The following is a 111,839-nucleotide window of genomic DNA, read 5'->3' as shown; positions in this document are numbered from 1 at the left end:
GAAGAACTACTACCTAATTCAGTGATAGCGACCACCACCTAAGGTGACAGTTGTTATTCACGTCAGCTTTCTTAGATTGAAGTAATTTGCCTGGCGGCCATAGCGCCGTGGAACCACCTGATCCCATGCCGAACTCAGAAGTGAAACGCGGTAGCGCCGATGGTAGTGTGGCATTCGCCATGTGAGAGTAGGACACTGCCAGGCACCCAACACGAAAACCCCCGCTCGATGAGCGGGGTTTTTTATTACCTGAAATTTGAGTCTTTGGCACTCATCGTCATGTGATAGCCCCCTTATGAGGCTTTTGTTCGATTCCCTCCCCGTATCTTGTCCCGCATTTTTTGCATCGTTTCGCTCGAAACTCATCCATTTATACCACTGGTTGGATATAAAAAACACAGAATGTGATGCCTCTACCTTTCTTGTGATGCCCGCTCTGCTTTAATTCGTCTGCTCACGTTCGATGGGCCAAGGAATCACAATAATTTGAGGAATGGACACATGTTCAAAAGAACAGTAACGATGATGCTGGCGGCGGGAACCCTGGTATTAGGCGGTTGCGCATCCCATGGTGGTGCAGAACAGGCGGCAGACAACAGCGATTTCGGTGGCAAGTCCATCTACCTGCGTGGGGAAATGAACGACTGGATGGCAACCGATGCGAGCAAGGTGGTCAAGGTTGCTGACAAGCTTTACATGGTCAAAGGCACGCTCAAGAAAGAGTGGGCTCCCTACAAGTTCAAGTTTGCCGACTCGGGCTGGAGCTGTGGCACCAACTTTGGTTACAAGAGCCCGAGTGACGGTGTCGCCGTGCTGGGTGGGGAAGCCGTGCCGGTCAACCCCTGCTCCAAGTATGAGGACATGAAGTTCTCGCCGGATGCGGATGGGGTCTATGAGTTCTATCTGAATATGGCTGGCGAGACACCGACCGTGTACGTCAAGAAACCCTGAGTGCTTCCTGATCGCTAAATCTTTCAGGAAATGAATCAGTTAAATGCCTCGGCCCAGAAACCTGCTGGCTGGGGCATTTTTTTAGGATAGAATCGGCACCCTCATGGCAGTGGTTATACTATATATTGTGTTATTTTTTGTAAGTGTCACTATTAGTTGTGTTTTTATCGCTGTCATGACGTTGATGCATTCACATAAGGTTGATTGAAAATGGCTAAATCCAACCCGGTGCTGGAGAGTGAACTCGGCTCCCGCCTCATCCCCCTGCAGGAAACGTCCCTCGAGATCTGGGACAGCAAGTATCGTCTCAAGAGCAAGGATGGGGCCCCCATAGATGGCTCTATCGACGAGACCTACCAGCGGGTTGCCCGCGCCCTGGCCGAGCAGGAGCGCGAGCCTGATGCCTGGTATGAGCCCTTCCTGTGGGCGCTGCGCAACGGCGCCATTCCGGCGGGGCGTATCACCTCCAACGCGGGTGCCTTCGAGCACAAGCCGGCCACTTCAACCATCAACTGTACCGTCTCCGGTACCATCGAAGATTCGATGGACGATATCCTCGGCAAGGTGCACGAGGCCGGCCTGACCCTGAAGGCCGGCTGCGGCATCGGTTATGATTTCTCGACCCTGCGCCCGCGCGGCGCCTTCGTCTCGGGTGCCGGTGCCTATACCTCGGGCCCGCTCTCCTTTATGGATATCTATGACAAGATGTGTTTCACCGTCTCGTCAGCCGGCGGTCGCCGCGGCGCCCAGATGGGCACCATGGATATCCGTCATCCCGATGTGATCGAATTCATCCAGGCCAAGCGGGAAGATGGCCGCTTGCGTCAGTTCAACCTCTCCCTGCTCATCACCGAGGATTTCGTCAAGGCGGTGAAAGAGGATGCTCCCTGGTCGCTGATCTTCCCCTACACGGCCAAAGAGGTGGAGCAGGACGGTATTGGGCTGGACGATCCCGAAGTGGTGTTCTGGGCCGACTGGCCCAACAAGGAAGGGGTGGTCATCAACGCGCTGGGGCAGGTGGCCTGCAAGGTCTACAAGACCATGCCTGCCCGCAAGCTGTGGAACGTCATCATGACCTCCACCTACGACTATGCAGAGCCCGGCTTCATCCTGATCGACAAGGTCAATCAGATGAACAACAACTGGTTCTGTGAAGAGATCCGCGCGACCAACCCCTGCGGTGAGCAGCCCTTGCCCCCCTACGGTGCCTGCCTGCTGGGGTCGGTCAATCTGACCCGGTTTGTGCGCGATCCCTTTACTGAACAGGCTGCCTTCGACTGGCAGGGGTTTCGCAAGGTGGTGGCCATCTTCACCCGCATGCTGGACAACGTGGTGGAGATCAACCAGCTGCCGCTGGCCAAGCAGCGCGAGGAGATCACAGCCAAGCGCCGTCACGGCATGGGCTTCCTCGGCCTTGGCTCGACCCTCACCATGCTGCAGATAAAATATGGCTCAGCCGCCTCCGTCGCCTTCACCGAGCAGGTATCCCAGGAGCTGGCCATGACTGGCTGGCAGGAGTCCCTGCGTCTTGCGAAAGAGAAGGGGGTTGCCCCCATCATGGAGCAGGAGTTCGAGGTAACCGGCAAGATGCTGCGTCTGCACCCCGAAATGGCGGCCGATGGCATCAAGCTGGGCGACAAGGTGAAGGGCAAGGTGCTGCATGCGCGCTACAGCCGCTACATGCAGCAGGTGGCCGAGGTGGATCCCGCCCTGGTGGCCGAGCTGGCCGAGGTAGGGGGGCGTTTCACCCACCACAGCAGCATAGCGCCGACCGGTACCATCTCCTTGTCGCTGGCCAACAACGCCAGCAACGGTATCGAGCCGAGCTTTGCCCATCACTACAGCCGCAACGTCATCAAGCCAGGCAAGAAGAGCAAGGAGAGCGTGGATGTCTACTCGTTCGAGCTGCTCGCCTACCGCGAGCTGGTCAACGCCGGCGCAATGCCTTACTCGGAGGATGACGCCAGCCGCCTGCCGGGCTACTTCATCACGGCCGACGACATCAGCCCGGCCCAGCACGTGGATATTCAGGCAGCGGCCCAGCGCTGGATTGATTCCTCCATCTCCAAGACTGCCAACGTGCCGACCGATTTCCCGTTCGAGCAGTTCAAGGACATCTACATGTATGCCTCGGACTCGGGGCTCAAGGGCTGCACCACCTTCCGCTTCAATCCTGAGGCCTTCCAGGGCGTGCTGGTTAAGGAGAAGGATCTGGAGAACACTCAGTACGAGTTCACCCTGGAGGATGGCTCCGTCATCTCCGTCAAGGGGAACGAAGAGATCGAATACGATGGCGAGCTGCACACTGCCGCCAACCTCTATGACGCCTTGAAAGAAGGCTATTACGGTAAATTCTGAGAACAGATTATGGTCAAGAAGATCGACAAGAAAATCGTCGCCTACAAGGTGAAAACCCGGGATGAGCCGCAGGAAGATCTGGCCCCGCAGGATGACGTGGTGCACATGCACGAGACGGTGCTGCGCCCGGAGCGGCTGATGGGCACCACCTACAAGCTGAAGACGCCGGAGCATGTCTCCGAGCACTCGCTGTTCATCACCATCAACGACATCATTCTCAACGAGGGCACGGTTCACGAGACCCGTCGCCCGTTCGAGATCTTCATCAACTCCAAGAGTCTGGAACACTATCAGTGGATAGTGGCGCTGACCCGCATCATCTCGGCGGTGTTTCGCAAGGGCGGGGATGTCACTTTCCTGGTGGAGGAGCTGAGATCCGTGTTCGATCCCAAGGGCGGCTATTGGAACAAGGGCAAGTATGTTCCCTCCCTTATCGCCGAAATTGGAAACGTGATCGAGACCCATCTCACTGAGATCGGCATGATCAAGCTGCCGGGGCTGGATGAGCATCAGCAGGCATTTCTGGCCGAGAAACAGGCTGAATTGCAGCTCCCACAGCAGGCCGAAGAACAGCAGGCCGGCAGTGGTTTCCCGGCCAGTGCGGCACTCTGCTACAAGTGCAATACCAAGGCGCTGGTGCAAAAGGATGGCTGCATGACCTGTCTCAACTGCGGTGACTCCAAGTGTGGCTGACAAGCCACTGAGCACTTGAACAAGACCGGCCACAGAGCCGGTCTTTTTTATTGCTGCTTTTCTGTTCGAACGATCCTGCCGCTCAAGCGATTTGTTGCACGATAGTAAAATCGGGCGTAGCGTTGGGGGTAATAAAACTGTCACGCTCGTGTGGTTTCAATGACATCTGAGATTCACACACGTGGCACCTTCAGTGCCAAGGAGGATGCTTATGGACAATACGGACCGAAAGCTGTTTATCCTGGATACCAATGTTCTGCTTCACGAACCCCTCGCCATCTACTCCTTCAAAGAGCACGACGTGCTCATCCCCATGACGGTGCTGGAAGAGCTCGACAACATCAAGGATCGCCACAAGGATGTCAGCCGCGATGCGCGGGTGGCCATTCGTGCGCTGGAAGACGTGTTTCGCGATGCAACGCCGGAGCAGATCACCCAGGGCGTACCGCTGGCGGGTGAGGCGAGCGGCAATATCTGTATCTTCAGTGACCACCATCTGCCCCAGGATGCCGAGGTGTTCACCGACAAGGAGGCGGACAACCGCATCATCAACGCGGCCCTCTATCTGCAAAAGCATGAGATGAAACGCCAGGTGGTGCTGGTGACCAAGGACATCAACATGCGCCTCAAGGCCAAGGGGGCCGGGTTGGCGCACGTCGAGGATTATCGCAGCGACCAGCTGATCGACGATATCCGTCTGCTGGCCAAAGGCTTTCAGGTGGTGCCCGGCAGTTTCTGGGAGCGGGTCGGCGAGTGTGACAGCGAGACCCATGGCCGCGATACCGTCCATGTGATCGACTCGAACTTGCTCGAGGGAGTACACGTCAATCAGTACCTGCTCGACGAGGAGAACTTCTTCGCCGCCCGGGTATTGAGCAACGATGGCCACAAGATCCGCATCAAGGATCTGGGCCGTGAGCGGCTGATGTCACGCAAGGCCTGGGGTGTCCATCCCAAGAACGTCTATCAGGGCATGGCGCTGGATGCCCTGCTCGATCCGCACATCTATCTGGTGATCCTGACCGGCCCGGCCGGTTGCGGCAAGACCTTGCTGGCCATGGCTGCCGCACTGGAGCTGGTGATTGAGAAGGGGATTTACGAGAAAGTCATCGTCACCCGCAATACCCCGGAAATCGCCGAGAGCATCGGCTTCCTGCCCGGCACCGAAGAAGAGAAGATGATGCCCTGGCTGGCGGCGGTGACAGATACCCTGGAGGTGCTGCACAAGCAGGACGAGAACATGAGCGGCTCGCTGAGCTACATCATGGAGAAGGCCAACATCCAGTTCAAATCGGTCAACTTCATGCGCGGGCGCAGCATCCAGAACACCTTCGTGCTGCTGGACGAGTGCCAGAACCTGACCGCGTCCCAGATCAAGACCATCATCACCCGTTGCGGCGAGGGGACCAAGATCGTCTGCTCCGGCAACCTGGCCCAGATCGACTCCAACTACCTGAGTCCGGTGACCTCGGGTCTGACCTACATAGTCGAGCGTTTCAAGGGTTTCGACGGCAGTGCCAACATCTTCCTGAACGGGGTGGTGCGCAGCAAGCTCGCCTCCTTCGCTGAGGAAAACCTCTGATTTAACTGACTATCTTCATATGAAAAAGGGGAAGCCAAGCGGCTTCCCCTTTTTTGATCCCATCGCCGGTTAAGCGTCCCGGGGTCATTGCCCAAGGTAGCGCAGCAGGCCGGGATGATCGCTGTTTTGCAGTATATCGGGTGTGCCCTGCAGGGCGATGCGGCCCTCATCGACGAACAGCACCTGATCGGCGATGAGTTGCGCATCTTCCGGATTGTGAGAGACCATCAGCACAGTGATGCCCTGCTCGCAGGCAAGCCTGGCCACCTCCGCCAGCATCTCCCGGCGCAGGGCGGGATCGAGCGCCGAGAAAGGCTCATCCAGCAGCAGCAAGGGCTTGCCACGCACCAAGGCGCGCGCCAGCCCGACCCGCTGTTGCTGGCCGCCGGAGAGCTGCTCCGGCAGCCGTGCCAGCATGTCGCCAAGGCCGACCCGCTCTGCGGCCTGTTTCACCTGCGCCTGCTGAGCCGGGCTCAAACGCAGGCCCGGGGGCAGACCGATGGCGATATTGTCGAACACCGACAGGTGCAGGAAGAGGTTGTGATCCTGAAACAGGGTAGTGACCGGCCGCTCGGCAGGCCCCAGCGGCAGCAGATCTTCGCCGTCGAAGCTGAGGGTGCCTGACTCCACCGGCACGAAACCGGCGATCATGCCAAGCAGGGTCGACTTGCCCGCCCCGCTTGGCCCTATCAGCGCGGTGATCTCTCCCTTGGGCAGGGTCGCGCTGAAGCTGACTCGCCAATCGGGGTAGCTGGTGACCAGCCCATCAATGTTCAGCATTTTTTCCTCCAAGCCCGCGTTCTACCAGCCAGAACAGGGAAAAACAGAGCGTGAGCAGCAGCAGTGCGGTGGCGGCCGCCTCGGTCAGCCGGTAACTGCCGAGCTGCTGATAGAGCAGCCAGGGCAGGGTGGTGAGCTCCTGGCTGCCAAACATGGCGATGGCGCCGAGATCCCCGAGCGACAGTATCATCGAGAGCGCCATCGCCAGTGCCAGCGGGCGGCGCAGCAGGGGCCACTCCACCAGCCGCAGGCGATGCAGACCGCGCACCCCCAGGCTGTCGGCCAGTCTATCGTACTGGCGCACCACCAGCTGCATGGGGGCTGAGAGGGTGCGCAGCACATAGGGCAGCGCCATCAGGGCGTTGACCAGTACCACTAGCCAGGGGCCGAGGGCAAAGACATCGGTAAAGGGCATGAACATGATGAAGAGGCCAGTGGAGAGCACCACCGCCGGTATCATCAGGATCATGGATCCACTGGCTTCCCACAGGGCTGCGGCACGCCGCTGACGGGTGCGTACCTTGAGGTGACGGCTGGTGAGCAGCAGGCCGCTGCCGAGCAGGGTGGCCAGGGTGCCCGCCGCCAGCGCGATCAGCAGCGACTGGCCGCTGGCCTGCCACAGCTGCGCCGAGGCCAGCGCCGTCAGCAGGCCGGGATTGAAACCGGCCACCAGGATTGCCAGCAGAGGCGGCAGGAAGATGGCGAGCCCGGTGCAGAGCGCCACGGCATCCACCAGCACGGTCCCCGGTTGATGGCGATCCGGTCGAAGACAGGGGCGATGGCTGCTGATCCGGCTGGCCGGTGTGGTCTGCAGCTTGTGTTGCAGCAGGAGCAGGGTGGCGGTCAGGATCAACTGCACCAGCGCCAGGCCGCCGGCGGTAGCGAGGTCGAAATCAAAGCGCAGCGCCTGATAGACGGCCACCTCCAGCGTGGTGGACCTGGGTCCGCCCCCCAGCGCCAGCACAGTGGTGAAGCTGGTGAAGCAGAGCATGAAAATGAGGCTGGCAAGCCCCGGCAGTATGCCGCGAATGAGCGGCCACTCCAGCAGCCGGAAGATGTGGGAGGAGCGCATGCCCAACTGACTGGCGAGACGCCAGCTCGATTCGGGGATGCTCTCTATGCTCTGCAGCATGAGGCGCGCCGCCAGCGGCATGTTGAAGAAGACGTGGGCCAGCAGTATGCCAAACAGGCCGTACAGGTAGTTGCCGGGATCCAGCCCCAGGCCGCGCAGCAGCTGCGATAGCCAGCCTTGTTTGCCGTGAACCGCCACTATGCCGAAGATGGCGATGATGACTGGCAGCACCAGGGAGAGCCCAAACAGCTTGAGCAGCAGGAGTCGACCAATGAAGCGGCGCCGCGCCAGCGCTCTTGCCACCGGAATGGCTACACCTAAGCTCAGCAGGGTGGAGAGCAGCGCCTGCCCCAGGCTGAAGCCCAGCACATGGCGCAGATAGGGATCGGCCAGCAGGGTGCGGGGGGCCAGCGAACCGGCCTGCCACAGCAGGGCGACGAGCGGCCCCAGGGACAACAGCAGGATCAACAGGGTGGCTGCGCTACCCGGCAGCCACCAGAGGGGACGAACGCTGGTGCTCACTGGGTGACGGCTTGCAGCCACTCGCGGATCCAGTTCTTGCGATTGGCGGCCACCTCATCGCTGGTGAAACTCAGCGGCTTGCTGACTGTGATCATCTGCTCGAAGCCCTTGGGCAGCGGCGCATCTGTCACCGGATACATCCAGTTGCCGGCAGGGATCTCCTGCTGGAAGGCGGGGCTTATCATGAACTGCAGAAACTGGTCGGCCAGCTTGCCCTGTTTGGCGCTTTTCAGCTTGGCGGCCACTTCCACCTGACGGTAGTGCCCCTCTTCGAAGGCGGCGGCCTGATACTGGGGCTTGTTCTCGGCAATCAGGTGATAGGCGGGGGAGCTGGTGTAGGAGAGTACCATGTCCGCTTCCCCATCGAGGAACATGCCATAGGCTTCGGACCAGCCCTTGGTCACAGTGACCGTCTTCTTGGCAAGCTCGGTCCAGGCGGCAGGCGCCTGCTCGCCATAAATGGACTTCATCCACAGCATCAGCCCCTGACCCGGGGTAGATGTGCGGGGATCCTGATAGATCACCTTGAGATCCGGGCGTTCTACCAGCTCTTTCAGGCTCTTGGGGGGCGCTTTGAGTTTGTCCTTGTTGTAGACGAAGGCGAAGTAGCCGTAGTCATAGGGGACGAAGGTGTCATCCTGCCAGCCGCCCGGCACCTTGATGCCATCGAGCTTGGTCGTGTGCGGGGCGAACAGGCCGCTCTGCTTGGCTTCGCTGATGAGGGCATCATCAAGCCCCAGCACCAGATCGGCCTTGCTGTGTTTGCCTTCCAGCCGCAGCCGGTTGAGGATGGCGACGCCATCTTCCAGCGCCACAAGATTGAGGTTGCAACCGCACTCTTTCTCGAATGCCTGCTTGATCTTGGGACCGGGTCCCCATTTGGCGGTGAAGGAGCTGTAGGTATAAACGGTGAGGGTGTCAGCCGCGAAGGCCTGGGTACTGAGCAGGCTGGTGGCAACCAGCAGCAGGGTTTTCATCAAGCGGCACTCCCTGTTAGTAGTGAAGTGCCAACTGAGGAAATGTCATCAATGGCACTTCTTGCTATGAGTCATGAGGTGCCAGCGGATGAGAGCGCAAAAAATGAGCGCCATGCCTCAAATTCCTCCGCCAGCATTATCTGGATCAGGTTCACGGGTATAATCTCAGCGGTAAACCGCACCCCGTTTGAGAAACGAACCGCATTGTATTAACGTTCTTGGGGGGAGGCCAGCACAATTGTTCCTGCGGGCCATCGAGATGGCTTCGGCATAACAGAGGATGTTCGCGTGATCACCAGTACCAAGGAAAGACGCGCCTTCCAGCGCATGATAATCAACGCCCCCGTCACCGTCTTTCAGCAACAGCAAGTGCTGGAGGGGGTCTGTCGGGATCTCAGCGCCAATGGCATGGGGATTGCCGTCGCCGAGCATCAGCTCGATGTCAGCCAGCCCATCCGGGTCAGTCTGGCCACCAACAACAACCTGTTGCCGCCGTTCGAGGCCCTGGCCCGCATCATTCGGGTGCTGGAGGAGGAGGATGGCCTGCTGCTCGCCATCGAGTTTCAATCCCAGGCCTGAACCGGCTGAAAACGCCATTGCCTGCGATCGACCAGCGCTTGCTGGTCGATGCTATTTGGCCACCAGTTAAATCCTTGGGTTGCCCACTTGGCTGCTTGTTATCGATCTTTACCCGAGTGACCCGACTCGTGTTTATTCCCTGGCCTGAACTGGCTTAACGTTCAGTTGCTTGCTATCGATCAGCGTCTTGCTGGTCGATGCTATTTGCCCCATCGCAAACTGGCCCGGGCCGGTCGGTTCCAGCAACAGATAGCTTTCGCCTTCCCACATCAATGTCTCGTCGCCCGGTTTGGCTGGCAGGGCGACACCCAGCAGAGCATGCCCCGGCACGAACACCATGGCCTGTTTCAATTCAGGAAAGAGCTGGGCCAGCATGGCCGCCATCAGGGTAACTTTGCTGTCGCAATCCCCCCGGTTCTGCTCCAACACCTGACGGGGGCTCAAGAAGCCCTTGCCCGAGCGTCCTGACTGGCTGTCGAGCAGCTGGTAGGGGATGGCCTGGATGAAGTCGAGCATATGAGCCACCGTCTTCTGGCGAGCCTCCGTCTCGGTAGCGCCCTTCTGTTTGAGTTGTTCGGCCAGCGGGGCCAGCTCGGCCCGGCTTTCCAGCGCGATGCGTACATGATCCTGCTTGATGGCTGGGCCGCCGTCGGGCGGGGTGAAGGGCTGGAAGTAGTGCTGCATGAGCCATTGTGCCTCCAGCTTGCTGCGCTGGCGGGTGGCCCAGGCCATAGCCTCCCGGGCTTTGTCCTGATTGCGGCTCTTCAGGTGCAGCTTCATATCGGGGCGGGAGAGGGTGAATTGCACCTCGGGAAATTCGGTGCCGGCCTGTTGCAGCAGGCTCTGCAACACGTCCTCCTGCATACGGGCAGGGCGATAGGCGATGAGCGGCGGCAACTTGCCGGCGTCCAGCCGATAGCTGAGCTGCTGGGCTTTGCCCTCCTTGTCTTGCCAGCCGACGTTGAGTTGACCGCCGTTGCTGTTGAAATAGGTCTGCCCGGCACTTGCCGAAAGCGCGAACAACAAGCTGAAAAGCAGGGGGATAGCCGTCGGTCTCTTCATTATCCTTTCCTGTCGGTGGTGTCGTGATAGCCCGCTATCGGCGCCCATGGCGGCGGGATAATAAAACAGGGAGCCAAGGCTCCCTGTTGATTCTACTCGCTTTATTTTTGATGGCCGCGTCTTGTTACAAGGGGATGCGATCAGTTCAGATCCAGCTTGGCTGCTTTGCTTCGAAGGCGCTGATGGTGGCCTCGTGCTGCAGGGTCAGACCGATGGCATCCAGTCCGTTGAGCAGGCAATAGCGACGAAACTCGTCGATCTCGAAACCAAAACTGAGCTCGCCGGCACGCACCTGATTGGCTTCCAGATCCACCTCGATTTCGATGCCCGGCTGTGTGGCAACCAGCTGGAACAGGAGATCCACCTCCTCTTCTTTCAACCGCACCGGTACCAGGCCGTTGTTGATGGCGTTGCCATAGAAGATATCGGCAAAGCTTGAGGCGATCAGGGTTTTGAAGCCGTAATCCGCCAGTGCCCAGGGGGCGTGCTCACGGCTCGAACCGCAGCCAAAGTTTTCCCGGGCCAGCAAGATGCTGGCACCGGCATAGCGCGGCTGGTTGAGCACGAACTCGGGATTGGGCTGCTGACCCGCATCATCGAGAAAGCGCCAGTCGTGGAACAGGTGCTTGCCAAAACCGATGCGGTTGACCTTCTGCAAAAACTGCTTGGGAATGATGGCGTCGGTGTCGACGTTGGCGCTGTCGAGGGGAACGGCGATCCCTTTATGTTGTTTGAATCCTGTCATCGCTATTTCCTCTTACAGTGCGCGAATGTCGGCAAAGCGACCGGTGACGGCGGCGGCGGCGGCCATGGCCGGGCTCACCAGATGGGTGCGGCCGGCACGGCCCTGACGCCCTTCGAAGTTGCGGTTGCTGGTGGAGGCGCAGCGCTCCCCCGGTTGCAGCCGGTCGTTGTTCATGGCCAGACACATGGAACAGCCGGGCAGACGCCATTCAAAACCCGCCTCGAGGAAGATCTTGTCCAGACCCTCGGCTTCAGCCTGGGCCTTCACCTGTTCGGAGCCCGGTACCACCAGCGCTTGTACGCCAGCGGCGACTTTGCGGCCACGGGCGATGGCGGCGGCGGCACGCAGATCCTCGATGCGGCTGTTGGTACAAGAACCGATGAACACCTTGTCGATGGCGACATCGGTGAGCTTCTGGCCCGGTTGCAGGTCCATGTAGGCGAGCGCCTTGCGGGCGGATTGCTGCTCCATCAGATCGCTGAAGGATTCCGGTGCCGGGATCGGTTCATTGACGGCAATCACCTGGCCCGGGTTGGTACCCCAGGTGACCTGCGGGGCGATATCGGCGGCGTCGAGGATCACTTCGGCATCGAAGTGGGCGCCCTGGTCGCTCTTGAGGCTCAGCCAGTAGGCGATGGCCTGATCCAGTGATTCACCCTTGGGGGCGAACTCCTTGCCACGGATGTAGTCGATGGTGGTCTGGTCGGGGGCTATCATGCCCGCCTTGGCACCCAGCTCGATGGCCATGTTGCACACCGTCATCCGCCCTTCCATGGAGAGGCCCGCAATGGCCTCGCCAGCGAATTCCACCACGTAGCCGGTACCACCGGCATGGCCAACCTGGCCGATGATGGCCAGCACCACGTCCTTGGCGCTGATGCCCTCCGCCAGCTTGCCGTTGACCGAAATGCGCATTGTCTTGGCGCGGCCCTGTTTCAGGGTCTGGGTGGCCATCACATGTTCCACTTCGGAGGTGCCGATACCGAAGGCCAGGGAACCGAAGGCACCGTGGGTGGCGGTGTGGGAGTCGCCGCAGACGATGGTGGTGCCGGGCAATGTGATGCCGAGCTCGGGGCCCATCACATGGACGATCCCCTGATACTTGTGGTTGAGATCGTAGAGGCGAACACCGAACTCCTTGCAGTTGTCGGCGAGCGTCTCCATCTGGATGCGGGCCATCTCGCCGGAGGCGGCGATGTCCTTGGTGGTGGTGGAGACGTTGTGATCCATGGTGGCCCAGGTCAGATCCGGGCGACGCAGCGGGCGGTTCATGGCGCGCAGGCCATCGAACGCCTGCGGGCTGGTCACTTCGTGTACCAGGTGGCGGTCGATGTAGATGAGCGGCGTTTCGCCGTCCACTTCGCGTACCACGTGGGCGTCGAATACTTTCTGATAAAGGGTTTTGGCCATTGCTCTGTATTCCTTGTTATGTGCTGGGTGGCTCAGATCCGTGCGGCGATCTGGGTGCCCATGTCGGCGGTACTCTGCACCGGATGGCGAGCATCTGCCTGATGCAGGTCGGCGGTGAAGTATCCCTCTGCCAATGTCTGGGCTACGGCTTGCTCGATGGCTTGAGCGGCGGCTTCCTGTCCCAGGCTGTAGCGCAGCATCAGGGCGGCGGAGAGGATCTGGGCGATGGGATTGGCGATCCCCTTGCCGGCAATATCGGGGGCCGAGCCACCGGCCGGTTCGAACAGGCCAAAACCGGATTCGTTCAGGCTGGCTGAAGGGAGCAACCCCATGGAGCCGGTGATCATGGCGCACTCGTCAGAGAGGATGTCGCCAAACAGGTTGGAGCAGAGCAGCACGTCGAACTGGGACGGATCCTTGATGAGCTGCATGGTGGCGTTGTCGATGTACATGTGGTTCAGCGCCACGTCCGGGTAGGATTTGGCGACTTGCGTCACCACCTCGCGCCACAGAATGGAGGAGGCGAGCACGTTGGCCTTGTCGATGGAGGTGACCTTGGCCTTGCGAACACGGGCCGATTCAAACGCTATCCTGGCGATGCGTTCAATTTCGAAGCGATGGTACACCTCGGTGTCGAATGCTTTCTCGTTCGCCCCTTCTCCCTCGCGCCCCTTGGGCTGGCCGAAGTAGATGCCGCCGGTCAGCTCCCGCACGCAGGCGATGTCAAAACCGCGATCCGAGATGTCGGCGCGCAGGGGGGAGAACTGCTCAAGACCTGTGTAGATACGGGCCGGACGCAGGTTGCAGAACAGCTTGAAGTGGGCACGCAGGGGCAGCAGGGCGCCGCGCTCGGGTTGATCGTTGGGGGCCAGGTGCTCCCATTTGGGGCCACCTACGGAGCCAAACAGCACGGCATCGGCCGCCTCACAGCCCTTGATGGTGCTTTGTGGCAGCGGGGTGCCATGGTTGTCGATGGCGATGCCACCCACGTCATGGCGATCATACTCGAGGGAGAAGCCAAACTTGGCCTGCACTTTTTCCAGCACCTTGACGGCCTCGGCCATCACTTCCGGGCCAATGCCGTCACCCGGCAACACTGCGATCCGATAACTGCTCATACTCACACACTCTCCGTATTGATCTTGTCTGTTTTTGTGACGTTGCGTTCCATCTGTTCGGCCACCTGATCGGCGCGCCAGATGCTGTTGATTACGTGGATCAACGCCTGGGCAGAGGACTCTATGATATCGGTAGCCAGGCCCATGCCGTGGAATTTTCGTCCCTTGTATTCGGCGACGATATCGACCTGGCCGAGGGCATTCTTGCCCTCACCCTTGGCTTTGAGGGCGTATTTGTCGATGCGGATCTCGTAGCCGGTGATGCGGTTGATGCACTGGTAGACCGCATCCACAGGACCATTGCCGGTAGCCGCTTCGCAGACCAGATCCTGCCCGACCTTCAATTTGACCGAGGCGGTGGCCAGCACAGAGCTGCCGCTTTGTACGCCCAGGTACTCCAGCTTGAAGTGCTCCGGCTCTTCGTGGATTTGGCTGAAGAAGGCCAGCGCCTCCAGGTCGTAGTCGAATACTTGCCCCTTCTTGTCGGCCAGGGTCAGGAACTTGCCGTAGAGGTGGTCGAGATCGTAGCTGCTCTCGGCATAACCCATGGACTCCATTCTGTGCTTGATGACGTGACGGCCGGAGCGGGAGGTCATGTTGAGGTTGTTCTGGGGCAGGCCAATGCTCTCGGGGGTGATGATTTCATAGGTGTTCTTCGCCTTGAGCACGCCGTCCTGATGGATGCCTGAGCTGTGGGAGAAGGCGTTGGCCCCGACGATGGCCTTGTTCGGCTGCACCGGCATGTTGCACAGCTGGCTGACCAGGGCGCTGGTGCGATGAATTTCGCTGTGGCGGATGTTGGTATGGACCCCAAGCAGGTCGGCGCGGGTTTTCAGGATCATCGCGACCTCTTCCAGGGAGCAGTTGCCGGCCCGCTCGCCGATGCCGTTGATGGTGCACTCGATCTGGCGGGCTCCCATCTGCACGGCGCCGATGGAGTTGGCCACCGACAGTCCCAGGTCATCGTGGCAGTGCACAGAGATGATGGCCTTGTCGATGTTGGGCACCCGGTTGAACAGGGTCTGGATGATACCGGAGAACTCGGTCGGTACCGTGTAGCCGACGGTATCCGGGATATTGATGGTGCGGGCGCCGGCCTTGATGGCCGCTTCCACCATGCGACAGAGATTATCAATCGGGGTGCGACCCGCATCCTCGCAGGAGAACTCTACATCGTCGGTGTAGCGCAAGGCGTGCTTGATGGCGCTGACCCCCATCTCCAGCACATCCTCGAAGCTCTTTTTCAGCTTGCTCTCGACGTGAATGGAGGAGGTGGAGATAAAGGTATGGATGCGAAAAGCTTCTGCGACCCGCAAGGCTTCACCGGCGGCGTCGATATCCTGGGGCAGGGCGCGGGCGAGGGCGCAGACCCGGCTGTTCTTGATGTGGCGGGCTATGGTCTGCACCGATTGAAAATCGCCGGGGGAGGAGACAGGGAATCCCACTTCCATGATGTCGACGCCGAGCCGCTCCAGCGCCTGGGCGATCTGCAGCTTCTCCTTGACGGTCAAACTGGCCGCCAGGGCCTGCTCACCATCGCGCAAGGTGGTGTCGAAAATGATGACCCGATCTGACATGTGACTTCCCTCTTCCTAAGTTCGGTAACGTGCATCCTGCGGCGGCATAAAAAAACCCGTGCAGGGTGCACGGGTTTTTGTAAATTCCGGCTATGCCTGAGCCCGGCTACAAGGATCCCGCGCGACTGGTCGCGATTAGGGAGAGTAGTAGTAGCGGAGCGGCAATATGCATGATGACTCAATCCTTCCAGTCGATAACGCTGTTACCAATATCGAGATTTTTATGCTGTGTCAACCCGGACTCACCGGTTCAATCCGCTGGTTTATTTAATCGGATTGTAAAGGAGTGCAAATTTACTTGTCCCATATTCGGCCCTTGCCCGATTATCTGGTCATTCCTGCTGTACTCGATCATCTATGCAATCAGATTGACTTATCAGTTTTTGCTGAATTATCTGAGGTATCCAATGGAAAAACGCAGACCTGGTCGTCCGGTCGGACGTTCTGACATTCGTGACAAGTTGCTCTGTGCTGCTCGTGAGCGTTTTCTCAATACGCCCTACAGCAAAGTCACTACCCGCGAGATCGCCGAGCTGGCCGGCTCCAATCTGGCGATGATCCATTATTACTTCGGCAGTAAAGAGGGTCTTTACAAGGCAGTGCTGGGCGATGTGGCCGAGCCGCTGGACCAGGCATGGCAAGACGAGATTGGCAACCGCAGCCTCAATGAGCTGCTCAACACCTACTACCAGGTGATGGCGCCCAACAGCGAACTCACTTCCGCCATCTCCAGCGCATTATCGACCGAGAAGAGTCCCGGGCGGGATTTTGTGCTGAATCGTCTGCTGGAACGTCAACTGCCCCAGTTTGATGCCTTGCTGGAGTCCATGAAGAACAATGGCGAGCTGGGTGACAATCTGGATCCCGAGATGCTGAAGATCTCCTTTCTCAGCATGATGTGGCAGCCGTTCGTGATGAAGGATCTCTACGAGCAGGTATTTGGTCTGACCGTGGATGAGCACTTCATGGCCCGTCTGGCGGATCACAACTGCCGGCTGATGGAAAACGGCCTGCGCGGCACCCTGAACTGATCATTTGCCTCGCTTGCGGTAAAAAAGGGCCATTCGGCCCTTTTTTCATAAATCTGTTATCCCTTGTTCAATTTAGTGTCACTCCATTGCCCTAGTCTGCACAGAGACTTCAGGGAAGGAGGGGTTATGAACAAGATCCAGCAATGGGACCTGCAGGTGTGCCGCATCTGCCTGCTCCACTCCTACAACCGGCCACAGGCCAGGATCAGTCGGCTCATCTCCCGCACCGGTGACGGGCCCCTCTACGCCCTACTGGCGACACTGCTCTGGTGGCAGGGGGAGGCGGAACGTGAACTGGTCGGGGTGGCTCTGCTCGCCTTTGCCATCGAATTGCCGCTCTATCTGCTGCTCAAGAATGCGCTGAAACACCAGCGGCCGGTGGGTTTGCCGGTTTTCATCACCCCCTCCGATCGTTACAGTCTGCCCTCCGGTCATACCGCTGCCGCCTTTCTGATGGCGACCGTGCTGGCCGCCAGCTTCCCACTCTGGGCACCCTTGTTGTTTGTCTGGGCCGCGCTGGTGGGGGCGTCACGTTTGTTGCTCGGGGTGCATTACCTGAGCGATCTGGTGGCCGGTGCCCTGCTCGGCGGTGGCTGTGCCCTGCTTGCGCTCAGCTGGCATCAGGGATGAGGATACTGTTTGGCGTACAGGGTACCGGCAACGGTCATATCAGCCGCAGCCGTACCCTGGCTCGCGCACTGCGAGCGCAAGGGCTGGAGGTCGATTACCTGTTCAGCGGTCGCCCCGCCGATGGTTACTTCGAGATGGACGAGTTCGGCGACTACCGTACCTTTGCCGGCATCACCTTTGTCAGCCATGAGGGGGCCATTTCTGGCTGGCGTACCCTCAAGGGGCTCTCACCCCTGCGCTTCTGGCGGGATATGCGGGCCCTGGATTGTCGCGATTACGATCTGGTGATCAGCGATTTCGAACCGCTCAGTGCTCACGCGGCCCATCGCTGGGGCAAGCCCAGCCTCACCATCAGCCATCAGGCCAGTTTTGACTGGCCGATCCCGCGTTGGGGCGAGAGCGGCTTCAATCGCCAGCTGATGCGTCATTTTGCCCCGGTTCGCCAGTCCCTCGGACTGCACTGGTTTCACTTCGGTCAGCCACTGCTGCCCCCCATCATAGATCCCATCGTTGCACTGCCCGACAATCAGCAGATCCTGGTCTATCTGCCGTTTGAACAGACTGAAGCCATCGCCGCTCTCTTGTCGCGCTTCAATCAACAGCGTTTCGTCTGCTTTCACCCGGCCATTCGCAGCGCCAGTCAGTGGCGCAACATACGTTTCGAGCCGCAGGAAGGATTCAAGCAGGTTTTGGCAGGTTGCCGGGGTGTCATTACCAACGGGGGATTTGAGCTGGCGTCGGAGGCGCTTTCCCTTGGCAAGAAGCTGCTGGTCAAGCCGCTGGGAGGGCAGTTCGAGCAACTGACCAACAGCAAGACGCTGGAGCTGATGGGGCTGGCCCACTTGATGGATGGACTGGATGCCAATGCGGTGCGCGCCTGGCTGGATGCGTCGGCTCCGGGCCAGATCCTCTACCCTGATGTGGCGGGCGAGCTGGCGAGCTGGCGAGCTGGCTCGCCGCCGGGGCAGAGGAGAGCGTGGCACAACTCTCGCGCCGACTGTGGGCTCGCACCCTGTTTCCGGAAGAGGTGTGTGATCGTTTGAGTGAACTGGAAGGGGGCTGCGCATTAAACAGCACTTGGTTATCGCAAGTGAGCGCCTTTGACTAGACTGAAAGGGATCCCACCAAGGAGAGGACGGACACAATGCGCTTTACCAATGAAAACGGCGATACCATGACACTGGCAGACAATCTGACACTGCACGAGCTGCTGGACATGGGGGTCAGCATCTCGGTCTGTGAAGAGACGGATCCGGATCAACAGATCTGGCTGGCGGAGTCGGAAGACGAACAGTAAGTCTGTGCTCTGCTCGACGGCCCACCCTGACGGGTGGGCTATTTTTTTCTTGTTTTTCTCATAGTGACAGCATGATCCGCTAGCCAGTCCCCCATCTTCCCCGCTTTGTTCCCACCCTTTTCACCAAGTCACTGAATGTTAATAGCTGTTTGAAATTTATGACTGTTCTGGTCAGACAAAGCCGTGGACAAGCGTTCGCAAGCGGGTTAAGTTGGATTTTCACCCGCTTTTCGGGTGAATGATGGAAAAAACCTATTTTTCTACTATCGACGGCACCGAACTCGCCTGGCCCGTATTCAGACAACAACAAGACACGGGGCCGGCGCTGCCGGGAAGCAGCGGACTGTCGATAGCTTTCGCTTAACGGAGCAAAGCCTGGAGGGCTTTATCATGGAGATGTTATCAGGCGCCCAGATGGTTGTTAGAGCGCTGGAAGATCAGGGAGTTGAGCACGTTTTCGGCTACCCTGGTGGCTCAGTGCTCGACATCTATGACGCTCTCTTTGAAAACGGCAAGATGGAGCATGTCCTGGTGCGGCACGAGCAAGCCGCGGTGCATATGGCGGACGGTTACGCTCGCTCCACCGGCAAGGTGGGCACAGTGCTGGTGACCTCGGGTCCTGGCGCGACCAACTGCATCACGGGGATCGCGACCGCCTACATGGACTCCATCCCCTTGGTGATCCTGTCCGGTCAGGTACCGACCAGCATGATCGGGGAGGATGCATTCCAGGAGACCGACATGATCGGCATCTCCCGTCCTGTGGTGAAGCACAGCTTCCTGTGCAAGAAAGCCAGCGACATTCCCGATGCCATCAAGAAGGCCTACTACATTGCCGCCAGCGGCCGCCCGGGGCCTGTGGTGGTGGATCTGCCCAAAGACGTGCAGAACCCGAAAGAGAAATTTCCCTATCAGTATCCCGAGACGGTCTCCCTGCGCTCCTACAATCCGACCAAGGCCGGACACAAGGGCCAGATCAAGCGGGCCGCCAAATTGCTGGTAGATGCGCAGCGCCCTGTGATGTACGTGGGCGGCGGTGCCATCAATGCCAATGCGGATCATCTGGTGACCAAGCTGGCCGAGCTGTTGAACCTGCCGGTGACCACCACCCTGATGGGGCTGGGAGCCTTCTCTGGCACCCATCCGCAGTTTGTCGGCATGCTGGGGATGCACGGTACCTTCGAAGCCAACAAGACAATGCACAATGCGGATCTGATTTTTGCCGTGGGTGCCCGCTTCGATGATCGCGTCACCAACAACGTGGCCAAGTTTTGTCCCAATGCCACCATAGTGCACATCGATATCGATCCCACTTCCATCTCCAAGACGGTACAGGCCCATGTGCCCATCGTCGGCTCGGTGGAAACCGTGCTGGAGCAGATGCTGGAAGTGATCCGCGAGTGCGGTTTTGATAACGACAAGCAGGCGCTGGCAGACTGGTGGAGCCAGATCGCCCAGTGGCGTTCCCGCAACTGCCTGGCCTATGAGACCCACCCCACCCTGATCAAGCCGCAGCAGGTGATCGAGACCCTGTACAAGGTGACCAAGGGGGAGGCATTCGTTGCCTCCGACGTGGGCCAGCACCAGATGTTCGCCGCCCTCTACTACCCCTTTGCCAAGCCGCGCCAGTGGATAAACTCCGGAGGCCTCGGCACCATGGGCTTCGGTATTCCGGCCGCCATGGGCGCCCAGTTTGCCAATCCCGGGGCTGTGGTCTGCTGCGTGACCGGTGACGGTTCGGTGCAGATGAACATTCAGGAGCTCTCCACCTGCATGCAGTACGGTGTGCCCATCAAGATCATCTCCATCAACAACCGCGCCCTTGGCATGGTCAAGCAGTGGCAGAAGATGTTCTATGGCGGTCGCCACAGCCACTCCTACATGGAATCCCTGCCCGACTTCGTCAAGCTGGCGGAAGCCTACGGCCACGTCGGTATCGCGGTGAGCGATCCGGCGGAGCTGGAGAGCGCCATGGAGAAGGCCTTCGCCATCAAGGATCGGCTGGTGTTCATGGATATCTCGGTCGACCCGGATGAGCACGTCTATCCGATGCAGATCAAGTTTGGCGCCATGGATGAGATGTGGCTGAGCAAGACGGAGAGAACCTGATGAGACATATAATTTCCGTTCTGCTGGAGAACGAGTCCGGCGCCCTGAGTCGTGTGGTGGGTCTCTTCTCCCAGCGCGGCTACAACATCGAGACCCTGACGGTGGCCCCCACCGAGGATCCCACCCTGTCGCGCATGACAATCGTCACCATGGGTGACGAGCGGGTGCTGGAGCAGATCCAGAAGCAACTGCACAAGCTGGTGGACGTGCTCAAGGTGTGTGACCTGAGCGAAGGGGAGCATATCGAGCGGGAGATTGCGCTGGTCAAGGCGCGCGCCGCCGGTGGTGCTCGCGACGAGCTGAAACGGCTGGCGGACATCTTCCGTGGCCAGATCGTCGACGTGACCCCGGAGCAGTACACTGTGCAGCTGGTGGGCACCAGCGAGAAGCTGGACGCCTTCATCAAGACCGCAGCCCAGACCAACGAGATCATCGAGGTGGTGCGTTCCGGGGTATGCGGTATCTCCCGGGCGGACAAGGCACTGCGCCCCTGATTGTTCGGCAGGTGGATTGGTTATCCCAAAGGGGCTCTTCGGAGCCCTTTTTCACGGGCGCAAGCTGAGCCAGGGGGAAGTGCGAGTCTGTCATTTTCTTTCAAATGATCAGTAAACTATCCACAAAAGCTGTGGAAAACTCTGTAGATTAGCGGTGTGTCTAGTGTTAGTGAGCTGATCTTAAAGGGGTATTTGGATCTGATCTCTGCTGGGGTGCAATTGTGCAATCCCCTGTGGTAGGTGTGAGTGTTTGCTTATCCTGCCAGCCTTGCCAGACAAGCCATGGAGAGAGGCATAGTGATCCGGTCAGGATCCTGATTTGATCTTGCGGATCAACATGTCGCCCGCCCACTATAAAAAAACCCGCCTCTCGGCGGGTTTTTCACAGGGTCGGCTGAAGGGCGATTACTCGGCCTGAGCTGCCTGGATACCGGTCAGGGCGATGGTGTAGACGATGTCGTCTACCAGGGCGCCACGGGACAGGTCGTTGACCGGCTTGCGCATGCCTTGCAGCATGGGGCCGATGGAGACCAGATCTGCGGAACGCTGTACCGCCTTGTAGGTGGTGTTGCCTGTGTTCAGATCCGGGAAGACGAACACTGTGGCTTTACCTGCAACCGGTGAGTTAGGGGCCTTGGACTTGGCCACGTTCTCCATGATGGCCGCGTCGTATTGCAGCGGACCGTCGATGATGAGGTCGGGGCGCTTGGCCTTGGCCAACTCGGTCGCTTCACGCACTTTCTCTACATCGGCACCGGCGCCAGATGTACCGGTAGAGTAGGAGATCATGGCGACGCGCGGCTCGATGCCGAAGGCGGCAGCGGAGTCGGCGGACTGGATGGCGATCTCGGCCAGCTGCTCGGCAGTCGGATCCGGGTTGATGGCGCAGTCACCGTACACCAGCACCTGATCAGGCAGCAGCATGAAGAAGATGGAGGAGATCAGGGAAGAGCCCGGGGCAGTCTTGATGATCTGCATCGGCGGACGGATGGTGTTGGCGGTGGTGTGTACCGCGCCGGATACCAGACCGTCTACTTCGCCACGCTCCAGCATCATGGTGCCCAGCACCACGTTGTCTTCCAGCTGTTCGCGGGCAACCACTTCGGTCATGCCCTTGTTCTTGCGCAGTTCGACCAGACGCGGCACATAGCGCTCGCGCACTTCCAGCGGGTCGATGATCTCGACACTGTCGGTCAGCACCACACCCTGCTGCTCTGCAACGCGACGGATCTCTTCCGGGTTACCCAGCAGCACAGGACGGGCGATACCACGCTCGGCACAGATGGAAGCTGCCTTGATGGTACGCGGCTCTTCGCCTTCCGGCAGCACGACACGCTTGTTGGCCTGACGGGCCAGCTCGGTCAGCTGATAACGGAACGCAGGCGGGCTCAGACGACGGGAACGGGTAGACTTGGCGGAGAGAGACTCGATCCAGTGCTTGTCGATGTGGCCAGCCACATAGTCCTGCACCAGCTCGATACGCTCGCGGTCATCTTCCGGAATATCGACGTTGAAGTTTTGCAGGCTGACGGCGGTCTGCCAGGTGTTGGTGCCAGTGATCATGATCGGCAGGCCGGTGGCCATGGCCTGTTGGCACAGGGCCATCACTTGCGGCTCGGGATGATAGTTGCCGGTCAGCAGCAGTGCGCCCAGCTTGACGCCGTTCATGGCGGAGAGGCAGGCGGAGACGATGACGTCGGAACGGTCGCCGGAGGTCACCAGCAGGCTGCCAGGACGGAAGTGCTCAACCATGTTGTGGATGGAGCGGGCACAGAAGGTCACGGTTTGCAGGCGACGGCTGTCCAGCTCACCCTTGTGCAGGATCTTGGCGGCCAGATGTTTGGCGAGATCCTTGGCGCGCGGGGCGATCAGCTGGGTATTCCAGGGTATGCAACCCAGGATACGCAGCGGGCTCTTGCCGAACACTTGCAGCACTTCCAGATTGTGGGCCGCTTCAGAAGCGTGGTGGTGCGCCTCGAACATCTCGGTCAGGTCCGGGCGGGTCACGCCGTGCTCGTCAACCGGAGCACCTACCTTGTTGATGACGCAACCCACGATACGGGGGTTGTTGACGCCACCGAAGTTGGAGCAGGCCAGCTCGATGCGCTCTTTGAGCTTCTGGCTGGAGTCGTTGCCCGGATGGGTCACGAACACCATGTCGGCATCCAGCGCCTTGGCGACGTCATAGTTCAGCTTGTTGGCAAACGGCTGCTTGTCGGTCGGTACCATGCCTTCGATGACCAGCACTTCGGCACCGCTGGCCTTCACGTGCTCTTCAAAGCGAGCCACTATCTCTTCCAGCAGGATGTCGGTGTTGCTGGAGGTGATCATGTTCTCGGCGTAGGAGAGGGCGAATGGCTCGGGCGGGTTGATGTTGGCAGCAGCGCGGATCACGGCGGTGGAACGCTCGGTACCGGTTTCACCCGGACGCGGCTGAGCGACCGGTTTGAAGAAGCTGACATTGACACCGTGACGTTCCATGGCGCGGACAACGCCAAGACTCACGGAAGTTACGCCGACACCAGTGCCGACCGGGATAAGCATAATAGTGCGTGCCACTTAATACCCCTTGTTCATTTTTTGGGATCAGGAAAAGGCCGCCCTGGGGCGGCCTTGCTCTACAGCGAATTTATGCGCCGACCAGTTCCAGCGCGTCGTGGGCAATGACCCACTCCTCGTTGGTCGGGATAACCAGGGCCTTGGTAGAACCAGCCTTGGTGATCTCGCCACCCTTGCCGAAGCGGGCAGCCAGGTTGGCGTCGTGATCGACGTCGAAGCCCAGCAGACCCAGCTTGTTCAGGGTGATTTCACGGATCGGAGCTGAGTTTTCACCGATACCACCGGTGAAGACCACGGCATCCAGACGACCGTCCATGGCGGCGGCGTAGGCGCCGATGTACTTGGCCAGGCGATAGCAGTAAACATCCATGGCACGCTTGGCTTCTTCTTTGCTGTCGTAGTTGTCTTCAACGAAACGGCAGTCGGAAGTCACTTCGGTCAGACCCTGCAGGCCGGACTCTTTGGTCAGCATGGTGTTGATATCCGCCACGCTCATGCCCAGCTTGTCGTGCAGGAAGAAGATGATGGCCGGATCCAGATCGCCGGAGCGGGTACCCATGACCAGGCCTTCCAGCGGGGTCAGACCCATGGAGGTATCAACGGATTTGCCGTTCTTGATGGCGCAGACGGAACCGCCGTTGCCCAAGTGGCAGTTGATGATGTTCAGCTCGTCAACCGGCTTGTTCAGCTGCTTGGCGGCTTCCAGGCTGATGTAGTAGTGGCTGGTGCCGTGGGCGCCGTAGCGACGGATGCCGTTCTCTTTGTAGAGTTTGTACGGCAGGGCGTACAGGAAGGCTTCTTCCGGCATGGTCTGGTGGAAGGCGGTGTCGAACACGGCCACGTTCTTGTCGGCCAGGGCCGGGAAGATACGACGGGCTTCACGGATACCGATCAGGTGAGCCGGGTTGTGCAGCGGTGCATAAGGTACGGCGGCTTCGATGCCGGCGATGACGTCATCACAGATCACAACGGAGGAGGTGAAGCGCTCACCACCGTGAACAACACGGTGACCAATGGCGATCAGATTCTGGGACAGTTCCGGATTGAGCGGCAGGATCTTGTTGACGATGTAGTCCAGCGCTTCCTGGTGAGCGGCACCCGCGCCCAGATCGGCACTGCCTTTCTCGCCATTCAGTTTCCACTTGATGCGGGCGTCGTCGAGGTTGAAACACTCGGCCAAGCCGGACAGCAGGTCATCACCGGTGGTTGCGTCAATGACAGCAAACTTCAGGGACGAGCTGCCACAGTTAAGTACAAGAACCAGCTTACTCATGAATAAATCCTATCGCAGATTGGGTTGTGTAGGAGGATGCGTTGGACGCGTTGCGTCCAAAAACTTTCAACTTATCCTTATGAGGGTTGGCAATCTGTTGCTTGCCCCTTGTATAGTGATACAAGACCCGAAATCCAGACGTCCCTGACAGCTCAACGGCAGGCCGTTGGTGCAAAAATTGGGCGTACAAAGGATAACTCGATTGTTGAAAAATAACAAAGTCATCCTCAACCTTTGTTATTGCGCATCAAATATAGTCGAGGTTTTGCCGTTAATACGTTCAAAAAAAGCTCGGAGGTAGCATGAGCATGAACATTTTTGGAACTAAGTTACAGCAAGGCCGTCATTATATGACCCTTTGGCCCCGCCGTCCCGAGCTTAATTCCATGTTTCCGGAGAATCGGGTGATCAAGGCCACCGAATTCGCCCTCAAGATCATTCCGGCGCTGGCGGTGCTCAGCGTCATGCTGCAGTTCCAGCTCGGTGAGCTGCACTACTGGCCTTCCGTCATGACCTCAGTGCTGTTTTTGCTCAGTCTGCCGCTGCAAGGTTACTACTGGCTCGGTCAGCGTGCCGATACCCGTCTGCCTCCCTCCCTTGCCAGCTGGTATCGCGAGATCAACGGCAAGATGAACGAGCAGGGCAGTCATCGCCAACTGGTGGCCCAGCCCCGTTATGAAGAGCTGGCTGATACCCTCAATGCTGCTTTCAAGCAGCTGGACAAATCTTTTCTCTACGAATAGGCGAACAAGGTTTTCCAATCAGACAAAGGCGCCCAGAGGCGCCTTTTCCATCTATGTCGATCAGGCCGCCAATACTTTGCGGATCTCCTGGATGGAGAGCTTGTATTGACGGGGGCACTGGCGCCATACGGTCAGCATGCGCTGGTACTTGTCGCGCATGGCAATGTCGCTCGAAAGCTCGTCACATGGGCACTTGAGCTCGGGGAAGCGCTTGTCCACTTCCAGCAGGAAGCAGACGTAGTCGGCCAGCTCCCGCTCCTTGCTGCGGCTGTAGCCGTTGAATTCCAGCCGGCTGGCGGTGATTTCACTCTGATCGGCCCCATCAAGATTGCCCCAGGAGATGGCCAGCGCATGGTGCAGTTCCAGGGTGTCTATCACCTCCTGACAGGTGGCCAGATCCAGATGACCGAAGCTCTTCTCCAGTTCGAGGATCTGCAGGCAGTAGCCGCGCGCTATGATGGTGCTGGCCCGCTGGTAAGACGCCGCTTTCTCCGGATTGAGTTTGGCCAGGATCTCGTACTGGTTGCTCAGGATCAGGCGTTCGGTGTGGCTCATGTTCATGGGCTTTTCTCACTGGAAAATGAAACTGGGGTCACGTTAACCCATATCTCAGATGAATTTTTTGATCTGGCAGGGGAGGTTGGTGAGAAAGCCGGATCGGGAAATCAAAACGGAGCGGTTTCTGGTTAATTAAAAGCAGCGCTTGCGTGCTTGCATTGCGGCTTGAGCTGGTAACAATAAAGGAGTCATCTGGCTTGTGCCCGGATGACTCGCCACCGAGGCACCCGACACAGGTGCATGCCAGACCATCACAAACATGACTCCGTCGCTGTGGCCACAGGTCCTGGCAGACGGGGCAACGAAAGCGGGGCCGCCAAGATGGCGACCCCGCCTTGACCCATCAGGTGATGCCATCATCACACTGTGAGCTCGGCGAGCGAGACAAGCGAAGGGCCTGCAGTTGCAGGCCCTTTTTGCATGATGTGTTTTATATGTCTTTGGGCTCAACCCTTGATGAGGTCGAGCACCACCTGATGGTGGTCGCTGGTCTTGAACTTGTCGAAGCGGTGGGCGATTTTGCCCTCTTCATCAATGAGGAAGCTCAGACGGTGAATGCCGTCATACTCCTTGCCCATGAACTTCTTCGGGCCCCAGACGCCAAAAGCATCGGCGACGGCGTGATCTTCATCGGCCAGCAGGCGGAAGTTGAGGCTGTCGCGCTCCTCGAACTTCTTCAGGTGCTTGGCCGGATCCGGGCTGATGCCGAGTACCACCACGTTGAGAGCGGCCAGCTCGCTATTGACGTCACGCAGACCGCAGGCCTGGGTGGTGCAGCCAGGGGTCATCGCCTTGGGATAGAAATAAATGAGCACTTTCTTGCCGCGCAGGTCGGATAGACGAACCGGATTGCCATCCTGATCTGACAGGGAAAAGTCGGGGGCCAGGGTGCCAGCGGATAAAGGTTGCATGGATTCTCCTTGGTGTTGGTCGTCAGGCGTGTTTGTTGTTGACGATGAATTCGAACGATTCGGCGCCGAGTTCACGACAGAATCCGGCGAAGGCCGTATCCGAACCGGCGGCTTCTCCCTGCTTGGCCAGATTGAGCTGGAAGCTTGCCTTGAGCAGGTTGTAGGGCTGTTGCTCCAGCGTCATGGTCTGCATGGCCTGGATGTCCCAGCCGTGGTCGCTGAAGAACTGGGTGCACTGACTTACGATGCCAGGCTGATCCCGGATCAGGATCTCGGCGTTGGCGCTGATGTCGTATTGCAGCGAATGGTGACGCTCGGTGCGCTTCATCATGGTGATGAGCTCCCACTCCTGGCTGCGCAGGGGCAGGCTTATCTCGAGTTGCATCAGGCTGTTCCAGTCACCGGACAGCAGCATGATGAAGGTGAATTCATTACCGAAGATACCAAGACGGCTATCGACAATGTTGCAGCCACACCCACTGACGTGGCGAGTAACTTCATTGACGATGCCAGGCCTGTCCGTGCCTATGGCCGTTACGACCAGGTAGTGAGTCATAAATCTTCTCTCGTCCATTAGCTGGTTGTGAATGTGAGTACAGTGGGAGCGCTCTGGCCACTCTCTGCACTCTGACATGACAACCTTGTTGAGAATGTTGTTGCGGCGAGCCCTGCCTGTGGTGGTCACGACCACGATTTGGCGCATGCTGTTGTGCTCGCGCACAGGGTTTTGTGCCGGATGGTATCATGGCTTGCCCCCTGCCTCCCTTGTTTTTCCAAGGGGGCAGCTTTACCATAACGCCCCTGAAAATCGGGAGAAATATCCATGTTACGCGGTAGTCTTGTTGCGCTCGTTACCCCCATGCTGGCTTCAGGTGAAGTCGACTGGGCCAGTCTGGCCACCTTGGTCGATTATCATGTCAGCGCGGGCACAGCCGCCATCGTTGCGGTCGGTACCACAGGGGAGTCGGTGACCCTGAGCGAGCAGGAGCACATCGCCGTCGTGGAAAAAACCGTGGAACTGGCCGCCGGACGCATTCCCGTCATCGCCGGTTGCGGATCCAACAATACCGCTCATGCCATCGCCCTTGCCAAACGATTCGCCGAAACGGGCGTGGTGGCGGGTCTCTCGGTTACCCCTTATTACAACAAACCCACCCAAGAAGGCCTCTATCGTCACTATTGTGCGATCGCCGAGGCTAGTGGTCTGCCCCAAATTCTTTATAATGTGCCCAGTCGCACCTGTTGCGATCTCAAACCGGAGACGGTAGCCCGGTTAGCCAGGGTACCCGGTATCATAGGTCTGAAAGAGGCCACCGGGGATCTGAGCCGTACTCCGCTGCTGCGTGAGCTGTGCGGAGAGGAATTCGCGCTTTATAGTGGCGATGATGCCAGTGGATGTGATTTTATGCTGCAAGGGGGAGACGGAGTCATTTCGGTCACCACCAATATTGCAGCGGCCCAGATGGCCGACATGTGTCGTGCTGCGCTGGCCGGTGATGCCGGGCAGGCGCATGACATCAACAATCGATTGATGCCGTTGCATCAGACTCTGTTCTGCGAACCGAGTCCCATCCCGGTGAAGTGGGCCTGCGCCCGACTGGGATTGATTGCGACGGCGACCTTGCGTCTGCCGCTCACCGACCTCACCCCAGAGGGCGAACAAGCGATGACGCGAGCACTGACGACTGCGGAGTTGATGGCGAGTGTTTAAAGCAAATGGAAAGGGAAATGCAGTGCGCCTGGTGCTGAGTGTAGCGACCGTTGCCGTGTTGGCAGCCTGTAGTTCACCCCAGGATCGCAAGATGGCCAACCGTGGTTTCGAGTACGAGGATGCCCGCCTTGAAGGTCGTACGTTTCTGGTGCCGTCCGGGTTGAGTACCCCCGCCTTTAACAGCAATTTCGACATCCCGGCGTTGCCAGAGAGCAGCCGTGACGGTGCTCTTGGCGCCAAGATTGACGTGCGTCCGCCTGCCCAGCTGCTGACAGTGGTACCGGGCAGCCAGGTCGTGCCCAATGCCAGCGAACCCACAGTGGCCTTCTATGCCCTGAGTACCAATCAGAGTGTGGAGCGCGATACCTGGGCCTTCCTGATGAACTTCCTGGCCCAGTACAAGGTGACCACGGAGAAGCTGGATCAGCAGGCTGGCGTCTTGCAGACCGGCTGGTTTGACAACACCAAGGCCCTCGATGGCTGGAGTGAAGAGGATGATGATTTCAACATCCGCCAGCGTTACCAGTTCACAGTGCGCAACGATGCCCAGCGTCATGCCGTCAACATGTCGGTACGGGTGCTGGATCACGAAGAGACCATTGATGGCGAGACCACCAATGTGTTGACGCCAGCCGATGCCCAGAGCTACGCGACCCGCGCCCTGAACCAGTTCTCCCTCTATTACGACAAGCAGCTCAAGTCCCGCGAGCAGCACAAGGCCAACGATGGCATGGGCTTGCAGCTGGGTCTGGACAACAATGAGCTGAGTGCCTGGATTGCGGACGGTTCCTTTGATCTGGTCTGGCGTCGCCTCAATCAGGTGCTGCCGGCCTATGGTTTCACCATCAAGGATACCCAGCAGTCCCTGGGCTGGATCGACGTCGAATACGACGAACCGGGCAGCGATTTCTGGAAAGCCAAGGGCGGTGAGCCATTCAAGCTGGAAGAGGAGAAGTATCGCTTCCAGTTGGGCGAGATGGCGGGGGGCAAGACTTCCATTACCCTGTTCGACAAGGACAAGAAGCCAGTGGCGTCCGGCGTCATCTCCCAGATGTACATCAGCCTGTCCGAGGCCTTTGCCAAGGGCTTGGCTGACCAGGCAGCAAAAACAGAATAGAAACAGGGGCCTAGTGCCCCTGTTTTGTTAGGTTAATCCCCCTGTAAATACAGGGTCTGATGTGCTTGATATGTTAACCCCCCAGAAACAGGGGCCTGGTGCCCCTGTTTTATTCCTCCCACAAACAGGAAGTGTTATTAGCCATGAGTCTTGCAGATCAAGTATTGGCGGTGAATGACGATTTGCCGATCCGTACCGATAAACCTGTCCATTCCGGCAAAGTGCGCAGCGTCTACTGGTTGACCCCCGAAGACAGTGCCCGGCTCATAAAAGAGAAAGGCTATGATGTGCCTGCCGATGCGCCGCTCGCCCTCATGGTGATCAGCGACCGCATCTCGGCCTTCGACTGCATCTGGCAAGGTGTCGACGGGCTGAATGGCGTACCGGGCAAAGGAGCTGCGCTCAACGCCATCTCCAGCCACTGGTTCAAGCTGTTCAAGGAGAAGGGACTGGCCGACAGCCACATCCTGGATATTCCGCACCCCTTCGTCTGGATCGTGCAAAAAGCCCGCCCCGTGATGATCGAAGCGATCGCCCGCCAGTACATCACTGGTTCCATGTGGCGTGCCTACAAGGATGGTGAGCGTGAGTTCTGCGGTATTACTTTGCCAGAAGGGCTCAAAAAGGATCAGAAGTTGCCGGAGATTCTTATCACCCCCTCCACCAAGGGTGTGCTGACCGGGCTGGATGGTGTGCCGGAAGCCGATGACGTCAACGTCTCCCGCGCCGATATCGAACGCCACTACCAAGGCTTCAACTTCAGCAAACCGGCTGACATCGATCGCTACGAAGTGCTGCTCAAAGAGGGCTTCAACGTCATCAGCGATGCGCTGGCCTCGCTGGATCAGATCTTCGTCGACACCAAGTTCGAGTTTGGCTATGTCCAGGATGCGGCCGGCAACGAGAAGCTGATCTACATGGATGAAGTGGGCACCCCCGACAGCTCCCGCATCTGGGATGGCGCGGCGCTGCGTGATGGCCAGATCGTCGAGAAGTCCAAAGAGGGTTTCCGTCAGTGGCTGCTCAACCACTTCCCGGATCCGGACATACTGCTCAACAAGAACCGCATGCCGGAACGTTTCGCCCTGGCCAAAGGCAACAAGCTGCCGACCGAGGTGATGATGGATATCTCCAACACCTACGTCGGGATCGCCGAGAAGATCATCGGTCACCCGCTGGTGCGCTCTGCCAATCCGAAGCAGGAGATCATCGAGGTGCTGCGGGATCAGTACGGTCTGATCGACTAAGGGTTGCCGCCTTTTTTTGTCATCGAAAAACAAACGTTTGCTGGTGACAAAAGGCACAAGCCGACCAACAGACGGGCCCCAGTCCGGGGCCCGTTTTTATTGGTGGTCTGGCGGCAAGGGGGCGGCTATCAGCCGTTGACCTTGAACACCTGCCCGGTCTGCACGCCCAGCACGGATTTCTGGTAGGCCAGTGCCACTTTGGCGGCGGGCACCGGCACGAAGCCCGGGAAGAAGTCGGCGTATTTGTCCATCGACTCGGTCAGCACGGTCGGGCTCACCACATTGATGCGCAAGCCCTTTGGCAGCTCGCAGGCGGCGGCCTTCACAAAGTGCTCGATGGCGCCATTGATGGTGGTCGCACTGACTCCCCAGTTGATGGGTTCCTCGCTCAAAATACCGCTGATCAGGGTGATGGAGCCCTTGTCATTCAGATAGGGGATGGCGGCGCGGGTCAGGTTGATCTGGCCCATCAGCTTGCTCTGGAGCCCCACTTGCCACTGCTCGTCGGTCATCTCGGTCAGACCGTTGAAGGCCACGCTGCCGCTGGCGACGACCAGCGCATCAAACTGGCCCACCAGGGCAAACAGCGCCTTGATGGAGGCGGGATCGCGCATGTCGACAGTGGCATCGCCACGGCTGTGACCGACCCGGATCACCTGATGGTCCTTGGCAAGCAGTTCACTGACCGCAGAGCCGACGGTGCCGGAGGCACCCACAATCACAATCTTCATCTGTTTCACTCCTGGTTGGGATAAGTCGATTCTAGCGCGATGAAACGGGGGAAAAAGCGCGTAAAATAAACTCATTGTTTCCATATTGGAGCTAATGATGGATATCGCCCATTTGGCCAGCTTTTACGAGGTGGTGCAGCGAGGCAGCTTCTCTGCCGCTGCCGATGTGCTGGGGGTCAGCAAGGGGATGCTGAGCCGCCATGTCAGCGCCCTGGAAGCCGCTCTCAATGCCCAGTTGTTGCAGCGCACTACCCGCCGGCTCAGCCTCACCGAGGCGGGCAAGACCCTCTATTTGCAGACGGGGCAGATTTTCGCGCTAGTCCGGCAGGCGGAAGAGGATATCCAGGCACTGACCGAGGAGGATGCTGGCCGCTTGCGCTTTACCTGTGCGGTCAGCACAGGGGATCGCATGGTGAGCGAGCTGCTTGGCCATTTTGCAGTGCTCTGCCCGGGTGTCGAGGTCGAACTCAACTTCACCAATGCCATGGTCGACATGAGTCAGGGGGAGAACGACATAGCGCTGCGCGCCATGAGCAGCATCCCCGACAACCTGGTGGCGTTGCCACTCGGTCAGCTCAAGGACGTGGTGGTGGCAAGCCCCGCTCTGCTGGTGCGGGAAGGGATTCCAGCCACCCCCTATGAGCTGAGTAGCCGCCCCTGCCTGTTGCAGGGGAGCAACCCCGCTTGGGAGCAGTGGCACTTTCGCAGAGGAGAGGAAGAGGCCCACATTCTGGTACAAGGCAAGGTGCGGGCCAATCATTACAGTACCGTACTGCAACTTGCACGTGCTGGCATGGGGTATGCCAAGTGCCCTCTGATGCTGGTGGAGCCCGCGCTGGCCGCGGGAGAGCTGGTGACCGTGCTTGACGGGTGGCAGAGTGGCCTGCATCAGCTCCATGTGCTGCACGCCCAGCAGCGGCGGGTGCCACGCAAGATCCGGCTGTTCAAGCAGGTGCTGGCCCAGTGGTTTGCCGAGCGGCCCCGTTACTTGCTCTGACCTGCGTTATTTTTCTGTCATCTTCGGCCGCTACCCTGTGCCCATCGTAGCGATCAGGAAGATGAGCGAGCATGAAGGGTTATCAGAAGTGGAGTGGTTTGACACTGCTGTGGTCGGCGCTGGGCATGAGTACTGCACAGGCCGCCGTCGAGGTGGTGGTCCCACCGGATTTCCAGATCCTGGCGGTCAGTGCGGGCAAGCTGCAAGATGAGCAGCACGCTACCCTGGCGGATGGGGAGCAGCAGTTGTTGGTGCGATATGAGGGGGTGATCCCGAGTCGCAATAGCAGCGAGAACGATCGTCAGGTGCGATCCGATCCCCAGGTGGTGCGCTATCAGGCCAGCAACCAGCGCTTGACGCTGGTGGCCCAACAGCCAGCCGATGAGCAGGCGATGGTGGCCTATGCCAAGGCGCCAGTTGTGACGCTGCAGGCCAATGGTCAGGCGCTCGATACTCAGCAGGATGCACTGATGACCAGCGGCATGCTGATCGGTATGGACTGGCGAGCCCGGCTCGAGGAGTACAACCGCAGTGGTGGCAAGGCAGCGTTGACGATGGCCGGAGTGGCAACCACAGTGGCAGCGGGCAAGGCTGTGCCTGCTGTGGCAACCAGCGAACTGGAGGGGCGGTTGCAGCAACTCTTCTTGCAGGCGGACCCGGAGCTTCGCAAGCGCTTCGTCGGCTGGGCCGTGCCGCGACTTTAAGTTTGCAGCCCGTTGCAGTAACGTGGGGGCTCTCATCGTGCATAGCGCCCACCTTATCCAACGAGGTCTTCATGTTTGAATTGCACACTCGCCTGCAGGCGGATACCCAGCTGCTCGGGGATCTGCCGCTTTGCCGTGTCCTGCTCGCCAAAGACAGCCAGTATCCCTGGCTCATCCTGGTGCCACGGGTAGACAACTTGCGCGAGATCCACCATCTGGCGCCCGCTCAGCAGCAACAGCTGATGCAGGAGTCCTGCGCCGTCGCCACCCTGATGGAACAGGCCCTCAGCCCGGACAAGATCAACATCGGGGCGCTGGGCAATCTGGTACCGCAACTGCATCTGCACCATGTCGCCCGCTTCACCACGGACAAAGCCTGGCCCGGCCCCATCTGGGGGGCTCACCCCGCTTTGCCATATGACCCGCAGGCCTTGCGGACCCAAGCCGATAGCTGGCGTGCCCGGCTTGCCCATCTGGCCGGTTTCATCCCGCTTTGCGTTGATAATTGAGTCAAGTGAGAGGCGGCTCGCTATTTCAGAGCTCAAGCCGCGCTATCTGTTAGAGTTATGATATAGATAAGCCCATTTTCGATGTTCAGGAAGGTCCCATGATAGTGACAAGAGCCGACAACGACGCCGTATTGACCACAGAGGATGTGTTGCTGAGTCTGTGCCATTCGGTCACGGGGGTATTGAGTGCGGCGACCCAGAGTCAGGTGCGTTTCTCCGGCATGGTGCAGCGCATCAGCAAGACCTGTCTCAAGCCGGATATCGGCTGTTTCGTGTTGTTCGACGGTGGTTTCTCCGGCCTGGTCGTGATCAACTTCTCCGCCTCTGCGGCCATGGAGCTGTACGAAAGCTACATGCTCAGCATGGGCCTCTCCAAGGAAGATCTCGCCATCTCCCACACTTCGGACGAGGTGAGCAACGTCATGGGCGAGTTGATGAACCAGATCGTCGGCAGTTTCACCGTCAAGGTGGGCCGGGATCTGCAGACTCACATTACCCAGAACCAGCCGAAAATGCTGGCGCTGAACAAACAGGTGATGCTGAGCGTCGACACCAACCTCGACAACCCGGAAGCGCGGCGGGTTACCTTCTTCACCTCCCGCAACAACATCTTCTATCTGGAGCTGGCGATGGACAGGACAGAGTTCATCCGCATTCACAGTGATGGCATGGACGAAGAGGAGCTGGATCCGGATGCGCTGATCGCCCAGACCAAGCTGGCGGCATCCAAGCCAACGCCGGTTGCCGCCAAGGTGGCCAATGAGCACGACGATCTGCTCGATTCGCTCGGTATCTGACGTCAGCCACGCGCACAAATGCCAAGGCCACCCCATGGGGTGGCCTTGTTGTTGCTGGAATGGACCGGTTTAGAAGTTGTAGAGCAGGCCGGTGCTGACGCGGGTGGCCTGACTGTCGTAGAAGCTGATGTCGGAGTTGGCGGTGGAGTAGGCCGCGGTAAAGGTGGCGGCGAGATCCTTGACGCCGAACAGACTGTGCCAGAAGAAGGTACCGTTGATGGCAAACTCGTTTGCATCGGCGCTCTGGCCGAAGATGGGATTCGCCTCGTCATAGTTGCGCTTGCCGGCATAGACGTTGCTGACGATGGACCACTGGGGGCCACGCTTGGCGTAGGTCAGCTGCAGACCCGTGTTCTTGAAGCTCTCGGTGCTGCCATCAAGCCTGGCTTGCTTGTACAGGATCGCGGGCTCCAGCAGCTGGTTGCCGCCAAAATGCCACTGATAGGAGATCTCCATGTCGTGCACCTTGCCGTTGCGATCCAGCATGGAGGCATAGTGGGTGCCGTGGGTCAGGTCATACTGCTGCCCGCTGCGCTCTTCATCCAGATCCACTTCCCGGCTGGTGAGGCTGCCGTGGAAGTTGCTGCCCCAGATCTTGTCCCAGGTGAAGCGAACCCCTTTTGATTTCACATCGGTGGAGCTGCGATCCACATTGGTGGCGAAGGGATCGCTCCACAGCTCGACCGGCATGGCGTTGAACACCAGGGAGGTGGCGACGATTCCCTTGTCGCCCATCTCCTGACGCAGACCCAGCTGCTGGGTGAAGTCGAAGCGGATCGCATCCTGGATCAGGTTGCCGAGAAACACCTGGGTACGGGTGTCGGCAAAGGTGTAACGGATGTCGGCGTTGATGAGGGGAGTCAGACCGCTTTCACTGTCGGGAGAGCCGAGGTCATTGATGCGGCTGTTGCTGTCATCGCCCGCATAGAAGTTGGACTTGTAGCTGACGGCGTTGACCCCGCCGAGCAGGAAACCGGACCAGCCGGACTGCTTGGGGATCTCCCCCAGATCGGCGTGGGCGGCATTGGCTGCCAGCAGGCCAAGACTCAGCAGGGTGAGAGTGCGCATCGGTAAGACTCCTGAAATAACAAGCTGTTGGATGAAATGGCTCGGGATGATAGGACAGCAAGCTGAACTGCGGCTGACTGAGTCCACCAACGCATGCTATCCCAGTTGGCAGATGGCGTTAATCAATAATTAATAGCGTGACGGCACAAGAGTTCGGCGCTCCGTGCTGGTATTCTGTTCGGCGAATATCGGGGAGAAAACAACAAGATGAAACAAATCAAATCCTGGGCGCAATATTACGTCGATCTGATGACCAAGCTGGGTCTGGTGCGCTTCAGCATGTTCCTGGCGACGGGCATCATAGTGCTGGCCGTCTCCATCCAGATGGGGGTAACCCTGTTTCTGCGCGGCACCGTGGACATAGTCGACCTGGTGCGCTCCGTCTTCTTCGGCCTGCTGGTGACCCCCTGGGCCGTCTATTTTCTCTCCATCGTCGTGGATCAGCTGGAGGATTCCCGCCAGCGACTGACCCGCATGGTGCGCAAGCTGCAAGACATGCGCGAACGGGATCTGGAACTCAACAGCCAGCTGCAGGAGAACATCAGCCGCCTCAACGCCCAGATTGCCGAAACCAATCGGGCCGAGACACTGCGTCAGCAAGCGATCGAGGATCTGGAGAACGAGGTGTTCCAGCGCGAAAAAGCCCAGTTGCACCTGGGCGAGCGTACCGCCTTGCTGCGCTCCTTCATCGACTGCTCCCCCGATCTGGTCTACTACCGCAATGAAGACGAGCAGTTCTCCGGCTGCAATCGCGCCATGGAGGAGCTGACCGGCCGTGTGGAGGCCGAGCTCATCGGGCTGACCCCGTTCGATGTCTACAAGCAGGAGATTGCCAACAAGGTGGTGGAGACCGACAAACAGGTCTTTACCAGTAACGAGCCGCTCACCTATGAGCAGTGGCTGGAATACCCGGATGGTCGCAAGGCCTACTTCGAGCTGCGCAAGGTGCCTTTCTTCGATCGCTTTGGCAAACGGCTCGGCCTGCTCGGTTTTGGCCGCGACATCACAGAGCGCAAGCAATATCAGGACAAGCTGGAGAAGGCGAGCCGCGACAAGACCACTTTCATCTCCACCATCAGCCATGAGCTGCGCACTCCGCTCAACGGCATAGTGGGCCTCAGTCGCATGCTGATGGATACTCCCCTCGACCCCCGGCAGCATCAGCAGCTCAAGACCATCCACCTGAGTGCCGTGACCCTGGGCAATATCTTCAATGACATCATAGATCTGGACAAGCTGGACCGGCGCCGGTTGGAGATAGCGCCGACCCCCATCGACCTGCCCGCCTTCCTGGACGAGCTGGAGACGCTGTCGCGCATCCAGGCGGAGCAGAAGGGGCTCTATCTGCATTTCGATCGGGATGGCGACATGCCGCAGTTCGTGATGGCCGATGGCACCCGCCTGCGCCAGGTGCTGTGGAATCTGGTGGGCAATGCGGTCAAATTTACCGATGAGGGCGGCGTGACGGTACGTTGCCTCTCCCACGCGGCCGATGTGCCGGGCAAGTTGGCATTGCACTTCGAGGTGGAGGATACCGGTGTCGGCATACCTCGCGCCCAGCAGGAGAAAATTTTTGCCATGTACTATCAGGTGCAAGGCAAGAAGCACGCCACCGGCACCGGCATTGGTCTGGCCGTCTCCCGCCAGCTGGTGCAGGCCATGGGCGGTCAGCTCTATGTGGACAGCGACCCGGGTGAAGGTTCCTGCTTCACCGCCGAGCTGGAAGTGGATTGCGTCGAACCTCAGGTGGCTACCTCCGAGCAGGAGATGCCGACCCTCGATATCCTGCTGGTGGAAGACGTGGAGCTGAATGTGACAGTGGCCTGCGCCCTGCTCAACAAGTTGGGGCATGAGGTCAAGGTGGCCCGGGACGGCGCCCAGGCGCTGGCCATGGCCAATCCCGATGACTTTGACCTGATCCTGCTCGACATTCAGCTGCCGGACATGACCGGCTTCGATGTGGCGGCCCAGTTGCTGGCGCGCTACGGCGACAGTTTGCCGCCCATGGTGGCGCTCACTGCCAATGCCACCGGCGATCGCCAGTATTATCGGGATCGCGGCCTGCAGGATGTGATCAGCAAGCCGCTGGGCTCCCGGGCGGTGCGCGAAGTGATTGGTCACCTGTTTGCGGATCTGGCCGACGATGAGGCCGACGAGCAAGCTGATGCAGGCAATCAGGATGCGCTGCTGGACCTGGCCTTTCTTACTGATTACGCCGATACAGTGGGCAAGCCGGTGCTGCTCTCCAGCGTCGAACTGTTCGAGAAGATGATGCCGGACTATATGGCTGTGCTCGACTCCAACATGATTGCCAAGGATCAGGCAGGCGTGGTGGAAGAGGCGCACAAGATCAAGGGAGCGGCCGGTTCCATCGGTCTGCGCCGGCTGCAACAGCTGGCCCAGCTGATCCAGAGCCCGGATCACCCCGCCTGGTGGGAGAACGTGGAGGACTGGATAGAGTCGCTGCGCCGCGAGTGCCCGGGTGACATAGCCCGGCTGAAGCGCTGGCTGCTCTCCTGAGCCTGTCTGCCGCCTCATTACGTTGCCGCTTCAGGCACAGAAGGAGATGAACAAGATGTATCAGCGCCTGATCCCGTCACTGCGCAGTCACCCCTGGGGTGAGGAAGAGTTGCTTGAGGCGACCGAGCTGGATCGTGCCCGCATCGTACAGGCGGCACCTGTGCGCCGGCTGCAACAGAAGACCCAGGTTTTCCCGCTCGATGTGAAGGCCTCGGTACGCAGCCGTCTGACCCATTCGCTGGAGGTGCAGGAGACAGGCCGCCAGATCAGCCGCCGAATTCTGGCGGCGCTGCCTGCGGGTGCGGTGTGCGAGGGGGCCTTCATCAATCTGGTGGAGATGTCCTGCCTGCTGCACGATGTCGGCAACCCGCCGTTCGGCCATTTTGGCGAACAGGTGATGAGCCAGTGGCTGACACAGGAACTGGATACCCTGTTCGCTGCAGCCCTTGGCCAGGCGCCCAGCCCGCAGTGGGCTGAGCTGCGCCAGGATCTGCTGGTGTTTGACGGCAATGCCCAGAGCCTGCGGTTGGTGCACAGTCTGCATGAGCTGAACCTGACCCTGGGGCAGCTGGCCGCCCTGTGCAAGTATCCGCAACAACCCCAACCGGGACTTCATTACGGCCAGCATCACGGCTGGACCAGCAAGCGGGGCATCTTCTTCAGTGAGCAACCCCTCTACCGTTCCCTGAGCCAGAGCCTGGGGCTGGCACCCGGTTGCCGCCACCCGCTGGTCTACATCATGGAGGCGGCTGACGACATCTCTTACTGCATCGCCGATCTCGAAGATGCGGTGGACAGACGCATTCTCAGCCTGAGCGAGCTGCAACAGGCGCTGCGTCTGGCCGATGCAGGCAGCTACATGGCCGTACTGCTGGCGGATGCCACCGCCTCGGACAGAGGCTTCTTCCCCCATTTTCGCCAGCATCTGACTCACGACTTGATCGCGCTGGCCGCCCACACCTATGTGAGCGAGCACGAGATCATACTGAGCGGTGCCTATCCCCAGGCGCTGCTGCACGGTCAGGCTCCGGCGGCCATGGTGCTCGACACCCTCAAGCAGGTGGCTCGCGAGCAGGTTTTCATGCGCCCCGAGGTCGAGGCGCTGGAGCTCGAAGGCTATGCTGCCTTGCGCGGTGTGCTCTCTACCTATGCCTGCCTGCTGGCATTGCCCGCCAGTCAATTCGAGCGTCTGCTGGCCGGGCAGGGGGGCAGCGAGCTCTTCTTCGCCCGTCGCCTGTTTCACCGCTTGTCGGCCCGTCATCTCAAGGCATACCGGCTGGCCGTGGCCAGCAGGGATCCCCGTTTCGACAGCGGTGCAGAGCAGGAGTGGTACTACAGGGTGCGGCTGCTGCTCGACTATGTCAGCGGCATGACGGATACCTATGCGCTGGAAGAGTTCCGCTTGCTGTCCGGGATCTGATACGCCCGCGAGAAGGGCAGGAATGAACGCGCGCAGGCATTGATAGATGACCCACCACCCATATGGGGGTGAGGTTATTGTATAAAATTCGGTCTTTTTTTAGACTGTGGCAACTTGTTCAACTTTCACTTGGTAAGGAGACGAATATGCAACATTCAATGCTAAACGTTGCGTCCGATCGCTGCATTGGCAGCGCGAAGACTCGTGCTCTTTTTTTACCGCGTGGAGGAAACAGGTAACCCCTGTCTTTTTATCACCCGCGGTTGTCCCGCAGGGTGATCTCTTCTCTCCGGGAGAACCGCACGTTCAACTGGAGAATATCATGTCTATCGAACTGGCTCTGCTGCGCACTGTCGAATCCCTGGTTCAGAAACGGATCACCCGGCTGGAGCGCCGCATCAGCTACCTGCACCTCTCACCTGCCTTGCTGAAAGATATCGGCCTGGAAGGGCAAAATGTGCAGATCGCCCACATCCGTGAGCAGGAATATCAAACCGGCTTCCGACTTGGGAATCGAATAACCTGACAAGAAGGGGCTTGGCCCCCTTCTTGCAGGAAAATGGCAGGCTTGGGCCTGCCATTTTTGTATCCGTTTGAGTTTGGTTACGAATTTTCATTCGCACATTTTGCCAAAATCCCTATTATCGCTCTCCGATCTGTTCAGGAGTTATCCATGTTGCGTCTTTGCTATCGCGCCTTCCTGCTGTGCTGGCTTGCCTGCTGGGGCCATGTGGCTTTAGCGCAAACCAGTCTGGACAAGGACCGGCTGGGGCTGTCTGAGCGCCTGTGGCTCGCCTCGCGCAGCGATCTGGTTGTCGGCATGCCCTCTGTGGCCTGGCCCCCTTACGTCTATGCCAATAGCCGGGGGGGGGTCAGTGGTCCGCTGGATGATTTTGCCTCTCTGGTTGCAGGTCGGCTTGGACTGACGCTGCGCTACAAGACCTATCCCTACTACGCTGGTGCCCAGCAAGCTCTGCTTGATGGCGAGGTCGACATGCTGATCGGCGTGACCCCCAGTGCCTCGCGGCAACAGAAAATGCGGTTTACCTCGGATCTCATGGGTCTGCCCCGCGGTGTGCTGTTGGCGAAGGGGAACGATACCCTCTCCCTGGCGGCGGCTCGTCAATTACGCTGGGTGTGTGAACAGGGATTCAACTCCTGTGAGGACCTTGAGAAGCTGGGCATGGACCAGCTGGCGCAGGCAGACAGCAGCGACGAGGCCGTCTTCATGGTGAAAAAGGGGTTGGCAGACGCCTATCTGGCCGATCTGCCTGCCCTGGTTCGCTTGCAACGCCTGCAGCAGCAGGCCGGCCTGAAAGTGATCACTCCGGACTGGGTGACGGATACCTCGCTGGCCATGGCAGTGGGACCCAATAATCAGGGACTGCTGGAACTGCTGGAGCTGGCGCTCAACGACATCCCCCTTGAGGATCGGCGCCGCATTCTGGAGACGGGGGGCATAGTCGACTATGAACTGGCTCATGGCCCTCGCCAGATTATCTTCAACCAGAGCGAGCTGAATTGGCTGGCCTTGCATCCCACGCTCAAGTTTGGCGTTGCACCTGACTGGCCAGCGGTGAGCGAGATCGACGGTGCGGGTCAGCTCAAGGGTTTCATCGCCGACCTGCTCAAGGTGATGAGCACCCGGTCCGGTCTCAAGTTTACTCTGGTACCGACTAGCAGCTGGACCGAAACCCAGGCGCTGTTCCAGGCGCGCAAACTGGATTTCATTCCGGCCATGACACCGACGCCCGAGCGCCGCCAATTCTCTCTGTTTACCCCTGAATACGCCTTCATCCACAGAGTGATCGCGGCCAGACAGGGGGTGGCTGAGCTTGAGGATCTCAATCAGCTCAAGGGGCACAAGGTAGGCATAGTCGGTGGTTCTGTGGAGGAACTGGTGCTCAAGGAGGTGGGAGCCTATCCGGTGACGGTCAGCAGTGATACCAGGCTGTTGCCCCTGCTCGATCAGAATGAGGTCGATTATGTGCTGATGAGCATGACAACGCTGCAACTGGCGTTGCAGAAGGGATTCAACAACCGCTATCAGGTGGTCTTCTCCGGCAACGAGTTGCGAGTGCCCGTCGCCATGGCGGCCCATCAGCAAGATCCCATGTTGCAGCAGATCCTGACCAAGGTCTTGCTCTCCATCCGGCCTGACGAGTTGTCGAGGCTGGAACAGAAGTGGCTCTCCCTCACCATCCAGACCGGCATCAACCCGGCGACAGTGCTGCTCTGGTCCTCTTTCGGTATGGGGGCCTTTCTGCTCTGCGTGCTGTTGTTCATGGGCTGGAACCGCACGCTGCGTCGCCAGATAGTCCAGCGCCAGCTGGCCGAGCGCAAATTGAACGAGCAGCTGACCTTTGTGCAGACCCTGCTCAACTCCCTGCCCAACATGGTGGCACTGCGTGACCGGGAGCAGAGCATCACGCTGTGCAACCAGGCTTATCGGGATGCTTTCCTTGGTGCCTGCGTGGGCGATGAGTGTATCGATCTTGACGGCATGCCGCCCCAGGAGCGTGAGCGGGTGCTCAAAGAGGAGCAGGATGTGTGGCACAGCGGCAAGCAGTTGGAAGGGGCTGGTTACAGTCGCCGCCAGGATGGCACCCTGTTTCACGTCATCTATGCCAAGCGCCCCTACCGCTCACCGAGCGGCGATATGCTGGGTGTACTGACGGTGCTCACCGATGTGACCCGTATCAAGGAAGCCGAGGCGCGGGCCCGCAAGGCGGAGACCCGGCTCACCCAGATCACCGACAGCATGCCGGGTATCGTATATCAGTACCTGTGGCAGGGGCCGGGCCAGGGGCGCTTCCTCTATGCCTCGCAAGGGGCGAACGAGATCCTGGGGGCCAGCCAGCAGGAGATGCTGTCAGCGGAGTCCGGGGGCGAGGTGTTCGGCTTTACCGAAGAGGCGCTGCAGGATTTTGTCAGCAAGGTTGCCAACCACGCCGAGACACTGGCACCGCTCGACCTGGAGGTAAAGGTAGAGCGCCCTGAGGGGGATCGCTACCTGCAGGTGCGCGGCAGTTTCGTGCCGCAGGATGAGGGGAATCTGATCCTCAACGGCGTGATCCAGGACATCACTGCCCTCAAGCGTCAGGAGCATGAGCTGAGGGAGGCGCGCGCCTATGCGGAGCAGGCGATGCAGGTGCGCAGCCGTTTCCTCGCCACCATGAGCCACGAACTCAGAACCCCCATCTCCGGCATGCACGGCATGCTGGAGCTGCTGCAGATGAGCGAATTGAATGAAGATCAGCGTTACATGCTGCGCAACGTCATCACCTCGACCAACAACCTGCTCTATCTGGTCAACGATGTGCTCGACTTTTCCAAGATAGAGGCGGGCCAGCTGCAACTGCATTATCAAGCCTGCCGTCTCGCCTCCGTGATCTGTGACGTGATCCGTGGTCATGCCACCCTGGCCCATGGCAAGGGGCTCAAAGTGACACTGGATTGGGCGCCAGACGTGCCGGACCAGGCGCGTATCGATGCTGTGCGGGTGGGACAGGTGCTCTCCAATCTGCTCAACAATGCGGTCAAGTTCACCGAGCGGGGGGAGATCCGTATCCAGGTCAGTTATCGCGCCGAGCAACTGCTCATCGCCGTCAGTGATACCGGTATCGGCATTGCCGAAGCGAAGCAGGATCGCCTGTTTACCCCATTCGAGCAGGTGGAATCCGACATAAATCGACGCTTTGGCGGCACAGGGCTGGGGCTGGCCATCTGTCATCAGCTGGCGCAGAAAATGGGGGGCAGCCTGGCCCTTGAGAGCAAACCCGGCCAGGGAACCCGCCTGACGTTCAGCTTTCCGTTGACCGAGAGTCGATGGGATGCACCTGCGCTGGCGGGTCAGGAATGGTGGCTGTTTGGCGAGGATGCCGCCTTGCAGTCTGCCATGCAGCGGCTGGGGGCCAGGCTGAATCGTCTGGAGCCTCAGCAGTGGCAACAGCCACTGAGTGGCTTGCTGTTCGCGGAGGAGGGCTGGCTGGAACAGGCCCTGGGCAGCGATTGGCTGACACGTTTACAGCAATCCGCGCTCAAGGGCATAGTGCTCTCCCCGCTGGAGGCACTGCGCGGCCGCATGGGATCGGATGCCGGCAATCTCCGCTCTATCCGGATCTGTTGCTGGAAACCTGCCATCAGCTGCTGGGAGAGAAAGCGATCAATCCGGTCGAGGCCCATACGGCCAAGTTGCAAGGACGCGTGCTGGTGGCCGATGATCATCCTATCAACCGTGCTCTGCTGGCCCGTCAGCTCGCCATTCTGGGGGTGGATGCCGAGGTGGTGGATGATGGCGAGAAGGCGCTGCGCACCTGGCAGGGGCAAGATTTTGCCTTGCTGCTCACCGATTGCCACATGCCGGTGATGGATGGCTATACCCTGACACGGACCCTGCGAGGGCAGGGGGAACAGGCGCCCATCATTGGCGTCACGGCGGATACGTCAGAAGAAGCCAGTCTGCAGATGCAGGAGGCCGGCATGAACGACATGCTGTTCAAGCCTTACACCCTGGATACCTTGCGCCAGATGCTGGAGGACTGGTTGCCGGTCGTTGCACCGGTCGCCGAGGTGATACCTGTGCCTGCCGAACCCGCTGCGGATCTGGGGGCATGCTGGATCTCGCTGTTTGGCGATGAGGCGGTGGCCCGCAGCATGGCGCGGGAGTATCTGGATTCCAACCGCCAGGATAGTGATGACATGATGCAGGCATTGGCCCGTCAGGATACGTATGCTCTGGTAGAGACTGCGCACCGCATCAAGGGGGCTGCCCGCATGGTAGGACAGCTACCATTGGCAGAGGAAGCTGCCCGACTCGAAGCGGCGGCCCGACTGAAACAACTGGAAGAACTCACCGAGTTGAGCCAGACAGTACAGGCGCTGATGAACTCTATAACACGCGAAATTGGACTATGGCTCGATGAACAAGACACAGCATGAGTTGGCGATCATGGTGGTGGAAGACCACGCGTTTCAGCGCAAGGCACTGATGCACCAGATCCGTGGGCTCGGTTATACCTCACTGCTGGAGGCTCAGGATGGCGTGGAGGCACTGGCAATGTGTCAGCGCCATCAGGTCGACATTCTGTTTTGCGATCTGCGCATGCCCGGCATGGATGGCATGGCGTTGCTGCGCCGTCTGTCCCTCGGGGGCTTTCGTGGCGGTATCATCCTCTCCAGTGCACTGGAAGATGACGTGGTCGAGGCCGTGTTGCGGATGAGCGCCGCCTATGGCCTACAGGTGCTTGGGCGCATCGAAAAGCCCTCCAGCCAGCAGCAGATCAGCCAGTTGATCGGCGCCTGGCGCCCACAGCAGGAGCGGGCTCAGGAGGAAGATGGCCACAGCCTGACGCTGGATGAGCTGAGCCGGGCATTGGAGCAGGATCAACTGCTGCCCTGGTATCAGCCCAAGGTGAGTTTTGGCTCGGGGCACTGGGTCGGCATGGAGGCGCTTGCCCGTTGGCAGCACCCTGACTACGGCCTCATCTCGCCGGTGCGCTTCATCCCCCTGGCGGAAAACAACGGCCTCATCGGGTGATCATCAGCAAGTCTCTGCGTGACGGTCACCTGTGGGAGCAGACAGGTCTCTCCCTCAATCTGTCGATGAACCTCTCAACCACCTCCCTCATCGAGGGGGATCTCTGCAATACCCTGATCAACCAGTGCCAGCGCTGGAGCATCAACCCCGAACTCATCACCCTGGAGGTGACCGAAAGCTCGTTCGTCAAGGATCTGGGCAAGTCGCTGGAAGTGCTGACCCGGCTGCGGATGCACGGCTTTGGCCTCTCCATCGATGACTTCGGGACCGGCTACTCCTCCATGCAGCAGCTGGCGCTGCTGCCCTTCACCGAGCTCAAACTGGATCGCTCTTTCGTCGATCGCTGCTATGAGGACCCCTCCCGCTTGGCCATAATAGAGTCAAGTATCGAACTGGCCCGCAAGTTGGGACTCAAGTCGGTCGCCAAAGGGGTAGAGGATGAGCTGACCTGGCGACTGCTGGCCAGATTGGGGTGCGATGTGTGTCAGGGCTTCTTCTCCGCCCGGCCCATGCCGCGGGATGAATTGATGGGGTGGCACGACACCTGGCGCGAACGATTACCCGGCCTGATCGGGGACTGATCGCCAGGCGGCATGCCCGCAGTTGAACAAGGACGTTCATGAAAATTTCAAGCAAGTTGTTGTTTAGTTTCTGTTTTATCAATCTGTTGGTGATCCTCTCCTCCGGCCTTGTCTATCACCAGCTCGGCCGGATCGGCGAGGTTGAGACAGCGCTGCTGGAGCAGGCGCTGCCTGCCCTGCAACGGGATGAGGCGAGCCAGAAGGCGCTGGTGGCCACCGTCTCCTCCTTGCGTGGTTATCTCATTCTTGGCAAGGATCCGGTCCAGGCATCCCGCCTCAAACAGGAGTGGGAAGGGGCCTGGCAAGCCATCGAGCAGCAGCAGTTCACTCCCGCACTTGCCCAGTCGCTCAAGGCCTTCAAAGGACGCCAGGAGCAGGTATGGGCCATCGCCCACACAGAGGAGAACCTGCCCGCTCACACGCTCATGCTGCTGGAGGCGGGCCCGCTGGCAGAAGCGGCCCTCGATCAGTTGCAGTCATTCGCCAATGAAGAGGTGGCCACCCCGCAGGATCAGTTGCCAGGGGACCGCCGTCTGCTGCTCAAGCAGGTGGGGGATGCGTATAACAGCCTCTCCAATGCCCTCTCAGCCCTGCGGGACTTCCTCATCTCGGGCGACCCCGAATATGGCACCAAGTATCAGGATTACTACCAGTTCCATCAGCAGCGGGTCGCCGAGCTGAAACAGCAGCAGGCCCATTTCTCCGAGGCCCAGAAGAGCCTCTGGTCGCTGTTTGAAGAGATGTCAGCGCCCTTTGCCGAACTGGTCGGTCAGGTGATAAGCAAGCGTCAGGCCCCGGACTGGGATCAGGCCAATCATCTGATGGCAACCGACATAGAACCTGCGTTGACCCAGCTGGCCAGTCAGCTGGCCGCCCAGGTGACCCAGACTCGCTCTGAAGTGGACAGCATGGGGGAGAAGATGGCCAGTGCCGGTCAGACCATCAACCGTACCCTGTTGCTGGCTACCCTGACCGTCATAGTGCTGGGCACCCTGGTCGCCCTGCTGTTCAGTCGCCGTCTGACCCGGGACATCGCCAGTCTGGTGGTGCGGGCCGATCAGGTAGCCAATGGCCGTCTGCCGTCCCGCCCTCTGCCGGTGCAGAGTCAGGATGAGCTGGGTGGATTGACGGGATCCATCAACCAGATGTCGCTGCAGCTGCGTCAGCTGGTCGGCGAGATCCAGGGCGCCGTGGGGCAGGTGGAAGGGGCGTGTGTCGAGGTGGGTAACACCACCAGGGCCATCGTCGACGATCTGGCGAGTCAGAATCAGCGGGTGGATACGGTGGCGGCGGCGATCGAACAGATGTCGGTCAGCACCCGTGATGTGGCGGGGAACATAGCCGAGGCGGCTCGAGTGGCCCATCAGGCTGAGGGACAGACACAGCAAGGGGGCAGTGCCCTCGGTCGCATGACCACCACAATGCAGGAGATTGCCGCCATGATAGTTCAGGCCAATCAGGCCATGGGGCTGCTCAGTGCCCAGAGCGAACAGGTCGGCCGGGTGACCGAGGTGATCGCCACCATCGCTGAGCAGACCAATCTGCTGGCGCTCAACGCCGCCATCGAGGCGGCGCGGGCCGGGGAGCAGGGGCGTGGCTTTGCCGTGGTGGCCGATGAGGTGCGTTTGCTTGCCAGTCGCACCAGTCAATCAACCGAGGAGATCAGTCAGACCATCGCCAGTATTCAGCAACAGACCCGCCAGACGGTGAGCACGGTCGGCAGCGGTACCCAGTTGGTCGAAGAGGGCCGCAACGCCGTTGCCTCTGTGACGCAGACCCTGGATACCATGCTGCAGCTGGTGCAGGATCTGTCCGGTCAGCTGGGGGCCATTGCCACCGCTACCGAGCAGCAGTCGCGGGTTGCCCAGGAGGTGGCGGGCACAGTGGAAGAGATCGCCGGGCTGAGCCGACAATCGAGCCAGCGCAGCCAGCAGGGGGAAGAGATAGTGGCCAGACTGGCACAGGATACGGGTCGTTTGACGTCCGTCATCAGTCGCTTCGAACTGGGGGCCTGATAACGCCGCCAAGGCGTATGATCTGGATAAATAAATGAGGCGGGCCAGATGGCCCGCCTCAGCATTGGTACAGGCGGCAGGCAGCCTGATAGTCGAAGCTGCTTGAGGAATGAGGCGTTGCTTGTCATGAACGCCTGCTTGATGAGGGTCATTACAGGCGGCGAAAAGCCTGATTGTCGAAGCTGCTGGAGGTCTCCTGGTTGAGCAGGCTGACCAGCAGGATGGCGCGTTTCTCTCCATCTGGTTCCAGATAAATCGCCTCGAATCCGGCCAATGGGCCCGATTCGATCAATACCTTGTCGCCCTGGGTTGGCAGATTGGCGTAGCTGGCTCTCGCCTCGTCGCTGTCGTCACGGCTCATCAACTGATAAACCAGCTGGCTGCTGATGGCGGTCCACTCCTTGCCGAAGTGGATGATGCGGCTGATGCCACGGGTCGACTTCAGGGTGACCGGCGTGACCTCCTCCAGATCCACATAGATAAACAGATAGTTGGGAAACATGGGTTCCCGCACAGGGACACGCTTGCCCCGTCGCAGCTTCTCGATCTCGACCATGGGGTAATAGGACTCAATCCCCTGGGCTTCGAGATGGGCGCGTGCGCGGGCCTCTTCCTTTGGCTTGCAGTAGGCCAGATACCATTTTTTCATGTTCTGTTACGTTCGTGTTGCCGTGCTCCCGGTTATGATAACCGCGGCAATAAAAAAGGCCACGCTTGGCGTGGCCTTTTTTGCTGAGTGAGTGATTACCAACCTTTGACGATGCCGCCTTTGAACAATTCGTCAGCAGTTTTGTACACTTCGTCGCTCTGGAAGGCCTGGACGAACTCCTTCACCTTGGCGTCATCCTTGTTGTTGCCACGGGAGACGAGCAGGTTGACATAGGGAGAATCCTTGTCTTCCACGAACAGACCGTCACGGCCTGGCAGCAGATCGATCTGGGAGGCATACACGGTATTGATGATGGCCAGGTCCACATCTTCCAGGGAGCGTGGCAGCTGTGCCGCTTCCAGTTCAACAATCTTCAGCTTTTTCGGGTTGCTGGCGATGTCGAGCACAGTCGCTTCCAGACCAGTGCCTTCCTTCAGGGTCAGCAGGCCCTGCTTTTGCAGCAGGATCAGAGAGCGGCCCAGGTTGGTCGGGTCGTTCGGCACGGCGATTTGCGCGCCCTCTTTCAGATCGGCCAGGGCCTTGATCTTCTTGGAGTAGCCGGCGATGGGGTAGACGAAGGTGTTGCCAACCGGTACCAGATCGAAGCCGCGATCCTTGACCTGGCTATCCAGATACGGTTTGTGCTGGAAGGCGTTCAGATCGATGCTGCCATCGTTCAGGGCCACGTTCGGGGTGGCAAAGTCGGAGAAGGTGACCACTTCGACATCCAGACCGAACTTGTCCTTGGCGACCTTGGCCGCGGCTTCCACCAGCTGGGATTCCGCCCCGGCAATGGCGCCTACTTTCAGGGTCTTGCTCTCTTCTTTTTGACCGCAACCGGCCAGTACCAGGCCAGCCAACAAGGCAGCCGCAACGGATTTAATGCCAAATTTCATAAAAACCTCCTGTCAGAAATCGACGATTAACGATGATCACATGTGTTGACCAGGCGCTCACCCGCGCTCTGGATGATTTGAACCAGTAAAACCAGAATCACAACGGTTGCCAGCATGACGGTGGGGTCAAAGCGCTGATAACCGTAGCGAATACCCACATCGCCCAGGCCACCCCCTCCGATGGCACCGGCCATGGCGGAGTAGTTCACCAGCGTGACCAGGGTAATGGTGACGCTGTTGATGATGCCGGGCAGGGCTTCTGGCAGCAGCACCTTGGTGATGATTTGCAAAGGTTTGGCACCCATGGCCTTGGCCGCTTCCAGCAAGCCGTCCGGCACCTCCATCAGAGCACCTTCCACCAGGCGGGCGATGAAGGGCACGGAGCGGCCAATGTTGACAAGGATGCCGAGCAGCTTGTTCAGGGCCGGGTTGGCCAGGATCTGGCCCGCCTTGGTGACGTGCAGTGCTACCCCAAGGGGCAGGCCAAGCAGGCAGCCAAACAGGGCGGAGGCAAACACCATCAGCAGGGTATCACCGAGGGCGGTGACCAGCAGATTAATCATGGCTTCGGACATAACCCATTACCTCCAGCTGAATATGGTTGTCTATCAGGAATTGCTGAGTCGCCTCGCACTGGGCCTCATCCCCGAACAGTTCTGCCAGCAGGAAGCCGAACTTGACGCCCCCGGCGTACTCGATATCGGCGCTCAGTATGCTGATATCGATGTTGAAGCGACGACTCGCCTCTGAAATCAGCGGTGTATCGACAGTGCTGCCGGTAAAGCCGAGTTTCACCAGCGGATAGCTGCCCGCCACTCGCTCGCTGCTCATGCGGTCCTGATACTCCTGCGGCACCTCCAGATGGATGGTGGAGTGGATGAAATCACGGGCCAGCTGGGTCTTGGCATTGCTGAAGAACCAGGCGACCTCGCCCTGCTCGATCAGACTGCCGTCGCTGATGATGGCCACGTCATCACAGATCCCCTTCACCACATCCATCTCGTGGGTGATGAGCAGTATGGTGAGCCCCAGCTTGACGTTGATCTCCTTGAGCAGGCTCAGGATCGAACGTGTGGTCTGCGGGTCGAGGGCCGAGGTGGCTTCGTCACACAGCAATACCTTGGGAGCCGGTGCCAGGGCGCGGGCGATGGCGACACGCTGCTTCTGGCCGCCGGACAGCTCGGACGGATAGGCGTGGGCGCGGGCTTCCAGCCCGACCAGCGCCAGCAACTCGCCGACCCGGGTCTGGATTTGGGACTTGCTCCAGCCTGCCAGTTCCAGCGGGAACGCGATATTGGCGAACACTGTGCGGGAGGAGAGCAGGTTGAAGTGCTGAAAAATCATGCCGATCTGGCGGCGGGCCTGGGTCAGCTCCCGCTCCGGCAGCGCTGTCAGGTCCTGGCCGTCGACGATGACCTGCCCCTCTGTCGGGCGCTCCAGCAGGTTGACACAACGGATGAGGGTACTCTTGCCGGCACCGGAGGCACCGATCACCCCGAAAATTTTGCCTTGTGGCACATGCAGGCTCACGTCACGCAGGGCGTGCACGGCATCACTGCCTTTACCGTAGACTTTGTTGAGACCGATCAACTTAATCATGGATTCTTCCGTGCTAACAGCCTTAAAGCACAGGGCGCTACAGGCGGGTGAATTGGGCAGAGGTTCCACTGGGTTACTCTGTCATCATGGAGGATGATGCTAAGATGTCTGGATGGCTATGTCAACGCATGTTTCTACGTCTAGACGTCTAAAAAAGTGATAAGGATTCTCGCCGGATGACTAACGACGACAGTGGTTTATCAGGCCGCAATATTGTATTTGGCTATTATTGATTTTCTCCGAATATAGCCTGGATAATCTACTTTCCATTTCTGTTTTGTTGGTTATGAGAGCAGGAGTGCTGTTCGCACTCTTTGGCTGCCACCAAGATGGCACAAATCGTTCCACTTTGTTCCTTTATCTCTTTTGTTATCCATCCCCTTGATGCAGCACAAAAAGCGACCTCCTTTGGTTTGGGATATGTGTGGTTGTTTTTTATACTCAACAGGTGTGGCGTGGCAGGAGGAGTGAGTGATGCGATTTCAACAGATCAAGGATTTGCTGTCTTACCTCGAACAGGTTCATCACCAGCTCGGACTCTGTTATGGGCGACTGATGGCAGAAGTGGATGGCGAGCGCAGCCGCATGTTGCTGGCGTATCTGCAAGGGCGGGAGGATGAAGCGAGTGCCCATCTGCACGATTATCAGGGACAGCTGAGTCAGGGGGTCAAGGAAACCTGGCTGGAGCGGGGCTTCAGCGAGGATCTGCTGCCCGAGATCCAGCGGTTGGCACTACCTGCCAGTGCCCAGACTCAGGACATAGTGCAGCAGGTGTGTCGTCAGGAAGAAAAACTCATCGGCGAGCTGAGCCATCTGGCCCGCGAGTGCCCGACCGACGAGACGGCTGCCTTGCTGACTTCGCTGGCGTCGCTGGAACAAACCCGCTTGACCCGACTGGTACACGGTGTGCATCGGCTCGACGACATCTAGCCGCGGTAAAGGTGCAACGAAAGAGGCCCGGCATTTGCCGGGCCTCTTTTCTATCATCGACCCAAAGTGGGGATGCCGCCTTACTGCTGTTCGGCGCTGCGTTCGGCCGCATGAAGGGCAGCCCCTATGATGCCAGCCTGATTGAGACTGGCGGCTGCCACCAGCGGCGCGCGGGTTTCGATGCGATCGATGAATTTGTCGAGCTTGGCTGAGCTGCCGCCCCCCAGGATAAAGAGGTCGGGGGAGAACAGAAACTCCAGTCTGGCCAAATACTTGTTGAAGCGTTTTCCCCAGCGGCTCCAGGAGAGATCCTCCCGCTTGCGCACCGCATCCGAACAGTAGTGCTCGGCTACCATGCCTTCCAGCATCAGGTGACCCAGCTCGGTGTTGGGCAGCAGCTGGCCGTTGACGAACACGGCAGTACCTATGCCGGTACCAACAGTGATGAGGATGATGATCCCCTTGCGATCCTTGCCGGCACCAAAGCGCATCTCGGCCAGACCCGCCGCATCGGCATCGTTGAGCACATGGCAGGGCAGGCCGGTCACATCCGAAAACAGGTGGGCAGCATCGGTCTCGATCCAGCTCTTGTCGATGTTGGCTGCGCTCTTGGCAATGCCGTTGTGGATGGTGGCGGGAAAGCCGCAACCCACAGGGCCCTTCCATTGGAAGTGTTCTACCAGTGCCTTGAGGGTATGTGCCACGGCCGCCGGGGTCGCCGGTTGCGGTGTTGCCAGACGGTGGCGTTCGCCAATCAGCTCGCCTGTTTCGGTATCGACCAGGCATCCCTTGATCCCTGAGCCACCGATATCCACTCCCAACATCTGCATCAGATTGTTCCTTTTATAGTGCTTATGGTGCCGACGGTTAACCGCCGACAGAGCATGAAAAAATGGTGTGCATCCGGCAAGGGGCAGATCGCTTATGCGTGATCCGGCAGACCTTTTTCGATGCAACGGATCAGCAAGCGTGTCTTTTTGTTGTCATCCTGCTGGCGTTTGGCCAGGGTCGTCAGTGCCCACGCTATGTGTTCGGCCACCATGGGCTCGGCGCTGGTGAGCGCCAGTTGCAGGGCGGCGATCACCTCTGGTGTAGCCGGGCCGTTGCCAAGCGCCACCGCCAGGTTGCGGCGCCAGCGTTGATAGCCGATGCGCCGGATCGGGCTCCCCTCAGTGTGCTTGAGAAATTCGCTCTCGGCCCAGCGCCACAGCTCCAGCAGGGGCGGGCGGTGCAGGTTGGGGCGCGCTTTGAAGTCGGGTTCCGGGCTTGCATCTGCATAGCGATTCCAGGGGCAGATGAGCTGGCAGTCGTCACAACCATAGATGCGATTGCCCATGAGCGGCCTGAACTCTTCCGGGATGGGACCGTCGTTCTCTATGGTGAGGTAGGAGATGCAGCGGCGCCCATCCACCACATAGGGCGCGACTATGGCACCGGTCGGGCAAATATTGATGCAGGCCACGCACTTGCCGCACAGCTCTTTTTCCACCGGGGCATCGATGGGCAGGGGCAGGGCGAGCAGCAGCTCCCCCAGAAAAAAGAAAGAACCGGCCGATTCGTTGAGCAGTAGCGAATGCTTGCCGACCCAGCCCAGTCCCGCCTTGGCGGCCAGCGGCCGCTCCAGTATGGGGGCCGAGTCGACGAAGGGGCGCCACTCTCCCATTGTGTCCTGGGTGGTTTGAAACAGCGCCTGACAACGCTGTTCGATCCGCTCCCCCAGTTGCTTGAGGCGGTTGCGCAGCACCTTGTGGTAGTCGCGGCCGAGAGCGTAGCGGCTGATGTACCCGAGGGTCGGATCGCGCAGGGTGGCGGCAAAACCCGCCTCGAAGGGGAGGTAGTTCATGCGCACCGACACTACCCGCAGTGTGCCCGGCAGCAGCTCATGGGGGCGGGCCCGCATCATGCCGTGTCGGGCCATGTAGTCCATGCTGCCGTGATGGCCTGCATCCAGCCAGGCCTGCAGCCTGGGCTCCTCGAGGGTAAGATCCGTGTCCGTGATACCGACCTGGTCAAATCCTAGCTCGCCTGCCCATAGCTTGATATCGTGAGCCAACTGCTGAAAATCAGGCGTAGTCATGCGGCATCGAGCCCCACAGGCTTGATGTCCTGGGTCAACCGGTAGTGAAAATCAGATGTGGTCATGTCGCATCGCGTGCCCGAAGCGTCTCAGCCAGGGCTAATGGATGAAAGTCAGGAGCCGTCATGGTAAAGGTCATCGGGGATGCTATCAGCGGGAAAGAGGTGCGCAGTTTACCACAATCACTGTGGCGGACTGAACAGATCCGCGCGCTGGAGCAGCGCTGGGCCAAGCGGGAAGGGCAGGAACGCTACGCCCTGATGGAGCGTGCCGGTGCGGCGCTGCGTACCTACGCCACCCATCATTGGCCACGGAGCTGCCGTTGGTGGATCTTTGTCGGCCCGGGCAACAACGGCGGAGATGGCTATGTGCTGGCGCGTCTCGCCAGACAGATAGGCCTTGAACCCCGGGTGATCGCTGCCAGGGCGCCTGACGAGCTGAAAGGGGATGCCAGGCGAGCCGCCGATGACTGGCTGGCGCTGGGGGGACTGTGCTGATGGCAGGCGCCAGCGAGCTGGATTCACTGCCGCCGCCGGACCTGGTGATAGATGCACTGCTTGGCACGGGTGTCCATACCCCCCTCTCGCCGCTTCTGACAAAGATCGTCGCAACAATGAATAGCTTGGGCGCGCCTGTGTTGGCGGTGGATCTGCCCTCCGGCCTCAATGCCGATACCGGCTGTGCCATGGGGGCGCTGGTGCGTGCCACTCGAACCCTCACCTTCATCGGCATCAAGCAAGGCATGCTTACCAGCGATGGTGTGGATGGGGTGGGCCAACTCGACTGCGATCCCCTAGGAGTCATGCCAGAGGAGACGCTGCAAGCGGCGGCTGAGCGGATTGATTATCCCGGCCTCAAACACCTGCTTACCCCGCGCCAGCGCTCGGCTCACAAGGGCTCCCACGGCAAGGTGCTGCTGGCCGGGGGCAATGTGGGCATGCAGGGAGCCATAGTACTGGCGGGTCTTGCCTGCCTGCGGGCGGGAGCGGGTCTGGTACGGGTGTGCCAGCATCCGAGTCATGGGCCCGTCAGCCTCTATCAAGCCGAGTTGATGAACTCAGTGGTTGAACCGAATGAGTACTGGGCTTCGGTGCGGCTGGTGGGGCCGGGACTCGGTCAGGACGAATGGGGTCGGCGCCATTTTGAATTATTGGTCAATGACAGCTTGCCGCTGGTATTGGACGCCGATGGATTGAATTGGCTGGCGCTATGTCCCCGTCATCAGGATAATTGGGTGCTCACGCCTCACCCGGGTGAGGCGGCACGCCTGCTGGGCTGCTCCATTGCCGACATTGCAGCGGATCGCTTTGCCGCTGTGCGGCGCCTGCAGCAGCGATTTGGCGGCGTAGTGCTGCTCAAGGGCGCGGGGTCGCTCATTGATGACGGCAAGCAAATCACGCTCTGTGATGAGGGCAATCCCGGCATGGCCAGTGGCGGCATGGGCGATCTCTTGTCTGGTATAATCGCCGCCCTGTTGGCTCAGGGCTGGTCTGCCGTCGAGGCAACCCGGCTGGGAGCCGTGATCCACGGGGAAGCGGCCGATCTGGCCGCCGCAGACGGAGAGAGAGGTATGCTGGCATCAGACCTGCTGCCCTTTATCCGTCGACTGGTTAATCCCGACTCCATAACAAGTTAAAGAAGAACATGGCAAAACAGTTGATGATGACACTGCCGGACGAGGCAGCAACAGTGGCACTGGGTGGCCGTCTGGCACATGCCTGCCTGCAGGCGACCACGGTGTTCTTGCACGGCTCCCTCGGGGCCGGAAAAACCACCCTGACCCGTGGCTGGGTGCAAGGGCTGGGGCATCAGGGCAAGGTCAAGAGCCCGACCTATACCCTGGTTGAACCCTATGAACTGGCCGATTGGCAGGTTTATCACTTCGATCTCTATCGTCTGGCTGATCCGGAAGAGCTGGAGTTCATGGGTATCCGTGACTACTTTGCTGCCAATACCCTCTGTCTGGTGGAGTGGCCGGAGAAGGGGGAAGGCTGGCTGCCGGCGCCCGATCTGGACATTACCCTGACTTATGTAAACGAGCAGCGTGAGGCTCTGATAGAAGCCCGCACTGCTATTGGCGAAGCCATTCTGGAACGGTTGTCATCTACGTGCGCTTGATCCTTGTTATTGCCCTCTCTCTGATGGCCTTACCCTCCTGGGCGAATCAGCTCAAGAGTGTGCGGGTATGGCCATCGCCGGATAACACCCGGGTGGTGCTCGACATGAGCAGTGCTCCCAATTACAACTACTTCACCCTGACCGGCCCGGATCGACTGGTGATCGACCTCAAAGGGGCGAACAACGTCGCCAATCTGGCCCGTATCGGGAACAACAGCGAGCTGGTGCGCAAGATCCGCGAGAGCTCGCCGCTGGAAAAGGGTGGACTGCGGCTGGTGCTGGATCTCAGTTCCACCATCAAACCCGTGGTGTTTCCGCTGGCGCCGGCAGGCCCCTATGGCCACCGGTTGGTGATAGACCTGCCTTATGAAGAGAAGCGCTCTGCCGCCGCCGTGCAAGCCACTCCTGTGGGGGGTAAAGGCAAGGGGGTGGTGATCGCAATCGATCCGGGCCACGGCGGGGAAGACCCGGGCTCCATCGGCCCCCGTCGCACCTATGAGAAGCGAGTCACCCTGGCGGTATCCCAGAAGCTGGCGGCACTCATTGACAGGGAACCCGGCATGCGCGCCGTGCTGACTCGCCGCGGGGACTACTTCGTGGATCTGAACAAGCGCTCCGAAATTGCCCGCAAGGCCAAGGCGGATCTGCTGGTCTCCGTCCACGCGGACAGCTTCCACAACTCGACGCCGCGCGGCGCCTCTGTCTGGGTGCTGTCGACCAATCGCGCCAACCGCGAGATGGGCAGCTGGCTGGAGAAACAGGAGAAACAGGGGGAACTGCTGGGTGGGGTAGGCAAGGTATTGGCCGAATCCGACCCGAATCCCTATCTGGCGCAGACCTTCCTCGATCTCTCCATGGACAAGTCCCGTGCCGAGGGCTATGACGTCAGCCGCCAGATCCTGCGCTCCATGGGCAAGGTGGCCAGATTGCACAAAAAGGCGCCGGAGCATGCCAGTCTGGCTGTGCTGAAAGCCCCGGACATTCCCTCCGTGCTGGTAGAGACAGGTTTTATCTCCAACCATGCGGAAGAAAAGCTGCTGGCTACCCCCGCCTATCAAGACAAGCTGGCCCGTGCCATCTTCGAGGGGATCCGCAATTACTACCGCGCTCATCCGACCAAGGGCGCCATGCTGACTGGCAAGGGACAGGCCAGTCGGCCGGCTGCCGTCAGCAGGCCCGTTGCCGTCAACAAGCCTGCCGCCGTGAGCAAACCGGTGCAGGTACAATCCCAGCCCGTGGTGACCAATCGTATGCCTGCCACAGTGCGCGATGGTGGTGCGCCTGTCAGCAGTGTCAGCAGCTCGTCTGGCGCCGGTGTGATCAAACCCTACTCGGTGGCCGCCAAGGAGCCGAGCGTACCGGTCACCAGCGTGCAGGCCAATCAGAAGTCCAGAATGCTGCGCCACGTCGTCAGACGGGGCGAGAGCCTCTCCCGCCTTGCCGAGAAGCACAGGGTGAGCCAGGCCCGGCTGGTGGAGATCAACAAACTCAAATCACGGGATATCCAGATAGGGCAGGTGCTCTATATCCCGCAAGAATAAAAACCAGGAGTCAGCCATGCCGATCCCTGTTTTACCGCCCCTCCTGGCCAACCAGGTTGTCGCCGGCGGTGATGCGGTGGATCGGCTCTGCTCAGTGGTGAAAGTGTCTGGATCCCGCAAGATTAAAAGTCAGGAGTAAACCATGCCGATCCGTATTTTACCGCCGATCCTGGCCAACCAGATTGCCGCCGGAGAGGTGGTGGAGCGGCCCTCCTCTGTCGTGAAGGAGCTGGTGGAAAACAGCCTGGACGCGGGTGCCGATCGGGTCGAAATAGACATCGACAAGGGCGGTGCCAAGCTGATCCGCATTCGGGACAACGGCTGCGGCGTCGCCAAAGACGAGCTGGTGCTGGCGTTGTCGCGCCACGCTACCTCCAAGGTGGCGACCCTGGATGATCTGGAAGGGATCTGCAGTCTCGGCTTTCGCGGCGAGGCACTTGCCTCCATCAGCTCTGTCTCCCGTCTCACATTTACCTCCCGCACCCAGGATCAGTCCGAAGCCTGGCAGGCACAGGCTGAAGGGCGAGAGATGAACGTCACCGTCAAACCGGCGGCCCATCCGGTTGGCACCACGGTGGAAGTGGTGGATCTCTTCTTCAATACCCCGGCGCGGCGCAAGTTCATGCGCAGTGAAAAGACCGAATTTGCCCATATCGATGAGCTGGTGCGCCGCATTGCGCTCTCCCGTTTCGATGTCACTCTGATCCTGCGCCACAACGGCAAGGTGATGCGCCAGTACAAGGCTGCCAATACGGTAGCGGAGCAGGAGCGTCGGCTCGCCGCCGTTTGTGGCACCCCCTTCATGCATCATGCGCTGGCGGTGGAGAGCGAACATAGCGACGTACGTCTGTGGGGGTGGCTGGCATTGCCTGAGGGGGCCAGACCGCAGAACGACCTGCAATACACCTATGTGAACGGTCGCATGATGCGCGACAAGCTCATCAATCATGCCATCCGCCAGGCCTATGACGAGCTGCTGCCCACCGACCGCTTCGCCGCCTATGTGCTCTATATCGAGCTGGATCCCCACCAGGTGGATGTGAACGTTCATCCTGCCAAGCACGAGGTGCGTTTTCATCAGGCGCGGCTGATCCACGACTTTATCTTTCAGGCGCTGTTTACTGCGCTGCGCCGCGAAGGGGTCAGCGCCGCTCATCAGGAAGAGCCGCTGGCCGAAACCTTGGTCGAGCTGCCTGTCAGCGGGCAGATTGAATACCCGGGCCAGGCGCCTCGTCCCGAGTGGTATGGCGCCGAGCACAGCTATCGGGCTCCTGCCTCGACGAATGAAGTACGAGAAGGGAGCGCGGCGCGTGCTGGCAACTACCAACCGCCCGAGCCCCCCAGCCGGGAGGCGATGCGGAGCATGGGCGCACTGCTCACCACCTTGCCCGGTGCCGGGCCCGCGTCTGCTGCATCCGCTACCGCTGCAATGGTGCCCAGTGCAGCAGCTCAGACCGCACCCGGAGTCTGGCAGGCACTCACCCTGGTGGAGCAGGCCTATCTGTTGTTGGTGCGAGATGGCCAGCTGGCGCTGCTCTCCCTGGTGCGGGCCGAGCGCCTGCTGTTGCGCAACTGGTTGCTGGAAGCCTGGGGCCAGGGGCTGGCTGCGCAACCCCTGTTGCTGCCAGTTTCGTTCAAGCTGCCGAAAAACCTGATAGCGCTGGTTGAAGCGCAGGAACGTTTGCTCAAACGGATGGGGCTGGAGTTGAAAAGCGGGGGGCGTGACACCATGATCCTGACTCGGGTGCCAGCCTTGCTGCGCCAGACCGATCTGGTGCGGCTATTACCCGAATTGTTGCAAATTATCGAGAGCGGATCTGACAGTGATGCGAGCCAGCTGGCTGAAGTATTATGCCAATGGTTGGTTGAGCAGGGGATAAGCCACGAAAAAATATACGATTTTTCAACAGCCAATCGCTTGCTGACGGAACTTGTGGCCGATTTCAGTGACCAATTGGCAGATATTCGCATGGTGCGCCCCGTGTCGCTGACGACAGTGCTGGAGGCGTTTGCACATGACGGCTGAGTTGCCGAGTGCTTGTTCCAACACACAGCTTGGCAATAAGCCCGTGATGTGCTCGCTGTCGCTGGTAAATCTGATCGAGGAATTTGAACGTGACTGACTTGCCGAATGCAATTTTTTTGATGGGGCCAACGGCCTCCGGCAAGACGGATCTCGCCATCGCCCTGTGCCAAACCCTGCCTTGCGACATCATCAGCGTGGACTCTGCGCTTATCTATCGCGGCATGGATATAGGGACTGCCAAGCCGACGGCGCAAGAGTTGGCTCTGGCTCCCCACAAGTTGATCGATATTATCGATCCTGCCTTGAGCTATTCGGCCGCCGACTTTTGCCGCGATGCCCTGCGGGAGATGAACGATATTGTCGCCCGTGGCCGCATTCCGCTGCTGGTGGGGGGCACAATGCTCTATTTCAAGGCACTGCTGGAGGGGCTTTCTCCGCTGCCATCCGCCGATCCAGCCATTCGCGCCGAGCTGGAAGAGGAGGCTGCACGCCTCGGCTGGCAGGCGCTGCACGATGAGCTGGTGCGGATCGACCCGGTTGCCGGCGCCCGTATTCATCCCAATGACCCGCAGCGTCTTAGCCGGGCCTTGGAGGTGTATCGCATCAGTGGCAAAACCCTGACCGAACTGACTCAGGTGCAGGGGGAAGGGTTGCCGTATCGGGTACACCAGTTTGCCATTGCCCCGAGCGATCGCGCCCTGTTGCACAAGCGCATCGAACAGCGCTTTGACAAGATGTTGCAAAGTGGCTTCGAGCAAGAGGTGCGTGCGCTTTATGAACGAGGCGATCTCACCCCCCACCTGCCAGCTATTCGCTGCGTTGGCTACCGCCAAATGTGGGACTACCTGGCAGGGGAAGTGGAGTATGATGAGATGCGCTATCGCGGTATTGTTGCCACCCGCCAGTTGGCCAAGCGTCAAATGACCTGGTTGCGCGGTTGGCCTGAAGTCACCTGGCTGGAATCTGGTGAGTCTGGCAATCTGGCAAGGGTCGTTGCCCGTGCCGGAGTGGCTTGACACTCCTGTATAATCAGGTTGTTATATTGATATCCGGTGTTTAAAAACAACAAACTATAAGGAAAAGAAGATGGCTAAGGGGCAATCTCTCCAAGACCCGTTTTTGAATGCGCTGCGCCGTGAGCGGATTCCTGTTTCTATTTATTTGGTGAACGGCATCAAACTGCAGGGTCAGATCGAATCGTTTGACCAGTTTGTCATTTTGCTGAAGAACACCGTGAGCCAGATGGTCTACAAGCACGCTATTTCCACCGTGGTGCCGGCCCGTGCCGTCAACCATCACCAGCACGTCCCTGGCGCAGCTGGCGAAGAACAGGGTGAAGCTGAAGCGTGATATCTCGAGGCGAGACGACTCGCCAATTCAGATTCGTCATGATTCCTGTCAAGGAGCAAGCGCTTGTTTGACCGTTATGAAGCCGGCGAACAGGCCGTTCTGGTGCACGTCAACTTCAGTGATGAGGGTGAGCGGGAGGATCTGGAAGAGCTCAAAATGTTGGTGAGCTCGGCCGGCGTCAATGCATTGGGGGTGGTGACCACCAACCGCAGTGCACCCAGCGCCAAACTCTTTGTCGGCAGCGGCAAGGCTGAAGAGATCGCGTCCCAGGTGCAGATGCTGGGCGCAGACGTGGTGATCTTCAACCATGCCCTGACCCCTGCCCAGGAACGCAATCTGGAACGCCTGTTCCAGTGCCGTGTCGTGGACAGAACCGGCCTGATCCTGGATATCTTTGCCCAGCGCGCCCGAACCCACGAAGGCAAGTTGCAGGTCGAGCTTGCCCAGTTACGCCATCTTTCTACTCGCCTTGTGCGCGGCTGGACCCACCTTGAACGTCAGAAGGGCGGGATCGGTCTGCGCGGTCCGGGTGAGACCCAGATGGAAACTGACCGTCGCCTGTTGCGTGAGCGCATCAAGGCGATTTTGCGTCGGCTCGACAAAGTGGCCAAACAGCGGGAACAGGGCCGTCGTGCCCGTAACCGCAATGAGGTACCGACCGTTTCACTGGTAGGTTACACCAACGCCGGAAAATCCACTTTGTTCAACCAACTTACAGCTGCCAGCGTATATGCTGCCGATCAATTGTTCGCAACACTGGATCCCACCTTGCGTAAATTGGTGATCCGGGATGTGGGTGATGTGATTCTGGCGGATACAGTTGGATTTATTCGGCACTTGCCCCATGATCTGGTCGCAGCTTTCAAAGCGACGCTGCAGGAGACCCGCGAAGCGGACTTGTTGCTGCACGTGGTGGATTGTGCCGACGAACAGATGCAAGAGAATATCGATTCGGTACAGCAGGTGTTGGCCGAAATTGAGGCCGATGACAGGCCCCAGTTGATGATCTGTAACAAGATAGACAAGCTGGCGAATCGTCCGGCTGGTCTGGAGCGGGATGATGAGGGGCGCCCGGTGCGACTCTGGTTGTCTGCCCAGAGCGGCGAAGGCTGTGAATACCTGTTTACGGCCCTGACCGAGTTGCTGGCTGGATCCATGGTGCATCACACCTTGCAGTTACCCCCTTCGGCCGCCAGATTGCGAAGTGCGCTCTATCGCCTCAAAGGCATTGAGCAGGAAGGTTTCAGCGAGGAGGGGGATTTTGTGTTGCAAGTTCGCCTGCAACTGGCCGACTGGAACCGCCTCGTGAAACAGGAAGGCGAGAATTTACAACGCTTTATCAGGCATTGATTCGTCGATGAAGATGAATGTTTGCAGGCTTCATCAATGATTGATGGCCAGATAGAGTTGATATCCATCCGCTTGTATTAATGGAGATGCTGATGGCTTGGAATGAGCCTGGAAACAACGGCAAAGACCGTGACCCTTGGGGGAACAACGGCAAGAATCAGGGACCCCCTGATCTGGACGAGATGTTGCGCAAGGTAAGCCGCCGTTTTGGTGGTTTGCTGGGTGGTGGCAAGTCAGGTGGCGAGATGGGCCGTTTTGGTCTCTCTATCGCCCTGGTGGTTGCTGTGGTGGTGTGGGTCGTCAGCGGCTTCTATACCATTCGCGAAGCAGAGCGGGGTGTGGTGCTGCGTTTTGGGGAGTACTCCCATAACGTGGATCCGGGCCTGCGCTGGAAACCGACCTTCATCGACCGGGTGATCCCGGTGGATGTCGAGTCTGTACGCTCGCTGCCCGCCTCCGGCTTCATGCTGACTCAGGACGAAAACGTAGTGCGTGTCGAAATGGACGTGCAGTATCGCGTGGTCGATCCCGAGCAGTATCTGTTCAGCGTCACCAATGCTGACGAGAGCCTGGGTCAGGCCACCGATAGCGCCCTGCGCTATGTAGTGGGCCACACCCGGATGGACGATGTCCTGACCACTGGTCGGGAAAAGGTCCGTCAGGAAACCTGGCAGGTGATCGACGGTATCATTGAACCGTATCAGATGGGTCTTCAGATCGTCGACGTCAACTTCCTGCCGGCTCGTCCGCCTGAAGAGGTTAAAGATGCCTTCGATGATGCCATTTCCGCCCAGGAAGATGAGCAGCGTTTCATTCGTGAAGCAGAAGCCTATGCCCGTGAAGTTGAGCCAAAGGCTCGCGGCTCGGTCAAGCGTCTGGAGCAGGAAGCTGAAGGTTACAAGTCCCAGATAGTGCTGAAGGCCAAGGGTGAAGTGGCTCGCTTCAACGAGTTGCTGCCCCAGTATCAGGCCGCACCTGAATTGACCCGTGAGCGTATCTATCTGGAAACGATGGAAGAGCTCTATCAACAGGCCAACAAGGTGCTGGTTGACATGCCCGCTGGTAACAACAGCATGATCTATCTGCCTCTCGACAAGTTGTCTGGTAAAGCAACGGCAGTGCAACCGGCTCGTCCGGCTGGCACGTCAGTGGTGGAATCGACGCCGCCGTCCAACGAAGGGGCCAACTCCACACCGACCCCGCTGCGTAGCGGTGACCGTTTCAGCTCAGGGAGAAACTAATAGATGAAAAAAATAGCTATTGGTGTCATCGCTGTAGCCGCCATGGTCTGCTTCTCTTCCATCTTCATCATTGATGAAGGTCAGAAGGGGATTGTCGTCCAGTTTGGCAAGGTGAAGCGGGTTGAATCCGGCGAGCCGCGGCTTTATGAGCCCGGTTTGCACTTCAAGGTGCCGCTCATCGATCAGGTTCGCAAGATGGATGCCCGCATCCAGACTCTGGAAGGCCAGGCGGATCGTTTCGTGACCTCCGAGAAGAAAGATCTCATCATCGACTCCTACGTGAAGTGGAAGATTGAGGACTTCTCCAAGTACTACCTGGCAACGGGTGGTGGCAACAAGATCCAGGCCGAAGACCTGCTCAAGCGCAAGATCAACAACGGTCTGCGCTCCGAGATCGGTAACCGCACCATCAAGGACATCGTCTCCGGTGAGCGCAGTACCGTGATGGAAGATGCCCTGATGAAGATGGCGCGCTCCTCCGAGCTCGGCATCAAGGTAGTTGATGTGCGGATCAAGCAGATCAACCTGCCGGTGGAAGTCTCCAGCTCCATCTATCAGCGGATGCGTGCCGAGCGGACGGCAGTGGCCCGTGAGCATCGCTCCCAGGGTCGCGAGCAGGCCGAAATCCTGCGTGCCGACATCGACCGCAAGGTGACCGTCATGATCGCCGATGCCGAGAGTAATGCGCGTCAACTGCGTGGTGAAGGGGATGCTGAAGCCGCCAAGATCTATGCCGACAGCTACAAGAAAGACCCCGAGTTTTTCAGCTTCGTGCGTAGCATGGAGGCCTATCGCAAGAGTTTTGCCGGTGGCAACGACCTGATGGTACTCAAACCAGACAGCGAGTTCTTCCGCTACCTCAAGTCTCCTCACGGCACCAAGCAGTAAGAGACAAGCATAAGACCAAAGGGCCTGATGATTCAGGCCCTTTTGCTTTATGGCGCCAGACCCGCCGATACGGGCGGCTTTTTTGTGCAAGGAGAGGGGATGCTGACATCCATTTTGATGGGATTGGGGCTGCTATTGCTGTTTGAAGGGCTCGGCCCCTTGCTGATGCCCAAAGCCTGGCAACAGATGCTGCGGTTGCTGAGCGAACAGCCACCGGAACAACTGCGCCGTATCGGTGGATCTCTGGTGGTGGCGGGCGCCGTCATCCTCTGGATGCTGGGTCACTGAATCATGTGGCTGGCTCTGAGTTCCATTGCAGCACAGACAATAAAAAAGAGGCCCCGAGGCCTCTTTTTTTATGCAACAGCAGATATCGCTGACTCAGGCGCTGCGTTGTACCGCCATCTGGGCCAGGGTTTCCAGCGCCTGCTTGTGCTGGGAGTCCGGCAGGATGGCGAGGGCGGCAATGGCCTTGTCAGCCTCTTCCCTGGCACGCATGCGGGAGTACTCCAGCGCACCGGTGCGGTCGAGAATCCCGAGAATCTGGTCGAGATGTTCCATGCCATTGCGATGCTCGATGGCATCACGCACCAGCTGGCGCTCTTCGGGTGAGCCCACTTCCATGGCCCGTAGCAGCGGCAGGGTCGGCTTGCCTTCGGCCAGATCGTCACCGACGTTCTTGCCCATCTCATCGCTCTGGGAGCAGTAGTCCATGACGTCATCGATGATCTGGAAGGCTGTGCCCAGATACTTGCCGTAGTCGGTCATAGCCTGCTCAACGGGCTCGGGCTGATGGGTCAGCACGGCCGCGAGGCGGGTGGCGGCCTCGAACAGTTTGGCGGTCTTGCAGTAGATGACCGTCATGTAGCTCTGTTCTGTGGTGTCCGGATCGTTGCAGTTCATCAGCTGCAACACTTCCCCCTCTGCGATGGTATTGGTGGCATCCGACAGGATCTCCATCACTCGCAGGTTGGAAAGCTCGCTCATCATCTGGAAGGAGCGGCTGTAGAGGTAGTCGCCGACCAGCACGCTGGCAGCATTGCCAAACAGCGCATTGGCGGTCTCCCGGCCACGGCGCAGATCGGATTCGTCGACCACGTCGTCGTGCAGCAGGGTAGAGGTATGAATGAATTCGATGATGGCGGCGAGTTTGAGATGATCCTGACCTTCGTATCCCAGTGCGCGGGCGGCCATCACTGTCAGCATGGGGCGCATCCGTTTCCCGCCTGCACTGACAATATAGAAACCCAGCTGGTTGATCAGGCTGACATCGGACTGAAGTCTCGCCAGGATCAGTTCATTCACCGCCGTCATGTCGGCAGCACAGAGCGCACGGATAGTCTGTTGGTCCATAAGTCTCGTAACGTGACGGCAGTAATAACTGCGGTTTTAGTAATGGCGGGGATTCTACACGATTTCACAATGGGTTACAGTTAAGCGTTTATTCACGGCGGCAGATATGCGCACAAAATAAACTTTTTGCTAAATTGGCCTTGCCTGAGCAAATCGATTTGCGTAGAATGCCGGCCCATTGTTATAGGTTTTTGCGCGTGTCTGGCCTTGAGCAAAAGACACGCCTTTACGGAGTTAATCAAATGTACGCGGTATTCCAAAGCGGCGGAAAACAACACCGTGTGGCCGAAGGTCAAATCGTTCGTCTGGAAAAGCTGAACGTTGAGACTGGCGCTACTATCGACTTCAATGAAGTTCTGATGGTTGCTGTAGGCGACACTTTTAAAGTAGGTGCTCCTTTCGTTGAAGGTGGCAAGGTTGTAGCTGAAGTTGTGGCTCACGGCCGTGGCGAGAAAGTGACTATCGTCAAGTTCCGTCGTCGTAAGCACCATCGTAAGCAAGCGGGCCACCGTCAGTGGTTCACTGAAGTCAAAATCACTGGCATCAGCGCTTAATTAGAGGAGTCCGATAAATGGCACACAAAAAAGCTGGCGGTTCATCCCGCAACGGTCGCGATTCTGAAGCTAAACGCCTTGGCGTTAAGCGTTTCGGCGGCGAAACAGTTCTGGCAGGCAGCATCATCGTTCGTCAACGTGGTACCAAGTTCCACGCTGGCACCAACGTTGGTCTGGGCACGGATCACACCCTGTACGCGAAAGCGACTGGCAAGATCCTGTTCGAAGTTAAAGGTCCGCTGAATCGTAAGTACGTTAGCATCGTTGCTGAGTAATTACGGACCGCAAGGATCCGAAGCCCCGCCAACAGGCGGGGCTTTTGTTTTTCTGACGCAGTTTACGAAAAAACGGAACGTAGATGTGCCTGGTGTTGCGCGGGGCATTCATCGCTAAGATGCGTATCGCCCGCAGGGGCCTGTACCACTATAATTGCGTATCGGTTTTTCGAATTAAGGTGACGGTTACCTATGAAGTTTGTTGATGAAGTCCAGATTCGAGTCGATGCCGGTGACGGTGGTAACGGTTGTGTGAGCTTTCGCCGTGAAAAGTACATCCCGAACGGCGGCCCGGATGGTGGTGACGGTGGTGACGGTGGTGATGTCTATCTGATTGCCGACGAAAACCTGAATACCCTGATCGACTACCGTTTCGAGCGTTTTCACGCGGCCGAGCGTGGTGAGAATGGCCAGAGCGCCAACTGTACCGGCCGTCGCGGCAAGGACAGGATACTGCGTGTGCCGGTCGGTACTCGTGCCAGCGATGAAGACACAGGCGAACTGCTGGGTGATCTGACCCACCACGGCCAGAAGCTGCTGGTTGCCAAAGGTGGCTTCCACGGTCTGGGCAACACCCGTTTCAAGAGCTCAGTCAACCGGGCGCCGCGCCAGAAGAGCAGCGGTACGCCGGGTGAAGTGCGTACTCTGAAGCTGGAACTGCTGCTGCTGGCCGATGTCGGCATGCTGGGTCTGCCCAATGCTGGCAAGTCCACCTTTATCCGTGCCGTGTCCGCCGCCCGTCCCAAGGTAGCCGATTACCCCTTCACTACTCTGGTGCCGAACCTGGGTGTGGTGCGTGGCGAGAACTCCCGCTCCTTCGTGATAGCCGACATTCCGGGTCTGATCGAAGGTGCCGCCGAAGGTGCTGGCCTGGGTATCCGCTTCCTCAAGCATCTCGAGCGCTGCCGGGTCTTGATCCACCTGGTCGATATCTGCCCGGTCGATGACTCGGATCCTGCCGAGAACGCCGTGACTATCGTCAAGGAGCTGGAAAAATACAGCCCCGAGCTGGCTGGCAAGCCGCGCTGGTTGGTGTTCAACAAGATGGATTTGATCCTGGAAGAAGAGGCGGTCGAGGTGATGGAGCGCGTCAAGACGGCGCTGGCCTACGAAGGCCCCGTCTACCAGATCTCCGCCATCAGCAAGGAAGGCACCAAGAAGGTGTGCTATGACATCCTGGATCTGCTGGATACCATGCCTCGTCAACTGGCGGAAGATGCCAGGGACGCCATCGAGAAGGTGGAGTTCAAGTGGGATGACTACCACAAGAACCAGCTGGCCCAAGCCGAAGCCGAAGCGCTGGCCGCCTCAATGGCCTTCGATGAAGGGCTCGATGAGGAAGACTGGGATGACGACGAAGACGACGGCGTTGAAGTCATCTATGTTCGTGACTGATCACTCTGTCCTGCCTGATCGGTGCGGCTCTTCTGCCCACCGATGAGAAAAACCGGAGCCTGGCAACAGGCTCCGGTTTTTTTATGGGGCGCATCTGGATCGATCGGATCACCACATAGATATATTTCTCATGTCACTTATTGCCTGCCAACCGCAACGGATTATACTGCGCACCTGAATGTAACCTAGTTGAAATAATGTGCTAACTATTCGTAATGAATTGATATGCGTATCTGTTTGAGGTCATTCTTATGGAAGGGTCGCCTGCAAAAATATTTATGCTTGAAATGATCCATTAAGGGCTTGTTTGTGCATTTTTTTGGAGTATTCTTGCGCCCGTTTTGTCGGGCGAGAGCATGAATATGCAAGTTGACCTGGCTAAGGAAAAGTAACATTAAGGCTGTAGACCATGCTGGAAAAGACTCTGCAAGCGCCTGCGCTCAATACTCGTCGCAACGTGCTGATGTTCCTGGTCCCGTCACTCATCGGGATCCTGCTGTTCATGACCCCCGTCATCTATGACGAGAACGTCACCATTCCGGTTGCCGTGCTGGCGAAGCTGGTGCAAACGGTATTTGCCGATTATCTGGTGGCCATGGTCAGTGCCATCATTACCACCACCATGCTGATGACGCTGATCGCCTGGTTGTTCAAGCCAGCGATCCTGGTGCGTCGCCCCTTCCTCAACAGCCTGTTTAACGTCTCCCCTTTCTGGGCCTGTGTGCGAGTCCTGGGTGGCGTGTTCGTGCTGCTGACCTTCTTCAATGTGGGGCCCGAGGTGTTGCGTTCCGGTGCTACCGGCGGTCTGGTACTGCACGATCTGCTGCCTGTGCTGTTCTCGGTGTTCATCTTCGCCGGTCTGTTGTTGCCCCTGCTGCTGGATTTCGGTCTGCTGGAGTTTGTCGGCACCATGATGACCCGCATCATGCGCCCTGTGTTTCGTTTGCCGGGGCGCTCCGCCGTGGATTGCTTCGCCTCCTGGCTGGGGGATGGCAGCGTTGGCATCTTGCTGACCAGCAAGCAGTACGAAGGCAAGTTCTATACCCAGCGTGAAGCCGCCGTTATCGGCACCACCTTCTCAGCTGTCTCCATCACCTTCTGCCTGGTGGTGATCTCCCAGGTGAAGCTGGAGCATATGTTCGTTCCCTTCTACCTGACTGTCTGTCTGGCGGGTGTGGTCGCCGCCATAGTGGTGCCGCGCCTGCCGCCGCTCTCCTGGAAGAAGGACATCTATGCCGATGGCACGCCCCTGTGCCGCAAGCAGGAGTCAGTGCCCCATCAGCACAGCGTGATGAGCTATGGCTTAGAGCGGGCGCTGACCAAGGCTGACAGCATGACCGATCTTGGTGCGGTCGCGCGGGAAGGGGTGAAGAATGCGCTGGACATGGTGTTTGGCGTGTTGCCGGTGGTGATGGCGATCGGCACCTGTGCCCTGATGCTGGCCGAGCACACCCCCATCTTCAACTGGCTGGGTGCGCCATTTGTTCCCTTGCTGGAGCTGCTGCAACTGCCGGAGGCCGAGGCCGCCTCCAAGACCATCATGGTCGGCTTTGCCGACATGTTCATCCCGGCCGTGCTGGCCTCGACCATAGAGAGCGACATCACCCGCTTCGTGATTGCCGCCATGTCGGTCACCCAGCTCATCTATATGTCGGAAGTGGGCGCCCTGCTGCTGGGCAGCAAGATCCCGGTCAAGCTGTGGGAGCTGTTTGTCATCTTCCTGCTGCGCACCCTGGTGACCCTGCCGGTCATTGCCGGTGTGGCGCATCTGCTGTTTTAAGGCAAGAGTCTGGGATTTAAAACGGTCAACTTGGGTTGGCCGTTTTTTATGGTGAGTATTAGACCAAAGTGAGTCTTTTTAATGGGTGGTTTTTACATTAACGTAACAAGCTGAAAAAAGCGTGCCAGCCGAGCAGTAGGCAATATCCATCGAATGTGGCCAGGAGTCACCCCATGACCTCACTGCTCAGCTACCGGGCCGGTCCTTGCGACCAGCCCTTGCTTCACCAGACCATTGGCGAGTATCTGCAAGAGATAGCCGAACGTTTCCCCGACCGCCCCGCCGTTGTAGTGCGTCACCAGCAGATCCGCTGGAACTACCGTGAATACCTCATCCAGATAGACAGGCTGGCACTGGGCTTGCTAGCGCTCGGCATCCAGCCGGGGGACAGGGTCGGCATCTGGTCGCCAAACAACATAGAGTGGTGCCTGGTGCAGTTCGCCACGGCCCGCATTGGCGCCATCATGGTCTGCATCAACCCAGCGTATCGCAACTACGAGCTGGAGTTTGCCATCAACAATGTGGGTTGCCGCGCCCTCATCTGTGCCAGTGCCTTCAAGGGCAGCGACTACCTCGCCATGCTCAATGAGCTGGCCCCCGAGCTTGCAAGCTCGCCGCCGGGGCAGCTGGTCAGCGCCCGCTTGCCGAGCCTGGAAATGGTGATCCGGCTCGGGGAGGCGCAAACGCCGGGTATGCTGAACTTCAGCGCCGTGCAAGCCCTGGGGGATGCGCAGGATCCGGCCTGGCTTGCCCGGGTGGCGGCTACCCTCAAACCGGATGATGCCATCAATATCCAGTTCACCTCGGGTACCACGGGCAGCCCCAAGGGCGCGACCCTGAGCCATGGCAACATACTCAACAACGGCCGGCAGGTGGCGCGGGGCATGGCGTTCAGCGAGCAGGACAGGCTCTGCATACCCGTGCCGCTCTATCATTGTTTTGGCATGGTGCTTGGCAATCTGGTGTGCATCAGCGTGGGGGCCTGCGCCCTGTTTCCATCGGAAGCGTTCGATCCTGTGGCGACCCTGCAGACGGTGAGCGAGGAGCGTTGCACCGCCTTGCATGGCGTGCCAACCATGTTTATCGCCGAGCTGGATCTACCCGGTTTTGGCGAGTTTGATCTCTCCTCTTTGCGCACCGGCATCATGGCAGGAGCTATCTGCCCGGAGCCCTTGATGCGCAAGGTGCAGACTCTGATGCACATGACAGAGGTGACCATCGCCTATGGTCAGACCGAGTGCAGCCCCATCAATCACATGACCGCCATTGATGCGCCGCTGGACAAGCGCGTCACCACTGTGGGGCGCGCCCTTGACCACACCGAGATCAAGCTGATTGACCCGAGCGGTGAATTGGTGCCCATTGGCGAGCGGGGTGAGATCTGCTGCCGCAGCAAGGGGGTCATGCAGGGTTACTGGCAGGACCCGGTCAAGACGGCGGAAACCATAGATGATGAAGGCTGGTTGCACTCGGGTGATATCGGCATCATGGATGAAGAGGGCTATGTGCAGATAGTGGGGCGCAGCAAGGAGCTGATCATCCGCGGCGGCGAGAACATCTATCCCCGCGAGATAGAGGATCGGCTCTATGATCATCCTGCGGTGCAGGATGCCGCCGTGTTCGGTGTCGACAGCGAGCGTTACGGGGAGGAGGTGTGTGCCTGGGTCAAGCTGAGGCCGGATCAGATGGTCAGCGAGGAGGAGATCAAGCACTTCCTCTCGGCCCGCATCGCCTACTTCAAGGTGCCAAGATACATACGTTTCGTGGAGGAGTACCCATGACGGTGACCGGCAAGCTGCAGAAGTTCAAGATGCGGGAGGCCATGACCCGCGAGCTGGCCCGCCAGCATGCCGAGGCGACGCGTTGAGGTGGTGTTACCGCGATGAGAAAAGGGCCTGCGGGCCCTTTGTTCGTTGTTGCCAACAGGCTGCTAGCGCGGCGTGATGCTCACATCCTTTGGGCACTGAATGGTCAACGAATGGACCGTATTGGCGATGCGGTGGGGTGTGCCCGCCTTGTATATCTTCTTCTCTTCGTCATAGCTGCCCGTTGTGTACTGGGTGGAGTAGAGCGTCTGCTGACGACGATCCGTCTCCTTGTATCCCTGGGGGCAGGTCTGGTTGGCCTGCTGGAAGCAGGCCGTCATGCTGCTGCACTCGATATAGAAACCCCGCTGGCTGGCATCGGCCAGATGGACAGGGGTAACGGTGGGCGGGGGTGGCGACAACAGGGCGCAGCCGGACAGCGCCAGCGCGCCCAGCATGATGAGATGTTTTGACATAAATAACCTGAACCATGTGGTGTGATAAAGAGTGAGGGGGAGTCTTTTGCTCCCCCTTCGCTGTAGGGCACAGTTATAACCAAGCGGGCCTGCCCAAACCAGCATACAAATGTAAGAAAATATGAACCCTGTCTATGCCTGTGTGGCCAGCAGAGCCTCTTCATCCACCTGGTCCAGCTGTTCCGGCGCCAGGAAACGCTCGGCATAGTCGCGCCAGATACCGCTGCTGACGAACAGGGCAAACAGCGCCGGGTCTATGTGCTGCTCACGCACCATGTTCTGCATGATGGTCAGGGATTGAGCCACCGTCTTGCCCGACTTGTAGGGGCGATCGCTGGCGGTCAGCGCCTCGAAGATGTCGGCGATGGCCATGATGCGGGCCGGGATGCTCATCTGTTGCCCCAGCAACTGGCGGGGGTAACCCTTGCCGTCCATGCGCTCATGATGTCCACCGGCGATCTCGGGCACATTGCGCAAATGGCGCGGGAAGGGGAGCCGCTCCAGCATGCGGATGGTCTGGATGATGTGCTCGTTGATCTTGTAGCGCTCCTCTTCTGTGAGGGTGCCGCGGCCGATGGCCAAGTTGTACCGTTCTCCACGGTTGTAGAGATAGGTTGGCACCCTGACCTTGAAGCCCCAGGGATTGCGTTCATCCAGGCTGTCGTGGACGGGGCGGGGTATGAGGTGGACTGTCTTGTCAGCGAGCAGTGGCTCGATACAGGGCAAATGGGGGGCCGGTTCGTTCTGGTGCAGCTTGAGTTCCTCCCGGCTGATGCCGAGCCTGTCGTCCAGGGTGCGCAACCAGGTGCGGTTGGCGATGGCATCGAGCCGTGTCAGCTTCTCCGGTGCCATCCATTCCCCGCCCAGGTTGCACTCGGCGACGAAGGCGAACTCCTGATCCAGGGTGCTCCAGCGTGGCGCCACCTCCGCTCTTGCCGCTTCCCGTTCTGACGCCGGCAGACGGGCCGCCAGCACCTCGATATAGGCGTCGCGTTTGAGCACTTCGAAGCGGGTATGGATCTCGTGGATCCGATCGTAGATAGTCTCCAGCTTGGTGGCCTTGTCGACCACAAACTCCGGCGTGGTGACCTTGCCGCAGTCGTGCAGCCAGCTCGCGATGTGAATAGCCTCCCACTCCTCTTCATTGAGCCGAAAGTCGGCGAAGGGGCCCTGCTGCTGGGCACAGGCCGCTTCGGTCAGCATCCGGGTCAGTTCGGGTACCCGCTGGCAGTGGCCACCCGTGTAGGGACTCTTGGCATCGATGGCCCCTGCCATCAGCTCGATGAAGGACTCCAGCAGCTGTTTCTGCTCCTCCAGCAGGCGCTGGTTCTCAATGGCGGAAGCAGACGTGCCTGCCAGCGCCTCGATCAGGCTGATGCGCGAGGCCAGTTCGCGCGCAGAGCAGCCGGGCAGGATCAACAGCAGGCAGCCGATCAGCTCCTGTCGATGATTGCACAGTGGCTCGGCGACCAGCTGGCAAGGGCCGGGGAAGGGACCCCAGCTTGCCAGATGTTGCTGCCAGCCCCGTTCGTCGACGGCCAGGGTAAGCCGCTCGCCATGAGCCAGCTTGCCGAGCAGCGCCTCCTGCCAGGGAGCCTGGTCGGCAGGCAAAGGCTGTTGCCGCCAGAGCGCCTGGACTGCCACCATGCTCTGCTCTTGCGCCAGGTAGAGGCAGCCCCCCTCGGCCTGCACGGCGGCTATTGTCTCGTGCAGTATGCGACTGAGCAGGGAGTCGAAGCGGTGTTCCGCCGCCAGTGCCCGGCCCATGTTCATGAAGTTGCCCAGGGTCAGTCGCATGCCGGACATGGTACGGGCCAGATCGTCGATCTCGCGGATCGCCGATTCCGGCACCCGGCTCTCGCCGAAGTCGAAGTGCTGGATCCGCTCCGCCTCTTGAGTCAGGGCCAGCAGGGGGGTCGCGGTGCGGCGGGAGACCAGCCAGATCACCGGCAACAGCAGCAGCAAGCCTGCCAGTGCCCAGCCGAGGTTGATCAGCGCTTCGTTGCGAGCCTGCTGGTAGAGCAGGTCGGCCGAGACCAGCAAGGCGATATAAAAGGGAGATCCCTCGCCGAGGGGAGAGAGATTGACCAGCCAGTCACTCTGATCGGCGGCGGTCAGATTCAGCTCCACCGGGCTGCTCAGCAAGGCAGGTTGGCTGGTGACCTGTTGCTGCAGCTGGGTCAGCACGGGATGGGACAGCGCCGACAGCAGGGGCAGCTGGCTCAGTTGCTCGAAGCTGGGAAGCTGTTTGGGATCCGTGGCAAGCAGAGTGGCATATTCGTCGAACAGAACCACCTGACTCTGCTCTGGCAACCGCAGTTCACCGATGAGGGCCGACAGTCCCTCGACGCTGGTATCCAGCCCGATCACTGCCCTTCTGTTGTCGCTTTCCACCGCCAGCGTCATGCCTGGCTCCTTGGTGGTAAAGAAGAGATAGGGGTGGGTGGTGGCGATGCCTGAACGCCAGCGTGCCTGCTTGTACCAGTCGCGGCTGCGGGGATCAAACTGGTATTGAGGCATGGCCCGGCGCTCGAGCAGGGTCAGCCGCTGGTCGAAGTAGAGAAACTCCCCCTTGCCCTGGTGCAGGCTCTGCACCAGCAAGGTGCTGGCCGCTGGGACCCTGTCCAGTTGGGCTCGGGCCCGCTCGGTCAACTTGCGCACCAGGAAGAAATCACCATCCGCGTAGCCGGCATAGACGGCACCATAACTGGGGCTGTTGGCCAGCACCTCTGCCAGTTGTGGCAGGTAGCCGAGCCGGGCATCCAGACTGTTCATGGCCGCCAGCTGACCGCTGCGCAGCAGACTGAGGGACATGCGGGCCGGCCGCTCGTTCAATTGAAGGGCAAGGGCGAGCTGCTCCCGGTATTGCAGGAAATTTTGCCGTTCATGCTCCAGTCCCTGTTGTGCCGCTTGCTGGAATTGCAACGCGATAAGGGCGCTGCCCAGCAGGGTAAACAGCAGGATGAAGAGGGTGGCGATATGCACATAGAAGGGTTTACGACCTGGCCTGGCACTTGTCATGGACACATCCTTGTCACACGGGCGATTGCAGAGACGATCAACTATCAGTGTGCCAACAGGATGACAGAAAACACAATAACCCGTTCAGATATATCAGGATATGGCATAAACGTAACGGCCCCATCGGGGCCGTCTTGAGGGGGTCAAGCCAGTACTGCGGCGGGCACCAGGGTGACGGGGGCGTCTTTCACCTCATGCCACACCTGATGATTGTCCTGATATTTGTAGTTGGCCGTGCCTGATTTCCAGTCTTCCCCGAGCACCATGCGCAGCTCGAAGTTGGGCTGGATCACCGGCCCGATCCCGCCGCTCTGGGGCCATTTGATAATGGGGTAGCCCTGCGCAGTCACCAGGATATGGCACTGCTTGGGCATGACGCACATATAGGTGTATTGGCCTTTCAGTTCGGAGGCCATGTCGAGCGGTGGATTGGTTGCCTGGGTCAGATGGGCGACGCCATTGACTGTCTCCCCCGGCGTATAGACTGCCAGGTTCAGGTGCAGCAGTTGCGCCCCCGGCATGGCTTTGCCGATCTCGAAAGAGGCGAGGAAGAGGCCTGTCTTGGTGTCTGTGATTGCATTCATGCCTGTATTCTCCTGCAAGAAGAGGGGGTAGGTTGAGCTCACAACCAGACGACGAGCCACAGCATGCTAGCGCTTGCGGTCAGACCGGGTAACTGTGGATATTGTCACTTGACGCTCAGCCCGGGCTGGCATAGCGCCATCAGCACCCCTGGCAAGGCAGGAGGCTAAGGGAACTCAGGCGGTGCGGTGATTTAGATTATCGGTTGCCAGCAAAGAGCCAGGGTCAATTCGTTGGCCTGGCGCGTGATTCGTTCAGGTATCCCGTGCTACATTGCCTCCCTTGTTACTGGTCTGTAAATCAATGGAGTGACCCATGTCTGCCATCCCCTATTCAGTGCTCGATCTGGTCCCCGTGCCCGAAGGCTCCCACCCGGCCGAGTCGTTTCGCCGTTCGCTGGACCTAGCCCAGCATGCCGAGCGCTGGGGGTATCAGCGTTACTGGCTGGCGGAGCATCACAACATGCCGGGCATCGCCAGTGCTGCCACCGCTGTGCTGATCGGTCATCTGGCGGGGGGCACCAAGACCCTGCGACTGGGCGCCGGCGGCATCATGCTGCCGAACCATGCACCGCTGGTGATTGCCGAGCAGTTTGGCACCTTGGCTTCGCTTTACCCTGATCGCATCGATCTTGGGCTGGGTCGTGCCCCGGGCACGGATCAGCGCACCATGCAGGCACTGCGACGTCAGCGCAGCGGCGACGTGGATGAGTTTCCGGCGGATGTGCGCGAGTTGATGAGTTATTTCGGTGACGAGACAGGGGCGGTACAGGCAGTGCCGGGTCAGGGGCTGCATCTGCCCATCTGGCTGCTTGGGTCCAGCCTTTACAGTGCCCAGCTTGCCGCTTCTATGGGGCTGCCGTTTGGTTTTGCCTCTCACTTTGCTCCCGGTCTGTTGCTGCAGGCGCTGGAGATCTACCGCGCCCAGTACCGCCCCTCGGTGCGCTGGCCCAAGCCCTATGCGGTGGTCTGCATCAACATGATCGCCGCCGACAGCGAGCGGGAGGCCCGTTTCCAGTTCACCACTGTGCAGCAACAGTTCCTGCGCCTCTACCGGGGTGATGCTGGCAAGCTGCCCGCACCTGTGGCCGGGCTGGAGGAAGAGTGGTCACCCCGTGAGCTGATGGCGATAGAGCAGACCCTGTCCCGCTCACTGGTGGGAGATCGCGATCAGGTGCGTCACGGCCTCAAGGCGTTGCTGGCCGAGACGGGGGCCGATGAGCTGATGTTCAACGGCCCCATCGTCGATCAGGGGGCGCGGCTGCGCTCGTTCGAGATCGCGGCCGAGCTGATGCAGAGCCTGTGATCCATGGATGAGGTCTACTGGAACCCCATGGTGCCCGAGCTGTCGGTGACCAGCCTGGCAGCTTCCTTGCCTTTCTATACCGGGCTATTGGGGTTTACTGTGCGCTATCAGCGCGACGATCCCCCCTTCGCATATCTGGAGCAGCAACAGGTACAGTTGATGCTGGAACAGATCCATCCGGCAGGATGGCTGACCGGTGTGCTGGAGCCTCCGTTGGGACGCGGTATAAATTTGCAGATGGAGCTGACCGACATCCAGCCCCTGCTCGCTCGGCTGGCGCTGGCCGGGGTGGCGCTCTATCGACCACTGCGTGAATCCTGGTATCCGGTGGGAAATATGAGCTCGGGTCAGCGGGAGTTTCTGGTACAGGACCCCGACGGTTATCTGTTGCGGTTCGTCCAGCATCTGGGCGAACGACCGGCTTTCTGATCCAAGATTACATCTAATTCATTGATTTTAAACAATAGTCAGGTTGATGTCGGCCATCTGTCGTGTCACCTTTCTCCGTGCTGGCCCTATGCTGGCCCTGTCTACCACCACTAGGAGCTCATGATGATCGTCAGGAAGTTGAGATTGCAACGGGGTTGGTCACAGGATCAGTTGGCGACCCTGACTGGCTTGAGTGTTCGCACCATACAGCGGATCGAACAGGGTCAGCAGCCCGGACTGGAATCTCTCAAGGCCCTGGCCTCCGTCTTTGAACTTGATGTGGCTCAACTGGATGGGACACAACAACAGGAGCGCGAGATGAGAGGGAATGAAACTATGGGTCAGGACAGGGTGCAGGTGTCGGCAGAGGAGCGGGCTGCCATGGGGTATGTGGAGGGGCTCAAAGGCTTCTACTACCACATTTTCAGCTATGTGCTGGTGATCTGCGGGCTGTTTGTCATCAACTACCTCAGCAACCCGGACTATATCTGGGCCTGGTGGCCGGCGCTGGGGTGGGGTCTGGGGCTGATCTCCCATGCCATCAACCTGTTCCAGCCCTTCAAGCTGTTTGGTCCGGAATGGGAGCGACGCTAGATCGAGAAGCGACTGGGGCGCAAGCTGTAACTCATTGGTGCGAATAGAACAAAGCCCGGCAACTTGCCGGGCTTTGTTCTTGTGTAACGCGACAGAGTGAGGCTCTCGTCGCTCAGGCGCAGCCCTTAACCATCACTTGGCGTGAGTGGGGCAGGGCGTCGCTATCAGGGCATCGTCTTCATAACGCCACAGGGTGAGGCTGTTGCCCCACACGCAGCCGGTGTCGAGCGCCTTGATGTCGTTCCTGCCTGTGTTGCCCATCAGGGCCGCCCAGTGGCCGAATACCAGTATGGGGTCATCCATATGGTGCTCGCGCTGCTCGAACCAGGGGCGCAGGCCGGGAGTAGACTCCGTGGGGCCCTTCTTGCACTTGAACTCGAGTCGGCCATCGAAATAGCAGAAGCGCATCCGGGTGAAGGTGTTGATGATGTAGCGGTAACGCTCGATACCTGCCAGATCTTCACTCCAGCCATCGGGCAGATCGCCATACATGTTGTGCAACAACCAGCTGTACTGATCGCCGCGCAGCAGACTCTCCACTTCGCGGGCACAGTTGCGTGCCGTTCGGGCGTCCCAGGCGGGGGAGATACCGGCATGCACCATCATGATGGGCAGATCCGGGTGCTCCGCCAGCAGGGGGCGATGGCGCAACCACGTCAGCAGCTCGTCCCGATCCGGCGCTTCCATCAGGGCTTGCAGCTTGTCTTTCTTCTTGAGCGGCGCAACGCCATCGGCGACCGCCAGCAGGTGAAGGTCGTGGTTGCCGAGCACTGTGACGGCCCGCTGGCCCAGCGACTTGACGTAGCGCAGTGTCTTCAGGGAGTCCGGTCCGCGGGCGACCAGGTCGCCGCAGAGCCAGAGCACGTCCTTGGCTGGATCGAACTTTGCGAGATCCAGCAGACGACGCAAGTCGTCATAACAGCCCTGGATATCGCCAACAAAACAGTTCGCCATGAAACCTCAGTTAATAATGTTTGGGACGGCCAGGGTAAAAGGCGCTATGGGCGCCTCGAACGGCTGCCCTGACTCATCTTGCAGGGTATAGCTCCCTTCCATTACCCCAAAGGGGGTGTCGAGTGGCACTCCGCTCTGATAGCGAAAGGTCTCCCCTTCGGCAATCACGGGCAGCTCCCCGACCACGCCGGGGCCCTCGACTTCCAGCATCTTGCCGTTGGCATCCGTGATGAGCCAGCGCCGGTGCAGCAGCTGCGCCGGCCCTGGCCCCAGATTCTCGATCTCGATCAGATAGTGGAACTGGTAAGGGTCCTGGGTATCCGCCACATAACGCGGGTATGGGCGGATAACGATATGCGGGTATGCCACGGGATCAGGCCTGTTGTTGATCCGCCAGCCAGTTGGCGATCATGACGAACTGCTCCAGGGAGAGATTCTCCGGGCGCAGGTTGCCATCGATACCAAGCTCGGTCAGCTGAGCGTCCGTGATGAAGTTGGCGAAGCTGTTGCGGATGGTCTTGCGGCGCTGGCCAAAGCCTTCGGTACAGACGCGGCTCAGGCAGCGGATGTCTTTGGCGACTATGGTCGGGTTCTTGTGCGGCACCAGACGGACCACGGCTGAATCCACTTTCGGTGCCGGTTTGAAGGCGCCAGGGCCCACTTCCAGCACGGGGATCACCTGGCAGTAGTACTGCACCATGACGCTCAGGCGGCCATAGGCCTTGCTGCCCGGGCCGGCAGACATCCGCAATACCACTTCTTTTTGCAGCATGAAGTGCATGTCTTCTACCCGGTCGGCGAAATCGCACAGGTGGAAGATGAGCGGCGTGGAGATGTTGTAGGGCAGGTTGCCGAAGATGCGCAGCGGCCCCTTGCCTTCCCCCATCAGAGTGCCGAAGTCGAAGCGCATGGCATCGGCCTCGATCACGGTCAGCTTGTCCTTGAGGGTCGGGTGCTCGCGCAGGCGCGCGGCCAAGTCCCGGTCCAGCTCGACCACTGTCATCTTGTCCATCTGGGAGGCGACCGGTTCGGTCAGGGCGGCGAGGCCCGGGCCTATCTCCACCAGATTCTGACCCGGCTGCGGATTGATGGCGGCCACTATCTGATCGATCACATAGCGGTCATGCAAGAAGTTCTGACCGAAACGCTTACGGGCCGTGTGACCCATGTGCACCTTGTTGCTCTGCACCTTACTGCTCATATCTTTTTTTCTCTACCATCTTGATGGCGTGGTTAATCGCGGTGATCAGGCTGCCCGGGTCCGCCAGGCTCTTGCCTGCCAGATCCAGCGCAGTGCCGTGATCCACCGAAGTGCGGATGAAAGGAAGTCCAAGGGTGATATTGACCGAACTGCCGAACCCCTTGTATTTGAGCACGGGCAGCCCCTGGTCGTGGTACATGGCGAGTACCGCATCCGCATCCTTGAGGTATTTGTCCTGGAACAGGGTATCGGCCGGCAGCGGGCCGACCAGATCGATACCCTCCTGGCACAAGCTGGCCAGGGCGGGTTCGATCACGTCAATCTCTTCACGGCCGAGATGACCCCCTTCCCCGGCGTGGGGATTGAGGCCGCAGACGTAAATCCGGGGCTTGGCGATGCCAAACTTGGTTTTGAGATCCGCATCCAGAATGCGGATCACCTTGCCGAGGCGATCCTCCGTGATGGCCATGGCCACGTAGGCGAGCGGGATATGGGTGGTCGCCAGCGCCACCCGCAAGCCTTCGGTCGCCAGCAGCATCACCACGTCGGCGGTGCCTGACTGCTGTGCGAAGAACTCGGTATGACCACTGAATGACACGCCCGCCTGATTGATGATCCCCTTGTGCACCGGCCCGGTTACCACGGCGGCAAATTCACCGCTGAGGTTGCCGTCACAGGCGCGCTGCAGGGTGGCCAGCACATAGGCGCCGTTGCCCTCGTTCAGCTCACCCGGCACCACGGGGGCGCCGAGGCTGAGTGGACAGATGCTCAGGGTACCCGCCTGCTGCGGCTGGGCAGGGGCCTTTGCATCATAGGGTTCCAGCTCGATGGGCAGCCCCAGCAGGGCGGCCCGTTCGAGCATCAGGGCAGGATCGGCGATCACCACCAGCTGGTGGGGCCAATCCTGCTGGGCTATCTGCAGCACCAGATCCGGGCCTATTCCGGCGGGCTCACCCGGCGTAATGGCGAGACGACGACAGCTCATCAGCTGCCGGCGCCTTCAATCTGGATGTAGGCCTCGTCACGCAGCTCATCCAGCCACGCCTGGGACTCTTCGGTGAAGCGGCGGTTGAAGATGAGCTGATAGGCACGCTGCTCCTGGGCCTTGCTGGTGGCATCCTGGCTGCGACGCTCTTCCAGCTGCACTATGTGCCAGCCGTGGGTAGTACGGAAGGGGGCGCTCAGCTCACCCGGCTTGAGGCGGTTGACCATGTCGCGGAACTCCGGCACATAGACGTTGGGATCAGACCAGCCCAGCTCGCCGCCCTGCACCGCAGAGCCCGGATCTTCGGAGTATTTTTCCGCCAGACTGGCGAAGGTCGCCTTGCCGCTCTTGATGTCGTGCAGTATGCCATCCAGCATGCCCTTGGCTTTCTCTTCGCTGAGGATGATGGAAGGCTTGATCAGTATGTGGCGTGCTTTTACCTCGGTCTGCAGCACCTGCTGCTGACCCTTGGCATCGAACACCTTGACGATGTGCAGACCGGCGCCAGAGCGCAGCGGGCCCACTATGTCACCCTTGGCTGCGCCTTGTACCGCTTCGGCCATCAGGGTCGGCATCTCTTGCGGGCTCATCCAGCTCCAGTCGCCCCCTTCCAGTGCCTTGGGACCATTACTCTCGGCAATGGCCAGCTTGCGGAAGTCGGCGCCCTGTTTCAGGGCAGCCAGGATGCGCTCTATCTTACTCTTGGCGGCGTTGAGCTGCTCGGCGCTCGGGTTGTCAGGCAGGGCAATCTGGATATGGCCGACATGGTACTGCTGTTGCTGCTGGCCCTGCTTGGCGAGGATATCCACCACCTGCTTGACCTCCTGATCGGAGATATTGATGCGACGGCGCACCTGGTTGCGGCGCACTTCGTTCATCAGGATCTCGCGGCGCACCTCTTCCCGATACTGGGCATAGGTCAGGCCTTCGCGGGCCAGTTGGGCTCGCAGCTGATCCAGGGTCATCTTGTTGTCGGCGGCTATGCTCTGGATGGCTTGCTCCAGCTGGGTGTCGCTGATCTTCAGGCCCTGGCGATCCGCCAGTTGCAGTTGCAGGCTCTCCTGGATCAGGCGATCCAGCGCCTGCTTGCGCAGGGTGGCATCATCGGGCAGGGACTGGCCGCTCTCCTGGGCAGAGCTTTTGACTTTCTGTACCAGGGCTTCCTGCTGGCTGGCCAGCACCACGTCCTTGTTGACCACGGCAAGCACCTTGTCCATCAGCTCGGGGGCGGCGAAGGCCCCCTGACTCATGGCTCCGAACAGGCCTGCAGTCAGCAGGGAAATCAACGTCTTCTTCATATCCATCTCTCAAGGCGTTTGCCAGACCGGTTATTGGTCTCGCAGGTTAAACGGACGAATGTAAGGCAGTGCTTCGGTATCCAGGGAGGTGCCCTTGGAGCCGGTACCCACGCTACCCAATCCTTTCATTTCAAACTGAATGCCCAGGCTGCGCTCCGAGGTCGGACGCATGGTCACGTTATCCGGTGTATTGACCCACTCCAGGTTGAAGTTGATGCTCCAGCAGCAGGAGTCATATTTCAGACCCACCTTGCGATCCACCTTCACTCCCTGATCAAGGTCGTGATAGTAGCCACCGTAGAGGTGCCACTGATCATTGAGCGGTGTGGTCAACAGCATGCCGACCTGATTTAGGTCGGCGACCTGGTTGGTGTTCGACAGGTCGTAGTTGGCATTGCGCACGAAGCGGTAGTTCAACTGGCTGATCAGCTTCTCGCGGCGATACTCGAGGGCGCTGTTGGCAGAGCTGATCTCGCTCTGATCCATATCATATTGCGCCCCGGCATGGGCAAACCACTGCTCGTTGATCTTGGCATCCCCCTCAAACGAGAGCGGGGAGCGGGTGTTGGTCGCCAGTGACTCGCTGGGGTAGAGCTTGACCCTGGGGGCAACAAAGTCGAAAGCTTGGGCAACGGCCAGTCGAATTCGTTCATCACCAGCCTGATCATAAACCCGGGTGGTAACACCGAGTGAGACCCTGTTGGAGTCGCTGATGCGGTCCAGACCGGCATAACGGCGGTCGCTGAACAGGCTGTAGTAGTCCTGACGCATGGTGGTGGAGTCGTAGACACCTATGTTGTCCTGATCCTTGTAGGGCACATAGAGGTACTGGAACTCGGGCTCCAGGGTTTGATTGGCGTCGCCACCAAACCAGTCCTGGTTGCGTTCGAAGGTCATGCCGCCCTTGAGGCGGAAGGAAGGCAGTGTCCGGGTGATGATGCCCTCATCCAAAGTAACACCGCTCGCACCTTCAGGAGTGAACCGCTTGGTGAAGGTGGAGCTCATGTTGTCCGGCACTTCCTGATCGTAACGGGTGTACATCAGCTTGTACTGGCTGTCGAGGTAGTAGCCCGCCTCGTCGATGAGCGGCATGGTCAGGGTCGGCGCCGTGTAGACCCGGGTGCCGGTATAGGCATCTCCCAGGTTTTGCGCTGAGGCCTGGGTGTTGTTGTAACCGAACCGGGTGACTTCGGTATTCCAGGCCAGATCGTACCAGTTGCCCTGATGGTAGTAGTTGTGGTTGATCCGTGGCATCAGTTCGTGAGGCTGCTGGGCACTTGCCAGCAGTATCTGGTAGGTCCGCACCTCTGTGTTGAGGTTCCAGTTTTGCTGGAAGTAGCCGGCCATCAGGGATTGCTGCAACTGGTTCTCGACCTGGGTGCCCACCTTGGGGGAGAAGTCGTTGAAGTAGTTGTAATCCCGATCCCGGACCTTGGTGTAGTCGACCGACACCCGCATGGCATTGTCGGCAAACAGTGAGGTGTGGCGCGCATTGAGCAAATAGCGATGCCCGTCAGACAGCTTTTCGTTCAGGCTGGGGGTTTCATCATACTGTTTGTCGTCTGCCAGATTTTCGAAATAGAGGCTGCCGACATGGGCCGGGTCCGGCATATAGCGGAACTCGACCTGCTCCATCAGGCCCCGTCTGTCCATGAAACGGGAAGTGATGGTGGCATCGTAGTTGGGCGCTATGTTCCAGTAGAACGGCTGGGTGATGTCCATGCCGTTCTTGGAGCTCTGGGTATAACCCGGGTAGAGCAGGCCGGTTTTGCGCTCATCCTTGATGGGGAAGTTGATATACGGGAAATAGAATACTGGATAGTCATAGAGCCAGAGGCTGGCGTTCCAGGCTTCCCCGAACACCTCTGTCTGATCGATGTCGATGCTGCCCGCTTTCAGGGTCCATACTTCCTGGCCAGGTGGGCAGGTTGTGTACTGAGCCCCTTCCAGAGTGATGTTCTGGTTGTTGTTGGTCATGGTGACCCGGTCGGCAGAGCCGCGTACCGGTGAGCCATGAACCTGGTATTTGCCCTCTTCCAGCTCGGAATTCTTGGTATCCAGGTTGGATTTCAGGGTCTTGTCACTGGTGACAGTGATCTGGCCATCGTTGTAATAGATGTTGCCGATGGCGATGACATCCCGGCTCTTCTGATCGAGCTCGGCATAATCCGAGTCAAATTTGCGCACACCCTGGCGAACTTTGACATCGCCCTGATAGACGGCGGTACCGCCCTGCTTGGCCTCTAGCCGATCGGCATCCACTTCGACAGGTTGGGCGTTGGCATCCTTTCCGGGGGCCAGTTTCTCTACCTTGGGTACATAGTCATAGCAGAGCCCGTCCAGGATCCCGGTGGCGGGCGGCGGCGTCAGCGGAGCCGCCTGCACTATGGCCGGGGTCAGGGCTGGGATAAGGCTGATGGTCAGGGCGATGGGATATGAGTACCCCAGTGTCCATTTTGTCATGTGAAAGACTCGCGCAATCCGTGGTAGATACGGCTGATTCAAGACATGCATTTTACGACAGGATTCATCGAGTTGACATTGCATGTCATTGCTTTATGTTAGCCGGCAATGATAAAGCATTATTGCGGCCAGGGCTAACAGCCAAGTGCTGCTTTCCAATTCGGTCCCCGACTTATGTACGATCGCGATTCCCTGCTATTGCAATGGGCTCGCCGGATTTCCGGTGATGCCAACCTTGAGTTGACCCTGATTTCTGGTGACGCCAGTTTTCGCCGCTACTACCGTGGCGGTGGCTTGGTGTGGGTGGATGCCAATCCAAAAACCGAAAAAAATCATGAATTTGTCCGCAATGCCTCTGCTTTGCATGCCATGGGGCTGCTGGCGCCCGAGGTAAAGGGGGTGGACTATGATGATGGCCTGCTGGCTGTGACAGATCTGGGGGATACCCAGCTTATCAGCTGTCTGGATGCGCAGAATGTGCTGGCCTGGTATGGCAAAGCCATCGCCTTGCTACCCAGACTGGGGGCGGTAGCACTGGCGCTGGAGCCCTTCGACGCTGCCTTCATGGCCCGTGAAAACAGTATTTTCCCCGAGTGGCTGCTGGGCCATCATCTGCAACTGGCCCTGAGCGAGTCTGAACAACAGCTGCTGGATGATATGTTTGCCTGCCTCACCGCCAGCAATCTGGCTCAGCCTCAGGGGGTGATGCACCGTGACTTTCACAGCCGCAACCTGATGGTCTGTGGTGGTGATACTCCAAACGGCAGCGAATTGGCCATCATCGATTTTCAAGACATGGTGATAGGTCCCCTCAGCTATGACCTCGTCTCTCTGCTGAAAGACTGTTACGTGCGCTGGCCCGACGATGTGATCGAGCAGGGCATGCGCCATGGCTTCGATACGTTGCAGCAGGCGGGTCTGCTTGGCGGGCTCGACTATGCCAGTTTCCGTCGTCATGCCGACCTGACCGGCATGCAGCGTCACCTGAAGGCGGCGGGTCTCTTCACCCGCCTCTATCACAGGGATGGCAAGTCCGGTTACCTCAAGGACATTCCCCGCACCCTGGGCTATGTGGTGGATGTGTGCCAGCAACATGGCGCCAGCTATCCGGAGCTGGCCCGCTTCGGTGCCTGGTTGCAGCAAGTGGTGCTGCCCGGGCTGGCCCGAGTGGCCGGAGCCCCGGTATGAAGGCGATGATCCTGGCTGCCGGCCGTGGCGAGCGGATGCGCCCGCTCACTGACACCTTGCCCAAGCCGCTGCTGGCGGCAGGGGGCAAGCCGCTCATAGTGCACCATATCGAAAAGCTCAAGGCTGCCGGAGTGACCCAGCTTGTCATCAACCACGCCTGGCTCGGCCACAAACTGGTGGAAGCGCTCGGTGATGGCAGTGCGTTCGGGGTCAGCATTCACTGGTCGGCAGAGGCGAGTGCGCTGGAAACCGCCGGTGGCATAGTGCAGGCGCTGCCCCTGCTTGGTGCCGATCCGTTTCTGGTGATCAACGGCGATACCTGGCTCAGTCTGGACTATCGCACCCTGGTCAACCAGCCACTGGGTACGGATCTGGCCCATCTCTGGCTGGTGCCCAATCCGCCCCAGCATCCTCATGGGGATTTCTCGCTTCACGCCGGTCGGGTGCAGGATGCGCCAGCCTTCACCTTCAGTGGTGTCGGGCTCTATGACCCCGCCGCCTTTGCCGATTTGCCGTCGGGGGCGCGCAAGCTGGCCCCCCTGCTGCGCGAGTGGATGGCGCAAGGCCGGGTCGGTGGCGCCATGCTGGCCGGCGAGTGGCGCGATATTGGCACCACAGAGCGGCTGCGCGAGCTGGATGATCAGCTGCAACGGCGCACTCATTAACATCACGAGGTCTTGAACCATGCGTATTTGGGGTAAGGTGCTGGGCGCCTTCTTCGGTTTTCTGCTCGGCAACATCTTTGGTGCCCTGCTTGGCCTCTGGATCGGCCATCGTTTCGATCGGGGCATGGGTATTCGGGGCGCGTTTCAGCGTGGCCCCAGCCAACAACAACAGGCGGTCTTTTTCCATGCCACTTTCGCCGTCATGGGTCATATCGCCAAGGCGAATGGCCAGGTAACAGAGCAGGAGATCCGGGTTGCCTCCAACCTGATGGATCGGATGCGACTGGTGGGGGATCAGCGAGCACGCGCCCAGGAGTCGTTCCGTGTGGGCAAGGAGGCTGGGTTCCCGTTGCGGGAAACCCTGGCCGAGTTCCGTCGTGCCAGCCTGGGGCAGCGGGACATTCTGCGCTTCTTCCTGGAGGTGCAACTGCAGGCCGCCTTTGCCGATGGCAAGGTCGAGGCCGATGAGCGCGCCATTTTGCATACCATCGCCGATGAGCTGGGCTTCAGCCGCATCGAGCTGGCCCGCATCCTGGCGATGGCCGAAGCGCAGATGAACTTTTTCAACCGGGCGCATGGCGGCCAGTATCAGGGCGGTGAGCACGGCGGGCAGCAGTATCGGCAGGAGGCGCCGTCAGCGGATCGCCTCAAGGATGCCTACCAGTTGCTCGGGGTGAGCGAGAGCGACAGTGATCAGGACATCAAGCGCGCCTACCGCAAGGAGATGAGCAAGCATCACCCCGACAAGCTGGCCGCCAAGGGGCTGCCACCTGAGATGATGGAGATGGCGAAGGAGAAGACCCAGGAGATCCAGCAGGCCTGGGAGTGGATCCGCGAGGCCCGCGGCATCCGTTGAGTGCCGCTATCTGCCAGCCATAAAAAATGCCCGTCGATGACGGGCATTTTTGTTTGCGAAAGTCAGGTTTAGTGGCTGTCGACCCAGACAAACTTGAGCACGAACAGCAGGGCGACCACCAGTACGCAGGGGTTGATCTCGCGCCAGCGGCCTGTGCCTGCCTTCATCACGCAGTAGGAGATAAAGCCGATGGCGATCCCCTCCGTAATGGAGAAACTGAACGGCATCATGACAGCTGTCATGAAGGCGGGCACAGCTTCGGTCAGGTCTTCCCACTTCACCCGGGTCAGCTCGGAGCACATCAGCACGCCGACATAGATGAGTGCGCCGGCGGCGGCATAGGCAGGCACCATGGCCGCGACGGGGGAGAAGAAGATCGCCAGCAGGAACAGCAGGCCGACCACTATGGCGGTCAGGCCGGTGCGGCCGCCGACGGCGACGCCGGAGCTGCTCTCTATAAAGGCGGTGACAGAGGAGGTGCCCATGAAGGCGCCGCCGACCGAGCTCACGCTGTCCACCAGAAGCGCCTGCTTCATGCGCGGGAAGTGACCCTTGTCGTCCGCCAGCTTGGCGCGGTTGGTGACGCCGATCAGGGTACCGGAAGAGTCGAACAGGTTGACCAGCATGAAGGAGAAGATGATCCCGGCGAGGCTGATGTCGAGCGACCCCATCAAATCCAGCTGGCCAAACACCGGCTCTATGCTCGGTGGCATGGAGACAAAGCCCTTGAAGGTCACATCGCCAAACAGCCAGCCCAGGGTGGTGGTCACCACTATGGCGATCAGCACGGCGGAGTGAACGCCGCGGGCTGAGAAGATGCAGATCAGGAAGAAACCGAGCAGCCCCAGCAGGCAGGGCAGGGAGGTGAGATCGCCCACCGTCACCATGGTGGCCGGGCTCGCCACTACGATACCTGCGTTGTGTAGGCCGAGCAGGGCGATGAGCAGACCGATACCGGCTGTGATGCCGACCCGCAGGGTGAGCGGGATATTGGCGATCAGCCAGTAACGAACCCGCAGCAGGGTGAGGATCAGCAGACCCATGGCACCCCAGAAGATGGTGCCCATGCCGACTTGCCAGGAATAGCCCATGCCAGCCACCACCACGAAGGCGAAAAAGGCGTTCAGTCCCATGGCCGGGGCCAGGGCGATGGGCCAACAGGCCCATCAGTATGCTGCCGATGCCAGCGATAAGGCAGGTAGTGACGAACACGGCCTGGGTGTCCATGCCCGCCGCAGAGAGGATCTGCGGGTTGACGAACACTATATAGACCATGGTCAGGAAGGTGGTGATCCCGGCGATGACCTCGGTGCGGGCGGTAGTGCCATGGCCTTGCAGGGCAAACAGGCGCTCAAGCAATCCTTGCCCGGCGGCCTGATTGGCAGCTTGGTGTTGTTGGTTCATGTTGGATTCCAATAGGTGACGTGAAATAAGCAGCAGGAGAGTCGGCACCCCATCCATGCGTGGGCAAGGGGGCTGTTTTTCTGGTGGCTAAGTGACCAGACTCGTCCTGATACCGTGACAGCGCGCACATTTTCACACAGGCGGCGGCGTTTACAAACCCCGGATCTGCGAAGCGGATCAATGAATAGAGCAAAAATTCAAACGTTTTCTTTTTGAGCAATAAAAAAGGTCCTCGATAGAGAACCTTTTATGGCTGACAGAGGCCGCGTCAGAGGGTCTTGAAGTAACGCTCCACCAGTTGGGCCAGCACGGAGTCGAGTCTGTCCTGTACTTCCCCCAGCTCTCTACCGACACGACGCAGGAACATACTGGCCTGCTCCTCGGTCAACTTGCGCCCCTCGATGAAGAACTCCTGCTCCGGCAACTGCTTGTCATAGCGCGGGATCAGCACCCAGCTCACCAGCTCGGGATAGATGGCGGCGAAGATCTTGGCGGCGGCGACACAGAAGGTCTCGATGTGTTCTTTGCCATCCGGCCCGAGGCAGCCGGGTTCGACCCGGATCTGGATGGTGAGTTTCTTCTCTGTGGGGGTCTGGGTCGTCATTTCGATACATCCATGCAGTGGGGGTCTGGGTCGTCATTTCGATACATCCATGCAAAGGCATCCGTCTTGGATTGTATGCCAAAAGGCAATAGAAAGGGGAGCCGAAGCTCCCCTTGTGACGCCGTCACCCTTATTTGGTGATGCGTTTGTATTTTGCGCGATGGGGCTGGATCGCCTCGGCGCCGTAGGTCTTCTTCTTCCACTCTTCGTATTCGGTAAAGTTGCCTTCGAAGAAGGCAATATTACCCTCGTCCTGGTAGTCCAGGATGTGAGTGGCGATGCGGTCGAGGAACCAGCGATCGTGGGAGATGACCATGGCACAACCCGGGAACTCCAGCAGGGCGTTCTCGAGGGCGCGCAGGGTTTCAATGTCCAGGTCGTTGGTAGGTTCATCCAGCAGCAGCACGTTGCCGCCGGTCTGCAGCAGCTTGGCCAGATGCAGACGGCCACGCTCACCACCGGACAGCTCGCCGACCCGCTTCTGCTGATCGGCGCCCTTGAAGTTGAAGCGGCCGATATAGGCGCGGCTCGGGAACTCGTAGTTGCCGATGCGCAGGATATCCTGACCGTCGGCGACCTCTTCGAAGACCGTCTTCTTGTCATCCATGCTGTCGCGGAACTGATCCACAGAGGCCAGCACCACGGTTTCGCCCAGGGTGATGGTGCCGGAATCCGGCTGCTCCTGACCCGACATCATGCGGAACAGGGTCGACTTACCGGCACCGTTCGGACCTATGATCCCGACGATGGCTCCCTTCGGAATGGCAAACGACAGATCGTCGATCAGCACCCGATCACCGTAGGATTTGCGCAGGTTGGCCACCTCCAGCACCTTGTCGCCGAGGCGGGGTCCGGGCGGAATGAACAGCTCGTTGGTCTCGTTGCGCTTCTGGTAGTCGTTGGTGTTGAGCTCTTCGAAGCGAGCCATACGAGCCTTAGACTTGGCCTGACGACCTTTCGGGTTTTGACGAACCCACTCCAGCTCTTTCTCGATGGACTTGCGACGAGCCGCTTCGGAGCTGGCCTCCTGGGCCAGACGGGCATCTTTCTGCTCCAGCCAGGAGGAGTAGTTGCCTTCCCACGGGATACCTTCGCCGCGGTCCAGTTCCAGGATCCAGCCTGCCACGTTGTCGAGGAAGTAGCGGTCGTGGGTGATGGCCACGACTGTGCCTTCGTAGTCGTGCAGGAAGCGCTCCAGCCAGGCCACGGATTCCGCATCCAGGTGGTTGGTCGGCTCGTCCAGCAGCAGTATGTCCGGCTTTTCCAGCAGCAGACGGCACAGCGCCACACGGCGGCGCTCACCACCGGAGAGGTGCTGGATCTTGGCGTCCCAGGCCGGCAGACGCAGGGCATCGGCCGCGCGCTCCAGCTGGTTTTCCATGTTGTGGCCACCCTGAGCCTGGATGATGGCTTCCAGCTCGCCCTGTTCGCGGGCCAGTTTGTCAAAATCCGCATCCGGGTCGGCGTAGGCCGCATAGACCTCGTCGAGGCGAGCCATGGCGCGTTTGACGTCGCCGACCGCCTCTTCCACCGCTTCGCGGACTGTCTGCTCAGGATCCAGCTTCGGCTCCTGGGGCAGGTAGCCGATCTTGATGCCGGGCTGCGGACGGGCTTCCCCTTCGATCTCGGTATCTATGCCCGCCATGATGCGCAGCAGGGTGGACTTACCGGCACCATTCAGGCCCAGTACGCCTATCTTGGCGCCCGGGAAGAAGCTCAAGGAGATATTCTTGAGGATATGACGCTTGGGCGGCACTACCTTGCCGACCCGGTTCATAGTGTAAATAAATTGAGCCATTGGCTAATTCTCTTCCTATTCAGCAGGTTAATGTCTTGGCACTAACAGACTGATGTCGTGGTGGGGCCAGGTCGACACGCCGTCAACCCGGTTCCAAAAAACGCTCCGATTGTAAACCAATGGGGGAAGGGGGGCAAAGGCAGGGCCCGGCTTGTAGCCCTCTTTGCCGCAGCCGTCACATCCGGCTGTGTGCTGGGGGCTCGCCTAGCATGATGAGGACTCTTTTTTGTGCCAAAGCCGCCATATTTGGCTGTTCGTCGCTGACCAGTCTTGCCGGCCAATATTTTCGCTGGCCGCGAGCGAGACATTGGGTTGTACCTGGCTCTGATTGCCGGTCGCTGGTTGGGAAGGGGCCGACGTCTATTTCCAGATCGGGTATGAACGGGTGAGGGCTACTTCCCCTTGTGACCGGCGAAGTAGAGCACTCGCCGCACATATTGTTGGGTCTCCTGATAGGGGGGGATGCCGCCGTACTGTTCCACCGCTCTCTCTCCGGCGTTGTAGGCTGCCGACATCAGTATCCAGTTGCCATCAAACCGGCGATCCAGCCACTTGAGATAGGTCACGCCCCCCTTGATGTTCTGTGCCGGATCGAAGGGGCGAGTCACGCCGAAGCGCTGCTGGGTTTCCGGTATGAGTTGCATCAGCCCCTGGGCATTCTTGGGGGAGACGGCGCGGCTATTGAGGTTGGATTCGGCAATGGCGATGGCCAACACCAGCCGCTCATCGAGGCTGTGGTGCTTGGCTGCTTGGCTGCATGGCGCAACATGGTGGCCAGTTTCTGTTTGGTTGGTGACTGGCGGGCCAGGTAGGCATCCAGATTGAAAGGGGTATTGGGGATCTCGGCAAAGTAACTGCCTGCTCCCCCGCCGACGCCGGCGCCACACTGATCCCCCATGATGGCGTTGCCGATGCGGGCATTGTAGTAGCGGGCGGCTTGCTGATTGCCAAGGCGCATTGCCATGGCTAGGTAGGCGTTGGCCATCTTGGGGTTGCGCACCGAGCCCGGGCCGGTGGCAAGCAGGCGACCGATGCGAAAATAGCCTTCCGGGTTGCCTGTCGTGGCAGCGGCACAATAGAAGTGGATGGCTTGGGTCAAATTGCCCTGGCTCTGCGCCACCTGACCCTTTTTCAGGGCAGTGAGCGCCTTGGGGGCTTGTCTGAAATCCCTGCTTTGCGCTGCAGCCTGCGTAATACCGGCCAGCAACAGCGATAAAAAAAGCAGCAAAAACAGCCTGTTTTCGCTGAGGCTCGCCATGGATTCTCTCCTGTTGGGGTACAGAAGATATAGGGGAACATGGCCCGCTCTGCCATTAATCCAGTGGATCCTGTTGTTATGACGCCACCTGCCCAGAGATCAAAATGGTATGGAACCAATGGCAAATACAGGCCCGTGTGGGATGCCGGTGGGCATTGGAAGGGACAGTCCCATCACAAGGGGTAGCAAAAACGGCTTGCGATGGGGGAAGCCTGTGATGACTCATGTTCCACGCCGCGCTATTTAGTCAGGATTGTACATTCATGTCACCGTGGCTCACCCCGGCCGGTAATAGTCGAGATACCAGCGCACGAACTCGGCGACTCCCTGCCTGAGCGGGGTGGCGGGGTGGGTGCCCGTGAGGGTGTGAAGGGGCTCGCTGTCGGCCCAGGTGGCGTGCATGTCGCCTGCCTGCATGGGCAGCATCCGCTTGATGGCGGGCTTGTCCAGCGCCTGCTCCAGCGCCTCGATGAAGTCGAGCAGCCGCACCGGCTGGCCATTGCCTATGTTGAGGAGGCGGTAGGGGGCGGCGCTTTCGGCCAGGCTGCCCTGGCTGGCGCGCCAGTGCGGATTGGCGCGCGGCGGCAGTTCGGCGACGGCGAGTATGCCGTCCACTATGTCGTCTATGTAGGTAAAGTCGCGGCTGAGCAGGCCCTGGTTGTACACATCGATGGGCTCGCCGGCCAGGATGGCACGGGTGAACTTGGCGATGGCCATGTCGGGGCGACCCCAGGGGCCGTAGACGGTAAAAAAGCGCAGCCCTGTGGTGGGCAGGCCGTAGAGCGCCGAGTAGGCGTGGGCCATCAGCTCGCCGCTCTTCTTGGTGGCGGCATAGAGAGAGACGGGGTGATCTACCCGCTGTTCGGCACAGAAGGGCATCAGATCGCTCAGGCCATAGACAGAGCTGGAGGAGGCGTAGATCAGATGGTTTATGCCGTGCTGGCGGCACCCTTCCAGTACAGTCAGCATGCCGGTGAGATTGCTGTCGGCATAGGCGAACGGATTTTCCAGTGAGTGACGTACCCCCGCCTGGGCGCCCAGGTGGATCACCCGCTCGAACTGGCCGCTGGTGAACAGGTTTGCCATGGCATCCCGATCTGCCAGCTCCCGCTGTTCGAAGTGGAAGTGGGGGAAGGGGAGCAGCCGGGCCAGTCGCGCCTGTTTCAGGCTTACCTCGTAGTAGTCGTTGAGGTTGTCCAGTCCCACCACCTGATGGCCCGCCTCGCACAGTCGCCTGGCGACGTGAAAGCCGATAAAGCCGGCGGCGCCTGTCACCAGATACTTCATGAGTGTTGTCCTGTGCTGATCATGGGGGCCTGTGGTCCTGAGTGGGGGCTGAAAAAGGGCTGGGCGCTTTGTACCAGAGCGCGGGCACCGGCGCCACATGCTGGTGGTGCCATGGTGGACGAGGGCTAGCTCGTCAGGCGCGGCATGCTGCATCTTGGTGCACTGGCTGTCAATGGAGAATGACAGGCACCAAAACGGGGCGTTTCCCGGGGCTATTGTGATCATGGTCGCAAAAAATAGACTGGATCCCATAACGAAGCCCTGCGGACAGGGCTCGCGTCCGCCTCGGCGGACACAAGACACTCTTTTCACTTCGCTATTGGATACAGGTTATGGACAACACCCCAGGCTCTGCGCGCTCAGCCCGTTCTGCGCATCCCCTCTATGAAGATGTACTCGCCCTGCTGACCGCAGCCGGTTTCGTTTCCCTCGGCATCTTCCTGTTTCATCAGGTCGGCCTGCTCACTGGCGGCACCGCCGGGCTGGCGCTGCTGCTGCAACAGGTAACGGGACTGAGCTTCGGCCTGCTGTTCTTCGGCATGAACCTGCCATTTTACGCCCTGGCCTGGCTCAGAATGGGGCCGCGCTTCACCCTCAACACCTTCGTCTCTGTGGCCGCCGTCTCCTTCATGACGGATCACCTCAACGCCGTGCTGCAGATCGGCAAGATAGAACCCGTCTATGCGGCCCTGATCGGCGGCACTCTGATAGGCATGGGGCTGCTCATCATGTTCCGCCACAAATCCAGTCTGGGTGGCTTCAACATACTGGCGCTGTTTATCCAGGACCGCTTCGGCATCCGCGCTGGCAAGCTTCAAATGGGGTTGGATTGCACCATAGTCATCGCCTCCTGCTTCGTGGTGCAGCCCTGGATCCTGGCCCTCTCCGTGGTGGCGGCCATCATCTGTAACCTGGTGTTGACACTCAATCACAAGCCGGGCCGCTATCAGATAGCCTGAGCCAGAACTTCTATCACAATCAAAAAGAGCGCCTGATGGCGCTCTTTTGCTATCCGGGAGCCTGACCCCTCTCATACCACCATGGGCAGACCGGTTTCTGGATGGTGGATCACCTGGGCCGGGTAGTCATACAGGCGATCGATCAGGGCCGGGGTCAGCACCTCGGCCGGGGTGCCATCGGCCATCAGTCTGCCCTGCTCCAGCATCACCAGCCGGTCTGCGTAACGCGCCGCCAGGTTGAGGTCGTGCAGCACCACCAGCACGGCGGTGTTGCGGGCGGCCAGGGCGCGGGCCATGGTGAGCAGTTGGTGCTGGTACTTGAGGTCGAGCGCGGAGGTGGGCTCGTCCAGCAGTAGCAGACGCGGCTGCTGGGGCTCGTCCGGTGCCTGCCAGATCTGGGCCAGCACCCGGGCGAACTGCACCCGCTGCCGCTCTCCCCCGGAGAGTCCTGGATAGAGGCGGCCAGCCAGGTGCTCAACCCCGGCATGGGTCATGGCGGCCCGCACTATCTGGTCGCGCCGACTGGCGGGCTCGCTGTGGGGCAGGCGCCCCATGGCGACCACCTCTTCGCACAGAAACGGAAAGTTGAGGGACGAGCTCTGCGGCAGCACGCCGACGCTGTGGGCCAGTTCCATGGTGGGCCAAGCTTGCCGCTCCCGGCCAAACAGGCTTATCTCCCCCTGATGTTCCAGCTCGCCGGTCAGGCACTTGAGCAGCGAACTCTTGCCTGCGCCGTTGGGGCCGAGCAGGGCGGTGAGCGTGCCGGCCTGCAGGCTGAGGTCGAGCCTGTCCAGGATGGGGCGGCCACCACGGGTGAGGCTGAGCTGGTGACAGCGCAGCAGGGGCGTTGATGCAGGCAAGATAGACCTCCGGTTAAAGCGTCCGACGGCCCTTGACCAGCAGCCAGATGAAGAAGGGGGCGCCCAGCAGGGCCGTGATGATGCCGACCGGCAGCTCGGCCGGCGCCAGCAGAGTGCGGGCCAGCATGTCGGCGCCCAGCAGCAGGGCTGCGCCGAGCAAGGCCGAAAGCGGCAGCAACCTGACATGGTTGGGGCCGGCCAGCAGCCGCACCAGATGGGGCACCACCAGACCGACGAAGCCGATCATGCCCGCCACGGCGACGGCCACGCCGACCCCGGCGGCGGTGAGCAGGATCAGGCGCCGCTTGAGAGATTGCACATTGACCCCCAGATGACGGGCCTCCCCTTCCCCCAGCAACAGGGCGTTGAGGGGATTGGCATCGCGCATGAACAACAGCAGCAGAACGACCAGGGTGGCCAGCGCCAGCGCCACGTCCACCGGCTTGCCCGCCGCCAAGGTGCCCATCTGCCACAGGCTCAGGTTGCGCAGCATCTGGTCGTCGGCCAGGTAGGTGAGCAGCCCTATCACGGCGCCGGACAGTGCCGTGATGGCCACCCCCGCCAGCAACATGACGGTGACGGAGGTACCCCCTTCCCGGGTGCCCAGCAAATATACCAGCGTGGTGGTAAGCGCCCCGCCGAGGAAGGCGAGCAGGGGCAGCAGACCTATGCCGAGCAGGCTTTGCCACTGCTGGCCGAGGGGCGCCAGCAGCACTATGGCCAGCGCGGCGCCGAGCGCAGCCCCACCGGAGACCCCTATGATGCCGGGGTCGGCCAGCGGATTGCGAAACAGCCCCTGCATGACGGCGCCACAGAGGCCGAGTATGCCTCCCACGGCGATGCAGAGCAGGGTACGTGGCAGGCGGATCTCCTGCACGATCAAGAGCTTGTGGGCCGCAATCCCGCTCTCCTGCCCGGCGACCAGGGCACGCAGGCTCTCGCCGAGGGAGAGCGCCATGGGGCCGGTCGCCAGCGACCCGACCAGCAGCAGCGCCAGCGCTCCGCCGGTGAGCGCGAAAAGCCAGGGCAGAGGCAGGCGCATCATGAACCCAGCTTGATCCACTTGGCGATCTGGTTTGCCTGGTGCAACGAGGTGAGGCTGAGGCCCCCTTGCAGGGCGTGGCCGTCGATGGCGTGGATGGCCCGGTTTTTACCCGCCGGGGTGGCGGTGAGCGCGGGTACTTGGCTCAGCACTGCTTCCGGATCCTGATACTGCTGCCAGTCGCGGCCGCTCACCAGCACCAGATCCGGTTGCAGCTCGATCAGGGATTCGGTGGAGACGGGCTTGTAGTCGCTCAGCTGGGCCACCGGATTGACGCCGCCCGCCAGGGTGAGCAGGGCGCTGGCGGTGGTATTGCCGCCGGCTATGCTGGTGGGTTGCCCCTTGTGCAGCAGCAGGAAGACCACCTTGAGCGGCTTGTTCTGCTTCGCCTGTGCCGCCAGTTGCGCTGTCTGGGCCTGGATCTTGGCTTTCAATCGCATGCCGGCGGCCGGGTCATTGAGCAGGCCGGCCAGGGTATCGATGCGCTGGTTGAGGTTGGCGAGGGTCGGTGCGGTCGGCAGCACGTCCACCTCGACTCCGGCGCGGCGCAGCTGCGCCAGCGCCGGCGGCGGCCCCATCTCGTCGCTGCCGATCAGCCGGGTCGGCGCCAGACTGAGGATCCCCTCGGCGGCGAGGGCGCGGTGATAACCGACCCTGGGCAGATTTTTCGGTTCAGTGCTGCTGATGTCGGTAGCGATCAGGCTCTGTTCACCGCCCAGTGCCAGAATGAGTTCTGTGGTGGCCGGGCCTATGCTGACGATACGTTCCTGCGCGGCAGCAGACAGGGAAAGGGCTGAACAGCCGAGCAGGCTGAGTGCGAGGGCAAAACGACGGCCCATGCTAACCTCCGAAGGGTGAATAAAGTTGGGTTGCCGCCGAGAATATCAAGCCGGTGAAAAAAATGCACTGAGAATGAAAGCGATTATCAATTGCATTGGCTCTGGTGCTTTATTAGAGTATTCGCCATGACAGGAGAGGGATGCAGCACGCATCCCAAGGGAGAACCTATGAGCATTGCACAACGCATTCATGAGCTGCTGGAACAAGACCCCAGCGCCCATCCTTCCACCATTGCCAGCGAGCTGGCGGTCAGCGAGTGGGAGGTGGTACGCCACCTGCCTGCCGAGCTGGTGACCCTGGTGCCCGCCGAGCGGGCCGAAGCCCTGCTGGCGGATCTGGCGGATTGGGGTCAGGTGACCAGCATCGTCGAATCCGATGGCTCCATCTTCGAGGTGAAGGCACCCTTCCCCAGAGGCAAGAATGCCCGTGGTTACTACAACCTGATGGGGCGTGACGGCGAGATGCACGGCCATCTCAAGCTCGACAACGTGGTCGGCATTGCCCTGGTCAGCAAGCTGTTTATGGGTAAAGAAGGCCACTCTTTCCAGTTCTTCGGCCACAGCGGCCGCTGTATTTTCAAGGTCTATCTGGGACGTGATGAGCAGCGCAAGCTGTTGCCTGCCCAGGTGGAGCGTTTCATGGCCTTGCGCCACCAGTACCAAGAGGAAGTAAAAGCATGAGTGAACGTCAGGAGCGTCTGCAGAATCGTCTGCAACCGGAGATCCGCGAGTTTCGCGACGGTTGCCGCACCCTGCAACTGGCGACGGTGGACAGCGAAGGCAACCCCAACGCCAGCTATGCCCCCTTCGTGCTGCAGGAAGATGGCTACTATGTGCTCATCTCTGAAATCGCCCGTCACGCCCGCAACCTGCAACAGGTACCCAAGGTATCGCTGATGTTGATCGAGGACGAGACAGGTGCCCGTGAGCTGTTCGCCCGCAAGCGTCTCACCTTTGATGCACTGGCCGAAGTAGTGGCTCGTGACGACGTGCGCTGGAGTCAGGCGATTGCCGCGCTGGAAGGGCGTTTTGGCGAGATAGTCAAAGGGCTGTCCAATCTCAAGGATTTCGTGCTGTTTCGCCTCAAACCCGAGCAGGGTTTGTTCGTCAAAGGCTTCGGCCAGGCATTTCGCGTCTCAGGTGACGAGCTGGTGGATTTCGTGCATCTGGTGGAAGGGCACAAACGGGTCGACAACGGTGCCGAGCTGACCAGCCCGGCCGATGCGCCAGTCTGACGACAGGCCTTTGCAATAAAAAACGGGCAGCCCAGGCTGCCCGTTTTTTATTGCGTGTCACACCAGAGAGCTAGTCCTGCCAGGAAGCCTTGTTGGGGAAGGCATCGCGATCGGCCTGGCTGGCCGTCTCGTTGCACTCGCCCCGGATCTTCCAGGAGGTCTGGCTGAGGATGATATAGCCATTGTGGCAATACTTTCGTTCGGCCAGGGTCTGGGTCAACTGTGCATCCTGCAGAGCTTCACGCCGTTCCAGCAGACTCTTGCTGCGACTCAGGCGATTGCCGTCGTTCTCCTCCAGCCGGGTAGGCAGGGTGTCGAACGGTGCGGCTTCAAACGTGAAACGCTTGCTCCCCTCTTCGTTGATCTGGGTTCTAAACAGGGGGGCCGGGCCATCCGGCTGACGCCCCGGCAAACCGGAGCAGGCAGAAATTGCCGGTAACAACAGCATGAATGCAACGGCAGACAGTAGACGCACACAAGACTCCAATCCGGTGATCACTTCAAGGCTGGCAGATTAACACGCCAGCTCGGGCTGGGTGGCTTCGAGCAACGCATCCGTCGTGAGCAGGGTCACGGTTCTGCCCTTTGGCAGGCTCAGGTGCTCCCACATCCAGTGGTGATGCTCGATGATTTTTTCTGCACTCAGGTGAGGACGATCCGCCGTGGTGTGGGCATCCGTCACCGCGAATACGTCAAATCCCCGGGCGGCGGCGCTGCGCAGCGTGGTGTCGACACAAAAATCGGTGGCACAACCGCAGATCAGCAGGCGATCCACTGCCTGTTCCGCCAGCAGAAAGCCGAGCTCTGTATCGAGGAAGCTGTCGCAGGCGGTCTTGCTCACCCTGCTGTCGCTGCGCGCCGGGATCAAATCGGCGTGAAGCTGCCAGGCTGCACTGCCGGGTTCCAGTTCAGAACCCGGTGCGTCGTGCTGCACATAGATGACACGGCCCTGATTGGCCCGCACGCTGTCTGCCAGACGATTGATATTGGCAATGACCTGCGCGTCCTGATGGCGGGGATGAGCAAACAGCCCTTGTTGCATGTCGATGACCAGTAACACATCCATATGGAATCCTTAGGCGATTTTCAGGGTTGCAGCCATTGGCTGCAGTCACGGCTTCGGGATTGATGCAGTGCGCCCATATCTTGCTTCATTTCATCTGCATTTAGCCAGCGTTCTGGCAGAGGTGTGATCCGGGCCCGTATATCGGCAACTTGCCCGGCGGGGATCTGTGCATTCGTCTGCGATAGAGTCTCTGGCACCACCAACGCGACTTTGAGTGCCGGGTTGCGGCTGGCGATGCGGCTGGCCAGCCCCAGGCCCCCCTCGACGTGGAAGTTGCCGGCGATGTGCATGATGCGCCGGCCGGGATGCTGCTTGAGATAATCGACTATGCTCTCGGCCATGGTGTCATCCCAGTTGGTCTGGGCGGCGAAGCGGCGGGCATTGCCGTCGGCATCACCGTGGTGGAGCGAGGCCATGAATTTCTGGCGATAGCCATCGTCGGTGAGCGTCAGCTCGCGGGCAAGCTGGCTGCGGCGGTTGGCGGGGAGCTTGTCGAGCCACTGTGGCCCCTCCTGGCCGACACAGCTCACCAGCGGCTTGGGGGCGTTGGCTGCGATGACCGGCAGATGGTGTTGTTTGGCAAACTCCACCAGCGGGCGATAGTCGCTCTGGTAGTTGGGCCAGGCGTTGCCATCGCGAATGAGGGCCGCCTCACCTATGCGACCGGCCAGATAGGCATCCACCACGGCTTGATCGGCACGGCTGAACTGCTCCATGGAGAGCACAAGGGCACGACCATCGGCCCGGGATGCTTCTTCCAGCCCCGCCAGCAGACGGGCCTGCAGCAGGTGTACGGCAGGATGGGTATGCAGTTCGCCCACCAGCACTATGTCGGCGTCCGCCACCCGATCCACCGCCTGTGTCAGCGTCAGCTCACCTTGGCCTGCATCGGACTGGCCTGCGCTGAGCTGATAGTGGTAGAGGGTGCTGGCATCGTTACTTGGCGGTGTGGCGCAGGCGGCCAGCAGCAGGGGAAGGGTGAGCAGGGGCAGTAGTCGGGTCATGGTATCTCACAACGAAGAAGAGCCGAGGCCATACGATGACAGCATGGCGAGCTGGAAAACAGAGGGGAATAGTGTAGAACCTAAGTATGACAAAAGAAAATGAGAATGATTCCCTTTATTGTTGATCTTTGTTGCGAGCTAAGTAATATGCCAGCTGTTTGATAACAGTTCTCAATAAGGATTCACAGTGGCGCACAACAACACCCTCTCGCTGGTTGCCCTTGCCGTGGCGGCCGGCCTCGCTTCCCCGGTTTTTGCGGCGGACAAGAAAGCAGATGAAGTCATGGTCGTCAGCGGCTCACGGATGGAGCAAAAACTGGAAGATGTTTCCGGTTCCATCACTGTGATCACGGCCAAGCAGATTGAAGAGCAGGCGGTGAGCAACGTTGCCGACCTGTTCCGTTACGAGCCGGGCGTGACTGCGATAGGCGGTGCTGGCGATGCCCAGACCTTCGTCATCCGTGGCATGGGTGAAAATCGGGTCAAGATGGTGCGTGACGGTGTGCGCCAGAACGATGCCTACAAGAACGGCGGGGTCGGCCAGAGCTACTTCGACACCGACATGATCAAGCAGATCGAAGTGGTCAAGGGGCCTGCGTCGGCGGCCTACGGCTCCGATGCCCTGGGCGGCGTCATTGCCATCACCACCAAGGATGCCAGCGATTTCCTCCGGGGCCGCGACAGCTACCTGGACGTGACCAGCGGTTACGCCTCCAGCAGCCATCAGAACATGGCCGGTTTTACCGGTGCCCTGCGCAGCGGCGAGTTCGAGAACCTGCTGCGCTACACCTGGCGTGATGGCGGTGTGACCCAGAACTACGATGGCGACAAGAAGGAGTTCGACATCGTCAGCCAGGCCGTGCTGTTCAAGAGCCAGTGGAACCTGAGCGACGATCAATTCCTGAAACTGACCGTCGACTACTTCAACGAAGGGCAGGATCCGGATGCCGTCGATCTCACCAAGGCAGGCTCCGTCTTCAATCAGCCGATCACCGACAAGGACACGGACAACCTCTCCCTGATGCTGGATCACGGCATCGCCCTGAACGCGCCCTGGGTCGATCGCATCGACAGCAAGGTCTACTATGCCCGCACCAAGCAGACCCTGGATCAGTACGCCTCTTCCAAGTATCCGGTCAGACCTGGCAACCCCTATGTGACCAAGAACTCGCTGGACAGCAACGGCTTCGAGCAAGAGAGCCTGGGGGCCCAGGTGAAATTCAGCAAGGCACTGGCCAGTCAGCGCCTTGCCTGGGGCCTGGAATATGAGCATACCGACAACGAGCGCACCCGTTTCAAGGCGCCGACCACGCCGGGTGACTTCGTTGGCTACAGCGAGCTGAGCTTCCCGTCCACTACCACGGAACACGGTGCCCTGTGGGCCTTCGACGAGCTGAAGTTTGGCGAGCGCTGGGTACTGACGCCGGGTGTTCGCTACGACTACTACCGTATGAACCCGGATCTGGATCCCGCCTACACGGGCGAAAACCTCAAGAAGTTCTCCGAAGGGGAGTTCTCACCCAAGCTGGGGCTGGTGTTCAAGGCACACGAGGCGGCCAATCTGTTTGCCCAGTACAGCCATGGCTACAAGACTCCCATGTATGACAACGCCTTCTCGACCCTGAACCACCAGGCGTATGGCTATCGCATCGAGCCGAATGCGAACCTCAAGCCCGAGAGCAGCGATGGTATTGATCTGGGGGTACGCGGCGATGCGGGCGGCTTCAGCTACGAAGTGGCGACTTTCTACAACAAGTTTGACGACTTCATCGAGCTGACCCAGGTCGGCACCGAGGATCGCACTGCCCTTTATCAGTACCAGAACCTGGACAAGGCGACTACCAAGGGGGTCGAGGCCAAGGCTGACTACTGGTTGAATGACCTGGTCAACGTCTGGGGCAACCTGGCTTATATCGAAGGCAAGGATGGGGATGGCAACTACATCAACAGCCTGAGCCCGCTCAACGGCAGTGTGGGTGTGCGTCTGGAACAGGCGAACTGGAACATCAACACGGCGCTGCGCTTTGCCGATGACATGGACAAGGTGGGCAAGGATGCCAGAGGCAACGACAACATCAAGAGCGCTGGCTGGGGGGTGGTGGATCTCTACGCCCAGTTCAAGCCCATACAGGATCTGCAGCTCAACGTCGGTGTCTTCAACCTGTTTGACAAGGAGTATGTCAGCTACGAGAACATCACGGGGCAGAGCGCTACCGCCAACACCAGCAACAAGACAGAGCCGGGCCGCAACCTGAGCGCACGGGTCAAGTACGTCTTCTAATGCCGGTGAGCAGCACGCACATCTTATGATTCAGGGGCCGCAAGGCCCCTTTTCTGTGGACTGAAACCGGCCCATCACCACTAAAAAAAGAAACCCGCCAGAAGCGGGTGGAAAGATTGCAACACTAACCAGGAGGTGGTGTTACTCAATAGACTCCGCTCTTGTGGCAATAGTTCAATTTTATTGATGTTTTTCATTTTTGCTTCCCCTCGGGATCGCAGGATCCTCCCCTGCAAATCGGTTATCATTTGTGCCCCTTCTTCCCGCTGTCGAGGATCTATGCCCGCCTTCTCCTGGTTAGCCCTGTTCTTTGGCGCCTTCTACTTCGTCTATGGTGCCTATCTGCCGTTCTGGTCGCTCTGGCTGGAGGGGATCGGCGTGAGCGCCGAGATGATAGGTCTGTTGCTGGGAGCCGGGATGGCGATCCGCTTCGCCGGCAACCTGATGGTGATGGGGCAGATCAAGGGGGCGGGGCACCTGCTGCCCATCACCCGGCTGCTCTGTCTGCTGAGTCTGCTGGCTTTCCTCGGCTTTTATCTGAGCCATAACCTCTGGTGGCTGGTGGGCTTGACCCTGGTGGCGAATTTCATCTACCCGACCCTGATGCCGGTGGGGGAGGCACTGGCTACCCGCATGGTGGTGCAGGCCCATCTCGACTACGGCAAGGTGCGGCTGTGTGGCTCGTTCGCTTTCATCGTTGCATCTACTCTGGTGGGATCGCTGGTGGGGAATTTTGGCAGCGACTGGGTGCTGCATACCATGGTGGCGGGATTGCTGCTCATGCTGTTGCTCAGCTGGTTGCCGCTGCATCCGGCCCCCCGCGACATCCAGGGAGAGCGGGCGAAAGCCTCCCTACTCGATACCCTCAAGTCCCCCTCGGTACGCCGCTTCTTGTTGATCTCGGCCCTGCTGCAGGGCAGCCATGCCGCCTACTACGGCTTCAGTGCCATGCACTGGAAGGCGGCAGGTTACAGCGGTACCACCATAGGCTATCTGTGGGCGCTGGGGGTGGTGGCGGAGATCGGCATGTTCGCCGCCGACAAGCGCTTTCTCAACCGCTTCGGTGCCCAGACGCTGTTTCTGGTGGGGGCGATTGGGTGCGTGGTGCGCTGGAGCCTGCTCGGCGCTTCCACCGATATGGTGGTACTGGTGGCGGGCCAATTGCTTCATGCGGTCACCTTCTGCGTCAGTCATCTCGGCGCCGTGCGCTTCATGACCCGTCAGTTGCCAACGGAGCAGCTGATCCCCACCCAGGCACTCTACGCGGCGCTCGGTCTCGGTATGACGGTGGCCGCCCTGATGACACTATCTGGCCTGCTGTTCGAGCCGCTGGGTGGCGGCATCTTCTTCATCATGGTGCTGGTGGTGGTACCCGTTTTCTTCCTGCGGCTGCGCCCTGGCGAGGCGGCCTCCGCCTGATCTTGGCCGACAATGTCTGGCCAAAAATGTCTTGGCCGAAAATGAAGGCGCCAGCCAGAGAAAAGGGGAGCATGTGCTCCCCTTTTTGCATGGCGCTCGCCTCACGCTGGCTCGCTCAGATAGCGGCGGATCAGGGCGTGCCAGACCTCGGCGCCCAGGGTGCCCGCCAGCAAGGTGCTGGAGGCCGCATCGAAGCGACCATCCTCTTGCCAGGAGAGGTGTGGCAAAAGTGCCGACAGGGTACGGTGATGGTGTTGCAGGGCCAGATCCAGCGCCTCCCAGAAGGCGCTCCCTTTCACGTAGAAAAGGGGATAGTAGGAGAGATTTCCCGCCTTGACCGCATCACTGGCCCGATAGAGGCCTGCCTTGGCATGAGGCAGACGGTCTTCGCGCTGCGCCAGCTCGTCGGCGGCCGTGGTGGTGTCCAGACGGAAGCGGTGCAGCGACTTGATGGCAAGGTACTCCGCCAGGCTTTCGGCGACCCAGGTCGGTCTGGCCCGGGTGTCGAGCATGTGCACCGCCTCGTGGGCACTGGTGCGCAGCAGGCGTAGTGGGGCATCGGCAGTGGGCTGGTTGTCGCTGACCGGATAGTTGGCGATAAAGGCCCCGGCCCCGGCGGCGCCTCCCAGCGAGTGGGTACTGATGTCGCGCGCCAGCCACACCAGTTGCCAGGGCTGGCGTGGGGGCGGGGCATCGAGCTGGAAGGCGAGGTAATCGATGATGGCTTCCAGCTTCTTTTGCAAGCTGGCGATATTCAGCGCCCTGGCCATCTCATCGTGATGGATCTGCAGACGTGCTCCCTGCCGAGACTGGGTTGTTGCTGGCAGGGCGAAGGGCAGGATCAGTGGCGGCTCGTCCATGTGGGGCATGGGGTGGCACTGGCCATCCGGTAGGCACACCTGACCCGGTTGTGCACCCTGCTGGCGCGGGAAATTTCCCCATTCGGTGACCAGCCAGCCGCCTTGTGGAAAGTAGAGGTTCTGCTGGGCAGAGGCATCGGTCCCGGTAGCAGGCACTGGCTTGAGCGTCACCTGCCAGCTCAGCTCGCGGCACCGGATGGGCTTGCCCGGCTTGACCCTGGCGCCGCTCTCCAGACAGGTAAGAGCAGGCAATTCCTGTCGTGGTGTGCCGCGCAAGGTACGGGCAGGCAGAAGAGTGAAAGGCTGTGTCCCTTCCGGGATGAAGCGGATCAGCAGGGTGTCGGGTTTGGCGCTGGCCATGAGCTGATAGCTTGGGCCGGGCGGGGCGGGGCCTCGACGGCTGCTCCCCAGAAGGGGAGCAGCAGCAGGCTCTGGATGACGGGTGGAAGGGTCATGGCGTCGTTCCTGCGGGTTAGCGTTCTTGCTCATAGCCCAGCAGGTCGCCCGGTTGGCAGCCCAGCTCGCGGCAGATGGCTTCCAGGGTGGAGAAGCGGACCGCTTTGGCATGACCGTTCTTGAGGATGGAGAGGTTGGCCTCTGTGATGTCGACCCGCTGGGCCAGTTCACGGGCTGTCATCTTGCGCTCGGCCAGCAAGGCGTCGAGCCGGATTATGATGGGCATGGGATCCTCACACCGTCAGTTGTTGTTCGTCGGCCAGTTGTTTGGCCTCGCGCATCACCAGGGCCAGTGCCGAGACAATCAAGCCGGCCAGCAGCAGCCTGAAATCTGATGAGCCTATGCTGATGGTGCCATGCAATTCAGGCCCCTGCATGGTGAGGGCTATGTCGACGAGCGGCATTGTGATGATTTCTGCGACGAAGCTGGCACACAGCAGCAAGCCGAGCCAGCGATAGCGGCGGATCTGGCCGAAGGTGAACAGCATGGCGTGCCGATAGCCGCGAAACAGCTGGTGCAGTTGCCACAGGATCAGCATGAACACCAGATCGGGGAGCAGCATGATCAGGGTGGCCAGCAGGCGAGTGCCGAAGGTGAGCGGATAGTCGCTAAGCACAGGTGCCGGCGGGGTTAGCAAGGTGCCGAGGGCCTGATCTTCCTGAGTCTTTAGTGGCACGCCGTTGAACACCTTGTCACCGTCGTGGCCGAGCGCCTTTACCAGTTCGTCGTGCAGGCTGTCATTGCCACCAAGCAGATGAGACCAGGTATCCGTCAGCGTCATGAGCGGGGTGGCCAGCAGGGCGAACAGCAGGATCCATTCGATCAGGCTGCTCATGCGTTCGAGCTTGTTGTATTTCATCCTATACCTCGTGATAGACGCCATGGGCCGCACAAGGCGGCATTTGCTTACTGTTTATCGATAATCTGACGCCAATATTTATCGTTTTTCGATATTTCGTCAAGGATTTTTTATTGAAAAACGATAAGGATTGACTGGCAAGAAGGAGATGACATTTTCCGGGCACCTCTCTAGACTGGCAGCTGCCGCGCTTAAATATTCAACATGGACAAGAGGTTACAGATGCACCAGGGATGGCTGCTGATCGGGTTGTCGCTCGCCTATCTGGGGCTGCTGTTTCTCATCGCCTATGTGGCTGACAAGAGCAAGCGTCGCCGTCTCAAGGGGCAACCCCTGCTCTACAGCCTGTCGCTGGCGGTCTACTGCACCTCCTGGACCTTCTTTGGCACTGTCGGTCAGGCGAGCGAATCCCCCTGGTCGCCGGTGCCCATTTATCTGGGCCCCATGCTGGTGTTCCTGTTCGGCTGGCGCCTGCTGGCCCGCCTCATCCTGGTGGCCAAGCGCGAGCACATCACCTCCATCGCCGACTTCATCGCCGCCCGCTATGGCAAGTCCCAGCGTCTGGCCATGGTCATAGCGCTGATCGCCATCATGGGCATACTCCCGTATCTGGTCTTGCAACTGAAAGCCATAGTGACCGGGCTGGATCTGCTGATGGCCAATTCTGTGTCTGCCGGCCCCACTGGCAATACCGCCGGGCTGGCTCTCGGTGTAGCCCTGCTGCTGGCGCTGTTCAGCATACTGTTCGGCACCCGCAACCTGGATGCTACCGAGCACCACAGAGGCATGGTGGTGGCCATCGCCTTCGAATCCGTGGTCAAGCTGCTCGCCTTCGTGACTGTGGGGGGCTTCGCGCTCTGGCTGATCCTGAGCAAGCCGAGCCAGGCCCGCACCCTGGTGGCCAGTGACTTTCTCGATGCCGTGGTGGCGGTGACGCCGGGCGGTCTGCTGGAGCTCGCCATCTACACCCTGGTCGCCATGTGCGCCGTCATCTGCCTGCCGCGCCAGTTCCACGTGACAGTGGTGGAGAACAATCAGGGCCAGGATCTGCACTGGGCGCGCTGGCTGTTCCCGCTCTACCTGTTCGTGATGGGGCTCTTCATCTGGCCGCTGGCGCTGGCGGGCAAGCAGTGGGTGGGGGCAGGGATGGCCTCGGATACCTATGTGATCAGCCTGCCCATGTCGCTCGGCTTCGACGGCATGGCGATGCTGGCGTTTCTCGGCGGCACCTCTGCGGCCACCGGCATGGTGATCGTCTGTACCATTGCCCTGGCCATCATGGTCAGCAACGATCTGGTGCTGCCTGTGCTGCTGCGCCGCTTCTGGCAGCAGGGGCGAGACGAGCGGCTGGTGCGGCTGCTGCTGCAGGTGCGTCGGGGCGCGATTCTGCTGATCCTGCTGGCGGCCTGGGGGCTCTACCTCTGGCTTGGGGATCTCACCAGTCTGTCGCGCATCGGCTATCTGTCGTTCGGTGCCGTGGCCCAGTTCGCCCCCGCCCTGTTGCTCGGCCTCTACTGGCGGCACGGCAACCGCAAGGGGTCTATCTTGGCCTCGCCCTCGGGGTCAGCCTCTGGTTTGTCACCCTGCTGGCGGAGAGCGGCCTGCTGGCCGGTTCGCCGCTGGAATCCCTGCTGGCGCCACCCGACTGGCCCGCATTTCGCGATCTGAGCCTGGGAGCCTGGTGCATCTTCCTGAGCCTCTTGCTCAACCTGCTCGGTTATGTGGCGGGATCCCTGCTGTCGCGGGCGGCGGTGAGCGAGCGGCTGCAGGCGGCCAACTTTGTTGGCAAGCCGAGCCGTGATACCACGGCCCTCTATCAGGCGCGGGTCTCGGTCAAGGAGCTGGAGATGCTGGCGGCCCGTTTCGTCGGCTCGAGCCGGGTCAAGCGGGCCTTCGGTCGCTTCGCCGGCGAGCGGGGCGGCACCCTGGCGCCCCAGATGCAGGCCTCGGCTGAGCTTATCGCCCATACGGAGCGGCTGCTGGCCGGGGTGTTTGGTACCTCATCCGCCCGGCTGGTGCTGGCGTCGGCCCTGCAGGGGCGCAACATGCAGCTCGAAGAGATCGCCACCATAGTGGACGAGGCCTCCGACGTGTTTCGCTTCAACCGCGGCCTGCTGCAGGGAGCCATAGAGCACATGGGGCAGGGGATTTCCGTGGTGGACAGAGAGCTCAAGCTGGTGGCCTGGAACCGGCGCTACATAGAGCTGTTCCACTACCCGCCCGGCCTCATCCAGATGGGGCGATCCATCGAGGAGATCATCCGTTACAACGCCGAGCAGGGGCTGTGCGGCCCGGGAGATATCGAGGCCCATGTGGCGCGGCGGGTCGCCTACATGCTGCGCGGCAGCCCCCACATCTCGGCGCGGGAGCGACCCGATGGCCGGGTGATAGGGATGCAGGGCAACCCCATGCCCGCCGGCGGTTTCGTCATGACCTTTACCGACATCACCCCGTTTCGCGACGCCGAGCGGGTGCTGCGTGAGGCCAACGAACACCTGGAGGCGCGGGTGGCCGAGCGTACCCACGAGCTGTCGGAGCTCAACCGCCAGCACCAGCAGGTGGAGCGGGCCAACCACTCCAAGAGCCGCTTCCTGGCGGCGGTGAGCCACGATCTGACCCAGCCCCTCAATGCGGCCAAGCTGTTTACCTCTTCCCTGCTGGAGATGCTGCCGCCCCGGGATGAGACGGCCCGCATCGCCCGTCACATCGACGATGCGCTGGGGGCAACCGAGGATCTCATCACGGATCTGCTCGACATCTCGCGGCTCGAGGCGGGCAAGTTCAAGGCTAAAAAGCTCGATTTCGCCCTGCACGACGTGTTCGACAACCTCAAGGCGGAGTTTGGGGTGCTGGCCCAGGCGGGGGGCATACAGTTCTCGGTGGTGGAGAGCAAGCTGGCCGTGTACAGCGACGTGCGCCTGCTGCGGCGGGTGCTGCAAAACTTCCTCACCAATGCGTTTCGCTACAACCCGGGTGGCCGTGTGCTGCTCGGTTGCCGCCGGCTGGGGGACAAGGTGCGCATCGAGGTGTGGGATAACGGCCCCGGCATCCCGGCCGACAAGCAGGAGGCCATCTTCGACGAGTTCTCCCGCCTCGATCACTCCCGCACCGCCAAGGAGCAGGGATTGGGTCTGGGGCTCGCCATCGCCCGCGGCATCGCTCTGGTGCTGGGCCACAACCTGACCCTGCGCAGTTGGCCGGGTGCGGGATCCGTGTTTGCCATCACCCTCAATCTGGCGACCCGCCCTGTCGCAACGACGCAAGTGGCGGCGCCCGCCCTGCGGGATAGTCAACTGGAAGGCGTTCGGGTGCTTTGCATCGACAACGAGGGCGACATTCTCATCGCCATGCACTCCCTGCTGGGGCGTTGGGGCTGCGAGGTGGTGTGTGCCCAGAGCCAGGCTCAGGCTGAGGATCTCATCGCCGGCGGTTTCCTGCCGCAGCTGGTGCTCTCCGATTACCACCTGGATGACGGCAAGACAGGGTTGCAGGCATTGCACATGCTGCGCCTCGCCCATGGCAACGACATAGGCGGCATCATCATCAGTGCGGATCGCAAGAGCGAGTTGCAGGCGCAGATCCGTGAACACGGCTACGGCTACATCAGCAAACCGGTCAAACCGCTCAAGTTGCGTGCGCTGATGAACAGCATATTGCGGCCTGCCAAACTTGATGATGATCACGAAACAAGTAATTCGTCTGATTTTTAATCTCAGCCCCGAGACGTCAAGATCGGCGATTTCTTACACAACAAAGTGTCTTTTCTTCTCGTTTGGGGCTATTTTCCGATAAAAAGTGGCTTATTAATAACCTGCCAGGGGTTTGCCCTTCCTCGTTTAACTCCTTATATTCAACCGGCGATTATTTTTTGTCGCAAATCAAGTTGTGCAAAAGGCAAACCGGACGAAAGTCCGGGACGCAAAGCCTCCGGTCTAAGGGTCAGCAGTACCTAAGATAGCGGGGCCACCACAGGTTGTTTCGTCCATGGGCCAAGCCATGGCGCGATGTTGTCTGCGTTACCTGTCTGGTTGGCGTTGCCTTTTTCGTTGTTAATTCCAAGAACGAAATAAGGATATTCAACTATGTTAAGTCCAAAACCCTCAGTACTGGCGTTGTTGGTCGGGGGTCTGTGTGCCTCCTCCGCCTTCGCTGCCGCTCCCGGCAAACCCACCATCGGCTGGGGCGAAACCAAGTTCGCCATCGTTGAAGTCGATCAAGCCGCCACCTCCTACAACAAACTGGTCAAGGTACATGCCGATGGTGCACCGGTCAGCGTGAGCTGGAACCTCTGGTCCGGTGATGTCGGCCAGACGGCCAAGGTGCTGCTCGATGGCCAGGAGGTGTGGTCCGGCGCCGCGTCAGCCTCCGGCACTGCCAACTTCAAGGTGACCAAGGGAGGCCGCTACCAGATGCAGGTGGCCCTGTGCAATGCCGATGGTTGCACTCTCTCCGACAAGAAAGAAATTCTGGTGGCCGACACCGATGGCAGCCATCTGGTGCCGCTCAAGGCGCCGCTGCAAGAGAACAACAAGCCTTACGCCAACAAGTCCGGCAAGGTGGTGGGGGCCTACTATGTGGAGTGGGGCGTCTATGGTCGCAAGTTCACCGTGGACAAGGTCCCGGCACAGAACCTGACCCACATCCTCTACGGCTTTACTCCCATCTGCGGGGGCAATGGCATCAATGACAGCCTGAAAGAGATCGCGGGCAGTTTCGAGGCGCTGCAACGCTCCTGCGCCGGGCGCGAGGACTTCAAGGTCTCCATCCACGATCCCT

91 protein-coding genes, 1 rRNA gene, 9 pseudogenes and 2 riboswitches (1 of these 103 only partly in view) are annotated in these 111,839 nt (G+C 59.8%); of the genes and pseudogenes, 56 read left to right on the top strand and 45 right to left on the bottom strand.

Annotated features, from left to right (window positions below):
- Nucleotides 1–89: 89 nt before the first annotated feature.
- From rrf to AXW79_RS05040, 5 genes are all read left to right on the top strand, one after another.
- Nucleotides 90–204, top strand: a 5S ribosomal RNA gene (rrf, locus tag AXW79_RS05060).
- Nucleotides 205–501: 297 nt separating this feature from the next.
- Entirely contained in the window at nucleotides 502–951 is a 450-nt protein-coding gene (locus AXW79_RS05055; RefSeq protein ID WP_011899055.1) for a pullulanase, read from the top strand.
- Between the two features lie 210 nt (nucleotides 952–1,161).
- Entirely contained in the window at nucleotides 1,162–3,309 is a 2,148-nt protein-coding gene (locus AXW79_RS05050; protein WP_005311568.1) for an adenosylcobalamin-dependent ribonucleoside-diphosphate reductase, read from the top strand.
- Between the two features lie 9 nt (nucleotides 3,310–3,318).
- A complete protein-coding gene (locus AXW79_RS05045) occupies nucleotides 3,319–4,002 on the top strand; it encodes a TSCPD domain-containing protein (protein ID WP_005311570.1) in 684 nt (227 codons plus the stop codon).
- Nucleotides 4,003–4,213: 211 nt separating this feature from the next.
- Entirely contained in the window at nucleotides 4,214–5,584 is a 1,371-nt protein-coding gene (locus tag AXW79_RS05040) for a PhoH family protein (RefSeq protein WP_005311572.1), read from the top strand.
- A gap of 84 nt (nucleotides 5,585–5,668) precedes the next feature.
- Here AXW79_RS05040 and thiQ read toward each other — a convergent pair whose 3' ends face one another.
- Genes thiQ through thiB form a run of 3 tightly spaced genes read right to left on the bottom strand, consistent with a single transcriptional unit; the run spans nucleotide 5,669 to nucleotide 8,935 of the window.
- The gene (gene thiQ, locus AXW79_RS05035; protein ID WP_005311574.1) at nucleotides 5,669–6,364 is read right to left on the bottom strand and encodes a thiamine ABC transporter ATP-binding protein; all 696 of its coding nucleotides are present in this window, start codon (nucleotides 6,362–6,364) and stop codon (nucleotides 5,669–5,671) included.
- Nucleotides 6,351–7,958: a thiamine/thiamine pyrophosphate ABC transporter permease gene (gene thiP, locus AXW79_RS05030; protein WP_005311576.1), complete on the bottom strand. Its 1,608-nt coding sequence runs from the start codon at nucleotides 7,956–7,958 to the stop codon at nucleotides 6,351–6,353. Before thiP ends, thiQ begins: the two co-directional genes overlap by 14 nt.
- A complete protein-coding gene (gene thiB, locus AXW79_RS05025; protein ID WP_005311578.1) occupies nucleotides 7,955–8,935 on the bottom strand; it encodes a thiamine ABC transporter substrate binding subunit in 981 nt (326 codons plus the stop codon). The genes thiP and thiB overlap by 4 nt, the downstream gene beginning before the upstream one ends.
- A gap of 105 nt (nucleotides 8,936–9,040) precedes the next feature.
- Nucleotides 9,041–9,131, bottom strand: a riboswitch (TPP riboswitch).
- Between the two features lie 92 nt (nucleotides 9,132–9,223).
- Here thiB and AXW79_RS05020 point away from each other — a divergent pair.
- Complete coding sequence (locus tag AXW79_RS05020) at nucleotides 9,224–9,514, top strand: PilZ domain-containing protein (RefSeq protein ID WP_005311579.1); 291 nt, start codon at nucleotides 9,224–9,226, stop codon at nucleotides 9,512–9,514.
- Between the two features lie 132 nt (nucleotides 9,515–9,646).
- On the opposite strand, the gene AXW79_RS05015 is transcribed toward AXW79_RS05020, so the two are convergent.
- From AXW79_RS05015 to leuA, 5 genes are all read right to left on the bottom strand, one after another.
- Complete coding sequence (locus AXW79_RS05015) at nucleotides 9,647–10,576, bottom strand: hypothetical protein (protein WP_043151389.1); 930 nt, start codon at nucleotides 10,574–10,576, stop codon at nucleotides 9,647–9,649.
- A 145-nt stretch (nucleotides 10,577–10,721) separates the two neighbouring features.
- Complete coding sequence (gene leuD, locus AXW79_RS05010) at nucleotides 10,722–11,321, bottom strand: 3-isopropylmalate dehydratase small subunit (RefSeq protein WP_005311585.1); 600 nt, start codon at nucleotides 11,319–11,321, stop codon at nucleotides 10,722–10,724.
- A 12-nt stretch (nucleotides 11,322–11,333) separates the two neighbouring features.
- Nucleotides 11,334–12,731, bottom strand: a complete 1,398-nt coding sequence (gene leuC / locus AXW79_RS05005; RefSeq protein ID WP_005311587.1) for a 3-isopropylmalate dehydratase large subunit — start codon at nucleotides 12,729–12,731, stop codon at nucleotides 11,334–11,336.
- A gap of 32 nt (nucleotides 12,732–12,763) precedes the next feature.
- Nucleotides 12,764–13,849: a 3-isopropylmalate dehydrogenase gene (gene leuB / locus AXW79_RS05000; protein WP_005311590.1), complete on the bottom strand. Its 1,086-nt coding sequence runs from the start codon at nucleotides 13,847–13,849 to the stop codon at nucleotides 12,764–12,766.
- 2 nt (nucleotides 13,850–13,851) lie between these two features.
- The gene (gene leuA / locus AXW79_RS04995; protein WP_005311593.1) at nucleotides 13,852–15,426 is read right to left on the bottom strand and encodes a 2-isopropylmalate synthase; all 1,575 of its coding nucleotides are present in this window, start codon (nucleotides 15,424–15,426) and stop codon (nucleotides 13,852–13,854) included.
- 407 nt (nucleotides 15,427–15,833) lie between these two features.
- On the opposite strand from leuA, the gene AXW79_RS04990 reads away from it, so the two are divergent.
- The 6 genes and pseudogenes from AXW79_RS04990 (at nucleotide 15,834) to ilvN (ending at nucleotide 20,987) form a co-directional block, all read left to right on the top strand.
- Nucleotides 15,834–16,457 carry a TetR/AcrR family transcriptional regulator gene (locus tag AXW79_RS04990; protein ID WP_005311595.1) on the top strand — a complete coding sequence of 208 codons (624 nt, stop codon included), beginning with the start codon at nucleotides 15,834–15,836 and terminating at the stop codon, nucleotides 16,455–16,457.
- Nucleotides 16,458–16,583: 126 nt separating this feature from the next.
- Nucleotides 16,584–17,087, top strand: coding sequence for a phosphatase PAP2 family protein (locus tag AXW79_RS04985; RefSeq protein ID WP_005311596.1), 504 nt, complete (start codon nucleotides 16,584–16,586; stop codon nucleotides 17,085–17,087).
- Nucleotides 17,084–18,195 (top strand): annotated as a pseudogene (locus tag AXW79_RS04980) (MJ1255/VC2487 family glycosyltransferase). Before AXW79_RS04985 ends, AXW79_RS04980 begins: the two are co-directional and overlap by 4 nt.
- A 36-nt stretch (nucleotides 18,196–18,231) precedes the next feature.
- Nucleotides 18,232–18,384, top strand: coding sequence for a hypothetical protein (locus AXW79_RS23280; RefSeq protein ID WP_005311601.1), 153 nt, complete (start codon nucleotides 18,232–18,234; stop codon nucleotides 18,382–18,384).
- A gap of 390 nt (nucleotides 18,385–18,774) precedes the next feature.
- The gene (locus AXW79_RS04975; RefSeq protein WP_005311603.1) at nucleotides 18,775–20,493 is read left to right on the top strand and encodes an acetolactate synthase 3 large subunit; all 1,719 of its coding nucleotides are present in this window, start codon (nucleotides 18,775–18,777) and stop codon (nucleotides 20,491–20,493) included.
- Nucleotides 20,493–20,987: an acetolactate synthase small subunit gene (gene ilvN, locus AXW79_RS04970; RefSeq protein WP_005311605.1), complete on the top strand. Its 495-nt coding sequence runs from the start codon at nucleotides 20,493–20,495 to the stop codon at nucleotides 20,985–20,987. Before AXW79_RS04975 ends, ilvN begins: the two co-directional genes overlap by 1 nt.
- Before the next feature lie 405 nt (nucleotides 20,988–21,392).
- Here ilvN and pta read toward each other — a convergent pair whose 3' ends face one another.
- On the bottom strand, nucleotides 21,393–23,546 hold the full coding sequence (gene pta, locus AXW79_RS04965) for a phosphate acetyltransferase (protein WP_005311606.1): 2,154 nt from the start codon (nucleotides 23,544–23,546) through the stop codon (nucleotides 21,393–21,395).
- A 70-nt stretch (nucleotides 23,547–23,616) separates the two neighbouring features.
- Nucleotides 23,617–24,819: an acetate kinase gene (locus tag AXW79_RS04960; protein ID WP_005311607.1), complete on the bottom strand. Its 1,203-nt coding sequence runs from the start codon at nucleotides 24,817–24,819 to the stop codon at nucleotides 23,617–23,619.
- A gap of 302 nt (nucleotides 24,820–25,121) precedes the next feature.
- Between AXW79_RS04960 and yfbV the strand changes: the two genes are divergently transcribed.
- Complete coding sequence (gene yfbV / locus AXW79_RS04955) at nucleotides 25,122–25,562, top strand: terminus macrodomain insulation protein YfbV (protein WP_011899053.1); 441 nt, start codon at nucleotides 25,122–25,124, stop codon at nucleotides 25,560–25,562.
- A 60-nt stretch (nucleotides 25,563–25,622) separates the two neighbouring features.
- On the opposite strand, the gene AXW79_RS04950 is transcribed toward yfbV, so the two are convergent.
- The 3 genes from AXW79_RS04950 to AXW79_RS04940 all read right to left on the bottom strand — a co-directional run bounded on the left by AXW79_RS04950 (nucleotide 25,623) and on the right by AXW79_RS04940 (nucleotide 27,587).
- Nucleotides 25,623–26,123 (bottom strand): YfbU family protein, encoded by a 501-nt coding sequence (locus AXW79_RS04950; protein ID WP_005311609.1) that lies wholly within the window; start codon nucleotides 26,121–26,123, stop codon nucleotides 25,623–25,625.
- Between the two features lie 443 nt (nucleotides 26,124–26,566).
- The gene (gene bcp / locus AXW79_RS04945; protein ID WP_005311610.1) at nucleotides 26,567–27,031 is read right to left on the bottom strand and encodes a thioredoxin-dependent thiol peroxidase; all 465 of its coding nucleotides are present in this window, start codon (nucleotides 27,029–27,031) and stop codon (nucleotides 26,567–26,569) included.
- A 22-nt stretch (nucleotides 27,032–27,053) separates the two neighbouring features.
- On the bottom strand, nucleotides 27,054–27,587 hold the full coding sequence (locus AXW79_RS04940; protein ID WP_005311611.1) for a glycine cleavage system protein R: 534 nt from the start codon (nucleotides 27,585–27,587) through the stop codon (nucleotides 27,054–27,056).
- A 267-nt stretch (nucleotides 27,588–27,854) separates the two neighbouring features.
- On the opposite strand from AXW79_RS04940, the gene dapA reads away from it, so the two are divergent.
- The 3 genes from dapA (at nucleotide 27,855) to AXW79_RS04925 (ending at nucleotide 31,106) form a co-directional block, all read left to right on the top strand.
- Nucleotides 27,855–28,742 carry a 4-hydroxy-tetrahydrodipicolinate synthase gene (gene dapA, locus AXW79_RS04935; RefSeq protein WP_005311612.1) on the top strand — a complete coding sequence of 296 codons (888 nt, stop codon included), beginning with the start codon at nucleotides 27,855–27,857 and terminating at the stop codon, nucleotides 28,740–28,742.
- Entirely contained in the window at nucleotides 28,735–29,859 is a 1,125-nt protein-coding gene (gene bamC / locus AXW79_RS04930) for an outer membrane protein assembly factor BamC (protein WP_085941501.1), read from the top strand. The genes dapA and bamC overlap by 8 nt, the downstream gene beginning before the upstream one ends.
- A gap of 143 nt (nucleotides 29,860–30,002) precedes the next feature.
- Nucleotides 30,003–31,106 carry a phosphoribosylaminoimidazolesuccinocarboxamide synthase gene (locus tag AXW79_RS04925; RefSeq protein WP_005311616.1) on the top strand — a complete coding sequence of 368 codons (1,104 nt, stop codon included), beginning with the start codon at nucleotides 30,003–30,005 and terminating at the stop codon, nucleotides 31,104–31,106.
- 128 nt (nucleotides 31,107–31,234) lie between these two features.
- Here AXW79_RS04925 and AXW79_RS04920 read toward each other — a convergent pair whose 3' ends face one another.
- Nucleotides 31,235–31,837, bottom strand: a complete 603-nt coding sequence (locus AXW79_RS04920; RefSeq protein ID WP_005311619.1) for a short chain dehydrogenase — start codon at nucleotides 31,835–31,837, stop codon at nucleotides 31,235–31,237.
- Nucleotides 31,838–31,934: 97 nt separating this feature from the next.
- On the opposite strand from AXW79_RS04920, the gene AXW79_RS04915 reads away from it, so the two are divergent.
- The 4 genes from AXW79_RS04915 (at nucleotide 31,935) to AXW79_RS04900 (ending at nucleotide 34,844) form a co-directional block, all read left to right on the top strand.
- A complete protein-coding gene (locus AXW79_RS04915) occupies nucleotides 31,935–32,834 on the top strand; it encodes a LysR family transcriptional regulator (protein ID WP_085941500.1) in 900 nt (299 codons plus the stop codon).
- Between the two features lie 71 nt (nucleotides 32,835–32,905).
- Complete coding sequence (locus AXW79_RS04910) at nucleotides 32,906–33,538, top strand: DUF2057 domain-containing protein (RefSeq protein WP_005311623.1); 633 nt, start codon at nucleotides 32,906–32,908, stop codon at nucleotides 33,536–33,538.
- A gap of 71 nt (nucleotides 33,539–33,609) precedes the next feature.
- Nucleotides 33,610–34,047, top strand: a complete 438-nt coding sequence (locus tag AXW79_RS04905) for an HIT domain-containing protein (protein WP_005311624.1) — start codon at nucleotides 33,610–33,612, stop codon at nucleotides 34,045–34,047.
- 98 nt (nucleotides 34,048–34,145) lie between these two features.
- On the top strand, nucleotides 34,146–34,844 hold the full coding sequence (locus AXW79_RS04900) for a DUF3334 family protein (protein ID WP_005311626.1): 699 nt from the start codon (nucleotides 34,146–34,148) through the stop codon (nucleotides 34,842–34,844).
- 69 nt (nucleotides 34,845–34,913) lie between these two features.
- On the opposite strand, the gene AXW79_RS04895 is transcribed toward AXW79_RS04900, so the two are convergent.
- Nucleotides 34,914–35,912, bottom strand: coding sequence for a DUF2860 family protein (locus AXW79_RS04895; RefSeq protein ID WP_005311628.1), 999 nt, complete (start codon nucleotides 35,910–35,912; stop codon nucleotides 34,914–34,916).
- Between the two features lie 207 nt (nucleotides 35,913–36,119).
- On the opposite strand from AXW79_RS04895, the gene arcB reads away from it, so the two are divergent.
- The 6 genes and pseudogenes from arcB (at nucleotide 36,120) to AXW79_RS04865 (ending at nucleotide 47,987) form a co-directional block, all read left to right on the top strand.
- A complete protein-coding gene (gene arcB, locus AXW79_RS04890) occupies nucleotides 36,120–38,432 on the top strand; it encodes an aerobic respiration two-component sensor histidine kinase ArcB (protein WP_005311630.1) in 2,313 nt (770 codons plus the stop codon).
- A gap of 55 nt (nucleotides 38,433–38,487) precedes the next feature.
- On the top strand, nucleotides 38,488–39,852 hold the full coding sequence (gene dgt, locus AXW79_RS04885) for a dGTPase (RefSeq protein WP_005311632.1): 1,365 nt from the start codon (nucleotides 38,488–38,490) through the stop codon (nucleotides 39,850–39,852).
- 322 nt (nucleotides 39,853–40,174) lie between these two features.
- Nucleotides 40,175–40,378 carry a hypothetical protein gene (locus AXW79_RS04880; RefSeq protein WP_005311635.1) on the top strand — a complete coding sequence of 68 codons (204 nt, stop codon included), beginning with the start codon at nucleotides 40,175–40,177 and terminating at the stop codon, nucleotides 40,376–40,378.
- Between the two features lie 147 nt (nucleotides 40,379–40,525).
- Nucleotides 40,526–44,793, top strand: a pseudogene (locus AXW79_RS04875) (ATP-binding protein).
- A pseudogene (locus tag AXW79_RS04870) lies at nucleotides 44,774–45,972 on the top strand (EAL domain-containing response regulator). The pseudogenes AXW79_RS04875 and AXW79_RS04870 overlap by 20 nt, the downstream one beginning before the upstream one ends.
- Nucleotides 45,973–46,010: 38 nt before the next feature.
- Entirely contained in the window at nucleotides 46,011–47,987 is a 1,977-nt protein-coding gene (locus tag AXW79_RS04865; protein ID WP_005311637.1) for a methyl-accepting chemotaxis protein, read from the top strand.
- A 151-nt stretch (nucleotides 47,988–48,138) separates the two neighbouring features.
- Here AXW79_RS04865 and rfaH read toward each other — a convergent pair whose 3' ends face one another.
- The 4 genes from rfaH to metN all read right to left on the bottom strand — a co-directional run bounded on the left by rfaH (nucleotide 48,139) and on the right by metN (nucleotide 51,131).
- Nucleotides 48,139–48,636, bottom strand: a complete 498-nt coding sequence (gene rfaH, locus AXW79_RS04860; protein WP_005311640.1) for a transcription/translation regulatory transformer protein RfaH — start codon at nucleotides 48,634–48,636, stop codon at nucleotides 48,139–48,141.
- Between the two features lie 95 nt (nucleotides 48,637–48,731).
- Nucleotides 48,732–49,532, bottom strand: coding sequence for a methionine ABC transporter substrate-binding lipoprotein MetQ (metQ, locus tag AXW79_RS04855; protein WP_005311642.1), 801 nt, complete (start codon nucleotides 49,530–49,532; stop codon nucleotides 48,732–48,734).
- Between the two features lie 26 nt (nucleotides 49,533–49,558).
- Nucleotides 49,559–50,107 carry a methionine ABC transporter permease gene (locus AXW79_RS04850; protein ID WP_005311644.1) on the bottom strand — a complete coding sequence of 183 codons (549 nt, stop codon included), beginning with the start codon at nucleotides 50,105–50,107 and terminating at the stop codon, nucleotides 49,559–49,561.
- The gene (gene metN, locus AXW79_RS04845) at nucleotides 50,088–51,131 is read right to left on the bottom strand and encodes a methionine ABC transporter ATP-binding protein MetN (RefSeq protein ID WP_005311646.1); all 1,044 of its coding nucleotides are present in this window, start codon (nucleotides 51,129–51,131) and stop codon (nucleotides 50,088–50,090) included. Before metN ends, AXW79_RS04850 begins: the two co-directional genes overlap by 20 nt.
- 474 nt (nucleotides 51,132–51,605) lie before the next feature.
- On the opposite strand from metN, the gene AXW79_RS04840 reads away from it, so the two are divergent.
- A complete protein-coding gene (locus tag AXW79_RS04840; protein WP_005311648.1) occupies nucleotides 51,606–52,061 on the top strand; it encodes a hypothetical protein in 456 nt (151 codons plus the stop codon).
- A gap of 80 nt (nucleotides 52,062–52,141) precedes the next feature.
- On the opposite strand, the gene ppgK is transcribed toward AXW79_RS04840, so the two are convergent.
- Together ppgK and queG are read right to left on the bottom strand one after the other, a co-directional pair.
- A complete protein-coding gene (gene ppgK / locus AXW79_RS04835; protein WP_005311650.1) occupies nucleotides 52,142–52,891 on the bottom strand; it encodes a polyphosphate--glucose phosphotransferase in 750 nt (249 codons plus the stop codon).
- Between the two features lie 92 nt (nucleotides 52,892–52,983).
- Entirely contained in the window at nucleotides 52,984–54,138 is a 1,155-nt protein-coding gene (gene queG, locus AXW79_RS04830) for a tRNA epoxyqueuosine(34) reductase QueG (protein ID WP_005311652.1), read from the bottom strand.
- Between the two features lie 125 nt (nucleotides 54,139–54,263).
- On the opposite strand from queG, the pseudogene AXW79_RS23605 reads away from it, so the two are divergent.
- The 11 genes and pseudogenes from AXW79_RS23605 (at nucleotide 54,264) to AXW79_RS04780 (ending at nucleotide 64,940) form a co-directional block, all read left to right on the top strand.
- Nucleotides 54,264–55,774 (top strand): annotated as a pseudogene (locus tag AXW79_RS23605) (NAD(P)H-hydrate dehydratase).
- A gap of 8 nt (nucleotides 55,775–55,782) precedes the next feature.
- Entirely contained in the window at nucleotides 55,783–56,256 is a 474-nt protein-coding gene (gene tsaE / locus AXW79_RS04820; RefSeq protein ID WP_005311656.1) for a tRNA (adenosine(37)-N6)-threonylcarbamoyltransferase complex ATPase subunit type 1 TsaE, read from the top strand.
- On the top strand, nucleotides 56,247–57,797 hold the full coding sequence (locus AXW79_RS04815; RefSeq protein WP_011899046.1) for an N-acetylmuramoyl-L-alanine amidase: 1,551 nt from the start codon (nucleotides 56,247–56,249) through the stop codon (nucleotides 57,795–57,797). The genes tsaE and AXW79_RS04815 overlap by 10 nt, the downstream gene beginning before the upstream one ends.
- A gap of 16 nt (nucleotides 57,798–57,813) precedes the next feature.
- Nucleotides 57,814–57,936, top strand: a complete 123-nt coding sequence (locus tag AXW79_RS23925; protein WP_005311657.1) for a hypothetical protein — start codon at nucleotides 57,814–57,816, stop codon at nucleotides 57,934–57,936.
- Nucleotides 57,937–57,939: 3 nt separating this feature from the next.
- Complete coding sequence (mutL, locus tag AXW79_RS04810; protein ID WP_005311659.1) at nucleotides 57,940–59,823, top strand: DNA mismatch repair endonuclease MutL; 1,884 nt, start codon at nucleotides 57,940–57,942, stop codon at nucleotides 59,821–59,823.
- Between the two features lie 98 nt (nucleotides 59,824–59,921).
- Nucleotides 59,922–60,839, top strand: a complete 918-nt coding sequence (gene miaA / locus AXW79_RS04805) for a tRNA (adenosine(37)-N6)-dimethylallyltransferase MiaA (RefSeq protein ID WP_073531736.1) — start codon at nucleotides 59,922–59,924, stop codon at nucleotides 60,837–60,839.
- 70 nt (nucleotides 60,840–60,909) lie between these two features.
- A complete protein-coding gene (gene hfq, locus AXW79_RS04800) occupies nucleotides 60,910–61,173 on the top strand; it encodes an RNA chaperone Hfq (protein WP_005311664.1) in 264 nt (87 codons plus the stop codon).
- Nucleotides 61,174–61,236: 63 nt separating this feature from the next.
- Nucleotides 61,237–62,523, top strand: a complete 1,287-nt coding sequence (gene hflX, locus AXW79_RS04795) for a ribosome rescue GTPase HflX (protein ID WP_005311666.1) — start codon at nucleotides 61,237–61,239, stop codon at nucleotides 62,521–62,523.
- 92 nt (nucleotides 62,524–62,615) lie between these two features.
- Nucleotides 62,616–63,764 (top strand): FtsH protease activity modulator HflK, encoded by a 1,149-nt coding sequence (hflK, locus tag AXW79_RS04790; protein WP_005311668.1) that lies wholly within the window; start codon nucleotides 62,616–62,618, stop codon nucleotides 63,762–63,764.
- Between the two features lie 3 nt (nucleotides 63,765–63,767).
- Nucleotides 63,768–64,652, top strand: coding sequence for a protease modulator HflC (gene hflC / locus AXW79_RS04785; protein ID WP_005311670.1), 885 nt, complete (start codon nucleotides 63,768–63,770; stop codon nucleotides 64,650–64,652).
- Nucleotides 64,653–64,751: 99 nt separating this feature from the next.
- Nucleotides 64,752–64,940, top strand: a complete 189-nt coding sequence (locus AXW79_RS04780) for a DUF2065 domain-containing protein (RefSeq protein ID WP_005311672.1) — start codon at nucleotides 64,752–64,754, stop codon at nucleotides 64,938–64,940.
- 93 nt (nucleotides 64,941–65,033) lie between these two features.
- Here the strand turns inward: AXW79_RS04780 and ispB are convergent, their stop codons facing one another.
- A complete protein-coding gene (ispB, locus tag AXW79_RS04775) occupies nucleotides 65,034–66,005 on the bottom strand; it encodes an octaprenyl diphosphate synthase (protein WP_005311674.1) in 972 nt (323 codons plus the stop codon).
- Nucleotides 66,006–66,247: 242 nt separating this feature from the next.
- Between ispB and rplU the strand changes: the two genes are divergently transcribed.
- The 5 genes and pseudogenes from rplU to AXW79_RS04750 all read left to right on the top strand — a co-directional run bounded on the left by rplU (nucleotide 66,248) and on the right by AXW79_RS04750 (nucleotide 71,876).
- The gene (gene rplU / locus AXW79_RS22075) at nucleotides 66,248–66,559 is read left to right on the top strand and encodes a 50S ribosomal protein L21 (RefSeq protein WP_005311676.1); all 312 of its coding nucleotides are present in this window, start codon (nucleotides 66,248–66,250) and stop codon (nucleotides 66,557–66,559) included.
- Between the two features lie 17 nt (nucleotides 66,560–66,576).
- Nucleotides 66,577–66,834, top strand: a complete 258-nt coding sequence (gene rpmA / locus AXW79_RS04765; RefSeq protein WP_005311678.1) for a 50S ribosomal protein L27 — start codon at nucleotides 66,577–66,579, stop codon at nucleotides 66,832–66,834.
- A gap of 192 nt (nucleotides 66,835–67,026) precedes the next feature.
- Nucleotides 67,027–68,229, top strand: a complete 1,203-nt coding sequence (gene cgtA, locus AXW79_RS04760; RefSeq protein ID WP_005311680.1) for an Obg family GTPase CgtA — start codon at nucleotides 67,027–67,029, stop codon at nucleotides 68,227–68,229.
- A 409-nt stretch (nucleotides 68,230–68,638) separates the two neighbouring features.
- Nucleotides 68,639–70,009 carry a YjiH family protein gene (locus AXW79_RS04755; RefSeq protein ID WP_005311682.1) on the top strand — a complete coding sequence of 457 codons (1,371 nt, stop codon included), beginning with the start codon at nucleotides 68,639–68,641 and terminating at the stop codon, nucleotides 70,007–70,009.
- 173 nt (nucleotides 70,010–70,182) lie between these two features.
- A pseudogene (locus AXW79_RS04750) lies at nucleotides 70,183–71,876 on the top strand (AMP-binding protein).
- 63 nt (nucleotides 71,877–71,939) lie between these two features.
- Here AXW79_RS04750 and AXW79_RS04745 read toward each other — a convergent pair.
- The 3 genes from AXW79_RS04745 to AXW79_RS04735 form a co-directional block, all read right to left on the bottom strand.
- Nucleotides 71,940–72,290, bottom strand: coding sequence for a hypothetical protein (locus AXW79_RS04745; protein WP_005311687.1), 351 nt, complete (start codon nucleotides 72,288–72,290; stop codon nucleotides 71,940–71,942).
- 132 nt (nucleotides 72,291–72,422) lie between these two features.
- Nucleotides 72,423–75,311: an HD domain-containing phosphohydrolase gene (locus tag AXW79_RS04740; protein WP_005311688.1), complete on the bottom strand. Its 2,889-nt coding sequence runs from the start codon at nucleotides 75,309–75,311 to the stop codon at nucleotides 72,423–72,425.
- 143 nt (nucleotides 75,312–75,454) lie between these two features.
- A complete protein-coding gene (locus AXW79_RS04735) occupies nucleotides 75,455–75,895 on the bottom strand; it encodes a DUF1842 domain-containing protein (protein ID WP_005311690.1) in 441 nt (146 codons plus the stop codon).
- A gap of 313 nt (nucleotides 75,896–76,208) precedes the next feature.
- Here AXW79_RS04735 and AXW79_RS04730 point away from each other — a divergent pair, with 313 nt between their 5' ends.
- From AXW79_RS04730 to AXW79_RS04720, 3 genes are all read left to right on the top strand, one after another.
- Nucleotides 76,209–77,198, top strand: a complete 990-nt coding sequence (locus AXW79_RS04730) for a luciferase-like monooxygenase (protein ID WP_005311692.1) — start codon at nucleotides 76,209–76,211, stop codon at nucleotides 77,196–77,198.
- 3 nt (nucleotides 77,199–77,201) lie between these two features.
- Nucleotides 77,202–77,627, top strand: a complete 426-nt coding sequence (locus AXW79_RS04725; RefSeq protein ID WP_005311694.1) for a bleomycin resistance protein — start codon at nucleotides 77,202–77,204, stop codon at nucleotides 77,625–77,627.
- A gap of 123 nt (nucleotides 77,628–77,750) precedes the next feature.
- The gene (locus AXW79_RS04720) at nucleotides 77,751–78,221 is read left to right on the top strand and encodes a 2TM domain-containing protein (RefSeq protein ID WP_043143601.1); all 471 of its coding nucleotides are present in this window, start codon (nucleotides 77,751–77,753) and stop codon (nucleotides 78,219–78,221) included.
- A 132-nt stretch (nucleotides 78,222–78,353) separates the two neighbouring features.
- Here AXW79_RS04720 and AXW79_RS04715 read toward each other — a convergent pair whose 3' ends face one another.
- From AXW79_RS04715 to lptD, 6 genes are read right to left on the bottom strand one after another with little or no spacing between them, the layout of a single operon-like run.
- Nucleotides 78,354–79,175, bottom strand: coding sequence for a symmetrical bis(5'-nucleosyl)-tetraphosphatase (locus AXW79_RS04715; protein ID WP_005311698.1), 822 nt, complete (start codon nucleotides 79,173–79,175; stop codon nucleotides 78,354–78,356).
- Nucleotides 79,176–79,181: 6 nt separating this feature from the next.
- Nucleotides 79,182–79,544, bottom strand: a complete 363-nt coding sequence (gene apaG / locus AXW79_RS04710) for a Co2+/Mg2+ efflux protein ApaG (RefSeq protein WP_005311700.1) — start codon at nucleotides 79,542–79,544, stop codon at nucleotides 79,182–79,184.
- Nucleotides 79,545–79,548: 4 nt separating this feature from the next.
- Complete coding sequence (rsmA, locus tag AXW79_RS04705) at nucleotides 79,549–80,376, bottom strand: 16S rRNA (adenine(1518)-N(6)/adenine(1519)-N(6))-dimethyltransferase RsmA (RefSeq protein ID WP_011899041.1); 828 nt, start codon at nucleotides 80,374–80,376, stop codon at nucleotides 79,549–79,551.
- Nucleotides 80,366–81,361 (bottom strand): 4-hydroxythreonine-4-phosphate dehydrogenase PdxA, encoded by a 996-nt coding sequence (pdxA, locus tag AXW79_RS04700; protein ID WP_011899040.1) that lies wholly within the window; start codon nucleotides 81,359–81,361, stop codon nucleotides 80,366–80,368. The genes rsmA and pdxA overlap by 11 nt, the downstream gene beginning before the upstream one ends.
- Nucleotides 81,361–82,659: a peptidylprolyl isomerase SurA gene (surA, locus tag AXW79_RS04695; protein WP_005311706.1), complete on the bottom strand. Its 1,299-nt coding sequence runs from the start codon at nucleotides 82,657–82,659 to the stop codon at nucleotides 81,361–81,363. The genes pdxA and surA overlap by 1 nt, the downstream gene beginning before the upstream one ends.
- Nucleotides 82,660–82,689: 30 nt before the next feature.
- Nucleotides 82,690–85,122 carry an LPS assembly protein LptD gene (lptD, locus tag AXW79_RS04690; RefSeq protein WP_005311708.1) on the bottom strand — a complete coding sequence of 811 codons (2,433 nt, stop codon included), beginning with the start codon at nucleotides 85,120–85,122 and terminating at the stop codon, nucleotides 82,690–82,692.
- A gap of 174 nt (nucleotides 85,123–85,296) precedes the next feature.
- Between lptD and AXW79_RS04685 the strand changes: the two genes are divergently transcribed.
- The 3 genes from AXW79_RS04685 to djlA are packed head-to-tail and all read left to right on the top strand — an operon-like array spanning nucleotide 85,297 to nucleotide 87,831.
- Nucleotides 85,297–86,310 (top strand): aminoglycoside phosphotransferase family protein, encoded by a 1,014-nt coding sequence (locus tag AXW79_RS04685; protein WP_005311710.1) that lies wholly within the window; start codon nucleotides 85,297–85,299, stop codon nucleotides 86,308–86,310.
- Nucleotides 86,307–86,975 (top strand): N-acetylmuramate alpha-1-phosphate uridylyltransferase MurU, encoded by a 669-nt coding sequence (gene murU, locus AXW79_RS04680; protein WP_005311711.1) that lies wholly within the window; start codon nucleotides 86,307–86,309, stop codon nucleotides 86,973–86,975. Before AXW79_RS04685 ends, murU begins: the two co-directional genes overlap by 4 nt.
- Nucleotides 86,976–86,994: 19 nt before the next feature.
- Nucleotides 86,995–87,831, top strand: coding sequence for a co-chaperone DjlA (gene djlA / locus AXW79_RS04675; RefSeq protein WP_005311713.1), 837 nt, complete (start codon nucleotides 86,995–86,997; stop codon nucleotides 87,829–87,831).
- 68 nt (nucleotides 87,832–87,899) lie between these two features.
- On the opposite strand, the pseudogene AXW79_RS04670 reads toward djlA, so the two are convergent.
- The 5 genes and pseudogenes from AXW79_RS04670 to AXW79_RS04650 all read right to left on the bottom strand — a co-directional run bounded on the left by AXW79_RS04670 (nucleotide 87,900) and on the right by AXW79_RS04650 (nucleotide 94,182).
- Nucleotides 87,900–89,235: pseudogene (locus AXW79_RS04670) on the bottom strand (NCS2 family permease).
- Between the two features lie 268 nt (nucleotides 89,236–89,503).
- Nucleotides 89,504–89,839, bottom strand: a complete 336-nt coding sequence (locus AXW79_RS04665; protein ID WP_005311716.1) for a hypothetical protein — start codon at nucleotides 89,837–89,839, stop codon at nucleotides 89,504–89,506.
- 130 nt (nucleotides 89,840–89,969) lie between these two features.
- The gene (gene ettA / locus AXW79_RS04660; RefSeq protein WP_005311718.1) at nucleotides 89,970–91,637 is read right to left on the bottom strand and encodes an energy-dependent translational throttle protein EttA; all 1,668 of its coding nucleotides are present in this window, start codon (nucleotides 91,635–91,637) and stop codon (nucleotides 89,970–89,972) included.
- A gap of 392 nt (nucleotides 91,638–92,029) precedes the next feature.
- Nucleotides 92,030–92,895 (bottom strand): annotated as a pseudogene (locus AXW79_RS04655) (transglycosylase SLT domain-containing protein).
- A 276-nt stretch (nucleotides 92,896–93,171) separates the two neighbouring features.
- Nucleotides 93,172–94,182 carry an NAD-dependent epimerase gene (locus AXW79_RS04650; RefSeq protein WP_005311720.1) on the bottom strand — a complete coding sequence of 337 codons (1,011 nt, stop codon included), beginning with the start codon at nucleotides 94,180–94,182 and terminating at the stop codon, nucleotides 93,172–93,174.
- Between the two features lie 332 nt (nucleotides 94,183–94,514).
- On the opposite strand from AXW79_RS04650, the gene AXW79_RS04645 reads away from it, so the two are divergent.
- Nucleotides 94,515–95,141, top strand: coding sequence for a YitT family protein (locus AXW79_RS04645; RefSeq protein ID WP_005311722.1), 627 nt, complete (start codon nucleotides 94,515–94,517; stop codon nucleotides 95,139–95,141).
- A gap of 71 nt (nucleotides 95,142–95,212) precedes the next feature.
- Here AXW79_RS04645 and AXW79_RS04640 read toward each other — a convergent pair whose 3' ends face one another.
- Genes AXW79_RS04640 through AXW79_RS04630 form a run of 3 tightly spaced genes read right to left on the bottom strand, consistent with a single transcriptional unit; the run spans nucleotide 95,213 to nucleotide 97,882 of the window.
- Nucleotides 95,213–96,001: a heme ABC transporter ATP-binding protein gene (locus AXW79_RS04640; protein ID WP_005311724.1), complete on the bottom strand. Its 789-nt coding sequence runs from the start codon at nucleotides 95,999–96,001 to the stop codon at nucleotides 95,213–95,215.
- A 13-nt stretch (nucleotides 96,002–96,014) separates the two neighbouring features.
- Entirely contained in the window at nucleotides 96,015–97,046 is a 1,032-nt protein-coding gene (locus AXW79_RS04635; RefSeq protein WP_011899038.1) for a FecCD family ABC transporter permease, read from the bottom strand.
- On the bottom strand, nucleotides 97,043–97,882 hold the full coding sequence (locus AXW79_RS04630; RefSeq protein WP_005311729.1) for a heme/hemin ABC transporter substrate-binding protein: 840 nt from the start codon (nucleotides 97,880–97,882) through the stop codon (nucleotides 97,043–97,045). The genes AXW79_RS04635 and AXW79_RS04630 overlap by 4 nt, the downstream gene beginning before the upstream one ends.
- A gap of 168 nt (nucleotides 97,883–98,050) precedes the next feature.
- On the opposite strand from AXW79_RS04630, the gene hutX reads away from it, so the two are divergent.
- Together hutX and hutZ are read left to right on the top strand one after the other, a co-directional pair.
- A complete protein-coding gene (gene hutX / locus AXW79_RS04625) occupies nucleotides 98,051–98,563 on the top strand; it encodes a heme utilization cystosolic carrier protein HutX (RefSeq protein WP_005311732.1) in 513 nt (170 codons plus the stop codon).
- Entirely contained in the window at nucleotides 98,560–99,117 is a 558-nt protein-coding gene (gene hutZ / locus AXW79_RS04620; protein ID WP_005311733.1) for a heme utilization protein HutZ, read from the top strand. Before hutX ends, hutZ begins: the two co-directional genes overlap by 4 nt.
- 70 nt (nucleotides 99,118–99,187) lie before the next feature.
- Here hutZ and AXW79_RS04615 read toward each other — a convergent pair whose 3' ends face one another.
- Genes AXW79_RS04615 through AXW79_RS04605 form a run of 3 tightly spaced genes read right to left on the bottom strand, consistent with a single transcriptional unit; the run spans nucleotide 99,188 to nucleotide 101,187 of the window.
- Nucleotides 99,188–99,592 carry a hypothetical protein gene (locus AXW79_RS04615; RefSeq protein ID WP_005311736.1) on the bottom strand — a complete coding sequence of 135 codons (405 nt, stop codon included), beginning with the start codon at nucleotides 99,590–99,592 and terminating at the stop codon, nucleotides 99,188–99,190.
- 39 nt (nucleotides 99,593–99,631) lie between these two features.
- Nucleotides 99,632–100,183, bottom strand: coding sequence for a cysteine hydrolase family protein (locus AXW79_RS04610; RefSeq protein ID WP_005311738.1), 552 nt, complete (start codon nucleotides 100,181–100,183; stop codon nucleotides 99,632–99,634).
- Between the two features lie 20 nt (nucleotides 100,184–100,203).
- Nucleotides 100,204–101,187, bottom strand: coding sequence for a ChaN family lipoprotein (locus tag AXW79_RS04605; RefSeq protein ID WP_005311740.1), 984 nt, complete (start codon nucleotides 101,185–101,187; stop codon nucleotides 100,204–100,206).
- 187 nt (nucleotides 101,188–101,374) lie between these two features.
- Between AXW79_RS04605 and AXW79_RS04600 the strand changes: the two genes are divergently transcribed.
- On the top strand, nucleotides 101,375–103,468 hold the full coding sequence (locus tag AXW79_RS04600) for a TonB-dependent hemoglobin/transferrin/lactoferrin family receptor (RefSeq protein ID WP_005311744.1): 2,094 nt from the start codon (nucleotides 101,375–101,377) through the stop codon (nucleotides 103,466–103,468).
- A gap of 279 nt (nucleotides 103,469–103,747) precedes the next feature.
- Entirely contained in the window at nucleotides 103,748–104,887 is a 1,140-nt protein-coding gene (locus AXW79_RS04595) for a 3-phenylpropionate MFS transporter (protein WP_005311748.1), read from the top strand.
- Between the two features lie 101 nt (nucleotides 104,888–104,988).
- Here the strand turns inward: AXW79_RS04595 and AXW79_RS04590 are convergent, their stop codons facing one another.
- Genes AXW79_RS04590 through AXW79_RS04580 form a run of 3 tightly spaced genes read right to left on the bottom strand, consistent with a single transcriptional unit; the run spans nucleotide 104,989 to nucleotide 107,063 of the window.
- A complete protein-coding gene (locus tag AXW79_RS04590) occupies nucleotides 104,989–106,236 on the bottom strand; it encodes a hypothetical protein (RefSeq protein WP_011899036.1) in 1,248 nt (415 codons plus the stop codon).
- Complete coding sequence (locus AXW79_RS04585; RefSeq protein ID WP_005311752.1) at nucleotides 106,220–106,429, bottom strand: helix-turn-helix domain-containing protein; 210 nt, start codon at nucleotides 106,427–106,429, stop codon at nucleotides 106,220–106,222. The genes AXW79_RS04590 and AXW79_RS04585 overlap by 17 nt, the downstream gene beginning before the upstream one ends.
- Before the next feature lie 7 nt (nucleotides 106,430–106,436).
- Nucleotides 106,437–107,063, bottom strand: coding sequence for a DUF2975 domain-containing protein (locus AXW79_RS04580; protein WP_005311754.1), 627 nt, complete (start codon nucleotides 107,061–107,063; stop codon nucleotides 106,437–106,439).
- A 222-nt stretch (nucleotides 107,064–107,285) separates the two neighbouring features.
- Here AXW79_RS04580 and AXW79_RS04575 point away from each other — a divergent pair.
- Together AXW79_RS04575 and AXW79_RS04570 are read left to right on the top strand one after the other, a co-directional pair.
- A pseudogene (locus AXW79_RS04575) lies at nucleotides 107,286–110,773 on the top strand (hybrid sensor histidine kinase/response regulator).
- Nucleotides 110,774–110,946: 173 nt separating this feature from the next.
- Nucleotides 110,947–111,034, top strand: a riboswitch (cyclic di-GMP riboswitch).
- Between the two features lie 111 nt (nucleotides 111,035–111,145).
- Nucleotides 111,146–111,839: pseudogene (locus tag AXW79_RS04570) on the top strand (glycosyl hydrolase family 18 protein) (it continues 1,915 nt past the right edge of the window).

The organism is Aeromonas salmonicida subsp. salmonicida (assembly GCF_001643305.1).
Lineage (GTDB): Bacteria > Pseudomonadota > Gammaproteobacteria > Enterobacterales > Aeromonadaceae > Aeromonas > Aeromonas salmonicida.
Note: the sequence above shows the minus strand (reverse complement) of the source record. Positions and strands in the feature narration are given on the sequence as shown.

Excerpts from the sequence above, each read along its gene's own strand:
- AXW79_RS04610 (WP_005311738.1), bottom strand. The coding sequence starts at position 100,183 with ATGGATGTGTTACTGGTCATCGACATGCAACAAGGGCTGTTTGCTCAT.
- metN (WP_005311646.1), bottom strand. The coding sequence starts at position 51,131 with ATGATTAAGTTGATCGGTCTCAACAAAGTCTACGGTAAAGGCAGTGAT.
- AXW79_RS04715 (WP_005311698.1), bottom strand. The coding sequence starts at position 79,175 with ATGGCGAACTGTTTTGTTGGCGATATCCAGGGCTGTTATGACGACTTG.
- hflK (WP_005311668.1), top strand. The coding sequence starts at position 62,616 with ATGGCTTGGAATGAGCCTGGAAACAACGGCAAAGACCGTGACCCTTGG.
- AXW79_RS04745 (WP_005311687.1), bottom strand. The coding sequence starts at position 72,290 with ATGTCAAAACATCTCATCATGCTGGGCGCGCTGGCGCTGTCCGGCTGC.
- rplU (WP_005311676.1), top strand. The coding sequence starts at position 66,248 with ATGTACGCGGTATTCCAAAGCGGCGGAAAACAACACCGTGTGGCCGAA.
- AXW79_RS04740 (WP_005311688.1), bottom strand. The coding sequence starts at position 75,311 with ATGACAAGTGCCAGGCCAGGTCGTAAACCCTTCTATGTGCATATCGCC.
- AXW79_RS04985 (WP_005311596.1), top strand. The coding sequence starts at position 16,584 with ATGAACAAGATCCAGCAATGGGACCTGCAGGTGTGCCGCATCTGCCTG.
- AXW79_RS04960 (WP_005311607.1), bottom strand. The coding sequence starts at position 24,819 with ATGAGTAAGCTGGTTCTTGTACTTAACTGTGGCAGCTCGTCCCTGAAG.
- mutL (WP_005311659.1), top strand. The coding sequence starts at position 57,940 with ATGCCGATCCGTATTTTACCGCCGATCCTGGCCAACCAGATTGCCGCC.
- bcp (WP_005311610.1), bottom strand. The coding sequence starts at position 27,031 with ATGCAACCTTTATCCGCTGGCACCCTGGCCCCCGACTTTTCCCTGTCA.
- ettA (WP_005311718.1), bottom strand. The coding sequence starts at position 91,637 with ATGGCTCAATTTATTTACACTATGAACCGGGTCGGCAAGGTAGTGCCG.
- ppgK (WP_005311650.1), bottom strand. The coding sequence starts at position 52,891 with ATGCAGATGTTGGGAGTGGATATCGGTGGCTCAGGGATCAAGGGATGC.
- thiB (WP_005311578.1), bottom strand. The coding sequence starts at position 8,935 with ATGAAAACCCTGCTGCTGGTTGCCACCAGCCTGCTCAGTACCCAGGCC.
- AXW79_RS04940 (WP_005311611.1), bottom strand. The coding sequence starts at position 27,587 with ATGACTCACTACCTGGTCGTAACGGCCATAGGCACGGACAGGCCTGGC.
- AXW79_RS04595 (WP_005311748.1), top strand. The coding sequence starts at position 103,748 with ATGCCCGCCTTCTCCTGGTTAGCCCTGTTCTTTGGCGCCTTCTACTTC.
- hutZ (WP_005311733.1), top strand. The coding sequence starts at position 98,560 with ATGAGTGAACGTCAGGAGCGTCTGCAGAATCGTCTGCAACCGGAGATC.
- hfq (WP_005311664.1), top strand. The coding sequence starts at position 60,910 with ATGGCTAAGGGGCAATCTCTCCAAGACCCGTTTTTGAATGCGCTGCGC.
- AXW79_RS04650 (WP_005311720.1), bottom strand. The coding sequence starts at position 94,182 with ATGAAGTATCTGGTGACAGGCGCCGCCGGCTTTATCGGCTTTCACGTC.
- cgtA (WP_005311680.1), top strand. The coding sequence starts at position 67,027 with ATGAAGTTTGTTGATGAAGTCCAGATTCGAGTCGATGCCGGTGACGGT.
- AXW79_RS05050 (WP_005311568.1), top strand. The coding sequence starts at position 1,162 with ATGGCTAAATCCAACCCGGTGCTGGAGAGTGAACTCGGCTCCCGCCTC.
- AXW79_RS05045 (WP_005311570.1), top strand. The coding sequence starts at position 3,319 with ATGGTCAAGAAGATCGACAAGAAAATCGTCGCCTACAAGGTGAAAACC.
- AXW79_RS04685 (WP_005311710.1), top strand. The coding sequence starts at position 85,297 with ATGTACGATCGCGATTCCCTGCTATTGCAATGGGCTCGCCGGATTTCC.
- AXW79_RS04865 (WP_005311637.1), top strand. The coding sequence starts at position 46,011 with ATGAAAATTTCAAGCAAGTTGTTGTTTAGTTTCTGTTTTATCAATCTG.
- ilvN (WP_005311605.1), top strand. The coding sequence starts at position 20,493 with ATGAGACATATAATTTCCGTTCTGCTGGAGAACGAGTCCGGCGCCCTG.
- pdxA (WP_011899040.1), bottom strand. The coding sequence starts at position 81,361 with ATGAGCTGTCGTCGTCTCGCCATTACGCCGGGTGAGCCCGCCGGAATA.
- AXW79_RS04725 (WP_005311694.1), top strand. The coding sequence starts at position 77,202 with ATGGATGAGGTCTACTGGAACCCCATGGTGCCCGAGCTGTCGGTGACC.
- AXW79_RS04585 (WP_005311752.1), bottom strand. The coding sequence starts at position 106,429 with ATGCCCATCATAATCCGGCTCGACGCCTTGCTGGCCGAGCGCAAGATG.
- AXW79_RS04895 (WP_005311628.1), bottom strand. The coding sequence starts at position 35,912 with ATGCGCACTCTCACCCTGCTGAGTCTTGGCCTGCTGGCAGCCAATGCC.
- AXW79_RS04905 (WP_005311624.1), top strand. The coding sequence starts at position 33,610 with ATGTTTGAATTGCACACTCGCCTGCAGGCGGATACCCAGCTGCTCGGG.
- surA (WP_005311706.1), bottom strand. The coding sequence starts at position 82,659 with ATGAAGAAGACGTTGATTTCCCTGCTGACTGCAGGCCTGTTCGGAGCC.
- AXW79_RS04590 (WP_011899036.1), bottom strand. The coding sequence starts at position 106,236 with ATGAGCAAGAACGCTAACCCGCAGGAACGACGCCATGACCCTTCCACC.
- AXW79_RS04900 (WP_005311626.1), top strand. The coding sequence starts at position 34,146 with ATGATAGTGACAAGAGCCGACAACGACGCCGTATTGACCACAGAGGAT.
- AXW79_RS05015 (WP_043151389.1), bottom strand. The coding sequence starts at position 10,576 with ATGAAGAGACCGACGGCTATCCCCCTGCTTTTCAGCTTGTTGTTCGCG.
- yfbV (WP_011899053.1), top strand. The coding sequence starts at position 25,122 with ATGAGCATGAACATTTTTGGAACTAAGTTACAGCAAGGCCGTCATTAT.
- AXW79_RS04915 (WP_085941500.1), top strand. The coding sequence starts at position 31,935 with ATGGATATCGCCCATTTGGCCAGCTTTTACGAGGTGGTGCAGCGAGGC.
- murU (WP_005311711.1), top strand. The coding sequence starts at position 86,307 with ATGAAGGCGATGATCCTGGCTGCCGGCCGTGGCGAGCGGATGCGCCCG.
- AXW79_RS04925 (WP_005311616.1), top strand. The coding sequence starts at position 30,003 with ATGAGTCTTGCAGATCAAGTATTGGCGGTGAATGACGATTTGCCGATC.
- AXW79_RS23925 (WP_005311657.1), top strand. The coding sequence starts at position 57,814 with ATGCCGATCCCTGTTTTACCGCCCCTCCTGGCCAACCAGGTTGTCGCC.
- AXW79_RS04665 (WP_005311716.1), bottom strand. The coding sequence starts at position 89,839 with ATGACGACCCAGACCCCCACAGAGAAGAAACTCACCATCCAGATCCGG.
- tsaE (WP_005311656.1), top strand. The coding sequence starts at position 55,783 with ATGGCAAAACAGTTGATGATGACACTGCCGGACGAGGCAGCAACAGTG.
- AXW79_RS04910 (WP_005311623.1), top strand. The coding sequence starts at position 32,906 with ATGAAGGGTTATCAGAAGTGGAGTGGTTTGACACTGCTGTGGTCGGCG.
- AXW79_RS04645 (WP_005311722.1), top strand. The coding sequence starts at position 94,515 with ATGGACAACACCCCAGGCTCTGCGCGCTCAGCCCGTTCTGCGCATCCC.
- AXW79_RS04880 (WP_005311635.1), top strand. The coding sequence starts at position 40,175 with ATGTCTATCGAACTGGCTCTGCTGCGCACTGTCGAATCCCTGGTTCAG.
- queG (WP_005311652.1), bottom strand. The coding sequence starts at position 54,138 with ATGACTACGCCTGATTTTCAGCAGTTGGCTCACGATATCAAGCTATGG.
- lptD (WP_005311708.1), bottom strand. The coding sequence starts at position 85,122 with ATGACAAAATGGACACTGGGGTACTCATATCCCATCGCCCTGACCATC.
- dapA (WP_005311612.1), top strand. The coding sequence starts at position 27,855 with ATGTTACGCGGTAGTCTTGTTGCGCTCGTTACCCCCATGCTGGCTTCA.
- AXW79_RS04755 (WP_005311682.1), top strand. The coding sequence starts at position 68,639 with ATGCTGGAAAAGACTCTGCAAGCGCCTGCGCTCAATACTCGTCGCAAC.
- AXW79_RS04730 (WP_005311692.1), top strand. The coding sequence starts at position 76,209 with ATGTCTGCCATCCCCTATTCAGTGCTCGATCTGGTCCCCGTGCCCGAA.
- AXW79_RS04850 (WP_005311644.1), bottom strand. The coding sequence starts at position 50,107 with ATGTCCGAAGCCATGATTAATCTGCTGGTCACCGCCCTCGGTGATACC.
- AXW79_RS04920 (WP_005311619.1), bottom strand. The coding sequence starts at position 31,837 with ATGAAGATTGTGATTGTGGGTGCCTCCGGCACCGTCGGCTCTGCGGTC.
- rfaH (WP_005311640.1), bottom strand. The coding sequence starts at position 48,636 with ATGAAAAAATGGTATCTGGCCTACTGCAAGCCAAAGGAAGAGGCCCGC.
- leuB (WP_005311590.1), bottom strand. The coding sequence starts at position 13,849 with ATGAGCAGTTATCGGATCGCAGTGTTGCCGGGTGACGGCATTGGCCCG.
- AXW79_RS04990 (WP_005311595.1), top strand. The coding sequence starts at position 15,834 with ATGGAAAAACGCAGACCTGGTCGTCCGGTCGGACGTTCTGACATTCGT.
- ispB (WP_005311674.1), bottom strand. The coding sequence starts at position 66,005 with ATGGACCAACAGACTATCCGTGCGCTCTGTGCTGCCGACATGACGGCG.
- AXW79_RS04840 (WP_005311648.1), top strand. The coding sequence starts at position 51,606 with ATGCGATTTCAACAGATCAAGGATTTGCTGTCTTACCTCGAACAGGTT.
- AXW79_RS05055 (WP_011899055.1), top strand. The coding sequence starts at position 502 with ATGTTCAAAAGAACAGTAACGATGATGCTGGCGGCGGGAACCCTGGTA.
- leuC (WP_005311587.1), bottom strand. The coding sequence starts at position 12,731 with ATGGCCAAAACCCTTTATCAGAAAGTATTCGACGCCCACGTGGTACGC.
- AXW79_RS04635 (WP_011899038.1), bottom strand. The coding sequence starts at position 97,046 with ATGATGCGCCTGCCTCTGCCCTGGCTTTTCGCGCTCACCGGCGGAGCG.
- djlA (WP_005311713.1), top strand. The coding sequence starts at position 86,995 with ATGCGTATTTGGGGTAAGGTGCTGGGCGCCTTCTTCGGTTTTCTGCTC.
- AXW79_RS05040 (WP_005311572.1), top strand. The coding sequence starts at position 4,214 with ATGGACAATACGGACCGAAAGCTGTTTATCCTGGATACCAATGTTCTG.
- hflC (WP_005311670.1), top strand. The coding sequence starts at position 63,768 with ATGAAAAAAATAGCTATTGGTGTCATCGCTGTAGCCGCCATGGTCTGC.
- rsmA (WP_011899041.1), bottom strand. The coding sequence starts at position 80,376 with ATGAGCAGTAAGGTGCAGAGCAACAAGGTGCACATGGGTCACACGGCC.
- dgt (WP_005311632.1), top strand. The coding sequence starts at position 38,488 with ATGTATCAGCGCCTGATCCCGTCACTGCGCAGTCACCCCTGGGGTGAG.
- rpmA (WP_005311678.1), top strand. The coding sequence starts at position 66,577 with ATGGCACACAAAAAAGCTGGCGGTTCATCCCGCAACGGTCGCGATTCT.
- metQ (WP_005311642.1), bottom strand. The coding sequence starts at position 49,532 with ATGAAATTTGGCATTAAATCCGTTGCGGCTGCCTTGTTGGCTGGCCTG.
- arcB (WP_005311630.1), top strand. The coding sequence starts at position 36,120 with ATGAAACAAATCAAATCCTGGGCGCAATATTACGTCGATCTGATGACC.
- leuA (WP_005311593.1), bottom strand. The coding sequence starts at position 15,426 with ATGTCAGATCGGGTCATCATTTTCGACACCACCTTGCGCGATGGTGAG.
- AXW79_RS04735 (WP_005311690.1), bottom strand. The coding sequence starts at position 75,895 with ATGAATGCAATCACAGACACCAAGACAGGCCTCTTCCTCGCCTCTTTC.
- AXW79_RS04720 (WP_043143601.1), top strand. The coding sequence starts at position 77,751 with ATGATCGTCAGGAAGTTGAGATTGCAACGGGGTTGGTCACAGGATCAG.
- AXW79_RS04605 (WP_005311740.1), bottom strand. The coding sequence starts at position 101,187 with ATGACCCGACTACTGCCCCTGCTCACCCTTCCCCTGCTGCTGGCCGCC.
- AXW79_RS23280 (WP_005311601.1), top strand. The coding sequence starts at position 18,232 with ATGCGCTTTACCAATGAAAACGGCGATACCATGACACTGGCAGACAAT.
- AXW79_RS04780 (WP_005311672.1), top strand. The coding sequence starts at position 64,752 with ATGCTGACATCCATTTTGATGGGATTGGGGCTGCTATTGCTGTTTGAA.
- AXW79_RS04975 (WP_005311603.1), top strand. The coding sequence starts at position 18,775 with ATGGAGATGTTATCAGGCGCCCAGATGGTTGTTAGAGCGCTGGAAGAT.
- AXW79_RS04950 (WP_005311609.1), bottom strand. The coding sequence starts at position 26,123 with ATGAACATGAGCCACACCGAACGCCTGATCCTGAGCAACCAGTACGAG.
- hutX (WP_005311732.1), top strand. The coding sequence starts at position 98,051 with ATGAGCATTGCACAACGCATTCATGAGCTGCTGGAACAAGACCCCAGC.
- AXW79_RS04580 (WP_005311754.1), bottom strand. The coding sequence starts at position 107,063 with ATGAAATACAACAAGCTCGAACGCATGAGCAGCCTGATCGAATGGATC.
- leuD (WP_005311585.1), bottom strand. The coding sequence starts at position 11,321 with ATGACAGGATTCAAACAACATAAAGGGATCGCCGTTCCCCTCGACAGC.
- thiQ (WP_005311574.1), bottom strand. The coding sequence starts at position 6,364 with ATGCTGAACATTGATGGGCTGGTCACCAGCTACCCCGATTGGCGAGTC.
- AXW79_RS04630 (WP_005311729.1), bottom strand. The coding sequence starts at position 97,882 with ATGGGCCGTCGTTTTGCCCTCGCACTCAGCCTGCTCGGCTGTTCAGCC.